A 115,343-nucleotide genomic window follows, 5' to 3' on the forward strand; every position below is an offset into this window, starting at 1 on the left:
TGCAGCCAAGCGGCGCGGCAAGCGCTAGCGCTGCGGCTGGATGCTCGCCGCAGCGGACAGGGAGGTCTCCAAGCCGATTTTCCGACTTGGGGACCTCCCTTTTGCATTTAGCCTATCACTAGGCACATGGACATAATTGACCGTTAGCGTTGATAGGTTTGGCAGACAGTTCCTCTAACGGACAACGATGTCCACTACAAGGAGAATATGCTGCGGAAAAGCGTAATTACTGCTTCTAATGGTCAAAAGTGCCCGTTGGAGGAGCGTATTGTTTTTTTCTCGCTCGATCAGTCATTATTGACCGATCGATAAAGCCCGACCACGAGGGCTTCAGCTTCAGATGCCTGCGTTCGGAAATACTGAAACTGTTACGTCAGGAGTTAGGAAGTACTTTGCTGTAAACAAAGGAGCAGTAGAGATACTGGTCCCTACTGTGTGGAGTTTGCTTAAAACAGTAAGACATTGCGACTGTAAGATTGGGAGACAAGCAGTCATCACCGAGTGTATATTGTATTGTCTGACGTCTGGGCAAATCCGCTAACGAAACTGTGAAACGTTATATTGCTTAAAATGGGGGCAAAATAAATCTAACGAAACACCATATCGCTATTGGAGCAAAAATCAACGGTTTGGCCTTATTTTTGAGCGAATAGCGATACCCAGTTTCGTTAAAATTAGCAGGGGCGCTTTTTGCGTAAAATAACGATTGGTAGTTTCGTTAGATTTTGATTTGCGGGGCAGGATCGTAGCCAGAGAGGGGTCACGGCCACATTTGTATCAGAATGATGCGTATCGGCCGCGCGGTCCGGCAGTCACCCACCCGAACGAAGCCTATTAAGTAGGACCCAGCAGTTGATTTGACCACAGCAATAGGAGCTTTACTCCAGAGCAGGGGCATACGTATTATGCCTGTGGTGAACTCAAACTGATCGATCCAAACATCCGGGAGTTCGAGGGAGCGGTGATCTGCATCGTTGTGTTGTAGTTACTCTTTTCCTCATATTGATCTCGCATTGATATGGAGACGGTTTCTCTTTGAGCAACATAATTAATGAAATAGCGGGAGCTTGAACTTAATGCTAGCCGGGTACATACGGGACAAAGTTAGTTTGATTTGTATGCGGGGAAGCTTTGTGAAACACAGGTTTTCGTTCCTGCGCGGTTTGCGTAATTCCCAGCTCCAGGAATGGCAATAATGGTATGGAAAAGGTATACTTGAAGTGATATAATGAATAAAGTCAAAATGATTTTTTCAAATTGAATGTTTTGTGAGAAAAGGTACGTCCAACTGTCAGTTATATCTCTTCATTAACTAAGGAGGAAACAAAATGCCAGTGTCAGACAACAACAATACGATTGAAAATCTGTCGATTACGACGATCCGTACGCTTGCGATCGATGCGATCGAAAAAGCGAAATCCGGTCATCCGGGGATGCCAATGGGCTCCGCGCCAATGGGGTATCAATTGTTCGCGAAGACGATGAATCATAACCCGGAAAACCCGACTTGGGTGAACCGCGACCGCTTTGTGCTGTCCGCAGGTCACGGCTCCATGCTGCTCTATAGCTTGCTTCATTTGAGCGGATATGATCTATCTCTTGAGGATCTTAAGCAATTCCGCCAATGGGGAAGCAAGACGCCTGGTCACCCGGAATGGGGGCATACAGCTGGTGTTGATGCTACGACCGGACCGCTTGGTCAAGGGATCTCGATGGCTGTCGGCATGGCAATGGCTGAGACTCAATTGGCTGCAACCTACAACAAGGATGATTTCAAAGTTATCGATCATTATACTTACGGCATCTGTGGCGACGGCGACTTAATGGAAGGCGTAGCTAGTGAGTCTGCTTCTCTGGCAGGCCATTTGAAGCTGGGGAAACTGATCTTCCTGTACGATTCCAACGATATTTCGCTGGATGGCAAATTGAATCTTAGCTTCTCCGAGAATGTAAGACAACGCTTTGAGGCTTATGGCTGGCAGACGCTGCTCGTTAAAGACGGCAACGATCTTGATGCGCTGGCAGCAGCGATTGAAGAAGCGAAGGCTGATACGGAGCGCCCTACCCTGATCGAAGTGAAGACGGTCATCGGCTATGGCAGCCCGAACAAGCAGGGTAAAGGCGGTCACGGCGGTACGCACGGTTCCCCGCTTGGTACTGAAGAAGCGAAGCTGACTAAGGAATTTTATAAATGGGTATATGAAGAGGACTTCTATGTTCCTGAAGAGGTGCGCGAGCATTTCGCCAAAGTGAAGGAGCATGGAATTGAAGCTAATAAAGCATGGGATGCAGCTTTTGCTAAATACAAGGTGCAATATCCTGAGCTGGCAGCTCAATTTGAAAAGGCTGTAGCTGGAGACCTGCCTGAGGGCTGGGATGCTGACCTTCCTAAATATAACGCTGAGGACAAAGCGATTTCTACACGCGTTGCTTCCGGTAAAGCCCTGAATGGACTTGTAAACCGTGTACCGCAACTGCTTGGCGGCTCCGCTGACCTCGAGAGCTCGACGATGACTCACCTGGACGGCATTGATATGTATACACCGGATACCCGTGGCGGACGCAATTTGTATTTCGGCGTACGCGAGTTCGGCATGGCAGCGGCGATGAACGGGATTATGCTGCATAGCGGATTGAAAGTATTTGGCGGTACTTTCTTCGTATTTACGGATTATCTCCGTCCTGCTGTACGTCTGGCAGCTTTGATGAAATTGCCGGTAACTTACGTACTGACTCATGACAGCATTGCGGTTGGGGAAGACGGACCAACGCATGAACCGATCGAACAATTGGCTTCCTTGCGTATCATTCCAGGTCTGACTGTAATCCGTCCGGCTGACGGTAATGAGACCTCCGCTGCTTGGGCATACGCGCTGGAGAACAAGGAAAACCCTGTAGCACTTGTCCTGACTCGTCAGAACCTGCCTATTCTGGAGAAGAGTGCTGAGCTTGCTCGTGAAGGCATCCAACGCGGCGGCTATGTCGTATCCGATGCGAAGGACGGCAAGCCAGTGGCGCAAATTATCGCGACAGGCTCTGAAGTACAGCTGGCTGTGAAGGCTCAAGCGGCTCTTGCAGAAGAAGGCATTCATGTACGCGTCATCAGCTTGCCAAGCTGGGATCTGTTCGATAAGCAAGACAAGGCTTATAAAGACTCGGTTATTTTGCCTGAGGTCAAAGCTCGCGTCGCTGTGGAAATGGCGCATCCATTCGGTTGGGAACGTTATGTGGGCGAGCAAGGCTCGATCATCGGCATTGATACCTTTGGGGCATCCGCGCCTGGCGATAAGGTTATGGCTGAATATGGCTACACCGTTGAAAACGTAGTGAAGCATGTGAAGGAACAATTGAAATAAAGAGCAAGCAGCGGTTCTGTGAGGGGAGCGGGAAGTGTGACGCAGGAGTGGAGAAATGTAACAGTTGAGAAGGCAGCCAACATTTATTTTGACGGCCGGGTAACGAGTCGTACCGCATGGCTTCATGACGGCAGTAAAATCACGCTTGGCATCATGCTTCCCGGGGAATATGAATTCCATACGAATTCGATGGAGGTCATCGATGTCATTTCCGGTGAGATGAAGTTCCTTCTCTCCGGAGAGACTTTGTGGCGAGAAATTAACGGCCGGGGAACGTTTTCTGTTCCTGCCCATTCCTCGTTCAAGGTGAAAATTCATAGTGTAACCGACTATTGCTGCTCTTTTGGCTCGGCAGCTTGTGAGAATAAACCTATAGATGGAACACAGCAATAAGGACTGACTCCATAGCGTTGAGTCAAATAAAAGCACCTTCAAAAGAAAGCTCCCATGTCGTAAGATGTGGGTGCCCATTTTGGAGGTGTTTTTGTCTTGAGACAAGAGTTGGCTATCTGTCAGCGGCGATTGGGTTAACAGTTTCGAAACCAGCCTTGGTGCGTAGTTCTCCTTATCTGCTTCTCTAGTACCAACCGTTTTTTGCGCTGGCTAACAGCAACTGCGAAAGTCCCAGTTAAGCGCCTTTTTTTGGAGGCGAGATCTTTAAGAACCCGCGCGGGGTTTCACCAGTCTTTCTTCAGTTTAACCCAGAGCCTGAGTAAAAATCGTCTGGCGTACTAGAGACATGAATATTGTACTTCGCAGCCGCAGCGAATAGGGAACTGTCTTTTATCGCTTAGAAACTGCCCTGAGCTATCGCTTGGATTCCCGCGTATCGATTATTTGGTACAATCGTAGGATTACACATCCTCTCCAATTCTTGGACAAATAAATTTAAGATTGATCCGGACTAAAGAAGATAATGAATAGGAGCCTTGGAAAGCAAAAAATGGCTTCAAGGCGACCTGTGGCGCTCTGCCTGTGTAAATGAAGAGAGGTCTTTTGCTTTTGCGTTGCGAAGGTTGAGTAAGAAGCTGGCTGCATGTCTTTCATTGAATCAGGACTTTTTGACTAATAAGCAGGGTTCGCTTAGTTCGCTGCGTGCGTTTTGGACTTGACGGCTTCCCGCTTCCACATTTACACTGACGATGGTTTACGCCATTTATTTTGTAACGATTGGAGTGAAGCGAATGGAGCAGCTGATAAGCATTGTGATGCCAACGTACAATCGGGCTCAGATCATTTCCGGCGCAATTGAGTCCATCTTGCGGCAGTCCTACGCCAATTGGGAGCTGATCGTCGTTGATGACCGAAGCATGGATCATACGGAAGAGGTGATCCGCGAGTGGATGCGCAAAGATGCGCGGATCCGCTATGTCCGCAATGAACGGGAAAAGGGACCGGGCGGAGCGCGAAACACGGGGATGCTGGAGGCGCAAGGCGATTATTTGGCGTTCCTTGATTCCGATGACGAATGGTATCCCTGTCATTTGACGGACAGCATGAGCACGCATGCGCTGACGAAAGCGGATATCAGCTTTGCGCTGTGGGTAGAACGACACGGCGATATTACCTCCTACAACTTTGAGAATAAGGTAGAGCGGTATCTGCTGAATTCAATGCGAACAACGTTCGAAACATGGAATGACGGCGAAATGATTGTTTTTGAAAAAGGCTTGTTCGAGGCATTTTTGTCGCATACGCGCAATTTTTTTCAACTGAACACGATGGTATTTCGCCGGGAGCTGTTGGACGAAGTTGGCTTGATCAACGAACACTTTTATCTGGGGGAAGATACAACCTATCTGATCCGTTTTTTCGATAAATACAGAATTGCCCTGCAAACCAAACCTCATTCCGTCTACCAAGAGTCCCCCGATAGTCTCTACTTTTTCTGCGACCGCTGGCAGCTTGATCCCGATACAATTCATCTTAACGAGGAAGTCTATAAAAAAATCGAGGGACTTAGCTTCAAGTCCATCAAAGTACGCGAGCATCTCCGGGATTTAGTCGCACAGTCCGATACCGTCAGTAATAAAGCGGCACAGCTCTCCTACATCGATAACGGCATTGCAAGCAAATATTATACGCTCAGTTATTTGAACCGTTACGACCGCAAAAAAGCACTCCACTATTGCCGCCAATCCCTTCGTTACAAAGTTTCGATTTTTAATCTGTTTTTGCTCGTCAAACTGCTGTTTTCAAGCAAGAGCGGAAATGCTTTTTTGCATAGGGCTCTTAATTTCTGGTAGATCTATTCAAAAAAAAGTAAAAGAATTTCCCCCTTTATTGTAAGATTGTCTCCCTATCGCAAGTGAAGGTTTCGCACTACTATAAGGGTAGGTTTCAATAAATTTCCTATTCATGAGAAAAGTGTTTATTTCGCTACGACACTTTAATTCGTTACCGCTATACCTGATTACAAGGTATGATTTCCCCCAACACAGCCCTAATCGCCGGTATGATGGGCAGCTGTGATGTACAAGCCACGTTTGTTTCTACTGTCACAATTTTCAATCAACTGGAACCTGCATAATAGCCAAAACCTGCCTAATAAGCATAACCTCGTCCAATCGCATGAGCTTCCTGGTCAGCAAGAATTCACAAAAGGCTATAAGCTTGGCCTAGTCAGTAAGAATCCACCAAAGCATGAGCTTGCCGTAATTAGCAAGAATCCACAAAGGGCATCAGTTTGCTCAATCAGTAAGATGCACAAAAAGCATAAGCCTGCCAGTCAACAAGCCCCTTACCATTAACATCGCATAAGATCACCCATTCAGCTTGCCCCACACATATGCTTGAACTTGCCTAATTCCGTATGAACAGCGGTATTGGCGCGAATTTGCTGCCGAATATTGTTGAACTTGTCTTGGTTGCCTGCTCCTACTTGTTCTTTTTCGTTAAGGCTGGAAAAACAATGTAGGTTTATTTGCACTCTGAATGTTCCTGAAAAAGAATATTTGGAAAATAACGCTAGTTATAAGAAGTTTGCAAAGTTTAGTTTTTCCAAAGACCACCCTACAAGGAGAGTGAGTGTATTCATGTTTAGAGAGATGCATAAGTCCAAAATTCATCGGGCTGTCGTGACGGAGGCCAATTTGAATTACGTAGGAAGTATAACCATCGATCAGGATATTTTGGATGCATCGAACATTCTGGAGAACGAGAAGGTGCAGGTTGTCAATATTAATAACGGGGCCAGGCTGGAGACGTATGTCATATCCGGCCCAAGCGGCTCGGGAATGGTTTGCTTAAATGGCGCTGCTGCCAGACTGGTGCAGCCGGGCGACCGGGTTATTATTATTTCTTATGCAATGATGGAGGAATCGGCAGCCCGCACGTATCGTCCGCATGTCGTCATTATGGACGAGCATAATCGCATCGTAACGGAGGAGTATCAGGAACTGCATTCTACAACGCTGTGATAAAGAACAGAACGGAGGGTTGCCGACGATGAAAACCATTCGTAATTTGTCCGGCGTATTGCTGGAGCGCAAGGAAAATAATGCGGGGATTTTATTTTGCGAAAGCGGTCATGAGCGCTATTTGTCGTACGGCCAATTACTGACATCAGCTGGAAGGGTGCTCCACGTGCTGCGCGAGCGGGGCTTGGAGCCAGGCGACTTTGCCGTTATGCAGACAGAAGATAACGAGCGGTTTATCCTTCTATTTTGGGCTTGCGTGCTCGGCGGCATTATCCCTGTACCAGTGACGGCGGCGCGTACGGACGAAGGTCGCAAAAAGCTGATTCAGATATGCAAGCAGTTGGAAGCGCCGAGATGGCTCTGCGATGAAGAGCTTTTGCCGGGAATTCAAGGCTATGCTTTGAAACACGGGGAGGCGGAGACGCTGGCCCAGCTTGGCTCCAGCAGCATGCCGATGGCGGAAGTGCTTGCAGCGGCTGTGGATGTAGACCGACCCGAGGCCGAGAACTATGACGCTGGCGAGACGGACATCGCATTCATTCAGTTTACCTCGGGCTCTACGGGAGACCCGAAGGGGGTCGTGCTGACGCATGGCAATCTTCTGTCAAATATGCGCGCCATTATCCATGGAGCGCAATCGACGGACCGGGATTCGTCGCTAAGCTGGCTGCCGCTGACGCATGATATGGGGCTTATCGGCTTTCATCTTGCGCCGCTGTTTTGCGGCATGAATCAATTGCACTTGCCGACCTCGACATTTGTGCTTCATCCGATGAAATGGCTGGAACTTGCGCATAAGCATCGGGTAACATGCCTCTCTTCGCCAAATTTCGGTTATGTGCATTTTCTGCAGCATTGGAAGCCGGAAGCAGCGGCGGCATGGGATTTGTCTTGTGTCAGGTTGATTTTTAACGGGGCAGAACCGATATCAGCCGTCTATTGCCGCGATTTTCTGGAAGCGATGAAGCCGTACGGGTTAAGGGAAAATTGTATTTTTCCAGTATACGGGCTTGCGGAAGCGAGTCTGGCTGTGACGTTTCCGGGAACGGAGGATCGCCTGAATACCGTTCAGCTTGAGCGCCAATCGCTCGCGATCGGACAACCTGTGCGAATGGCTGAGTACGGGGATTCGGCTGCGATCGAGATCGTCGAGCTGGGTTTTCCCGTGCAGGAGTGCAAGGTGCGCATTTGCGATGAAGCGGGGAATCCATCTTCAGCAGGCAGCGTAGGTTTGATTCATATTAGTGGCCGCAACGTTACAAGCGGTTACTACAAGCGGAGCGAGGCCAACAAGCAAACGATTACCCCGGATGGCTGGCTGAATACGGGAGATTTGGGTTTCTTGCTGGAAGGGCGTTTATATGTGACCGGCCGCCTGAAAGACGTCATTTTCGTCAACGGGCAAAATGTGTATCCACATGATCTGGAGGCGTTGATCAGCGGTCTGAAGGGGGCTGAACTCGGGAAAGCGGCAATCGCTGCCGTTCAGGATGCAACGACCAAACGGGATGCCATCGCAGTTTTTATTCAGCATCGCGGCAAGATCAGCGGATTTATGCCGCTGATAGCTGAGGTGAAAAAGCTGCTTAACGGATCGGCCGGCCTGGACGTTGCTTTTGTTGTCCCCGTTCGGAGAATTCCGAAAACGACCTCCGGCAAAATTCAACGTTATGTATTGGCGGAAGCGCTGCGCGAAGGTGAGTTTGCCGAATTGCTTGCCGAGCTGGCGGAGCTGGAAGCGGTGGCCCCGTGTAAGCAGCGTCATGCGGAAGATGGCGATGCTTTACGTGGGGATGACGGCTTGGGGCCGGCCACGGAGGCGGAGCAACGGATCATGTCCATCTGGCGCGAGGTGTTGAAAAAGGATGAGATAAGCCGGAAGGATGGTTTTCTCGAGCAAGGCGGCAATTCGCTCAAGGCGGCCTATGCCTCGGCCAGGCTGCAGGAAGCGTTTGGCGTTGAGCTGACGCTTACCGAATTGTTTTTGCATGATACGGTGAGTTCGCTGGCCGTTTTGATGGAGCAAAAGGCCCAGGAAGAAGAAGGAACCACCGCCGCTGCTGCGCCGCTGGCAGCTAAAGCGGAGGAGCAAACGGTTTATCCGGCGACCTCAGCACAAAAGCGGCTGTTCATTTTAGAAGAGCTGAATCCGGGGCTGCTCAATTACCATTTGCCGTTTGCAGTCCGGGTGAAGGGTCCGCTTGATACCGAACGATTCCGCATTGCGTGGCAGGTGCTGATAGAGCGTCATCCGGCGCTGCGTACGTCTTTTTATATGGAAGAAGGCGATGTGCTGCAGCGCATCGAACAGACGGTCGAGCCGCCGCTTGCCGTCATTGACGGAAGCGGCTGGACGGCATCTGATCTGGAGCTGCGGCAACGCAGCTTCCTGCAGCCGTTTCGTCTGGAGCAAGCGCCATTGCTGCGTATGGAGCTTGTGCGCCTGGAGCGCGAGTCAAGTGTGCTGCTGCTGGATATGCATCATATCATTACGGACGGAACGTCGATGGGCATTTTGATGTTCGAGCTTACGAAGTTTTATGAGGGGGACGGGCTGGAGCCGTTGTCCATTCATGCCGGGGATATCGCGCTGTGGGAGGAAGCGGGCCGCAGCGACGGCTGGCTGGAGCGTCAAAAGCTTTATTGGCGCGAACTCTTTCGGGCTGGCGTGCCGTCTCCGACGCTTCCGTCCACCCGCCCAAGGCCGCAGACGCCAAGCTATCGCGGGGCAATTGAGCGCTTCGAGCTGGAGCCGGAGCTTGCTGAATCGCTGCGGGCGATGGCTAGACGGGATGGGGTGACCTTATACACCGTGCTGCTCTCGATTTATTATGTTCTGCTTGCAAAATATACAGGCGAATCCGACCTCGTTGTTGGCACGGCAGCTGCAAGAAGGGTGCGGCCGGAGCTGCAAAGTGTAGTCGGGATGTTCGTCAACATGGTTCCAATCCGCCTGCGCGGTCAAAGTGATTTACGCTTCGACCAATGGCTGAAGCAGGTTAATGGAGAGGTGCTGGCGGCGGTTGGCAACGGGGATGTGCCTTATGAAGAGATTGCCGAGCTGGCGAATGTGAAGCGGGAATATGGGCGAAATCCGCTGTTCGATTCGGTGTTTACACTGCAAAATATGGAGCTGCCCGAATGGCGGAGCAAGGACGTCGTTTATACGCCCCAAGCGATAAATAGCGGCTCGGCCAAGTTCGACCTGACTTGGGAATGCGCGGATGACGGTGTTAGTATCGCATTTACGCTGGAATACGCGCTCGATTTGTACGATGAGCGGGCCGCTGCACAATTGACCCGGCATTATGCAGCGCTGGCCCGGGCCGTCGCCGCACAGCCGCATGCGGCGCTTGGCGAGCTTGATCCCGTCAACGCCCGGGAGCGGGAGCGACTGCTTCGGCTTGGCCGTTCATTCGCCATGCCGCCGCAGGAACTGTCACTGCACAGGCTGTTCGAACGGCAAGCGATAGAGACACCTCAGCAAATTGCCGTTGAAATGGGGGAGCAGGCGTATACCTATAGCGAGCTGAACGAACGCGCTAATCGGCTTGCTCATAAGCTTGTACGGAGCGGCGTAACGCATGGGGTGAAGGTGGCGTTGCTGCTCTTGCGCTCGCCCGATATGATTACGGCGATATTAGCTGTGCTGAAAGCGGGAGCTGTGTATGTGCCGATCGACCCGCAATATCCTGAAGAGCGGATTCTGTTTATGCTTCAGGATACAGAGGCGCGAATGATCATGGCTGCGGCTGAAACGGCGGAGATAGCTGCCCGACTTGCCGGAGACCGCATAAATGTCTTTAATATGGATGGGCTCGATACGAGTTGGCCCGGCGAGTCCGGCCATGATCTGGACATCGACGGCTCGGCGGACGATCTCGCTTATATCATGTATACCTCCGGCTCGACGGGCAAGCCAAAGGGGATTATGACCACGCATCGCAATATATCCCGAATTGCCTTTGATACCGATTATGTAAGCCTTTCGAAAAACGATGCGCTGTTGCAGCTTTCCAACTATGCGTTTGACGGATCAACGTTCGATTTGTACGGAGCGCTATTGAACGGTGCGAGACTGTTGCTGGTTGGCGAGGAAGAGGTTGCTGATGTCATACGACTGGCCGAATTGATCGAGGATAAAGGCATCACCGTATTCTTTGTGACGACGGCGCTGTTCAATACGCTGGTCGATCACGGGCTGGAGTCGCTCCGCGGCCTGCGCCATATTTTATTTGGCGGAGAGCGGGCTTCCGTGCCGCATATTCGCAAAGCGCTTCACACGCTTGGACCGGGTGTACTGTTGCATGTCTATGGCCCTACGGAAACGACGGTGTTTGCTACCTGCTATCCGATCACAGAAACATGGGCCGAACTAGGAACGGGCACCGTCCCGATCGGCGCGCCGATCGCTTGTTCGGAAACGCTCGTGTTAAATAAGCAGGGCCGATTGCAACCGGATTGGGTGCCTGGCGAGCTATGGATTGCGGGTGACGGTGTTGCATCTGGTTATGTGAATTTGCCGGAGCAGACCGCTTCGAAGTTTCGGCCGCATCCGTTCCGAGAAGGCGAAATCGTGTACCGAACCGGCGATCTGGTGCGCCGTTTGCCTGACGGAAATTTGGAGTTTCTGGACCGGATTGACAGTCAGGTCAAACTGCGAGGTTACCGGATTGAATTGGGTGAAATCGAGAACAGGCTGCTGGAATGCACGGGCATCAAAGAAGCGTTTGTGACGCTGATTGAGAATAATGGAGCGCCGTATTTATGCGCTTATATCGTTGCGGTGCAAACCGAAGGGCTGGCAAGCGTACGGAGCCAACTGACAGGCAAGCTGCCGGCATTTATGATTCCCGCTGCGGTTGTACAGTTGGAGAAACTGCCGCTGAACGCGAGCGGCAAGGTGGACAAAAAACTTCTGCCTGCGCCGGAGCGCGAAGTCCCCTATGAAGCGCCCGCCACAGATACGGAGATCGCTGTTGCAGGATTGTGGCAAGAGGTACTTCATACGCAGCAGATTGGCGCGCTTGACCATTTCTTTGAGCTTGGCGGCCATTCTCTGAAGGCGGCCGCATTGACCTCGGCGATCTACAAGCATTGTCGGGTGCGCATGCCGCTTCCGGAAATTTTCAAGCTGCCGACGGTCAGAGAGCAGGCGGCCTGGATCGACAGGGCTGCCAAGGAAGCTTATGAACCTGTTGTGAGCGCGCCAAAAGCCGTATCCTATCCGCTTAGCCCACCGCAGCAGCGCATATTTTTGGCGGAAAACATAGCTGATATCGGACTTACCTACCATATTCCGCTTGCGCTTAAACTGTTGGGCACGGTGAGTGAAACGAGAATCGGGTTAGCGCTTCGGAAGTTGATCGAACGGCATGAGCCGCTGCGGACTTCCTATCATTGGAGCGATGGCATTCCGTCCCAGATCGTGCACGATTCGGCCGATTTTATGCTTCAAACGGCGGAACTCGCAGAGATGCCGCTTCCGGAATGCATGAGCGGGTTTTTCCGGCCGTTGGAGCTTGCCTCAGTGCCGCTGCTCGCCGCTTGCTATTGCCGACCCGAATCGGAAGGAGCGGAGGCCTATCTGCTGCTCAACATCCATCACATCGCGGCGGACGGCATATCGGTCAAGCTGCTGCTCGAGGAGCTGACCGCTTTGATCGACGGCGCTGAGCTTGCACCGCCGTCTCTGCATTACAAGGATTATGCCGTTTGGCAGGAGCGACAGTCCGGCTCGGAGCGGGCCAAGGCAGACCGAGCGTTTTGGACGGAGCAGCTTACAGAGCTGCCAGCGCCGCTCGATATGCCGCTGGATCGGCCGCGTGGTGATCGTCAGACGTTTGCGGGCGATACGTATACCTTCCGCATTTCGGAAGCGCTCACCGTACGGCTAAAAGAGACGGCTGCAATCGCTGGAGCGAGCATGAACAGTCTGCTTTTTGCAGCGTATGCGCTGCTGCTTAAGGGAACAGCCCATCAGTCGGAATTTGCAATCGGTTCTTTGGCGGCAGGCCGGACGCATCCGGATACGGCCCGGATGATCGGCATGTTCAATCAGTTTCTGCCGATTCATCTGCGGGTAGTAGACGAGTTGCCGATCCTGGCGTTCATTAGCGAGATTCATGGGCGTTTGCTTGCAGCATACGAGCATGGTGATATCAGCTTTGAGCATATGATGGAGGCGGCAGCCGGACATCCGCATGACCCGTCGCGAACCCCCTTGTTCGATACAATGCTGATCGTTCACAACCAGTTTGAAGATGAGAAGCTGGCGGCGCAAGGCGACGGCTGGAGCATGGAGCCCATACCCGTCAGCCACGGAACCTCCAAGCTGGATTTCAAGCTGGATTTTTTCAGCGACGGTGAAGGCGGTCTGCGGGCAGAGTTGGAGTATAATACGGGATTGTTCTATAAAGGCACGATGGAGCGATTGGCGGCGCGGCTGCTTTACATTTTGGAGCAAATGGCCGCCAGCTGCGACCTGATCTGTGGTGAGGTCGCAATAATAACGCCTGCGGAAGAAGCCGCCCTTGCGGCATGGAATGATACGGAACATCCATACCCGGCGGGGAAGACGCTGCACGGATGGTTCGCCGAGTCGGCCCGGCGCTGGAGGGACTTCCCGGCGGTGCGATCGGCCGAAGGCTCGCTAACGTACGGGGAGTTGAATGACCGCGCCGAACGTATGGCTGCCGTGCTAAGAGGCAAGGGGGTTGCGCTTGAAACGGTCGTGCCGATCGCCGCTCAGCGCTCGTTGTCCATGATGATTGCGATCCTGGCGGTGCTCAAGGCGGGAGGGGCCTATTTGCCGATTGACCCGGAGCATCCGTCCGAACGGATCCGCGGCATTTTGGAGGATAGCGAGGCCAGGCTGCTTCTGGCGGGGGCCAAGTGGATTCACACGCTTCCGGCCTTCCAAGGGGAAACGCTCGATCTGGACGCGCTTGCGGCGGCTGCCGCATTGGAGCTGCCGAAGGGCGAAGAAGAAACAGGCCAGTGGACTCAAGCCGGTCCCGAGCATTTGGCGTATGTCATTTATACGTCAGGCTCCACCGGCAAGCCTAAAGGGGTTATGGTGGAGCACCGCGCGGCAATCAATCGGCTGCACTGGATGCAAACGGCTTATCCGCTGAATGAGCGCGACGTTATTTTGCAAAAAACGCCGATAACATTTGATGTTTCCCTATGGGAGCTGTTCTGGTGGAGTTTTGCTGGCGCTTCGCTTTATTTGCTGGAACCGGGCGGGGAGAAAGAGCCCTCCACCATGCTGCGCGCGATTAAGGAGCAGGCGATCACGGTTATGCATTTTGTGCCATCTATGCTGGGGGTCTTTTGGCCCTATGTAGCGGACAGCGGCAGATTCAGCGAGCTATGCTCCTTGCGATACGTATTTGCGAGCGGTGAAGCGCTCAAGCCAACGCATACCGCAGGTTTTTACAGCCTGATAGAGCGCGGCGGCGGTCAATGTCGGCTCATTAATCTATATGGACCGACGGAAGCGACCGTCGATGTCAGCCATTACGACTGTCTGGACGCTACCGCAAGCACGATTCCGATCGGCAAGCCAATCCATAACATCCGGCTCTACATTGTGGACGAGCGGATGAGACCGCAGCCGATCGGCGTGTCCGGCGAGCTGTGCATCGCTGGGGCCGGTCTTGCCCGCGGATATCGCAACAGGCCGGACCTAACGGAGCAAAGCTTTGTTCCGAATCCGTTTGCCGCTGGAGAGAAGCTGTACCGTACCGGCGATCGGGCAAGATGGCTGCCGGACGGCAACATAGAATATTTGGGAAGGTTTGACCATCAGGTCAAGCTGCGCGGTCTCCGCATCGAATGCGGCGAGATTGAGCACGCGCTACTCTTGCAGGCCGGAGTTCATGACGCCGTGGTAATGGCGGTGGACCATGCGGGGGAGCCGGCGCTTTGCGCCTATCTCGTGACAGCAGACGGGAAAATGCCGGAGGAAGCAAGCCTTCGGGCTGAACTCAAGAAACAGCTTCCGGAGTATATGATTCCTTCGCATTTTGTCGCGATGGAAGCGTTTCCGCTAAGTCCGAGCGGTAAAGCTGACCGCAGCCGCCTGCCGCGGCCCCGGTTCGCTGAGCTGGCGGCTCGTGGGGGTGGCGAGGAGGCGGTTACGCCGACGGAGCTGTGGCTGGCCAAGCTGTGGCAGGAGGTGTTGGGTTTGGCCGCCAATGAGTTGGACGAACCTGTGGCGATCGGAAGGGAAGCTCATTTCTTCCAATTGGGCGGTCATTCCTTACGCGCTGCGCAGCTCGCAGGCTTGGTTGAGCAGCGTTATGGAGCGGCATTTGCGATGAAGGATGTGTTTGAGGCCCCCCTGCTGCAGGAAATGGCGGCCCGGATTGATAATGCGGCACCCAAGCGAGCCGCGGTGATCGACCGGGCGGCAAACCGAGCGTTTTATCCGTTGTCACTGGCACAGAACAGGCTGTATGTGCTGCAGCAGCTTTATCCTGAAAGCACGGCTTACAATCTTCCGCTCGCTCTGAACCTGACGGGCAAGCTTGATCAGGACAAGCTTCGCGAGGCGATTCAGGGGCTGATTGACCGCCATGAACCGCTGCGCACTAGCTTTGACTGGGCGGATGGCAAGCCGGTGCAGCGTATTCATAAGCGGGTTTCGCTGGAGCTCGCCGTACATGCCTTCATGGATGCGGCTGATTTGAATACTTTTGCACGGTCGTTCGTTCGTCCGTTCGATCTGCGGCAAGCTCCGCTTATGCGGGCGTTTCTGGCGACAGATGGCGAAGGCCGGCATATGCTGCTGCTGGACATTCATCATATCGTTGCCGATGGCGTGTCCATGAATGTCCTGGCCCGTGATTTCGAGCGGCTGTATCGCGGCGGCTTCTTGCAGCCGCTGGCTATTCACTATAAAGATGCCGCCGTTTGGCAGCAGGAGTGGATGGCTTCGGCAGCGAGAGAGCAGCAAGAGCAATATTGGGCGTCTCGGCTAGCCGGTACGCTTCCTGTCCTGCAACTGCCGACCGATTATCCGCGTCCACTTGAACAAAGCTTTGCAGGCGCCAAGCTTGTTCAGCCGATTCCGGCGGAGCTTGTCGAGGGGATTGCAGCGGCGGTGGCGGAATGGGACGTTACGCCATTTCATATCTGGCTTGCCGCCTATCATACGCTATTGCATCTCATGACCGGGCAAGACGATCTTATTGTCGGCACGCCGATCGCCGGCCGCTTCCATCCTGCAACCGAGTCTCTGGTTGGCATGTTTGTCAATACGCTGCCGATTCGCAGCAGCCCATCCGGCGAACTGCCGTTCAGAGCGTTCGCCGAGCGGCTTAAAGAAACTGTAATTGCTGCGCTGGACAATGGCTTGCTCCCGGTTGAGCATATGGTGACAATGCTGGATGTGCCGCGCGATCTGAGCCGCAATCCGCTGTTTGATACGATGTTTGTCATGCAGCATATGGAGGTTGGACTAGCTGCGGCGGACGCCCTGCAATTCGAAGCGCAAGTTCCGGACCATCGCGTGGCGAAGCTGGACTTGACATTCGAGATTGCCGATCAGGGCGAAAAAGGCACAGTTTTGACAATCGAATATGCAACGTCGTTGTTTAAGGAAGACAGCGTACGCAGAATGACGGAGTGGTATCTCCGTATTGTCGGTCTTGTACTGGCCGAGCCGGAGCGGCCGCTCGGACAGATCGGACTGCAGGACGACGCAGCGGCGCAGAAGCAGAACGAAGCGTTTAATTGCACAGCCGTGCCGTATGCAAGCGGTGATACGGTCGAGGTTTACCTTGAAAGGCAAACGGCGGAAACACCTCAGTCTGTTGCGGTCGCAGCGGAGGATGGAACATTGACGTATGCGGAATTAAACGAACGTGCGAATCGGTTGGCGCAGGCGCTCAGAAAGCAAGGCGTCAAACGTGAAGAGCGCGTGGCCGTCGTGATGGATCGCAGCCTGGAGATGATCATTGCAATTTTTGGCGTACTCAAGGCGGGCGGGGCTTATGTGCCAGTTGCACCGGGCTTGCCGACGGAGCGGATTCGCTACATGCTGGGCAATTCCGGAGCCACGCTTGTTTTGACGAAAGGCAAAGCCCTGGAAGGGCTGGAGATGTTCCTGCCGTGTATGGATGTTCATGAGACGCTCGCGCAGGAGCGGGAGGACCTCCCTGTGGAGAAGCTGCACAATTCACGCTCGCTTGCTTATGTGCTGTATACTTCGGGATCGACCGGATTACCGAAAGGCGTTATGATCGAGCATCATTCTGTCGTCAACCGGATCGGTTGGATGCAGAAGCAATACGGACTGGACGCAAGCGGAGTCATTTTGCAGAAAACGCCGATTACCTTTGACGTATCGGTTTGGGAGCTGTTTTGGTGCAGCTTCGCTGGAGCCAAGCTGGTCCTGCTGCCTCCGGGCGGTGAAAAGGACCCTGCGTTAATGATAGATGCAATCGCGCGGCATGGCGTAACAACAATGCATTTTGTGCCCTCCATGCTGCACCTGTTCCTGGAACATCCCCGTTTGCTGCGCGGCGAGGCCAGGCTGGAGAGCCTGAGCCACGTGTTCGCAAGCGGAGAAGCGCTGACTGCGGATCAGGTGCAGCGGTTCCGCGAACGGGTCGGAGTTCCGTTTGATGCCAAGCTTGTGAATCTGTACGGCCCGACCGAGGCGACGGTTGACGTATCCTATTACGATTGCTCTGACGGAGATATTCCGGCTCAGGTGCCGATTGGCAAGCCAATTAATAATATCGCGCTTTATATCGTGAGCGAAGGGGGGAAACTCCAGCCTGTCGGCATAGCCGGGGAATTATGCATAGCCGGGGTTGGTCTGGCACGGGGTTATATCGGCCGGCCCGATTTGACGGAAGAAAAATTCGTCGATAACCCGTTTGCGGCGGGCAGTCTGATGTATCGAACAGGAGACCTTGCCAGATGGCAATCGGCCGGAACGATTGAATATTTGGGCCGAATTGATCATCAGGTAAAAATAAGGGGCCAGCGCATTGAATATGGGGAAATCGAGCATGTGCTGCTCGGTCATCCGGCGGTCTCGGAAGCGGTGGTTATGAAGCGGGACGCCGCAAGCGGAAGTGAATATTTATGCGCGTACATCGTTTGCTCCGAATCTGTGGATCATCAGGAACTACGGGATTTTGCAGCGCTGCGCCTGCCGGATTATATGGTCCCGCCGGCCGTGGTCGAACTGTCAGCCATGCCCCTGTCTCCTAACGGAAAAATTGATCGGAAGGCGCTGCCGGAGCCGGAGATAGCGGCGGATAGCAGCACTCCGTTTGTCGAAGCGGCCAGCGATATCGAACTGGCGATTGCTGCCGTATGGCGCGAAATTCTGCAAAGGGATGACTTTGGCATTCATCATCGTTTCTTCGATGTTGGAGGAGAATCGCTGCTGCTGGTGCGGGCCCATCAACGACTGGAGGAGCTGTATCCCGGCGCTCTCGGCGTAACCGATTTGTTCACTTATCCGACGATCGCCTCGCTCGCGGCTTATCTGGAATCGAGAAATCGCGAGCTCGCGAGCTGGAGTTGGAGCGGTCTGCCGTTGGCTGACGACTGCACAAGCAGCGGGTATGCCGCGGAGCGTATTGGCAGCGTGTTGTTCCAACTCGATCAGGCGGTTGCGGCTGGACTTGCGGAACTTGCGGCATCCCGCTCGGTAACGGTGGAAGCCGCGGCGTATGCCGTCTATCTGTACTTCTGGCGCGGCGAGTCCGGCATGGTCCGGCTTGTGCTTCCGGCACTGATGGACAACGGGCTGATTGCTCCGAAGGAAATTGACTTTGCGGAGGTGCGTGATTTCGATACGCTGCTGCGGCATGCCGCCAGACAGGTGGGTGCGGGAGAAGCTTATGCCGCACGGCAAATCAGAAAACAGCCGCAAGCCGAAGCCGGATTTACTCTATTCCCGTTATTTGCAGGAGCAGTGCAGCATGGGTTCATGGAGCGGGAAGCGCTATTGGAACGATTCGACATTGTGCTGTATATGGATGGCGCTGACGCACCCAGTGGGGCGGAAGGGCCACAGCTTGGCGGGGTATGGATGTACGATGCCCGGCGCCTCGACAAGGAGGCCGTGCTGGATTGGGCCTCTGCTTATCTGGAGCTGCTGTCGAGCGTGGTTGAGCAATATCGCGCCGTGGCTGACAGGGCCGACTCGGGGGCTTAGCTCGAACAAGCAGGGCTGCATCTGGTCCTGACCTTGCCCCGGAGAATACATTTGATAGAGGTTGTATAAAATATCCGCTTTTGATAAGAAAACCAATCGGGGCAATTCAAGGCTGACCAAACAGGCAGCTCGCTTCCCTTTGCCCCCGGGGTTATTTAATCCGAAGTGTCTCGTAAAAATGCGCATCGGAAGCAGTAGATCCAGTACTGTAGGTCTGATTTTTAAACACGTACTGACAGAAGAAGAAAGGAGCTTTCCTGTGAAAAAAGTGTTGATCATGATAGGGAATATCGCGCTTTATCTCGGGGTCTTTTATGCGCTGCTCTACCTGCTTCGCTCTACTTACAATTACGAAGTGACATTGTCCTTCGCCAAGTTTCTGGATCGCAATCCGTCCATGTTTATGGTCGTTCTGTTCACGCTGATTACGCTTGTGTACATGCTCATCTTTCGTATCAAAGGATGGATATGGCCCCATACGGAAAAAAGTCTGTTCCGCGCGTCGGGCTTCAAGCGGCTGAGCGCCTCGCGCGTCTTGCTGATGATCGGCCTGGGGCTTGCCGGAAGCTTGTTCAGCATTGGCCTGATCGTCATTGACGATATTGCCCAGCAATTTCCGTCCATTCCCGCGCTGGTCGACGATCTGATCAGGGGGGATTCGATCTGGTACGTCATTCTGGGTGCCGGTTTGATCGGCCCGGCATTTGAAGAAATATTGTTCAGGGGCCTCATTTTCAGCGAGCTTCGCAGGGTAATGCCGGTATATGTGGCCTTGGTGCTGCAAGCCGCGGCTTACGCTTACTTCCAGCCGAGCGCAGCGCTTTCGGTCATCAGCATCGGCTCCGGCCTGATTTACGGGGCACTGTATTTGCGTACCGGATCGCTGTGGGCGCCTATTCTGGTACAGAATACGGCCATGGGCACCCTCTTTCTATTTAAATCCATCGGGTTTTACGAATGGTTTGACAAGCTGGGCGATGTTTCGCTGTATATCATTACGGCGCTCTGCCTGGCTGCGCTGATTGGAGGTTCCATTTATGTCTGGCGAACCCCTGGCAGCGGAGGCATCGGCGCACGCGCCGATCAAGCGCTGACGGCTGATCTGCCGTCGGCAGCACAAAAGGGAGGCTAACCGCATGAAGGCATGGGGAATGATGCTGGCTCGCGTGGCTGTTGTTATCGGCTTGTATTTTGCATGGTTTTTTACCGTGACGACATTATTTTTCGATTATGTGTACCCCAAAAGCGCGTGGTTTGAACAGAACACGGTCACCGTCATTATTTTGAACGATATGGTAGGGCTGCCGCTCATGCTGTTGGCCTGGAGGTTTATTTTTAAAGAAAATCTGTTCAAGGCGGCTAAGTTCCGCATGATGGGCGGTAAATCGGTAGCGATCGCTTTGTGGATCGGGCTTGGAGCAGGATTATTTACGGTAGCCTTCTCCCGGCTTCCTGTTATTGCATCGGACAAGTACCAGTTCCGTGAATTGTTTGACTACCTGAACCGTGCGGAATGGTATGTATTTCTGGTTTTTTTGATCCTCGGAAATGTTTACAAGGAGACGTTGTTCAGAGGCATTCTGATGAATGAGTTCAGACGCGTTCTTCCGGTATGGATCGCCATTATGATTCAGGGGGTGTTGTACGGGGCATTGTTCTTTTTCGGGGACATCCCGCTGTCGCTATATGGTTTTCTCGGTGCGGTCATTTTTGCGCTCTTGTATGTCTGGTTTAAATCCATCTGGGCGCCGATTGCTGCGCAGGTCGCCTGTCAGGGCAGCCAGTACTTATTATGGCATTACGGGCCGGAGACGACAGATGTTACCGTCATGTCCGTTGCTATGGCCGTAGCGGCCGCTATGATTGCGGTTGGCATCTTCCTTGCGTTTAAGCATCGCCCTTCGATCTCGGAGCCGCTGTCTTCCGAGGGGGTGACGCCGGCGTGAAGGGGCTGCGAATAGCGGGCAATACCGTCCTGTATTTGGTCATTTATGCGGCGATCGTGATGCTCGTCAATCAGGCGCTTTACAACTGGATCGGAGACTCCGGGCTAAAAGACTTTATCGCCGACAATTCCGGCATAGTGCTGATTGTATCCAATATTATCGTGCTTGCCGTCTACCTTCCGCTGCTGCACCTGCAAAAAATCTCGCTGAAGCATTTGGGGTTTGTTCCCGCGCGCAGCGGATCGTTGCTGCTGTCGGCAGGCACGGGCATCTGGCTCGGTTTGTTTATCGCCTCGTTCACCCGTCTTCCGTGGATAAAAGCAACCTTTACGCTCATCTCGGATTTGGTCGCTTTTGTCGCCGGCGGAAGCCTGATCATTTTTATACTCGGCAGCTTGCTGCTCGGGTCTTTGCTGGAGGAATGGCTGTTCAGAGGAATGCTGTTCCATACGCTCAGTCAACGCCTTTCGGTTCTGTGGACGGTTCTGCTCCAGGCCGTGTTGTTCGGCGCGGTATTTATGAATATTACGGTCGGCGCATTTGCTGCGCTGGGTGCGATCGTGTACGGCGCCGTTCGCGCTGGTTCGCACTCGCTTTGGGGATCGCTTACGGCCCATGTGTGCAGCACGGGCACCTTATATCTCGTGCTGCAATGGGCGGATGATTGGCCGTCCGGTACGCTTGGACTTTTAGTCCCGATCAGCGGACTTGGCATTGCGGCGCATGTATTGCTGCTGCTGCGTGGGAGCGGCCGAAGGGTGAAAAAGGAACAGACCGTTGGCGATTCTATTACTAGCTAGGAGGGAAGGGCGCCATGTTTCAACTGGATTTGCTGAATACCCAAAAAGATACATCCGGGCGGAAGGGGCGAAGTGCGGGCTCCGTCTCCAAAGTTTCCTACAAGGATATTGCGATTGTCGGAATATCCGCCAAGCTGCCGCGTGCAGAATCGCACGATGCCTTCTGGGAGCTTCTGCGGAGCGGCAAGGACCTGGTAGGCGGGTTTCCCGATTCCCGCAAAGAGGAATTGAAGCCGTATTTACGCCGTATGGAGGCGCAATACGGCTCTGTTTCCTTTTTTGACGGGGCGTATATCGAAGATATTTCAGGTTTTGATTATTCTTTTTTTCGGCTTTCACCGAAGGAAGCTTCGCTGATGAGTCCGGCGCAGCGCCTTTTCTTGCAGACGGCATGGAGCGCGCTTGAGCATGCGGGGTACGGCGGAAATGCGCTGCATGGTTCACGCACCGGCGTCTTTATCGGCTATAACGGGGACGCGCTGCATGATTACAAGCGAATCGTCGAAGCGTTGGACCCGGACGCCTTGTCTATGGCGGCACCCGGCAATCTGAGCTCCATGATACCGAGCCGGATTGCGTATTTGCTTAATTTGCGCGGACCTGCGATCAGCGTGGACACTGCCTGCTCCTCTTCGCTGGTGGCGGTGCATCTGGCATGCCAATCGATCCGCAGCGGCGAATGCGAGGCGGCGATTGCCGGCAGTGTCAAAATTAACGTGCTGCCGCTGGATATCGGCATACGGCTTGGTATCGAATCCAGCGACAACCGGGCCAGAACGTTCGACGACTCGGCGGACGGAACGGGTATCGGCGACGGCGTGGTTGCGCTGCTGCTGAAGCCGTTGTCCCGCGCACAGGAGGACGGTGACTCTGTATATGCCGTCATCAAAGGCAGCGCGATGAATCAGGATGGCGGATCGGTGGGGATTACCGCTCCAAACGCCCTCGCGCAGGAGGATGTGATCGCCCGCGCCTGGCAGGATGCGGATATTGATCCCGAAACGGTAACGTATATTGAGGCACACGGCACGGGAACCTCGCTGGGCGATCCGATCGAAATCGATGGGCTGACGCGGGCCTTCCGCCGATATACCGATAAACGGCAATTTTGCGCTATCGGTTCGCTGAAAACAAATATCGGTCATCTCGACCATGCCGCCGGTATTGCAGGTCTGCTCAAAGCGGTCCTGTCGCTTGTCCACAAGCAGCTTCCGCCAACGCTTCATTATCGCTCGCCGAACCGCAACATTTCATTTGTCGATTCTCCCGTTTATGTCAATGACGAATTAACGTCATGGGAGACGGACGGCGAAGCAAGAAGATGCGGAGTAAGCGCGTTCGGCATGAGCGGCACCAATTGCCATGTTGTGCTGGAGGAGGCTCCCGCCGCGATGCCTTCGGGTCTTTCCGCCAGAACGGAGCTGGTGTGTTTGTCCGCGCACAGCATGACGGCGCTGGAGCAGCTTGTGCTAAGGATCAGGGATTGGGTTCTGGGGCATCGCGACGAAGAGAGGCGCAGCTTGGCCGACCTTTGCTACACTTTGGCCGTTGGCCGGGGGACCTATCGGTATCGCCTGGCGATCGCAGTAAGCAGCTGGGATGAGCTTGCTCAGACTTTGCATGCCGCGGTCGAAAGCGGCATTCCCGGCCTTGCGCTGCCGAACGTTATGTTTGGTACAGCCGATTTGGCAGCGGCCGGGAATACGCGCCAGCAACGACAGCAATCCGTTCCAAATGAACGGGAAATGAAAGCGCTGGAGCTGGGCCAACGTTATGTGGACGGATACGAGATCGACTGGACGTCCATCTACCAAGGACAACGCCGCCAACGGCTGCCGCTTCCGACATACCCGTTCGATTCCCATCGTTGCTGGGTGGAGGAGTCGCGCGCCGAAGCAGCACTTCATACGCCATTTGCGGCTTGGAGCGGATATACGCTTGGCGGCGACATTCCCGAGAAGCTTGAGCAAGAAATGAACGAGACGTTTGCCAGATGGCAAGCCGTGCTGGAACGGAGCGGCGGAACGGTGAGTCAACGCCGCGGCGGCGTTGTGTTAACCGGGGAGCGCTCCGGGCTGGAGTGGGAGCAGCATGTAGCAGATGCCTGGGGGGGACTGCTCGGTTATGATGAATTGCCCGCAAAGGCCGGGTTTTATGAGCTGGGCGGAGATTCCATTATTGCGCTTAAAATTGCAAACCGGCTCAGCGAGCATGCGGGCATCCGCATTCAGGCGGCGGATTTACTGGGACATCCCGATCTGCCTTCGTTCACGGCGCTGATCGAGCGGCGGCTCAGGGAGAGCGGCGCGGCGACAGCGCCAAGAACGGACTTCCGGCCTGATGAACAAGTGGAGGACATTGGGAACGGCGGAATCGAGGCCAACGGCCGGCATGAAGGACAAGCGGCGTCCGGCGAATGTGACGGAGCAGAGGCGTCTGGAGGGCCTGTCGGACCGCTGACCAGCCAAGCATCCGACGCTTTGTTCGGGGATATATTGGAGCCGATTCCAAAGGCGGCTCCGCAGGAGCATTATCCGGTTTCGTCGCCGCAGAAACGCATGTATTTGCAACAGCAGGCGCTGCCGGATGATCGCAGCTACAATTTGCCCGAATTGTTGTACTTGGATGGGGCAATTGATGCAGATCGGCTGGAGGCCGTCTTGCAAGCCATCGTGGAGCGTCACGAGACGCTTCGCACCACCTTCCACGTCATTGACGGAGAGATCAGGCAGCGTATTCACGCCGCTATTCCTTTCCGCCTGGTTCGCATGGAGATTAGTGAAGCGGAAGCGGACGGTGTGCTGCAAAGCTTGTTCCGGCCGTTCCAGCTGGATATGGCTCCGCTGCTGCGCGCAGCCTTGCTGAGATTGGAGCCGGAGCGCCATGTGCTGTTTCTTGATATGCATCATATTGCATCCGACGGGATGTCGGCGGGCATTCTTTTATCCGACCTGATGACTTTATATCAGGGCGGTTCATTGCCGCCTCTGACGCTGCAATACAAGGATTATGCGGCTTGGCAGGAGAGCAGGCCGCACTCCGCAAATGCCGAAAGGTATTGGCGCGAGAAATGCCGGGGGGAATGGCCGCTGCTTATGCTTCCAACCGATGCTCCGCGTCCGCCGGTCAAAGGCCATCGCGGGGAAACGTTTGACGTGTACGTCGAGGCAGGTTTAACGGCGGCTGTACGCAACCTTGCGGCCGAATCGGGCACGACTCCGTTTATGGTGCTGCTATCGGCTTATTACACTTTCCTCGCCCACTATACAGGGGCCGAGGACATTGTCGTCGGCACGCCGATTGCGGGACGAAACCGGCGCGAGCTGGAAGCGATCGCGGGGATGTTTACTGGCACGCTGGCACTGCGGGCTCATCCGCGCGCGGACAAGCCGTTCAAAGCTTTTTTGTCCGAAGTGAAAGAGATGGCGACCGGAGCTTACGCCCATGCCGATTATCCATTTGAGGATCTCGTGCAATGGCTGGATAGGAGGGATGCCAGCCGGAGTCCGCTGTTTGATACGATGTTCATTATGCAAAACCTGGGTATTCCCAACGCTTCATCGAAGGGGCTGTCGTATCGCCACCGGCGCTTTGAGCATGGCACAGCCAAATACGATTTGATGATTCAGGCCGTAGAGAGTGGGGCGGAATTGCGGCTTGTTGTAGAATATAGTGCCGATTTATTTCGCCGCGCCACAGTAGAACAATTCATGCGGCATTATGTGCAGCTGCTGCGCAGCTTGACGGATCGTCCCAACGCTGCGCTCGGCACAGCGGAGATGCTGACGGAGGAGGAGCGCCTGTATCTGATGGCGCTGGGAAGACGCGCAGCGAACTTTCCTCCGCCGCGCTGTCTGCATGATTGTTTCAAGCAACAGGCGCTGGCTGTTCCCGACCTGCCGGCTGTATCATGCGGCGGTGAATCCATGACCTATCGGGAGCTGGATCGCCGCACAGATGCGCTGGCGATCACCTTGCGCGCCAAAGGGGTGGGACGCGGCAGCGTAGTCGGCATCATGGCGAAGCGTTCCATCCCTATGCTGACTGCTATGCTTGCCGTTATGAAGGCCGGAGGCGCTTATATGCCTATAGATCCGCATTACCCTGAGGAGCGCATTCACTATATGCTGAAGGACAGCGGCGCGAAGCTGGTGTTTGCGGACGGCACAAGTTCCGGAGCCGCGGCTGTCATGCCAGTCTCCTTCCAGGTGCTGGACCTGGCGGATGAGACACTGTTCTCCGAAGGAGACGATGCCGCCGACGCATGGCCGCAGGACGCCGCAGATCCGATGTATGTCATCTATACCTCCGGTTCTACGGGTCAGCCGAAGGGCGTTGTTGTGCCGCATCGCAGCTTTTACAATTTCGGACATTCGCTCCGTACATTTTTCGAGGAGCAATACGGCGAGGGAGACAGATGCCTCAGCCTGACTAATATTTCGTTTGACGTCAGTGTAGCAGAGCTGTTTATGCCGCTTATGTTCGGAGCTTGCACGGTACTTTACCCGGAGCCGAAATGGCTGGATCCCGGGCGAATTGCCGAGGTGATTGCCAAAGAGCAGATTACTTTCGCTTATTTGCCGCCGTCTTTGCTGAAAGAGGTTGCGCGGCAGCTGGAGCAATCGCCTTCCACGATTGCGTTGGACAAAATGCTCGTTGGGGTAGAGCCGATCAAAGACGAAACGCTGGAGTTATATACGAAGCTTAATCCCGGGATTCGGATTATTAACGGTTACGGTCCGACGGAAGCGACGGTGTGCTCCAATATGTACACCTACAAACCGGGCGCTTATCGCGGTGGTTATGTGCCGATAGGCGGGCCGATGCACAATGTTGAAATTTATATATTCGGCTATGGCGGCCAGCTTGCCCCGACCGGTGCCGCCGGCGAGCTGTATATTGCCGGCAGCGGCCTTGCCAACGGTTATCTCAACAGACCGGATTTGACGACCGAGCGATTTTTACCGCATCCCTATCGCGAGGGTCACTTCATGTATCGGACCGGCGATATCGCAAAGTGGCTGCCGGACGGTAACGCCATGTATGTGGAGCGGGCCGACCAGCAGGTGAAAATCAGAGGCGTGCGGATTGAAATGAATGAGGTTCGCTCGCAATTGATTTCCCTTCCCGAGGTGGAGGATGCGGTTGTGCTCATTCGCGAGCGGGCAAACGGCGACAAGGAATTGTGCGCGTATGTGGTCGCTTCGGACAAGCTCCCTTCGCGGGAATGGCGAAGAAAGCTGAAAGACAAGCTGCCGGAAGCGATGATTCCGACCTATATCGCAGCGATTGAAGCGGTACCGCTGACGCCGAACGGGAAAGTGGATCGGCGCGCCTTGCCTGAGCCGGAATCCGGGCTTCGGGAGCAAGGAAAGCCGGAGCCGCCGCGAGATGAAATGGAAGAGCGCGTCGCCGCCATTTGGGAGGAAGTGCTGGGCGATACGGTCGGGCCAATCGGTATTTACGACGACTTTTTCGAGCTTGGCGGTCATTCCTTGAAGGCTGCCGTGCTGGCGGGCAAGCTGCAGCAGGCGACGGGCAGTCTGGTTCCGCTCAGCTTGATATTCGAGCTTACTTCTATCGCGGAAATGGCCGCTTGGCTGAAGGAACGGGACGGTGCCGCTGTGGCGGCCGGGCCGATTCCAAGGGCGGAACACCGCGAGTGGTATCCGATGTCGCGCGCCCAGCGCCGCCAATATATGATGCAGATGCTGGCCGGAGACGCAGCTATGTATCATGTGCCGTTCGCGCTCCGCTTGCGGGGCAAGCTGGATACAGCGCGGCTGGAAGACGCGTTTATAGCCCTGATTGGTCGCCACGAAAGCTTGCGGACGACCTTTCATATGTCAAAGGATGAGTTCAGGCAAATGATCCATCCGCCGTATCCGTTTAAGTTGGAGGAGCTGGACCTTGCAGCGTTGACCGGAGATGATGCGCTGCTGGAAGCGCCAATGGATGGTACCGAGGTGACGAGGTTGATGAAGGTTTTCCAGCGCCCGTTCTATCTGGATAAGCTGCCGTTGCTGCGGGCGGCGCTGTTGCGACTGCATGAAGGAGATCATCTGCTGCTGCTGGATATTCACCATATTATTACCGACGGCGTATCCTCCGGTTTGCTGGTGAATGAGCTGTCGCAGCTGTATGCCGGACAAGTGCTGCCGGAGCCGCGCGTGCAATACAGCGATTATGCGGTGTGGCAGGAAGCCGGATATGCAAATGCCGCTTATGCGGAGCATGAACGGTACTGGATGGAGCTCTTTGCAGGCAAGCTTTCTGTACTGGAGCTGCCGACGGATCGCCCGCGTCCCTCTCTTCCGAGCTATAAGGGCCGCCGCCATACGTTCCGGCTGGATGCGCAGATAACGAGGGAGGTGCAAAAGCTGGCGCGGGAAGCAAAAACGACGATGTATACGGTGCTGTTGGGTGCATTTGCCGCGCTGCTGGCCAAATACAGCGGACAGGACGAAGTGATTGTAGGCACCCCCGCTGCCGGCAGAGAGCATGCCGATACACATGGCATGATCGGCATGTTCGTCAACACGCTGGCGCTGCGAACCAGGCCGGCAAGAGACAAGACGGTACGGGCCTATATAGCGGAGCTTCATCACCATGTCGTAGAGGCGCTTTCGCACCAGACGTATCCTTTCGAGGAGCTGGTTGAAGGGCTGAAGGCCGATACGGACAGAAGCCGCAATCCATTGTTTGACGTTATGTTTGTCTTGCAAAATATGGACCGGGTGGCGATGGAAGCAGGCGGACTTGTTTTTGGCGAAATACCGTTCGAGACGGGGACAAGCAAGTTCGATTTGACTCTGGAAGCGGTGGAGCGGGAAGCGGAAATCGAGCTTCAACTGGAATACGCAACGGATTTATTTCATGAGGAAACCGCACGGCGCATGGCGAAGAGCTATGTCGTACTCGTTCAGGAGATGTGCAGAGCGTATGATCGCACGGTGGGTGAGCTTGAGCTGATGAGTGTAAGCGAACGCGAGCAATTGCTGGCATCGTTGGCTGGAGGAGGTATGACGGTACAGACCGCGAGTAAAGAGAGGAGCAGGGGGAGGATGGAAATTCTAGTTGGGGAAGGCATGACGAACCGGCAAGCAGACGCGGCTGCGGCTTCCGCGCAAGCAACGGCGAAATGGACGGGTCTGGTTCAGGAAGTGGAGTGCCAGGCGGCGCGCACGCCGGATATGGCGGCGATTCAATTTGGTGCGGAGACAGTGACTTACGCCGAGCTGAACGAACGCGCGAACCGGCTTGCCCATTCCTTACGGGCGAAGGGGATTGGGCCCGAGCGAATTGTTGCGCTGATGGCGTCCCGCAGCCCGCAGCTGCTTGTCGGCATTTTGGGTGTTCTGAAAGCCGGAGGCGCATACGTCGCCATTGATCCCGCTTACCCCAAGGAGAGAATCGACTGGATGCTTGAGGATTGCGGCGAAGCGCTTCTGCTGACGGAAAAAGCCTATGCAGGAGTCGCAACGAGAGCTGTTGCCGAGTGGTATCTGGATGATCCGGAGCTGTATGCGGCGGACAGAGGCAATCCGGAGCAGGTTCACCAGCCGGATCATCTGGCTTATGTGCTGTATACGTCGGGTTCGACCGGACGTCCCAAAGGAGTGATGATCGAGCATCGCGGGCTGGCGCATTTCATCAGTGGCTTCCGAGACCGGATTCCGTTCGAGATGGGCCAGAGCATCCTGGCGATGGCCTCGGTATCCTTTGATATTTTTGTCGTTGAAAATCTGCTTCCGCTCACGCTGGGGATGCGGATTGTGCTTGCGAGCGAAGAGGAGCGGGGCGATGCCGCCCTGCTGCAAGGCCTGATCGACACGCATGGCATCGATGTGCTGCAAATTACGCCATCGCGCTTCAAATGGTGGATGAACCAGCGAGGCGAAACGGACGGTTTGCGGCAGCTGCGTATTTTGATGATCGGGGCAGAGCCGCTGACGGCCGATATACTCGACAAGCTGCGCGCCGCCACTGGAGCCAGATTGTTTAATTTGTACGGTCCAACGGAGACGACGGTGTGGACTTCAATCCGGGAAGTGACCGAAGGCGAGGACATTTCGATCGGCACTCCGATCGAAGGTTCCGTTATGATGGTGCTTGACGAAGGACTGAAGCTGCAGCCGACAGGTGTGACGGGTGAAATTTGCATCGGCGGGCCGGGCGTCGGGCGTGGGTATCTCAGCCATCCCGAATGGGATATCGCTTTTGTGCCGAATCCGCATATGCCGGGCGGACGCATGTATCGTACGGGCGACCTTGGGCGCAGGCTTGGAAATGGGGAGCTTGCTTATGCAGGACGCCGCGATTTCCAGGTGAAAATCAGGGGTCACCGGATTGAAATCGGTGAGATCGAGCAGTTGCTGCTTCGCCATGAGCAGGTAAAGGAAACGGTTGTCACTGCGTTTCAGGAGGAGGATGGGGAGTATGCGCTTTGCGCATATATCGTCAAACACAACCCCGCGGCGGTGGAGGCAGAGCAGGACGGCACCGAGCCTTCCGGTCGGCTGACCGTGCAATTGCGTGAATATCTCGGGAACAAGCTGCCTTCTTATATGGTTCCTGCCTTCATGGTTATTCTGGATACAATTCCGCTTACGCCAACGGGCAAAATTGACAGAAGGGCGCTGCCGAAGCCGGGAACGACCAACGCTGGCATACGCGAGCTTGTTCCGCTTTCGACGGATACCGAGCGCAAGCTGGTGGAGATTTGGAAGGAGCTGCTCGGTACGGATGCGATTAGCGCCAGGGACAGCTTTTTCGAGCTGGGGGGTCATTCCCTGAAGGCAGCGGGCATGGTCAGCCGGATTGCAGAACGCTTTGGCGTCCAAATGCCGCTGCGCGATATTTTTATGAATCCTACGCTTGAAGGTTTAGCAGCCCTTCTGGACACGAGCGGAACCGTGGCGGCCGCTCGTATTCCAAGGCAGCCGGAGCGCGAGTATTACCCGATGTCGAGGGCGCAGCGCCGCCAATTTATGATGGGGCTGATCTCGGGCGAGGCAACGATGTACCATGTGCCGTTCGCCGTGCATATGCACGGCAAGCTTGATGTAGAGCGGCTGGAGGAAGCTTTTCTTGAGATTATACGCCGCCATGAATCGCTCAGAACGACATTTCATCACGAGGAGGACGAGTTCCGCCAGCGCGTGCATGCGCAGCCGGTATTTACGCTGGAGCGAGGCGCCAGGCTGAGAATGGCAGCCGGCAAGCTGCTTGCGGAAGGGGGAGACGAAGGATTGTTCGGCGGTATCAGCGCACTGATGGAGCGATTTATCCGTCCGTTTGATCTGGGTCATCTTCCACTGTTCCGGGCCGGATTGATTCCGCTTGGCGAGGAGCGCCATCTGCTGCTGCTGGACTTTCATCATATTATTACCGATGGCGTCTCCGTCAGCGTCCTGCTGCAGGAACTGACTGCTTGGTATGGCGGCGGCGAGCTGCCGGAGCTGGATATTCAGTACCGGGATTACGCGGTATGGCAAGAAGAGCAAATGAGCAGCGAGGCATACATGGAGCATGAGCGCTACTGGCTGGAGGCGTTCGAAGGGGAGCTGCCAAAGCTTGCGCTCAAGGCGGCCTTGCCTAGGCCGGAACTGCAAAATTTCCAGGGCGGTCTGATCATCTTCAGGCTGGATGAGGAGCTGACGCTCAAGGTCAAGGCGTTTGCGCGCGAGCGCGGCACGACGTTGTATACGGTGTTGCTCGGGGCTTATTCGATGCTGCTGAGCAAATGGAGCGGCATGGAGGATATCATTATCGGCACGCCGGTAGCGGGTCGCAATCATGCGCAATTGGAAGGTCTCCTTGGTATGTTCGTCAATACGGTCGCGATTCGCAGCTTCCCCGAATCCTACCGTACAGTTGGCGATTATTTGTCCGAGCTGCATGAGGATGTATTGCGGGCGCTGGAGCACCAGAATTATCCGTTCGAGGATTTGGTGCAGAAGCTGGGTATTGAGCAGGATCGCAGCCGCAATCCGCTATTCGATACGATGTTTATTTTGCAAAATATCGATCGCGCCGCTTACCGTTCGGGCGGCATTGAATTCGACCCCAAGGAATTCGATCCGGGCGTCAGTAAATTTGATTTAACGCTTGAAGCGGCGGAGCGGGACGGCAGGATCGGCTTTGCGCTGGAATATGCGACAAGTCTTTTCGCTGAAGAGACTGTCCGGGCGCTGGCAGAGGATTATACGGCGATTTTGCGCGCGCTGGTTGAAGACGGAGCAAAGAAAAAAATCGGTGCTGTGCTTGCGGCAAGCAAGCTTAGCTGAACCCACATTCTGAGCCTAAGGAGGCGGCGAACGATGAAGTTGTCGATGGAAAGGAAACCGTTTAACGAGTTTTGGATGAATTGCATGCTCAACCAGGCTTTTTCCATTGCGGTGTCGGAGGAACCCAGCTACAGGAATGCGGCGTATTTGAATATTTATCGTTACTATCCGTGGGAGGCTGCGACGGATAAGGACTTCCGCTATCCGACAATCGATACGCTGTATTATTTAGACGACCCTGCTAGATTCCCGTTGGCGCAGGTGATCCGCTATATTGAGCCCGGGCATTTCCGCAGCAAGGAGACGGTGCTGGAGGAAATCAGGGCGATGCTGAAGGGCGGACGCAACTTAAGTGTAAACGTCGACCTGTATGATTGGCTGCCCGGCAGTATGGCCTGGAAAAGGTTCCATTGGTATCATTATTCGCTGTTTAACGGATACGACCAGGAGCGCGGCATCTTTTACGTCATTGACGATACGCTTGCGGGCTACGAGGAGCACGAGGTGCCGGAGGAAAGGCTGCTCAAGGCGTATGGCAATTCGGAATACAACGTGAACCCGGACTATTTGGGGCCTGCCTTCTACGTATACAACCTGCAGGACAAGGTTCAGCCCTACGAGTTGAAGCTGGATGAGGTAGTCGATAATGCGAGGCGGCTGGCGAGGGAGCTTGACCAGTTCTCCATGGAGGGCATGTGGAATGTAGATTCTGACCCAGACAAGAAGCAAGCGCATCTCACCTATGGCCTTGTCGGCGTCAACATCATCTGCAACCGTCATATCGCTAACATGTCCTTGCTCCGTTCCTTGCGGGAAAAAAGGCTGATCGGTGAGTCGCTGTATGAGTCGCTGTCCGGTCAACTTGGCGCGGTGGGGGACGGTTGGGATCGGGTGAAAGACCGATTTGTAACAGGGGACTTCGAACGCGACAGAGAACTGGCGCTCGCGGATGCCTTGTTTGCGAAGGAAAAAGCGTTCTGGGCTACGCTTGCGGATGGTGTGTAAGGCGGATTGCGTCAATAGGTTACCCGGAGGTGGGCGTTATGACGATATCTTTAATCTGTTTGCCATATGCAGGAGGCTCTGCACAAGTTTACAAGCGCTGGATAAATCAGCTGCATCCTGGCGTGCGTCTGGTGCCGGCCGAACTGGCGGGCAGGGGAAGTCGCATAGGCGAGCCGTTCTATGCGAACGTGACCGAAGCTGTGCGGGATTTGCTGCCACTGGTGCGGGAGACAGCGCTTGGCTCCGATTCTTATGCTTTATTTGGCCATAGCATGGGCAGCCTGCTGGGGTATGAGATACTGCATGCGCTGCGGGAGGAAGGATTTCCGCTGCCTGCGGCAGTCTTCCTCTCCGGCAGAGGGGCGCCGCATTGCGAGCAGGAGGAGATCCGCGTGACCTATATGCTCCCGGATGACGAATTTCTCGAGGCATTGAAACGGCTCGGCGGCATGCCTGACGAGCTGTTCCGGCATCAGGAACTGCTCGATATGTTTATGCCGATTCTAAGAGCCGACTTCAAGCTTGTTGGCGAGTACGAGCATCGGGTACGCCCGCCGCTTCCGCTCCGGCTTGCCGTCTTAAGCGGCAAGGATGACGACTGCATCATAGGACCGCTTGAGGAATGGGGGCATTATGCGACAGGGGGCTGCGAGCTAATGCTGTTTGAAGGCGGACATTTTTTCCTGCATGAGCGGGAAGGCGATGTTGTAGCGGTGATAAACAAAATGCTGACCGAGTCGCCTGCCCCGATCTGACCTTGAGGAGCGTGATGGAAGATGCTGAACAAACATGCGATATGGTTTCCCGGTCAGGGCTCGCAGCGCGTGGGAATGGGAAAAGCGCTGAGCGCTCGGCATGCGGTTGTCAAAGCGACGCTGGAGGAAGCGAATGAAGCGCTCGGCATGCGCCTTGACAGCCTGATGTATGAAGGACCGTTGACAGAACTGACGCGGACGGAAAATGCCCAGCCTGCTATTCTTGCGCTGGGCATGGCAATGTACCGCCTCTACAGCCGGGAATGGGGATACCTCCCTGCGATGGCTGCCGGCCATAGCCTGGGCGAGATTACCGCTTTAACCTGCGCGGGGGCGATAACGTACCCGGATGCGCTCCGGCTTGTACGCTGCCGTGGCGAGCTGATGCAAGGGGCCGCTGCTGCGGGGCTCGGCGCGATGGCCGCCGTGAATGGGCCTAGTCCTGATCATGTGGCCAAAGTATGCTTGGAGATCAGCGCAGGCTGCGCCGATGGAAGCCATATTGTGGTGGTATCGAATATAAATTCAGAGCGGCAAACGGTGATTTCAGGCCATCAAGAGGCCGTCCATGAGGCGTCCGAAAGACTGTCCGTTCACGGGGCCACGGTTATTCCGCTGCAGGTAAGTGCGCCGTTCCATAGCCCGCTGATGGCGTCGGCGGCGGAGCGGTTTGCCGAAGTACTAAGCCGCGTATCGTTTGGAAAATTGGATTTTCCCGTCGTTTCCTCCTTGACGGGTCTTCCTTACGGGAATACGGCGGAGATTGCCGTGATGCTGTCAAGGGGATTAACGGACCCTGTCAATTGGCCGGCGGTCCTGGCATTTCAGATGAGCATTGGCATTGCCACCGCCGTGGAACTGGGTCCGGGCAATGTATTGAAACGGTTGGCTCGATCGGACGGACTGCGAGTATTTGCGGTTGATGACAAGGAGGATGAGGCCTATCTGATTGCTGCAAGCCAGCAATCAGATGCTTATTCGATTGAGCTGATGAATCGTTGTCTGGCTATCGCCACTTGCCTCCGCAACCGCAACTGGAACGCGGTCGAATATGAACAAGGCGTCGTTGTGCCTTACCGCAGCTTGCAGCGGTTGGTCGAGCGGCTGCGGGAAACGGGAGAGCCCGTGGCGGAGACGCATGTTCGGCAAGCGGTGGCGATGCTGAATTCGGTGTTTCGCACCAAAGGCACGCCCGCCGAAGAACGGGAGCAGCGGCTGGCCAGCCTGCAGGTTGAATTCGGCCTGAACGGCTTGCCGGGCGTTTCTACTGCCGATCGGCCATACTCGGGCAGTTTATTATAGTGCGTGTTCAAAAAGACGGTTTTCAGTACCGAAGCTTATGTTTTCGATGTGCGTTTTTTCAAAACGCTATGGTTAGATGATGAAATTCTATATCGCAAGAAAACCTACCTCTGAATCGCGGTCGCTCAGCCTTGAATTTGCCTCGATGGGTTTTCTGATCAAAAGCGACTTTTTGAACAACCTCTTATAGAAAGGAGTGGGGTCATGGGTATGCGGCTGGCCAATGACGAATCGGAACAAGATGGAGTCAAGCGGTCTACGGAGATGCCATCTCCCGTGGAAATTTTGCAGGCATTAATCCGCTTCAATACAACAAATCCGCCAGGCGAGGAAGCAGCATGCATTATGTATATCCGGCAACTGCTTGAGGATGTGGGCATTGAGACGCGAACCTATGCGCTTGATCCAACCCGGCCCAATCTGCTGGCCAGGATAAAGGGCAGCGGGGAGGCACCACCGCTGCTGCTGTACGGGCATGTCGACGTCGTTGGCACAGGCAAGCAAGCCTGGAGCCGCGACCCGTTCGGGGGCGACATCGAGGGCGGTTTCGTCTGGGGGCGGGGCGCTCTTGATATGAAAGGCGGCGTGGCGATGCTCGTATCAGCTTTCCTCCGAGCGCATGTCCACAAGCTGCCGCTGCGGGGCGATCTCATTCTGGCGATTGTTAGCGACGAGGAAGCAGGTGGCGAATACGGGGCTTCCTTTCTGGTAGATCGACATGCCGATTATTTCGCGGGTGTAAAGTTTGCAATCGGCGAATTTGGCGGCTTCGCGTTTCATGCGCTGGGGAAAACTTTTTATCCAATTATGGTGGCGGAGAAGCAGCTATGTTGGCTCAAAGCGACGATTAGAGGAGACGGAGGGCACGGCTCCATGGGCGAGCCGGGAGCCGACTGTATGGCGCAATTGGGGAACATGCTTCAATCGCTTAGCAGGAATAAACTGCCGATACATGCGGCACCGGCGGCCCGGTTGATGATTGAAGGCATGGCCGACGCGCTGCCGCTGCTGCCGGCGCTGCTGCTGAGAGGGCTGCTGCGCCCCCGACTAGGCGGTATCGTCCTGAAGCTGCTCGGGGAAAAGGGCGGGGCGTTCGCCCCGCTTCTGCGTAATACAGTCAGTGCGACCGTCGTTCGCGGCGGCGAGAAAATCAACGTCCATCCAAGCGAAATTACGGTCGAGCTGGACGGCCGAACGCTGCCGGGCGTCACTCCGCAGCAATTTATGGACGAGCTGCGCCGATTCGCGATTCCTGATTCGATCGGGCTGGAGGTGCTGCGCCATGATCCATGCGCCGCAGCGCCCGACATGGGGATGTTCCGTTTGCTATCCGATGTGCTGAAAGAAGCGGATAAGGAGGCCGTTCCAGTGCCGCTGCTGCTGCCTGGAGGAACGGACGGAAGATTGTTTGCGAAGCTCGGTATCCAAACCTATGGTTTCCTGCCCATGCCGCTGCCCAAGGACATGCAGTTTACCCAACTGATTCATGCGGCGGATGAACGTATTCCCATAGAAGCGATTGGGTTCGGCACGGATGCGATTTACCGGGTGCTGGAGCTGTACGGAGCGCAGCCGTGATGCCTTTTAAAACGTTTTGAATACTCGCATATTTACAATTTTATTAGAGATTGAAATGCAAATGACCATTTCAATCTCTTTTTTTGCGTATTTCGTGTCTGCATATTTATATAAATCAAAACCGAAGGCTCAACCGAAATTCTGAGAGGTTCCGACGAAAAAGTGCCAGTTCTTTCTACTACGCACCGCTTATAATAGAATTCAATTCGAGCAAGAGAGGATGAATTCGAGATGACACTATCTTATGCGGATCTGCTGAAGTTAAAGCGTTGGAATACGCCCACGGTTTATAACGGGTGGGAGGTGATCACGCAGAATGATATTACGCAGGGTTTTAATCTTGAGGAAAGCCATGACTTCATGCCGCATATGGGGCCTATGGTCGGCTATGCGGTTACGGTGCAATTTGAACCGAGTAATCCAGATCACCCCAAGAATCATCCGAATGCATGGAGCGAATATCGCAAGTATGTGGCCAGCGTGCCCGGACCAAAGATCGTCGTCGTGCAGGATCTGGATAAACCACGTGTGATCGGCGCGTTCTGGGGCGAGGTGAACAGCAACATCCATCGCGCATTGGGCTGTGTAGGCACCATCACGGACGGAGCGATCCGAGATATCGATGAAATGAACAACGCTGGCTTCAAAGCCATAGCCCGGAGAACATGCGTCGGTCATGCATTCAGTACACCGGTTCGCTGGGGGATCGAGGTCGAGGTATTTGGATGCAAAGTTCAGCCAGGCCAGCTTATTCATGCTGACAAGCATGGCTTTATGGTCATTCCGAAGGAAGATGAAGCCCGATTATTGGAGGCTTCCATGTATATGGACAGCAATGAATGCAGCACGGTGATACCGGCGGCACGCAGTGCAGCAGGAATGACGGTGGAGGAACTGCTAGCGGGGATCGATGCGTCAGGTAGACAATTTGGCTTGAATGTGAAGGAAAGGTTCGGCTCCGCGGGAGAATGGTAAGAAGAAGGAGGGAATCATGATGATTCTTAGCGATTTGAGTAAATGGGAGGAAGAGAAGTGGGCATATGCCCCGATTTTGCGTATTGCGATGGATTACTTGCGTACGGCAAATTTGGAGAATGCTGACATCGGGACGTATAGCCTTCTTGGGGATGACATGTTGTTTATGATTCAACAAGCTAATACCGTGCTTCCGCAGGAACGAAAATCGGAGCATCATGCCAAGTATATCGACGTTCAAATGGTTGTGACAGGCGTAGAGATTCATGTCGTTGCCAGACAATCCGAGCTGAACGTCCCGGTCGAGGATCAATTGTCCGACAGGGATTATGCCTTGTACGAAAAGGTCGAGAATGAATTCGAATTGCTGTTAAAGCCAGGTATGTTCGTTATTTATTTCCCTAACGACCTTCACCGGCCAGCTTGCAGCCGCACAGGTGGCATGGAGACGAAACGCGTCGTCATTAAAATAAATAAGGACCTCCTGCAAACAAACAGTGAGAATCTGAATCTCAATCATCTTCTGCTGTAGGTGCTTAACAACCGATGGCATTTATTATTTCTTGCGTCTCCCTGTACGATGATGAGATATCCGGTACGCTTTGGGAGATACTCCCTTGGTTTTCCGGAAAATCCGAGCAAAGCTGGAGTAGGAGCCGAAACCAGATTCCTCGGCAATGTCTGCGATTTGCATCTCTGTAGCATGCAACAACGAGCATGCGTGGCGGACACGAAGCTCGTGAAGCAGGTCTATGAAGTGAATGCCATATTGGCGGGCAAACAATTCGCTAAGAGATGAGGGATGAAAGCCAAACCTTTCGGATAAATCCGTAAGATTTAGAGGCTCCAGGTAATGTTCGTGAATATAACGAATGATAGGCCAAACCGAGCGAACTTGGGATGGTGAAATTTGGGACGATACAGAGGTTGATATATCCGTTATAGCCTGTAGGCTGCTTCTTGCAAACTGGGTTAAAACCCGCTGCAGATTCGCTTTTAACATCACCGTTGCAAATGGCACCGGCTTCCCGTATTCATTCCAAATCATAGTGAAGATTTGCTGCATTTCATCTAACAGGCGCCCTTCAAAATGAACGAAAGTATTCCTTGCGTCGGTGGCATTGCCTAACAGGACTTCATGTAATGAGGGATCTAATTCTCCAAGCTCCAAGATGACATCCAAGGGGAAGTTGCAAATATATAAATCGAGCGGATCGTTTGGATGGGAGACGATTTCATGTACTTGGTAGGGAAGCAGCAGTACCATGATGCCGGGTATCATGTCATGCATGGCACCATTAATGGTTTCTGTCCCTTGACCGTTAAGCACCAAGGTCAGTTCTACGAAATCGTGCCGGTGAGAAGGTGTCTTCCACTGCAGCTTTCGTTTCATATAGAAAGGGAAGCTGGCGTTCATATTAGGATATTCGAATAAATACTCCGGATACATGCGGCTGCACCTCCTATTCCAGATACTATTATTATATCAAAAACGCGAAAGTAGAATAAGGAAGACATACGAAGAGCGACGAAACGGATAAGTACTTGAGGTTTCAAGGGATTTTTTAATATCGATGGGAGGAAATCCAATATGAAAATCGTCGTGCTGGACGGATATCGACTAAATCCCGGCGATTTGAGTTGGGATGAATTAATCAAACTGGGTGAAGTAATTATATTTGATCGTACCTCTGATGATAAGATTCTGGAGCGCGCTCAAGGAGCGCAGCTGCTGCTGACCAACAAGACACCCCTGTGTGCAGCTACGATGCAGCAACTGCCGGATTTACAATATATCGGCGTCCTTGCAACAGGCTACGATGTGATTGATGTAAAAGCGTCAACCTCCCAACAAGTGGTTGTTACGAATGTGCCAAGCTATGGAACCGATTCTGTCGCTCAATTTGTTTTTGCCCAATTGTTTGAGCTCTGCCATCAGGTCGGACAACATGCAAGATCTGTACGACAGGGGGCATGGTCGGCAAACCCGGATTGGTGTTATTGGGACACGCCGTTAGTTGAACTGGCTGGTAAAACGATGGGGATTATCGGCGCGGGGCGGATAGGCATGCAGACTGCTCGAATCGCTCATGCAATTGGGATGAAAGTAATCGCTATGAATGGAAAAAAGGAAACCGATCGAGAAGTTCCTTTTGACGGCTTTCGATGGGTTGCCAGGGATCAGCTCTTCCGTGATTCAGACGTCATCAGCCTGCATTGTCCACTGACGGCAGAGACAGAATTCATGATTAATAAAACACATTTAGGTTTGATGAAGCCTAACGCGTTTCTCATTAACGTCGCCCGTGGGAAGCTGGTGAACGAGATCGATCTTGCTCATGCATTGAATGAGCGAAGAATTGCCGGAGCTGCGCTTGATGTACTTTCCACGGAGCCTCCTGCATCAGAAAATCCGTTGCTTCATGCACCCAATTGTATCATTACCCCGCATATCGCTTGGGCAACAAGGGAAGCCCGTGGCAGACTGCTGGATATAGCTGTGGATAATGTGCGATCTTTTCTGGATGGAAAGCCTCAAAACGTTGTTAATTGCGGGCAGTGTTACTCAGCGACCCAATAAACCGAAAATTGAAAGGATATAGGTGAACCCGAAATGTTGACATTAGAGCAATTTAAAGGAATTATTCCGGCGCTGATTACGCCTTATGATCATGAGGGCAGGATCAGCGAGTCAGCCACACGCAAGCTTGTTCGTCATCTGCTGGATAATCAGGTGGACGGCTTTTATTTAAGCGGAAGCACGGGTGAAGGGTTTCTTCAGACGGCACGTGAACGCGAGTCGTTTCTCGAAATCGTAGTAGACGAGGTTCAAGGCGTTGTACCTGTTATCGCGCATGTTGGAGCGATGGACACGGCTACCTGCATCGAGCTTACGAAGCACGCTGCACGATCCGGTGCAGATGCAGTATCATCAGTAGCGCCGTTTTATTACAAGCATGGTCAAGAGCAAGTGCGAGGGCATTATCTCGATATTGCTGCAGCTGCCGACATTCCGCTCATTATTTACCATTTTCCTGCGATGACGGGGGTACAATCGACCGTACGGTTTTATGAGGAGCTCTCCAAGGTAGAGAACATAATTGGGGTCAAATTTACATCCAAGGATACGTTCGAGCTTCAACAATTGATTGAAGCCTGTGGTCCCCAATTTCGCGTGTTTAACGGACCGGATGAGTGCTTGTTGGCGGGGTTGGCGCTTGGCTGCTGCGGTGCTATTGGGAGTACATATAACATCATGCCGAAATTATTCATCGAGCTGTACCGTACATTCCAAATTGGGGATTTGATAGCGGCCCGTGCATTGCAAGCCAAAGCGAATAGTGTGATCGCGGAGCTGATAAAGTACGATTTCATCGCTTTTGAAAGGGAAGTCTTGCATTTACAAGGCATTGAAGTCGGAGCGCCGAGAAAACCGATCCAGCAATTGTCTATGGAGGAGCGGTTGCAAATCCGACAGTTTGCACAACAGTATGATTTCTTGAAGGTAGCTACCAATATCGGATGATAAATGATATAAAATAAATTTCTTATCAAGCACACCTAAGGTGTGCTACTTTTACCATATAGGAAGAATAAGGATTTCCCCACAAGGGCGATATGCGTATATTTCGACTACATATGGAAAGGTGCGTCAGGATGCGAAAACAATGGTTTTACCGATTGCTTTTGTCATATCTTCCGATATTCGTCGTAGCTTCCTCCATCGTTGTACTCATTTCCATTATGACGGTACGATTAACGATTGGGAATGAAGCTAACCGGGTAAATGAGGTAGCAACGAAGCAAATGCTTCAAAGCGTTGATGACTCGCTGCGTTCCATCGATCAATTAATCGTCAAAGAAATACTTAACAGCGTGACCTTTGATAAATTTTTCGATCCTGCGAAGGAAACGAACAAATATTTGGATTCGATTGAAATGAGTGAACGAATTCGAAATATTATTCACGCCACGCCGCTGATCGACTCGCTATATTTGTACCGTTTCAGAGATCAAATCGTGTTGACGAGAGATGAACGAATTTCGATCGATCAATTCCCGGATCGAGACTTTCTGATCGATGTCATTCATCATCATTCCAAGTCGAAATGGTCCGATTTACGAAAAGTCTCGGAAATAAATGCATATTCGAACGAAACCGTGACCCGCAACGTATTGACGCTGACCAGCAAAGTCCCGACCATTTCCGGTGGACAAGGGCTTATCGTCGTCAATGTTCGTCCATATGCGATTGAATCGATGATCGAGCAAATGGCTAACGCCCAATACAGTCATCTTGACTTTGTAGATAAAGCGAATGTTTCTATTGCTTCATTTGGAGAGCGTGAAGATGCGGCCGAGGCGAAAAAAATCCATTCCTTTTCGGTCTCTTCGGAATATACGGGATGGCGTATGTATAGTTCGGTAAACAACTCGAAGGTATATGGCTTCAGTTCGACTATTTTTTATGTTTGTTACGGTTTGTGGCTGCTTGTCATCGCATTCGGCGCATATTGGATTTATGCGATCACCCGCAAAAACTACAAACCGATCGAAGCGTTGACAGATCGTTTGGAGCGCTTTAAATCGCAAAAAAGCATAGAGCTGCTTGGAGGCGAGAAAAGAAACGATTTCGATTTTATTGAAGAGGCCATCGACCAACTGATCGATCAATTCGATGGTCAACAGCTGCTGCGGAAGGAAAATATAAAATATCGCAATACCAAGCTGTTTCTAAATCTGCTTGAAGGCAATATCGTCAATAGAGACGATGAGTTCATCGCAACCCTGTTTGAACAACATGATCAAGCACGTGTTGCTTTGGTTGAAATCGATCGTTATTCCAGCTTTATGGCGCGATATAATAAGCGTGATCAATTTTTATTGAAATACGCCATTTTACGCGTATGCCAAGAGGTCGCGGAGGAGCATCACGTTCGGGTATGGACAGAATGGATACAGGGAAACCATATGGTTGTTTTGTTTCAATCAGGCAATCCGAGCTCTAAAGTTGAAGCGATTACGCAAGAGGTATGCGAATGGATACAAGGAAACCTAGATATGACCATTACCATCGGTATCGGCTCGTTAGCACAGGAAATCCATGAAATTGCTGACTCCTATAAGACGGCTATACACGCCGTCAAAATGAAGTTCAAGTTCGGCAGCAATCGAATCATCTCCGCGGATCATATTCAGCATCTGAAGGAAGAGGAACTGATCGTACAGCCGCAATCCCTTCGTAGTATCGCCCAAACCTTTCGGCAGGGGGATTCTGGATGGACGATAAAAATTCAAGAGTTTGTACAGCAGACGTCGGAAGCCAGCCTGTCCAAAGATAGCGTTCTTAACCTGTTGAAGCTCATTTTGTTCTCCATGGATCGAGAAATGAGTGAGACGGCCTCCGATCTCAAGGCGATTTGGAAGAGAGGATTAGACTCCCTAAATGAGGGTTTGGAGCCACTAGAGACGGAGGCCGAGCTGTATCCGTATTTCTATGCACAATTGACCGCCATCTTTGATGCAATGAACAAACGTAAGGAAGAGGATTCTCAAACAGCTTTGATCTATAAAATTAAAGCTTTCTTGGATGAGCATTATGATGATACGGATCTTTCCATGACAGGAATTGGGGATCTGTTTCAAATCAACCCTAGCTTTATGAGCAGGATTTTCAAAGAAGAGATCGGAATGAATATGATGGATTACCTTGTCATGGCAAGAGTCGAGAGGGCGAAGCAGCTGCTTAAAGAAACCCGAGATACGGTTCAAATCATCGCGGGTCAGGTTGGGTACCAGCATACGATTTCATTTATCCGTGTTTTCAAAAAGTCGACAGGACTTACGCCTGGGGAATACAGGAAAATATCGTCAGAAATTCCATGAACACGGTCCCTACAAGCGTATTTACGGATCAGTCTATACAGTAAAAAAAGGTACATTAGGCTTCACTCTACTTTCGAAGATGGCTTCGGAAGGCCGGAGTGGAGCCTTTTTTTACGTCGGATCTATTGAGAAAAAAGGTGTATATTGTGCCAGAACGCGGTTCTCCGTTATATTGGGGACACTTCAACCAACGATCCTGCATAAATGGGCAAGCAAAATGAAAATGAAGGGGTTAACAAAATGAAAATGGCAGCCGTGGCAGAGAAAAAACACATCCCTACAAACACGGAGCGAAGGAAATTATGGAAATCGAATATTCCCCTTTGGATCTTGTTCCTACCTGTATTGATCTACTTCATCGTATTCAAATATATACCGATTGGGGGGATCATCATTGCTTTCAAGGATTACAATCTCCGTGAAGGCATCTGGAACAGCCCATGGGCCGGATTTACCTATTTCGAAATGCTGTGGAGCAGCCCGGACTTTATGAGGGTGTTCCGCAACACGTTATTAATCAGCATACTTGGCTTTGTAATCGGGTTTCCTTTTCCCATCCTACTCGCCATCCTGTTAAACGAGATTCGTAGAAGATGGTACAAAAAGGTCGTACAAACCTTGGTGTATTTGCCGCACTTTTTATCGATGGTTATCATCACCGGTGTAATTGTAACGATATTTTCCTCCAGCGGAGCGATGAATGGGTTTCTGCATGCGGTGATGGGCATGGAGGAACCGTTTCCTTTCTTATATAAAATCCCGAGCTGGCTAGCCATCTATTTCGGCTCAGGCATTTGGCAGGAAGCCGGATTCTCCGCCATCATTTACTTGGCTGCATTATCCTCGCTCAGTCCTTCTTTATATGAAGCAGCCGCTATAGACGGAGCACCAAAGTGGAGACAAGTGTGGCACATTACGCTGCCGGGGATTCGCTCCACGATTATCGTGATGTTCATTCTGCAAATGGGTAAGCTGATCGATGTCGGGTTCGATAAGGTGTATATGTTGTCCAATCCGGCCGTTTCCGAGGTGGGCGATGTCATTTCGACGTTTGTGTACCGCGTGGGACTTCAGGGGGGCCAATTTAGTTTTACGGCGGCGGTCGGACTTTTCGAGTCGGTTATCGGTCTAGTTCTTGTACTGACGGCCAATACGATAGCCCGCAAATTTGACCAAGGGTTGTTCTGAATTTACGAGGGGGTACACAGGAATGAGACCTACACCAAGCGAAAAAATATTTTACGGATTCAATGCATTATTTTTGGGGCTATGGGCGTTAACCGCATTAGTTCCTCTTCTTCATATCGTATCGCTGTCGTTCAGCAGCAATCACGCGATTTTGGCCGGCAAAGTGTTTATATGGCCTGTGGAATTCAGCTTTGACTCCTACAACGCTTTGTTGAAAGGAACGCGTGTGCCCGATGCTTTTGTGAACAGCCTGATCATTACCAGCGTCGGTGTGGCACTAAATATGCTTTTTACGATATTAGCGGCGTACCCGTTATCGAAGAGGTATTTTATCGGGCGGCGTTTCATGACGATGTTGATCATCTTCACGATGCTGTTCTCCGGGGGGATTATACCTAGTTATTTATTAGTGAAGTCGCTCGGGTTGATCGATTCTTATTGGGCAATCTGGCTTCCCAGTCTTGTCAGCGCTTACAATATGCTGATTATGAAAACATTCTTTGAGAACGTTCCTGAGGAATTGCTAGATTCGGCCCGGATGGATGGATGTGGTGAATGGAGATTAGCGGTTCAAATCGTGCTGCCGTTATCCGCTCCCGTATTAGCGACCCTGGCTTTATTTTACGGAGTGAGTCACTGGAACTCGTTCATGAATGTACTCATCTATATTAATGATTCAAGTAAGTATAATCTTTCCGTTCTCATTCAGCAGATGGTTGCACAATCGAGTCTGATGAACGAGCTTCAAAATTTACAGGAAGCGGATAGGCAAATGTTGACGCCGGAATCGATTCGCTCCGCGGGAATGACCGTGATGTTAATCCCGATGATCGTCGTGTATCCGCTTCTTCAAAAGCATTTCGTGAAGGGGGTGTTGATCGGCGCAATAAAGGGATAAGATTAGCGTGATGTTTTGAGAAGAAAAAAATAGGAGGTCAAGGTAAGCAAATGAAAAGGAAGATCGTATGGAAAATTGCCATCGTCGGTATGCTTGCGATCATCGTTGCAGGGTGCGCTAAAGGGGATCAGAACGGCAGCGGAAGCACCAAGGGCGATAAATCGAAGCCACAGATTACAATCTCTGCGTACGATGCAGGCAATACACCTCCGGAAGAAGGAACGATTGAGAAGAATAGATGGGTGACCTGGATGTCCGAGAACGGCCCGGCCCAGATTAAAGTCATCGGTATACCGAGAACAGAGTCCGTTCAAAAATTCAATACATTGTTCGCCTCGGACTCCGCTCCTGATCTGATTCAGGAATTTAGCGGCGCGTTCCGCAATCAATTATATGATCAAAAATTAATTCTGCCTGTCGACGAATTCATTGAGAAATATAGTACGACTTACAAAGAGCTGCTCGAACAATATCCTGCATTAAAGAAAGCAGCTACGATGCCTGATGGGAAAATGTACGGGTTCGGACGGATTAACGGTTTGCGACCGCATAATGTGTTGATGGTCAGATCGGATTGGCTCAAAAAGCTGAACCTTTCCGTACCTCAAACGCCAGAAGAGCTTATCCTCGTCTTAAAAGCATTTCGCGATCAGGATCCGGACGGCAACGGTAAAAAAGATACCATTGCGCTTGATATGGGTTCCCGGTCCATCCAGGTCCTCGACAGTATGTTCGGCAACGTAGGCTGGACGATTTCCGATGACAAGATGGTCTGGGATTGGGAAAGGGCCAAAGCGGCTGCTGCGTTCAAGAAGCAATTATATGATGAAGGGTTAATCGACAAAGATTATTTAACGAAAAAGGGATCCGGATACATGGGACTGTATGCGCAGGAAATGATCGCCGGAAAAATCGGGATGTGGGGTACGAGTGTGCATCAATCCGATATTGAAACATTTAAAGCCCTGAAAAAAGCCGATCCGAATGCGGAGCTACAAGTCATTCCGCTTCCTGCGACTGTATTCGGGCAGTTCAGCCCGATCTTGTCCAACCCGGTTCAAATTACCGGCATGATCAATGCAAATGCCAACCATCCGGAAGCGGTTATGGAGTATGTTGATTTTATGGCATCCAAGGAAACAGGCCAGACTTTGAAATATGGAATCAAGGGTGAAGACTGGAAGGAAGGTGAGAATGGCTGCCAACAGTTCATCGATAAAGAAAAAACCGATCCGAAGATTAAATATACGGCAGCCTATACGATGCTATTTTCGCCGATTGTAGAAGGTTCTTGCGGACAGTTCCAGGCATCGTTGAATCCAAATGACCCGATTGAGAAGCAATACCTGGAGCTTATGAAGCAGGCGTACGAGATCTATTTAGACGAGAAGCATCCGATGCCTGACTTTACGCACCCGGAACATATTCCGGCCATGCCAGGGCAACTACAAACATCGTTTAACAATGCGACTAAAAATATAGGGGATATTTGGACTAAAGCTGTCATATCCGGACATTCTTACTCAATTGATCAAGCATTTCAGGATGCCAAAAGCACGTGGGATAAAAACGATGGAAAAAATATTGAAGAATGGTATGCCAAGTGGTATCAGGACAACAAAACAAAAGCCTTTTTTACGAAAGACTTTTACGAGTTCAAACTAAAATTCTAAGGGGTAACTAATGTGAATGCAGGATGGATAGGTTCGCTACTAACGTCCTGCTTTTCATTGAACAGGAGGACATGCAAACGATGAGGAATAAAGCGATCCGATACTGTACGGTGGCGGGCGCCGGACCTAATAATCCGCGCAATGATACGGCTAGTATCGTTCAGCTCAAGGACGGCAGCCTGCTTCTTGTTTGGCATAAATACGAGAATAACATCGAGGGAGGGAGCGATTTTGGTCTCTGCCGCATTCATGCCAAAATTTCGAGAGACGATGGGATCACATGGGGCGAGGAAACCCTGCTTGTGGACGTAGAGCCTGGCGACCATAATGTGCAGGCGCCCGGGGTGACCCGATTGCCTTCCGGTGAACTGCTGCTTCATTGTGTGCGCGGTCATCAAGGAGGCAGCAGCTCGACGATGTGCTTATTCCGTTCCTCAGATGAGGGGAAAACCTGGAACGATGCAGGCACCATATGGAACCGAAGTAACGGACAATGGATTCAGGGAGGCGCCAATCAGATGAACGTCTTGTCGAATGGTCGATTGCTTCTGCCATTTCACTTCGGAACGGGCCATCAGGGGAGCCAGCATAATACCGTTGCTTGCTATCTAAGCGATGATGAGGGCAACAGCTGGAGAAGGTCAAGCGGAACGGTCAACTTGCCGATGCGCGGCGCCATGGAGGCGTCGGTAGCAGAGTTGCCTTCCGGACAGCTGATCATGTCGCTTCGAACACAGCTAGGATCGGTGTTCTTGTCCTTCTCCGATGATAGCGGCGAAACATGGTCATTACCTCAAACCTCAGGACTCAGAGCCCCGGAATCATGCTCTTGCCTAAGACTTATTCCCGGCACCAACAACTTGGTTATATTTTATAATGATAGCTGCTACGATCCTGCAAGACACCATTATGGACTGCGTACCCCGTTAACCGCCGCCGTATCGAGCGATGATGGGATCACATGGATGAAATTGGGAGACATTGAGACCGGACCATTCGAATTTATGAATTTGAATTGTACGTTTACCCATTCGGGGAAAGCGCTGCTGACTTATACGAAAGTGGAGGACCCGCAAATCACCCAACAGGACATATCGCTGCCCTTCCAAAGGACGGGAATGGATCTGATGCTGGCTAATATCGAGCGGGGATGGTTTGATGACCTTTGCCTTACAAAGGAGGGATTACGTTGAGAATACGATACGACCGTTTTCCTGGCGGAAGAATGAAAGCGGTCACATTAAGCTACGACGATGGTAGGGAAAATGATCGTATGCTTGTGGCCAAAATGAACGACTACGGCTTGAAAGGCGCCTTTCATCTCAACTCGGGCTTTTTTGGAAAGCCCGGTTATATTAACGCCGAAGAGGTCTCGACGCTGTATGCCGGGCAAGAAGTATCTTCCCATACGGCAGCCCATCCGCATCTGGATCTAATTCCTCCGGACCGTATGGTTATGGAGATCATGGAAGATCGAAATGCGCTGGAGGAACTTACCGGATGTCCTGTTCGCGGCATGAGCTATCCGTATGGTTCCTGGAATGAACGGGTTGTGTCGGCATTGCCCGGCCTCGGCATTGAGTATGCCCGGACGACGAACAGTACTCATACCTTTGCCATGCCGTCCGATTTCCTGCAATGGCATCCTACTTGCCATCACAAGCAAATGCTGGAGTTCGGAGAGAAGTTTCTCTCTGATACGCCGAGGCATGCACGAATGGCTCTATTCTATGTGTGGGGACATAGCTATGAGTTTGATAGAGATCGGAATTGGAACATCCTCGAACAGTTTGGTGAGTTAGTAGGACGGCACAGCGACATCTGGTATGCTACGAATTCTGAAATTATCGCTTACATGAACGCATTACGCCAGCTCCGCTGTTCCGTGTCCGGTCATATCCTACATAACCCGTCAGCTATGTCTGTGTGGATCGAAGTGGAAGAAACGGCGATCGAAATAAGACCTGGAGAGATCAAGAACCTAAATGCAGACTGATCGCTTTCAAATCTTAATAGAGGAGTGATTGTATTTGACACCTATTACATGGAAAAGATCCGTCATTCTATCTTTATTTGTTATTGTCAGCTTATTCGTGACTAGCGGAGGTTCTTCAATTTACGCGCTTGAAAACAATGATGATGTGACCCAGATTCCAATACAGGCCGATACGTATGTGAATGCAGGATCTCTTGCAAATACAAATTATGGTACGGATCCGATGCTTCAGGTGAGAACGTGGTCAAGTGATCCGAATTATACCAGGGAATCCTACATGAAATTTGACCTAAGCTCTTATTCGGGGGAAGTAGGATCGGTAACGCTAAACGTGTATGCAGCAGTAATTAATACGAACGGCAGTCCGTTGGCCTTTCAATTGTACGGGGTGGAGGACGATACGTGGACAGAGAACAGGGTAACCTGGAACGAAAAGCCGGTCATTGACCATTATTTGGCCAATGTAAATGTAGGTTTGACATGGAAATGGATTCAGGTGGACGTGACTTCCTTTGTGAAGGCACAGCTTGCCTCCGATCAGGTTGCCAGCTTCGGGTTGACCCAAGCTGCCCAAAATGGAGCGTTAATCCATATCAACAGTAAAGAAAACGCAGTCAATCAGCCTTATTTATCTCTATCAAATAGACGCGTTGATCCATCGGCGCCAAGTTGGCCCTCCGACGCAAGTGTTGTGATTGAAAATTTAGGCGAGAGCGGTTTGGATTTGAAATGGTCGGAAACGCAGTCACCAGAAAATACGGACAGTTACCAAATATTTCAAAATGGAAAGTCCAAAGCAACTGTAACAAGTGATACGTACCATATTCCGATCCAGGATTTAGATATCGGCAGTACGTACACCTTCAAGATCGAGGCCGGAAATAGTCAAGATAAGTGGAGCCATGATGGCCCGTATGTAACCGTGAACGTTCCAAAAACCGAGCTAAAGCAAATGAAAATTGGAAATGTGTTCAATGAGAATGAACCGATCCATTTCAAAGTAGCAACACTGCTGCCTAGCGTTACGTGGTCTGCTTATGATATGCAGGGCGCCAAGATGTCCGAAGGTACAGCATACAATGACCGGGGGAATGCCATTATCAACGTCCCCTACACGAAACGCGGCTACTTTAAGCTCCGGGCAACGGCGGAATCGTCAGATCAACAAACATCGGTACCATTGGAAACATCGTTTGCCGTTCTGTCGCCTTATGATTTTACGGCTGTAGCGGATTCGCCTTTCGGGATGGCGACTCATCTGCATCGGGGACAAACGAATACGATCCCGATCATTCAACAGGCAGGCGTTAAATCGGTTCGGGATGGCATCGAATGGCATGCGATCGAAAAATCAAAGGAAGTGTACACGTTCAACCCCGTGCCGGATAACTATATGGCGCAGCTCAAAGAGCAAGGTATCGATATGCTGTTTGTCTCTGGATATAACAACCCTTTTTACGACAACAATGGTACGCCATACACCGACCAAGGTCGTGAAGGTTTCGCCAACTATGCCGAAGCTTACGTAGATTCCTACAAAGATCAGCTGATCGCGATGGAGGCCTACAATGAATTTCATGGCTCGTTCGGCAAAAGAGGCAACAGTCCTGCCAACTCCCGGCCTGACTATTATTTTAAATTATTGAAAAAAACGTATGAGACGGTCAAAGCCAGCCACCCTGAATTCCCGGTCTATGGCATTGTCGCCTCTGAAGATGCAGTGAGCTGGATCGAGGAAGTGTTCAAACTGGGCGGGCTGCAGTACATGGACGCAGTTACATTGCATCCTTACCTGTACCCGAATGAGCCGGAAAGCTTGACAGAATCCCTCGATCAAATCAAGGCATTAATTCGCCAATATAATAACGGTCAAGATAAACCGATTTGGATCACGGAATTCGGTTATCCAACCCATAAGTCCGTGAATGGCGTTGATGAAATCATACAGGCAAATTATTTGGTTCGCTACTATGTGTCGGCAATTTCAAGCGGAGTCGAAAAAATATACTGGTACGATATGGTGAATGACGGAGTTCGTAATGACTACAACGAAGATAATTTCGGCCTGCTCCGCAATGCGGCTGACCCGCTCGGCGCATTCACTCCGAAACCGGCATATGCCGCATACGCTGTGATGACAAGAGAGCTTACAAATTGGCAATTTCACGAGGAAGAGTCGTTGGAACCCGACCTCAAAAGTTACCTATTTATGGATGGTGGACAAAACAACAAGCGGGTCGTATGGTCGCTCGAACCTGTGTCGGCTGTGATCAAGACGAATCAGTCCGTTGAGATTACGGATATGATGGGTAATACGCGGACGTATGCGCCAACGAACGGTCATATTTATGTAACCTTGACGGGAGAGCCTATCTACATCAAAGGAAATATCCAAACGATAAATAAGGATGCAACATTTACCGTTTCTGGTGGAGGTGCTCTATCAGGCGAGCCTGTGACCTTTCAGGTTGAAATGAACAACACAACAGCTCAAACGCTTGACTTCATATTGGAGGTAGAAGATCAATCTTATGCGTTGAATGCTGCCCCTGGTCAGACCAAGCTGCAGTCAGTGGTTGTGAACGGGTTAGATGAAACTGGAACACGGATCGTCAAGGGAGTTCTGAAGTCTGGCGGGCAAGCCATCGGGCTGCTGCAGTACGCCGCTGCTGTAGATTCTTCCGAAACGCTTCAAATTCGTCCGGTAATGAACGGTAACGAGCCGCTAAGTCAATCGATTAAAGTCCAAATCCGAAATCACTCAAAGATCAACGCCTTGCCTGTTCATCGTATAGATTGGCAGCTTGGTGCATTATTGGGCAATCAGGAAGTGAATCAAGTGCTGCAACCTGATTCGATAGGGACGTTTGATATCGCACTGCAAAATTTTGAACTAGGAAAAAGTTTCACGGCAAACATTAAAGTAGCTTATGGAAACAACAAAACCTATGTCTATAAAGGCAATATTGATTTCAATCCGGTTTATAGCGGAACACTTAACGTTGACGGCAATCCCGATCCGCTTATTGTTGCGAAGGCGCCGACCATCGATCTATCCAAAGGCAACGTGAAGATGAGCGGCTACCAAGGGGCCGATGATTTGAGCGGCTCCGTATGGTTGAATTACGACAACGACTATTTTTATTTGACTGCAAAAGTTAAGGATAACATTCATGCTTACCCAGCAACTGATGTGAACATGTGGAACAACGACAGCATCCAATTCGCCATTTCGAATGGTTTGCCCGGAGAGGATTCGAACTATTATGAATACGGGATTTCTCAAACAGCGGCAGGATCGCAAATTTATCGCTGGATTGCGCCTATAGGGATTGCAAAGGGATGGGTCTTAAACGGAGAGGTTCGAGTAGCAAGAGACGAAGCCCAGAAGCTGACGACTTATGAATTGGCATTGCCTTGGTCGGAATTAGCCCCAATCACGACAGAGAGTGGAGTATTCAACTTTTCATTGCTAGTGAATGATAACGACGGAAATCAGCGAAAAGGGTATATCGAATGGGGCGGCGGAATTGGGGATGGCAAAGCGCCAAGTAAATTCCGATCGATGCAATGGATTCAGGAATAGGCTGGTAACGCGAATCAACTCCGTCTCTTATGGGACGGAGTTTTTTGGCTTTTAAATACAGACGTAACCACTTGCAGCCGCAAAACCGGCTTTGTATTTTAAGGCATTTTTTATCTGTAGAAATAGCAAATCGGATCGACTGATCTTTTTCATATAGGGCAGGTTATAGACATATGTTCAAAATACGATTTTAGGGCGAATTGTGAAAACAAGTAAATAAATGAAAGGCAGGAACAGCTAACGCTGCACCTGCCTTCTTGGCATTGCTGAATGGCAGAAATCACGGGAAAGATGGATCAGATTTGCTTATCACCGATCTTCTGGCCAATCCAGGCTTCGTAAACTTTTACAACAGAGGATAAGTCCTCATCCCCATAACCTTCGGTCTGGCCAGCCTGGAACAGACTTTTGGCCAAATTTAACATGGGAGCTGGAATCCCGGAATTGTCCGTTAGAGATGAGGCCAGCTTCAAATCCTTCAGCATGAGAGAGAGTGAAAACTGGTTCGTGAAATCATGCTCGATGATTTTGCGGCCTTTGAGTTCGGCTGCTTTGCTTCCTGCTGAACCTAGCTGCACCAGTTCGAGGAAGCTGTCCACAGGCAAACCCGATTTGGCGGCGATGGCAAAACCTTCGGCAAGTGCCAGGTTGTTGATGCCGACGATCGCATTATGGGCGATTTTGGCTACGGCACCGCTGCCGTTGGGTCCCATGTACAGGATCTTCTTGCCCATAATTTCGAAAAGGTCGCGGCATTTCTCAAGGATGTCCGCATGACCTCCTATCATGAAGACAAGCGATCCGTCAATGGCGGCTGGAGAGCTTCCGGTTACAGGAGCGTCAAGGAAGCTTCCTCCCCGCTCCTGAACCTTCGCCGCCGTCTGCTTTACAAGCACAGGGGAGATCGTGCTGCAATCGATCACGATTGCGCCGGACTGAAGCCCAGAGAGAACACCCTCGGAACCGTCGTATACGGCTTCTATCGATTGGTCATTGCTTACCATTGTAATGACGATATCGGTGGATGCCGCCGCTTCCTTAGGAGATGCGGCCTGCTTGGCACCTTGACTAACGAGAGGAGCGCACTTTGAAGCAGTACGATTGTACACTGTGACTTCATAGCCTGCTTTCAGCAAGTTTGCAGCCATTGGCGCGCCCATTGTTCCCAAGCCGATAAAACCTATTTTATTCATGATTGTCCACCTCTTTTTAAGTATCTGCAAACCTACTTGTATTTTAACATGTTGGCAGGAAGGGTGCATAATGTGCCCTTGTGTTCATACAGGTTTTACAGTATCCTATTTTTAAGTTGTTTTAGTAGTTGTTCAAAAAGCTCGCTTTGGATAAAAAAAACCGATCAAAGTCACTCAAGGCTGAGCGACAGCGATGCGAGTACAGGTTTTCTTGCGAATAGAGTTTCATTAGCCATGCTGATAACGAATAAACTCTATCTCTATCACAAAGTGAACAGGCAGCTATTTGGCATCGAATCTTGAATTTAGCCGGGCCTAAGCGAATGCCTACGAAGTTATGTTTCCTCCGGAAACATCTCAGGTGCTCATGTACCCACTTCGTATGTCTCATCCTCAAGCCCTAGCTTTATCCAACCTTCTCGGTGCTGAGAACTCGATCTTTTTGAACTTCTATTTAAGAGGTTGTCACTTTTATTTAAGAGGACTAATGACTATCATTACCTCTTGTGGATAGGCAGTGCGATAAATATATAGATGGAGGTTTGTTTCAGATGAGTAAAAAAGTAACGTTTGATTACAGTAACGCTTTGGAATTCGTAGGACAGCATGAGATTGATTATTTTGCTGAACCCATTCGTCTTGCTCATGAGCAGCTACATAAGGGTACAGGTGCAGGCTCCGATTATCTTGGCTGGATTAACCTGCCTACCGAGTATGACAAAGAGGAATTTGCCCGCATCAAGAAGGCGGCAGCCAAAATTCAAAATGATTCCGAAGTATTGATCGTAATCGGCATCGGTGGTTCTTATCTCGGCGCACGCGCTGCGATTGAATCTTTGTCGCATTCCTTCTACAACTTACTTCCTAAAGATAAACGCAAAACTCCTGAAATCTATTTTGCAGGTAACAATATTAGCTCCACTTATGTAAATCATTTGCTTGACCTGATCGATGGCAAGGATTTCTCCGTGAATGTCATCTCCAAATCCGGTACGACGACAGAGCCGGCGATTGCTTTCCGCATTTTCCGTGCAGCACTGGAGAAGAAATACGGCAAGGAAGAAGCCCGCAAGCGCATCTACGCAACGACAGACCGCGAGAAGGGCGCGCTCAAGAAGCTCTCGAACGAAGAAGGTTATGAATCCTTCGTTATTCCCGATGATGTAGGTGGTCGTTATTCCGTGCTTACTCCGGTTGGTTTGCTTCCGATTGCCGTTGCTGGCATCGATATCGATGCGATGATGCAAGGCGCAGCTGACGCAGCGAAGGAATACAGCAATCCGAACGTAGCTGAGAATGAGAGCTACCAATACGCTGCCGTGCGTAATGCATTGTATCGCAAAGGCAAAGTAACCGAAATTCTCGTCAACTACGAGCCGTCCTTGCACTACGTATCCGAGTGGTGGAAGCAGCTCTACGGCGAGAGTGAAGGTAAAGATTATAAAGGCATTTTCCCAGCGGCAGTTGATTTCTCTACAGATCTGCATTCCATGGGACAATTCATTCAAGAGGGCAACCGCAACATCTTTGAGACGGTGATTCAAGTTACTGAAGTATCGAGTCACATCGCGATCGAATCCGATCCGGACGATCTTGATGGATTGAACTTCCTCGCAGGCAAGACGATGGATTTCGTGAACAAGAAGGCGTTCCAAGGAACCTTGCTCGCCCATACCGATGGTCAGGTGCCTAACCTGGTCGTTAATGTAGAGGATATGACTCCATATTCTTTCGGTTACCTCGTATACTTCTTTGAAAAAGCTTGCGGCATCAGCGGTTACCTGTCAGGCGTAAATCCATTCGATCAGCCAGGCGTTGAAGCTTACAAGAAGAACATGTTTGCGCTTCTTGGCAAGCCGGGCTATGAGAAAGAAAAAGCAGCTCTGGAAGCAAGACTGTCCGAATAAGATTACGACGAGTTGAACACCAGAGGACATAACGCCAGAAAGCAGTTCTTTTCGGAAAAAACCGGATGGGCTGCTTTTTGGCACATTCATAAGGATGAGGATATCGATGTTGGAACGTTACAGAACAGTCAGGCAAGCAGGCGAGAAGGAAATCGTCATTCGCAAATCGCGGTTTATTGGCCATATCAAGCCGGTAGAGAGCGAGGAGGAAGCGGTCGCTTTTATTGAGGAGATCAAGAAGAAGCATTGGAACGCTACCCATAATTGCTCGGCTTATATGATCGGCGAAAGAGATGAGATCCAGAAGCAATCCGATGATGGGGAACCCAGCGGAACAGCAGGCAAGCCGATACTGGAAGTTATTAAGAATCAAAATTTGAAAAATGTGGCGATCGTCGTAACCCGTTATTTTGGCGGTATTCTGCTTGGGGCGGGGGGCCTGATCCGGGCTTATACGGATGGTGCCGTAGCAGCGATTGAGGCGGGAGAGGGGGTTTCTCCGGGGCTGCATCCGGAAGGTCTCGTTTTGGTTTGCTATACTTGGGCTGGCAAAACAGAGAATTNTTAAGAATCAAAATTTGAAAAATGTGGCGATCGTCGTAACCCGTTATTTTGGCGGTATTCTGCTTGGGGCGGGGGGCCTGATCCGGGCTTATACGGATGGTGCCGTAGCAGCGATTGAGGCGGGAGAGGCGATTACTCGGGTACTGCATCAGGAAGTCCTCGTTGAGCTTGACTATACTTGGCTTGGCAAAGCAGAGAATGAGCTTCACAATCGTGGAATCCGCATGGGGCAGACCGAATTTACTGATAAAGTCACATTGCACTGCTTACCGCTCGCAGACGAGGCGGAGCAATTTATCAACTGGATGACGGATATGACTCAAGGGCAGGCAGAGATGATGGCGGGTGACAAGGTTTATTTTATTGAAGGGGAATAATGCCTATGGCAAGAAGAGCAGTAGAGCAGGAATTATCAAGGGAAAGAATTATGGATGCCGCGAGACATCTGTTTATTACGAAGGGTTATCGGGGTATTTCCATGCGGAGCATTGGGCAGCATTTGGGATATAGCCACGGCTCACTTTATTATCATTTTAAAGAGAAGGCAGAGCTGTTCTATGCGATTGTGGTGCAGGACTTCAATCATTTGACCCTGCTCTGTGAACAGGTGACGAAGCGCCCGGTAGTGGATGGACTCACGAAGACGGAGGAACTGATGCTGGAGTTTATTAAGTTTGGCCTTGACCATCCGCATCAATACGAGATTATGTTCATGCTCCGTGATGAGGAGATATTGTCCTATTGCCGTGCAGAACAGTCCAAGTGCTTCGACAAATTCAAGACAATTGTACAGCGTTTCTTGAAGGAAGAGCAGCATGCGCTGCAGCAGAATCCTTCCTTTCCGCTGACTATGTTTTTGGGGATTCACGGGTTTATTTCGTTCTACATCCAGGACCGTCTTACCTTTGATGAGATCATGCCCGCTGCAGTGGGCCATGTCAAAATGTTAAGTCAGAGCACGTACCGTTTAACGTCATAGGGCGTTTTTGTTTTCCATCCGGACTTTATCCATTTACACTATCATCGCTGTACTTCTGTATTGCATTAATCAAACAGGGCGATAAGTCGATCGTTATATAATGCTGGAGTTGTTTCATACATGTATGTTTATTCCAGAGCGTAAAGGGCCTGGGATTCCCGAAAAGGAATGCAGGCCCTCTACGTGTCTCAGTTTTCAGTCTTCTTGTATTTTAACGTAACAATGGCGCTGACGTGGACCGTCGAATTCACAAAAATAGATGCCTTGCCACCGCCCGAGCAGCAGCTCGCCATCCTCTAGGATCACAGTCTGGGACGTACCGGTGGTCATTGCCTTCAGATGAGCGGCCGTATTGCCCTCCGCATGACGGTATTGCGGATGTTCCCAAGGGTATACTTCATTCAGCCTCATTAACACATCACGCTTGACGTCCGGATCGGCATTCTCATTAATCGTAATTCCTGCGGTAGTGTGCGGACAATAGACGATGACATGACCCTGTTTAACCCCGCTTTTATGTACAAATGCCGTAACTTCTCTTGTAATATCACGCATTTCATCCCGCTTGGCTGTGGATAATTCAAGCTTATAAAGCATCGTTGACCTCCTCTGATTAAATATTTTTGGCTTAGTATATCACAATTTTAGCATATCGCCATCATGAGACCTATTTATTGAAACATCAGAACTCTAACGGAAACCACAGCCGTTATTATGCCCATTTTGGTCAGGTTGGAATTATAACGGAAATCAGGTTCGCTATTTGCTGGCTAACAGCCTGTTTCCATAGTAATTTTCTGACATAAGGTTGTCCATTTCCGTTAGATTGAAAAATGTGGCTTTATCGCCATAATAGCGTCTTCTATTTCCGTTAAAAGCAGTATCCCTATGGTTTGTCAGAACCGGTCAGAATTCAAGCCCTATTTTTTCTTTTCTGGCTGTCAGGCGATGGATAGACGACTTCCTTATTGTTTACGGATACTGGAAACCTTTGATTGACTGAGGTTAGACGGTTATAAGCATTTTGGCAATTTCCACGCTGCTTAACATAAAACAATAACCAGAATGTTATGAGGCTTGCTAAAACCGGGCAAGAAAAGAAGCCACGGCATAAGCTGCGACTCCTGTTAAGCTATTTATTTTACCCGCTACTGAAAATCGACCTAATTGAACCCATATATGACTTGCAGAATTTACTAAGGGAATTCAACGGCTAAAAAATCGAGAATAGCTTGGCTAAACTCAATATCTTGAGCGGGGTCCTCTGAATATTGTTCATAACAGACAAAGTGTTCGTTGCCTTGACGGATAAAGGTCGTTACGTCTATATCATGTTTCTTGGCCTTATTAAGTTCTCGAACTGTTCGTAGGGGATTTGTGTTGTTCATGAAGCTATCGTTTCAGCTTTTTAGTGCGCCGCGGAGACTAGAAATATTTGGTTGACTGAGGTTGGACGGTTTGATAAAGTGTTTAATAAGAATAAAACCAAGTAATTTCATATGAAATTATGGGATGTTAATTATACGCAACTGGTGGCCCTGCTCCAACGACCTGCTGCCGGAATTGATGAAAGGATGTGGCCTCTTCCGATGCATATAGAAGTACGAAATCTGGATAAGCATTTTGGCAATTTCCATGCCGTGAAAGACGTGAGCTTTGAGATTGAAAAGGGACAGTTGATCGGATTGCTCGGACCGAGCGGAGGGGGCAAAACCTCGATTCTTCGCATGCTGGCAGGGCTGGAGCAGCCGGAATCAGGGGAGATTCTGTTCCATGGACAACGGGTGAACGAGCTTGCGCCGCAGGAACGCGGAATCGGCTTCGTATTCCAGAGTTATGCATTATTCAAGCATATGACGGTATTCGATAATATCGCTTTTGGACTCCAGGTCAAAAAAGTGACCAAAAGTGCGATAAAAGAGCGTGTGATGGAGCTGGTGGAGCTAACGGGGCTTAAAGGGTTCGAGGGGCGTTATCCGCATCAGCTTTCCGGTGGGCAACGTCAAAGAGTCGCCTTCGCCAGGGCGCTTGCCCCAGAGCCGCAGCTTCTGCTGCTCGATGAGCCCTTCGCCGCGATCGATGCGAAGATCCGCCAGGAGCTGAGGTCCTGGCTGCGCGAGTTGATTGAACGTGTCGGCATTACGTCGATCTTCGTCACCCATGATCAGGACGAGGCGATTGAGGTCGCGGATGAGATTATGATCATTAGCGAAGGCCGGCTGGAGCAGAAAGGTTCGCCATGGGACATCTACCGGGAGCCGCGGACACCGTTTGTCGCTTCCTTTATCGGACAATCAACGTTGATTGATAACCCGTCCGAGCTAAGAGGCTTCGAGACGGAGGTATCCGGTTCACAAGCAAAGGCTTTAATCCGCCCGGAATATATCGAGATCGGCAGCGAGCGGGATTTCTCCCTACTGTCTGCTACGTCTGTCGGAGTTGTGAAGCATGTACATTTTCGCGGCAGCGAATGGCTGGTTGACGTTGAAGTGGGGGGGAACGTATTAACGACCTTCCGCTCGCTGGAGAAGGAGACGCTTGAGATCGGGCAGGAGATTCGCGTTCTTGTCCATCGCGCCTATCTATACAATGAGCAGCGCAGTTGGATTGTTGAGAATCCGTTGAAGCGTGATCCGATGAGCGCTATGATATAGACGGGTGATGAGGCAATGGTTGAAGGGCTATCGTATTTGGATTACCGTTCCTTGCAGCGTTGCTTTATGTGAATACAGCCAGTCTCTTTAAGAAAATAAAGCGCGAAGAAGATACGACGAACAATACGGCTTGGGGCGCTATATTAGTTGCTATTATTGTTATTGGGTTCCTCTTACTAATTCGTATTTCAGGATAGAATAAGCAAATGACCTGGCGGAAACGCCAGGTCATTTATGTGTATGAGCATAGTATCTAAGGAGAAGACAGGGGGCTGATTAGAAGTCCTTGGCTCTCAGCAGAGCTTATACCCTTGAACGGATCTCCTGGCGCATGAACAGATAGTAGGAGATACCGAAGCAGACCATCGTCTCGGCGATCATCCCGGTTAACTGCGGCCATACCAGAATAAGGCTTTGTCCCAGGGACAATGGGCTGGAAATGGCCCCGACCAGCTGATCCATCGTGAGCGGACCGAGTGAGCGGATTCCCGGTGAGAGCATCGTCGTAATCGTCTCCGTAAACAGATAGGTTGGAGAAAGGCGATTCAGAGTGAGGATCAGGTTCATCTGGTGAATCTGCGTCGCGACGTCCGCCGTTTGCGAGACGGCGGTGATGCTGTCGATCAGCCCGGTGATCATGCTATAGAAGATGGCAAAGAACAGCCAGATGGCCATCGAAGACAACGCAGAGGTTGCCGCCTGCCGAAACCGGATGGAGAACAGGATTGACAGATTGAGCCAGAAGCCGATATAGACGACGGCGATAATCAGGAACAGAATGACCCTCAGGAATTCCTCCGGTGTTGGCGGATAGCCGATGACGAACAGACCGAGTCCCATAATTAAAAAGCCAAGGGAGAATACGACGACAGCGATCAGGAACAAGGATGAGACAAATTTGGCGATAATAAAATCATCCCGGTACATCGGCTGCGACAACAGCTTTCCAAGTGTGCCTTTGTTGCGCTCCGAATTGACAGCATCGAAGCCAAGCGCGATGCCGATCAACGGACCAAGCCAGGCCAGAAAACTGGAGAAGGGCGGTATGGCGAGCGTTGGGCTCGTAAGTGTGAACATCCGCAGGAACATAAAGGTATTGCCCGATCCCTGGCTATTCGCTGAGCCACTGCGGATTGCCGTTACAGCAGAGAAGACCGAACCGATGCAGGCCAGCACGATGATGCCGATCAGAATTCCAAATCTCCAGCTGCGGATGTGGTCACCGATTTCCTTATGGACCATCACCCAGAATGGTGAAGTACTGCGTTCATGTTCATCCGCAGCTTGATCGCTGCTATGCCTTTGTCTCGGTGGAAGCCCAAGCTTCGCCTCGAAGCGGTCCAGGATCTCAATCCAGCGTGACCAGGCTGATTGTTGTTTGGCTGTAGTGTCTGTCATCGCTCTCCCTTCCTTTCGAAATATCGATGATATATATCGTCAAGGCCATAATCCTTGCGCCGCAAATAGACTAGATCAGCATTGCTGCGAATGATGGTCTCGGCAATTTGCGAGGTAAGATCCCGATCACAGACAATGGTCGCCAGATCGTATTCCTCGTTATCCTTACTCTCCGCAGTGCTCTGATTCCGATAAATCTCCAGCACTCCTTCAAGCCCGGATATGCTGCTCAGAAGTGGTTCAGTCCACTGATTTGTTCCCACCTCAATATTAATCGAGCCATCATCGTTCAGCTGATGTGAGAGCGTTCGTATATCTCCGCAGGCGATCAATTGTCCTTGGACGAACAGGCCGACCCGGTCACATATTTGCTGAACCTGATGCAGGTGATGGGATGACAGCAGCACGGTCAGGCCTTGATCGCGGCTGAGCGATGAGATGAGCTGCAGCAGCTCGCGCACTCCCTCGGGGTCAATCCCTAGCGTAGGCTCATCGAGAATGATAACCTCCGGATTCTTGATGAGAACATCAGCCAAGCCCAGTCGCTGCCGCATCCCGCGTGAGAACGCACCGACCTTCTTGCGCATTTGCTCGGCAATACCTGTCTTCTCCAACAGAGTAACAGCGCGGGATTCTGCTTCGTCCCTTGATATTCCATTCAGCCTCGCCGTATAGATCAGATTGTCGAGCGGAGTTCTGTCTTCATAGAAGCCGATATCATCAGGCAGGTATCCGACTCTTCTCTTTACTTTCAGCGCTTCACGGGTAGGATCGAATCCACAGATCCTTGCTTGCCCGAAGCTGGGATCGGTAAGTCCGAGCATCATCAGGATGGTAGTCGTCTTCCCGGCGCCATTAGGTCCAAGCAGCCCGAAGATCTCCCCTTTATTGATGGTCAAATTCAAATGATTAACCGCTTTATAGTCGCCATAGCTCTTGGTTAGCTCTACAAGTTCAATGACCGGCTGATTCCGCACAGCTTGAGTGGAAGTTGCCATCGTGTTACTCATCTTCACCGTCTCCCAAACTTGCGGAACAGATAGTAGATAGCTGCACAGACGGCCAGGATGATAATAACCCCGATCCAGCCCCAGAGGACAGAGGATTTAACCGTGATGCGCAAATCGGCAGATGAACTCTTATTTGCGGAAGAGGCGGTCAGACTAACGACATAATCTCCGGCCAGCGATTTATCGCTTGATTTGATCGTTGCGGTGACTTGCTTGCTTTCGCCCGGGGCGATCGAGGTAATCGACGAAGGCTCAAAGGAGACCTCCCAGTCCGTAGGCGCATTGGAAGTGAAGGAGAGATCCTGCAGCTCCGCCGATCCTGTGTTGTTCACAACAAAATTCAGCTTGCGCTCTCCTCCAGCCTTAATATCTGCGCTCAGCAGATCGTTTGTCGTCGTGAACTGCATATTGTATGTTCCGGTGACGACTGCCTCCAGGGTGGCTTGAGCGTTCGATTCCCCGCTGGTCGCGGTGATCGGAATTTTGTAGGAGCCGGCTTTCACCTGCTCTGATGGCTTCACCTGAATGGAGATCGTCTTGTCCGTGTTCGGTTCAATCTCGACGGAAGTCACACTGCTTGAATCCGCATTGAAGCGGACATCCCAGCCCTGCTCTGCCTGTGCACTCAGCGCGTAGGTTTGCTTCTGAGAGGTTCGATTCTTGAGGACAGCGCTATAGGTAAAGGTAGAATCAGAGTGTCCTTCCATATTGGCTTGGTCCACAGACAGTTCCGATTTAAAAGTACCTTGCTCCGAGACGTTAATAACGAGCGGGAGAGAGGTATCATCTGCATTTAGCCTGAAATTATAGCGACCTTTATTAATTTTGAGCGGGACTTCGAGCTGTAAATTGATGGTCTGTGTATCACCTGCTTTGACGGCCACACGGGAGATCTCTCTGCCTCCAGCGGTTAGGTTGTATTTCCAATCCGCAGAAGCGGAGTCCAACGATAGATTGGCAGAAGAAGTAGAAGTACCGTGGTTAATCACATCTATGGAGTAAGAGACGGTTTCACCTGGAGCTGCTGACCATTCGAGGTAGGGCGTATAAAGTTCGAGTGCGCCGGCAGCGGCGGCCTGATTCGGGCCTGTAAAGGATGTGCCAACCAATACAAGGAGCATGAGCAGCAGCATGGCCGCTGTCTTTCGTAAAGATCGAAGCATATTGAATCCTCCTAAGTTAAAATGATCAAGGCGAACGACCGGGCTATTTCAATATAAAAATGTGTTAGCGATGGGCCCCTCGCTAACCTTGACCCCCTTCATCGTTGCCATCTATGGATGGTACGAACGAGATTTCAGTTTGGATCTATCATGTTCAAAATTTTTTGAACTCTCACGCAAAGGGGTTTTCAAAAGCTGAGCTTTTTGATACAACGGGAGATAGAAGAGAAGAGGAGAAAAATTGCGGGAGGGAAGGGGCATGGACCTGCAAAATGAAGAGATGTCAAGGCGGCTTCGCGAAATGTGCGATGGTTCGGTCGAAGCCTTTGACAGCTTCTACGGTTATTATTCTCCCTTTGTGATGCAAGTGGCCGTTCGCCTGTTGGGCGAGCGGATGGAAGCGGAAGATGTATGTCATGAGGTGTTCCTTGAGGTGCTGCGGCGGGGGAGTCAATACGATGCTGGCCGGGGTTCGCTCAAGGCCTGGCTTGCAGTGATGACGAGAAGCCGCTGTCTGGATCGGCTTCGGCGAAATCGACGGATGCAGTATCTCGATGCGGAGGAGCTTGAACAAGCTTCTGCTTCCCAGGAGGAAGTCGTCATTTCCAGACTGGAGCGAGAAGCGCTGCGATCGGCTGTATATAGGCTGCCGGATACTCAGAAGAAGGCGATTCTCGGTTCTTACTACTCCTCCCGGACGCAGCAGCAGATGTCTGAGGCTTGGAACGTACCGATTGGAACGGTAAAATCCTGGGTCAGGTATGGAATAGCCAATCTGCGCAAGCAGATGGAGAAGCAGGGTTGGGTCAATACGGCGGAAAGGGGGCGGCGGCATGAATAATGATAAGCTCCATAGCGATGCGGGGACGGACTTGCAGCATTTATGCCAGGAAGGCTATACAGAGGAAGCTTGGATCGATTACCTGATCGGTACGGAAGGTTCATTCAAGCGAACAGAAATGAGCCGCCATTTAGCACGGTGCCCGGCCTGTCAAAAAAGGTGCGAACAGTGGCAGGAATTGCTGCTGCCGGACAAGGATGGAAAGATGACGCTGGCGAGCGATCTGCGGGCCATAGATGACACCACTCAAATCGAGCAGGTTATGAAGCCATCGAAGCGGATTTACAAAAAGCTGCGGTTCAGAGTGCGGATGCTTGGAATAAGGCGGAGCGCCGGAAGATTCCTGTCTGCCAAACGCAGGCTGGTGATAGCGCTTGGGGCCGTATGCATATTGCTAGCGGCGGTCGGCGGGATTATGCGGATGAATGACCCTGAAACGGAATGGAACAGCTATGTGAAAACCTATGAACCCGCGGCGATGAATGTGATGTCGAGTCCGGACAGCGAATTCTATCCGATCAGTCTGGGAAGACCTGTACCAAAGTCGGGAGTTGTCTGGTACAATTCTCACTCTGGAGAGCTGCTGATGCTTGTGGGCGGTCTGATACCTCGTGAAGATCAGGTCGTCCGGGTATGGGCGGTCAGGGAAGGAAGCCGCGATGACCTGGGAGTGCTTCAATACCATGCTTACCGAGCCCATTTGTATGTTAGAGACCGGGTTCTGGATCAAGCTGATATCATTCTATCGATCGAGCCGAAGTCTGGCCCGTTCGATCTGTCTGAGACGGAGACGATTTCGGTAGGAATAACAGGGGCGACAGATTAAACAGAAAAGGGATGGATTGCCGAAATGCAGAATACCGGGACAGATCAACTGGTGTTTCTTGGTACAGGTGATGCGATGGGTGTACCAAGACTATATTGCGATTGTGAAGTATGCACGGAAGCAAGGAGCTCCGGAAAGAACCGGAGGTATCGTTCTGCAGTGGCCGTAGAGTGCGAGGCGGGGGAGCAATTTATGATCGATTGTGGTCCGGATTTTCGGGTCAGCATGGAGCGGCGCAGCCAAAGATTTATAGAGCACCTGCTGATCACGCACGCTCACTTTGACCATATCGGAGGTTTGCCGGAATGGGCTGATGCCTGTCGCTGGCTGGGTAGAAGAGGGCAAATGTATGCTCCTCGTGAAGTCGTGGACATCATTTTATGTCAATACCCTTGGTTGGAAAGGAACCTCGACATCCATTTTGTAGATGAAGATATCGCATTAGCTGGATGGAAGATACATGGTTGGAAAGTAAACCACGGCAAGAACGGCTATTCCTACGCCTATCGCTTTGATAAACCCGGTTATGCCTGGGCTTACTGCTCGGATTCTATCGATCTGCCGCCGGAGCAAAAGGCCCCGCTCCATGGGCTGGATCTGTTGATCCTTGGAACAAGCTTCTATGAAGAGCTTGCCGAATTCTCTACGCGGTCTGTCTATGATGTAACGGAGGCACTGGGTCTGCTGCAGGAGATTAAACCAAAGCGTACGATATTTACACATATGTCTCATGATATTGATCAGCGCAAGGATTATGTACTGCCTGGGAGCGCATCCTTTGCGAGCACTGGAATGAGCGTACCGCTAGGGAAGGACTAGATGGTTATAGTCTAGTCCGATAACAGCAGGACAAAGAGAAAAGGGCCAACCCACTTCTGCATGGATTTGAGGCCCTTTAAGCTCGAAAACAACCTGTGGGCTAATTATTGCTCCAGTTGCAGTACAAACTTATCGATGGCTGCTTTAACTCCATCTTCATTATTGCTAAGCGTTACATAATCGGCAAGCTCCTTCAGAGCTGGAATTGCGTTGCCCATTGCTACACCAAGGCCGGCAGCCTCCAGCATTTCGTGATCATTCCAGGAGTCACCAATGGCTATTGTCTGCGACATATCATAGCCAAAATGAGCAGCCAGGAACTTCAGGGCATGGCCTTTTGTACCTTCACGGTGCATAATTTCCAGAAAATTCGGCTTCGACTTCGTAATATGCACATCCTCGCCCAGCAGCTCGCGAAGCCGAGGAGCGATTTCATCCAAATAGTCGGGGTCATCGATGATGAGCAGCTTCGGTGTTGGATGAGCGGCCAGCTTGGCGACATCAGGTTCTATATAATACTCCGTCCGGTTCAGCGTCGTGTAATCGATCAGCTTCTGATTTTCTTCCCGGGCGAAGAGCTTATCATCAATATAAGTCTGCAAGTGCAAATGGTGCTGCATGCAGTAATCGAACACCTTGCGGACCGCCCCCATAGGCACATAACGTTCATATAGCACCTTCTCATCGAGAAGGTTTTTAACTAGGGATCCCTGATAGGTTATGATCGGTACATTCATTCCTATCTGGCGGGCAATCGCTTGGGCCGAGGCATAGGCGCGTCCGGTGGCCAGTGTAACGATGACCCCCCTGGCAATCGCTTGCTCCAGCGCCTGCTGGGTGGCCGGGGTAACTTCCTTGCTGTCGTTGATCAGAGTATCGTCGATGTCGATGGCAATCAGCTTGTACATGGTCCCTCTCCTTTGATGGTTTCTTTATCTATCGATAGCTTAACTACCTCTATTGTACCTTTCAGACTATATAATTCAATTCCAATCCAGAAAAAAGAAATAGAATCAACATTCTCATTCAGGGGATGTATGCAGCCTTATGGGCTCATCTCATGCCAATTGCGGTTATGTAGGCTGTCCTGAACCCTGATCTCTCAGGGCGAGGACAGCCTTGTTTGTCAATGTGCTGACGGCGGCGTCAAGCAGCTTGCGGAGAAGGGAGGATTCCACAGCTTTGCATCCTTGCTGCATCCGTTGATTATTCACCACCACAAGGGAAAATTTCACGGATTTTACAGAGCGGAATCTTTACGCGAAGAAGTACTTCACCGCGGCAAATGCGGAGCACAAGGCAGTTACTGGATACAAAAATAATAACACCTTCGAGCTCGCGGCCGTCTCTTAATACGATAAGAACCTCTTGATGCAAGAGTCTCCGCGCCCTGTCGTGCAGCGTTTCTCGTCTTTGGTAGCCCATATGATAGCTCACCTCTTTCTATTAAGATAATGCATCATATGAGAATCTATTTGATTTTGATAGGGCTAATAGATTGATATGAAGGAAAATTGGAGATTAGCTTGGCTCAACTAGCTTAATAGAGAAAGCTAGAGTAGGGGGGGAGCTAATAATAGAAGGTCAAGAAATAGAGGATTGCGTTGACGATTCGCAGAAATTGGCAAGCTGAAAATAAAAAAGGCCCGGACAAGAACGCTTTGGGAAAGAGCTTGTCCGGACTGGGGTTTACTATCTAATTTTCCAGGTACTATTCCTCCAGGAATACGAGACCGATGAAATCATCCTTGTCGATGTTGCCGAAATAGTATTTGACATCGATATCTGCAAGTACTTCACGAACCGCGCTTTCTTCATAGCGCAGTCCTCTAAGCTTGTCCTCAATATCACCTACATCTCCAACACCGAAGAAGTCGCCATAGATTTTAATGTTGCGAATATGCCCCTCTTCGATATCCATACGCAGGTCAATAATGCCTGCAGGGAACTTCTTGGCATGCTTCACATTGCTGGCTGGGGACAGACCGTAGTTCCAATCCCAGTTCTTATAGCGCTGCTGTGAAATTTCATTGATTTTTGCCCAATCGGCTTCAGTTAATTTGTATTGCGGCACTTGATCTGCTTCCATTCCGAAAATATGACGCAGCAATTCTGCACGGAATTCCTCCACCGTCATTTTGTGATCCATGAAGTCGCTAATATTAGCGACACGGCTGCGCACCGATTTGGTACTCTTGGATTTGAATTTTTCCGGATTAGCCTTCAAGGAAGCCTGGACATCATCCAAATTGGAGTTGAACATCAGTGTGCCGTGGCTGAACATCCGTCCCCGTGTGGAGAATTGGGCATTGCCGGATATTTTCTGCTCACCGACCTGAAGATCGTTGCGTCCCGATAGCTCGGCATTAACGCCCATCGATTTCAAAGCTTCAACAACCGGCTGAGTGAATTTGCGGAAATTGTGGAATGAATCACCGTCATCCTTTGTAATGAAGCTGAAATTGAGGTTGCCGAGATCGTGATAGACTGCGCCGCCTCCCGATAGACGACGAACCACTTGAACTCCGTTCTCCTTGCAGTATTCCTGATTGATCTCTTCGATCGTATTCTGATGCTTGCCGATGATGATCGACGGAGCATTGATATAGAACAACAAATAACTGTCGTCCTCAAGCGGGAGATGCCTTAATGTATATTCTTCAATAGCGAGGTTAATCGAAGGATCGTTAATTCCTTGATTGTCAATAAACAGCATATGTTTCAGCCTCCATTGCCGATGAGATGTATTCTTTGTATTTTCACTTCTATTGTAAACCAATTGCAAGTCAAACCAAAGTGCTGTCGTCATTTATTCATGAAAAATGCATGTAATTCTTCGTCCACATGTCGGCAGGGAGAGGAGCGCCGTTTTGCCGCAGGCAAAACGTGATACAGCGTATTGGAACGAGGAGGCGTGAATCCATGTGAAAACAGCAGCAAATATTGGCGGCTGATGATTGACGTGAGTCAGAGCATATCTTCATAATGGTATAATCATACCTGAGAGCAGTTCAAACCTTTGGACTTTTTTGATAGAGAGGAAGAGAGCAGTATTATGTTGCTGGAAGTGTACGGACATGGCGGAGATTTGCAGACCGCCGCAGAACGTTACGGAATAGCCCCGGAGCAGATGATGGATTTGAGTGCCAATATTAATCCGCTTGGTCCGCCGCCTGGCTTGCTGGATAATTTGCAGAGGGTTCTACCGGAAATTGTGAAGTATCCGGACCCCGGACATCGTCGCTTGGTGTCCTTGTTAAGCAGGCGTTATGCTGTGGAACCGGGCTGTCTTGTGATCGGCAACGGAGCTGCCGAGAATATGGCACTGGCTTTGTTGGCCCTAGCTCCAATGAAGGTGGGCATCATTGAGCCATGCTTCTCGGAGTACCGGACATTGGCTGAACAGTTTGGCGCACAGGTCAGCTCTGTGTTTGGATCAGCGAAAAGAGCCTTCCGGGCGGAGCCGCAAGATGTTGAACGCTTGATAAGGGAGACGGATCTTGTATTTCTGGGACAACCCAACAATCCGAACGGGGTGCAGTATCCGCTTGATGAACTGCGCAGATTTGCGGAGGCTGCCGAGCGGAGCGGCACTTATTTGATTGTCGACGAAGCTTTTGTTGATTTTATACCTGAACTGCAGAGACAGACGCTGCTGCCAGAGCTGACAAAGTATAGCCAACTTGTACTCATCCGCTCAATGACCAAATTTTATGCAATTCCTGGGCTAAGGCTCGGCTTCGCGATGGCTGCGCCGGAGCTTGCGGCCAGGATGCGTAGCAAGCAGGTAACCTGGAGCGTCAATTCGCTGGCACTGGCCGCCGGAGAGGTATGTTTGCAGGCCGACGAGGCTTATGAGCAGGCGACGATCGCCCTCATTGCGGAGCAGCGCAAGCTGCTGCAAGCAGCCTTGCTGGAGCTGGGCTGCGAGACATGGCCAGGAGAGGCGAACTTCATGCTTGTCCGTTTGCCTGAGGACTGGACAGCAGCTGGGGTTCAAACGGAGCTTGGGAAGCGCGGAGTGCTTGTTCGTAGCTGTGCGATGTATGCAGGGCTTAGTGAGCGCGATATTCGGATAGCCGTCAAAGGAGAAGATGAAAGCCAGAGACTGCTTGTGGAATTAAGCGCTGTGCTGGGAGGTAAGACAAGATGACTTTGCCATTTATAAATGGAGCTGAACAAGGGGGTTATGAATCGCAGGCTTGGCCGGGGCTGAAGCTTTTGCGAGAAGAGCGCCATTTGATGCTTGCGCCTCCGACTCCGCTTCGTGTTGTCAGCAGCGCCGTATACGGAGGCGGCATGCGAGAGCTTCGCCAAGTTGTCAATATATATGTGGACAAGCATTATCGCTGCGATGATCCGGAGAAGGATATTCGCCAATTGCTGCAGGAGTGGGGGATCCCCGAGCAGGAGACCGCCGGATTGCTGACGGCGGTGAGGCTGCGCTACGCGGCGGTTGCCGAGGAGCGCACCAGGGATTACGCCGTATTTTGCTGCGCAACGGCGGGGGCTTCGAACTCCGCGCGAGCGGGAGTTCAGCGGACAACGTTCCCGGCGCTCTGGACGCCGGGGACGATCAACATCCTGCTGGCGGTCGACGGCAGGATGACGGATGCAGCGCTGGTGAACGCCGTCATCACGGCGACGGAGGCCAAGACCGCAGCGCTGCAGGACCTCGGCGTGCTTGACGCCGAGAATGGGCTTGCGGCCACCGGTACCACGACGGATGCGGTCGTGCTTGGCGCCAGCCAGCGGGCCGATTGGCCGCTGCTGCATGCCTATGCCGGGACCGCGACCGATCTGGGCGGCACGGTAGGCCGTCTGGTGTACGCCGCCGTGAGCGAATCGCTGCGCGCCGCAGCGGGTGAGCGCCGATGATGGCNTCTTCGCCCTGCTCGGCGGCGCCCCGCTGGCGATCGCATACCGGGCCGTGAATACGCTGGACTCGATGGTCGGCTACAAGAACGATAAGTATATCGATCTGGGTTGGGCCTCGGCCCGGCTGGATGATGTGGCGAATTATATTCCCGCGCGTATAACAGCCTTACTGCTGTTCCTTGGGGCCTGGCTGATGAGGCTTGATGTGAAGGGGGCCGTACGCGCTGTACGGCGCGATGCTCCGAAGCATCCCAGTCCAAACAGCGGTTACCCGGAAGCTGCGGTAGCCGGAGCGCTAGGTGTTCAGCTTGGCGGAGAAAATTCGTATCATGGTGTCGTATCGTTCCGGGCTCACATGGGCGAGAAAACTCGTGAGCTTCATGGCGAGGATATTCCACGTGCGGTTGGACTGATGTTTTTCACAGCGAATGCGGCAGTCTTGCTGGGGACGTTGATTGTGGTCTGGGTGAATGGCGGATGGCATGGGATCTGAGTGTGAAGTGACATGTGAGGTTTTCATAGTAGTGATGTAGTTCAGATTAACGCAGGTTCACTCATTTGCCTTGTATCAGCAGCTTGTGAATGGTCAAGTAATGAATAATAGAATCTTATGGATGGAAAGGTGGAGGAGCAATGGGATATGAATTTGTGATCGAGCCGCTAAGCTATATCGCTTTCGAGGATGAGACGGCGCAGCTGGAGCAATGCAAGGAATGGGGACTGGTCTCCGGCAAGGCAATAAAGACAAAGGCGTTCTATTACAAGGGATACGGCCAGAATCTTCCCTGCAATATTGTTGGAATGGTGGATAAAAATACCGCAGTAATTGAATTGGAAAATAAGCAATTGCACTGCATTCACCCTTCTTATTTGAAGGAGATGCAGGCGGCGAGCTATGGACAGAAGCCGGTTGCGGAGGAGGCGGGGGCGGATGATCCTGAAAATGCAGTGTCTGAGACTGATGAAGCGTTAACCTCTTCCGAGCTGGATCATAACGAAGTACAGGTGGAAGAGGGAACCTCGGAGGATGCTGAAGTGGTAGTGACGGCAGCGGCGGATCAAAATACGGAAGCAATAACGACTGAACCCGAACCTGCTGCTGAGTCTCCCGAGGGGGTCGAACCGCCTATCGTTGATATTTCGGACCCCGATTATGCACCGAAGGAAAAAGTGAAGAAAACGAAGAAGGCGAAAATTGAACTGCCTGAGGGCAAAGTGAAAATGAAGGCTACAGTGCAGGATTTTACGACGGTACCGAATCATTTTGCCGATCGGGACGATGAAGTAATTATCTACGAGGCGGTTGCAATTCTGGAGCCGGACACCGAAATCGGAGAAGCCTGGTCCAGCCATAGCGCAACCCTTAAAAAGCTTGAGCTTGCCATCGGGGATACAATTACTTTTGAAGCGAAAATAGTGGCCAAGAAGCTGACCAAACACCCGGTAGCTTATAAAATCAACAACCCGGCCAAAATTCAAAAGGAAAACTCCTGAACAAATCGAATAGCGCCTCTTTAAGCCATTTCTAACGAAACTGAGAATCGTTATTTGGGCTGTAAAAGGCCGATAAAAGTTTTAACGAAACTGGGTATCGCTATTTCAGCAAAAAAGTAGCAAAAGGCCTGCCTTTTTCGCAAATAACGATCTGTAGTTTCGTTAGATATGATTTAGCGCTTATTTAGGTGGAATAACGATCCGTAGTTTCGTTAGATTTGAATTGACGCTCATTTTGGTGAAGTAGCGATCCGTAGTTTTGCTAGGTCTGAAATTAATGCCTATTTTGGTGAAATAACGATCCATAGTTTCGTTAGAGAGCTGTAAAGTTCAAAAAGCAGTTTGGGCGTTTCAATCTATCGACTTTTATTTTTAGCAAAGAGAGGAGGAGGCTCATCATGCAAATCAAGATTGGTATTATTGGCATACGGCCGGTTGTGGACAAGCTGCTCAAAGTGCTTAAGGCGTTTCCGACGTTTATACCGATTGTGAGGATTGTGCAGGACGAAGGCGAGGTTCCAGCGGCCGCTGAGCTGCTGATGGCTGAGGTGGAGGCGCTGATTTTGTTTGGGGCGCAATCGCACCGCAAGGTGAAGGAGAAAGTCAATGTGACGATTCCAGTGCATTATGTTCCTTTAACCGGAGCAGGGCTGTACCGGACGCTGTTTCAAGCTCTGCAGACCGGTCGTCTGGACGGCGGCATCTGCATCGATTCACTGACCAGGACGATGGTTACGAATGCTCTTCAGGATCTCGGGATCGAGCAGACGAGAATCGTACTCTACAATGGTCCTGCACATGCTTCAGCGGACAAGCTGTTTGCTTTTCACCAACAACAGCTGAACGCCGGGGCCTGCTCTTTGGCGATTACCGGGGTAGAATCGGTTGCCCGCAGATTATCCGCTGCTGGTGCTGCCAATGAGTGGCTGGTTCCATCGGATCAGGATATGAGCGTAACCCTGGAGCGTGCGCTGCTGTCCACAGAATCCAGGCGGATGAAGGAATCGCAAATTGTGGTGGGCATGATCAAGGTCGATGAGTTCGGCAAGCTTGTGATGAAGCGCGGCAGCGAGCATGAGGTACAGAAGCTGAAGCTTGACATCCACCGGATGGTATTGGATTATGTTGAGTCGCTGGATGGCTATCTGACGCCGATCGGTGGCGATGAGTATTTATTTTTTACAACGCGAGGCATCTTCGAGCGGGAAACCGGCGGGTACAAGACGATTCCGCTGGCCAAGGATGCCAACCAGTCCTTCGGGATTTCCCTTAGCTTTGGAGTCGGGTTTGGAACCTCAGCCAATGAGGCGGGAACCAACGCGCGGGCTGCGCTGCGCAAATCTAGGGAAGCCGGCGGGAATACCTGCTTCATTATCCGCGAGGATCAGACGTTGATCGGACCGCTGGAAATGTCGGATCCTATACAGACTGTGCTGTCTCCTACCTACTCCGGCTTAATAAAACAAGCGGAGGAAGCGGGGATGACAAGCGCTTATTTGAGCAAGCTGCTGTCTTATACGGCGAAATTCGGCAAATATGAATATACGGTGCATGAGCTTGCTGCTTTGCTTGATATTACAGTCAGAAGTGCCCATCGGCTGCTGCTGCTTTGGATCGATAACGGACTTGTTGATATTGCCGGAATGGAGAAGGTGCCAAAGGGGCGACCTCGGCAAATTTACCGTTTTTCCTTTTTAAAGGATAAGGCCATGATTTAAATTTTTTGACTATTTAAAGACTATTTAAAGATTTGTCTTTATATATCCCCCGTCGTTATGATGGAGACAGATCCACAGACGAAAGGGGAAAATGCGTTGAGAACAATTGAGGAATTGGAAGCAAAATTGGCGGAGCCCTCCGAGGCATTGGTCAAGGATTTATCTACCATCGAAGGAAATATTCTGATTCTTGGTGTAGGCGGGAAAATGGGCCCTAGCCTAGCCCGGCTGGCGCAAAACGCTGTGCGTGAGGGCGGCTTGAACAAGCGCATCCTCGGCGTATCGCGATTTTCCAATGAAGAGGCGAGACGCGAGCTGGAGGACGCAGGTATAGAGACCATTTCCTGTGACCTGTTGAACGATGAGGAGCTGATGAAGCTGCCCCATGCTGACAACATTATTTATATGGCTGGCAATAAATTTGGAACTACGGGCCGGGAGCATTTCACCTGGGGCATGAATACGTATTTGCCGGGCCGGGTGGCCGAGAAATATAAGGATTCGCGGATCGTCGTATTCTCTTCGGGGAATATTTATCCGTTTATGCCGGTCGGCAGCGGCGGAGCCAGCGAATCGATTACACCGGAGCCGGTCGGGGAATATGCCCAATCGACCCTGGGGCGGGAGCGCATCTTTGAGTATCATTCGCATAAGAACGGAACGCCGATGCTGTTCTATCGCTTGAATTACGCGATTGATATGCGCTATGGCGTACTGCTCGAAATCATCAAGTCTGTCCAGGAGCAGCGGGCGATCAATCTGACGATGGGGCATGCGAATGTGATCTGGCAGGGGGATGCCAACCAGATGGCGCTGCGCTGCCTGACGGAATGTACGAATCCGCCAAGCATTATGAATATCACCGGGCCGGAGACGATGTCGATCCGCTGGGCAGCTGAGGAGTTCGCCAAGCGGCTTGGCAAGGAAGCGATCTTTGAAGGTATGGAATCCGAGCTGGCGCTGCTCAATAATGCCTCGAAGTCCCATCAGCGCTTCGGCTACCCAACGGTGTCCTTGCTGCAAATGATCGATTGGCTGGCCGAATGGGTTGAAGCCGGAGGAGCGACATGGAATAAACCGACTCATTTCCAGGAAAGAAAGGGGAAATTCTAGTGGCTGCTACAACACTTTCACCGGAATTGATGAAAGCGCTGCACGAGGGGCTGGTCATCCCTGCCCACCCTCTGGCGTTGGATGAAAACCGTCGATTGGATGAGAAGCATCAACGGGCGTTAACCCGTTATTATGTCGCATCGGGGGCCGGTGGGATAGCGATCGGCGTTCATTCCACTCAATTTGAAATTCGTGATCCGGAGCATAATCTGCTTGAGCCTGTACTTAGAATGGCTGCAGAGGAGATCGCCAAGTCCGATATAGATCGTCCGTTTATTAAAGTGGCCGGCGTATGCGGGCCAACGGAGCAAGCGGTCAGTGAGGCGCGGTTAGCGAAATCCCTGGGCTACGATGCTATTCTGCTCAGTATGGGCGGACTGATGTCCTGGAGTGAGCAGGATATTCTGGACAGGACGAAGCAGGTTGCCAACATTATACCGGTTATCGGCTTTTATTTGCAGCCGTCTGTTGGCGGGCGGATTTTCAGCTTCGATTTTTGGCTCCAATTTGCCGAGATTCGGAATGTGGTCGCGATCAAGATGGCTCCGTTCAACCGTTACCAATCGCTCGACGTGGCGCGTGCAATCTGCTATTCCAGCCGACGGGATGAGATCGCGCTGTATACAGGCAATGATGATAATATCATTAATGACCTGCTGACCACCTACCGTTTTAAAGTGAATGGAGAGCTTGTGGAAAAGGCCGTTGTTGGCGGCTTGCTGGGCCATTGGGCCGTCTGGACGAAAAAAGCCGTCGAGCTGCTGGAAGAAATCAAGCTGGCCCGCCCTCATGGCGAAATTGCCAAGGAATGGTTAACCCGCAACATTCAGGTGACAGATACCAATGCGGCCTTTTTTGATCCTGCGCATCAGTTTGCCGGCTGTATTCCGGGCATTCATGAAGCACTGCGTCGTCAGGGCCTGATGCAGGGCATTTGGTGTCTAAATCCGCATGAGACGCTGTCGCCGGGGCAGATGGAGGAAATCGACCGTATGTATCGGGATTATCCGCATTTGCATGATGATGAATTTGTAGCAGCACATCTGGCCGAATGGCTTGAAGATCAATAAATAAGGAGGGCTCAAACATGCGATTCAAGGATGTATTTTCTATTATCGGTCCGAGCATGGTGGGCCCCTCCAGCTCTCATACTGCAGGTGCTGTGCGACTGGGAAGAACTGCACGTCATGTCCTTGGGGAGCAGCCGGAGCAGGTGGAGATCATTTTCTACGGTTCCTTTGCGACGACGCATCGTGGCCACGGTACAGATCTGGCTATAATCGCCGGTCTGCTCGATTATGATACGGATGATCTGCGAATCCGGGAGGCTTTTGAACGGGCTGAAGAAGCCGGGATGAAGGTGAATATCCGCTCTGCACAGAAGGCTGGAGTGCACCCGAATACCGCAACAATGATTCTACAACGAGGAGATCAGAGGATCGTTGTAACGGGCAACTCTATTGGCGGAGGAAATATAGAGGTTGTCAGCATCGATGATTTCGATGTTAAATTTACGGCGATCTATCCGACGCTGCTGATCTTTCACGCCGATCGGCGCGGTATTTTGGCCGAGATGACGGATATATTCAAACATGCCAACGCTAATATCGGTTATATGGAAGTCGATCGGAAGTCGCGAAGCGGAGATGCTCTGACTGTGATTGAGTGCGATGAAATATTAGCTGGTGAATTTATCGATAGAATCTGCGGCTTGCCGGATGTTGATAGGGTTCGTCTTATTCATCTTGGTGCTAAGGGGGACAAGGGATGAAGTTCGCAAATTTAGAGCAATTGATTCGGCTTTGTGAGCAAGAAGCGGTTGCGATCGGGCAGTTGATGGTTGCAGAACAGGCAGCCGAGACGGGAAAAACGGAGCAGCAAGTCATTCTGCAGATGACGGAGTACTATGGAGTTATGAAAGAGGCGGTTCAAAAGGGGTTAGTGAGCGAGATGTTGCCTCGCAGCGGATTAACCGGCGGGGATGCCAGGCGGGTTCATGCCTACTTGCAGGAAGGCATGCCTTCCCTCGGCGAGGAAACCTGCACCGCAATGGCATATGCACTGGCAGTGTCTGAGGTGAATGCTTCGATGGGAAGAATTATTGCCACTCCCACGGCAGGCTCCTGCGGTATTATCCCCGGGGTGTTTGTCAGCTCGCAGGAACGATTTGGCTGGAGCGATGCGCATATGGTTCAGGGACTGTTCAGCGCGGGAGCGATCGGATATGTTATTGCTAATAATTCATTCGTATCCGGGGCGGAAGGCGGATGTCAGGCTGAGGTTGGCTCGGCCATCGGTATGGCTGCCGGAGCACTGGTTGAGCTGCGTGGAGGAACGCCGGAGCAGGCGGTGCATGCCGTAGGCCTGGCGTTGAAAAATACGCTCGGACTGATTTGTGATCCGGTAGCCGGTTTGGTCGAGATCCCCTGTATCATCAGAAACGGCTTTGGCGCGGTTACGGCGATGGCTGCCGCGGATATGGCATTGGCCGGAATAAGGAGCGTTATTCCGTCGGATGAGGTTATCGATGTGATGCTGGAGGTCGGTAGCATGATGCCCGAGAAGCATCGCGAGACAGCGCAGGGCGGGCTCGCGCAGACCCCTACTGGCAAGAGGATTATGAAGGAGCTGTATGAGAAAGAGGAGGGATGAAGATGAGATTATCATCATTCGTTCATGCGGGCAAACAAATTGAGGCGGAGCTGATTGCTTTTCGCAGGGAGCTGCACCGTTACCCCGAGTTAAGCTTGCAGGAATCGGAGACAGCCGCGAAGGTAGCGCAGCGGCTTGGCGAGCTTGGGATTGATTTCCGCAGTAGAGTTGGTGGAAATGGCATCGTTGCTGAGCTGACCGGGGAGCAGCCGGGGCCGGTTATTGCGCTGCGGGCGGATATGGATGCTCTGCCGATTCATGAGGAATCAGGACTGGAGTTCGCTTCTACGCGCCCGGGAATTATGCATGCCTGCGGGCATGATGCACATACAGCTATTTTGCTAGGTGCAGCGGAGCTGCTGGCCGACAAAAAAATAAAGGGTACCGTGCGCTTTCTGTTCCAAGCGGCTGAGGAGATTAATGCAGGAGCGAAGGCGATGGTTGAGCAGGGCGCGCTGGAAGGCGTTGATGAAATCTACGGACTGCATAATCTCCCGACCTTATCCGCAGGACTGGCGGCTACGAGGTATGGTTCCCTGATGGGCTCGGTCGATCGCATCGAGATTCATCTGGAAGGCCGCGGCGGACATGGAGCGATTCCGGATCAATCCGTCGATCCGGTTGTATGTGCTGCCAATATCATTATGGCGCTGCAGAGCATTGTCAGCCGGGAGGTCTCTCCCTTTGATCCGGTTGTCGTTACAATCGGCAGCATCAAGTCGGGCGAAGCGAACAATGTGATTCCGCATTACGCGGATATGACCGGTACAATCCGTACCTTTGACGCCAAAATTCAAAAGCAGATGCCGGAGAGAATAGAGCGAATCGTCAAGCAAATAGCCGCAGGCCATAAATGCCAGGCGGAGCTCAAATATATCGGGCAGACTCCTGTGTTAATCAATGATGAGGAATGCAATCGTCATGTTGAGCAGGTGATCGATCAGATGATAGGCTCTGAGCGCAGAGTCGAGGCCCCTCCAACCCTGGCTGGCGAGGACTTCTCTGTCTATTTGCAGCATGTGCCGGGTTGCTTCTTCTGGCTGGGCTCAGGCCCCGCTGTGGATGCAAGCAGCGCTTATGGACTTCATCATCCGAAATATAGATTGAATGAAGATTGTATTCCGCTTGGTGCGGCCTTACTTGCAGCTGTAGCACAGCAGAGATTAGCTGTAAACGAACATACCGTCTGAGAAAGGGGATAACAAGGTTGAAACACTTGAATATTGGAATTATAGGTACGGATTCCTCCCATTCCGTTGCATTCACCAGGCTGCTCAACGACCCGTCCGACGCCAATCATGTTCCGGGCGGGAAGGTTGTAGCAGCTTTTTTGGGCGGCTCTGAGGATTTCGCGCTTAGCGCGAATCGGGTTCAGGGTTTTATGAGTACGCTAGAGACTGAATTTGGCGTACGCCGGATGGATAGTCCGGAGGAAATCGCGGCAAGCTGTGACGCGATATTGCTTACATCGGCGGATGGGCGAGTGCATTTGGAACAATTCAAGCGGATCGCTTCCTATGGCAAGCCGGTTTTTATCGATAAGCCGTTGGCACTATCCAGCGCACAAGCGGACGAGATCTTCCGCACCGCCCGGGAGCAGCAGGTTCCATTGATGAGCAGCTCGGCTCTCAGATACGCCCGGCAAATTACCGATGATCTGGCCTCGCATGGCTCCGTGTCCGTGATTCGTGCCGATGTGGGGGGACCCTTGGATGTCGAGCCCACGCAGTCTTATTATTACTGGTACGGAATACATTCCGTTGAGCTGTTATATGGCATTATGGGCAGCGGCTGTGCGGAGGTAAATGTATTAGGAGGGGAAAAGGTGGAGCAACTATCCGCAGTCTGGTTGGATGGACGGATAGGAACAGCGAGTCTCAGCCGTCAGGAAGGAACTCCGTTTAGTGCAACAATTCAGCGCCACGGTCAATCCTCATCGATTGAGATTGATTTTGCGGCCAAGCCCTTTTATGCAAGCCTGCTTGAACAGATTATGATTTTGTTCCAGACGCGGATTTCTCCGCTAAGGTGGCAGGAGACGCTGGAGGTCATCCGCTTTGTTGAAGCCGCTGAAGAGAGCAGAAGGCTGGGCAAGCCAGTCCGTCTGTAGAGGTAATCAGGAGTCCCAGCATCAAGTCTTGAATTCAGCCGGGCCTAGGAAGAAGCTTGCGAGGTCGTTTCATGCGAACACGTATAGCTCCGCTCCCAGGCCTCTTTTTCATCCAAGCTTCACGTTGCTGAATGGCTTGTTAAACAAACGTTTGTAAGGAATTGGAAGCGGTTGATTGGCTACCTCCTCATTGGTTTATGGGGAAGAAATTCGGAAGATAAGGAAAAAGACAAAAAAACGAAGATATGAATATAGCATTTTCCACCTCTTTAGCTTTTTCCACACCTCAAAACACCTGATACATCAAGGTTTTTTCGTTATTTTATATTTTACATACCAAAAAATCGCGGTTGATGAAAACGCTTTATTTACGAGGTGTTAACCCTCATCCTACAATTTGAATTGTCCGATACGAGAGACTTAAATTGAAGCTCCTCCGGGTGTTGCAATGCGTAGGTGGCATAGGCCAGGGCACCACGATTTCCAGCTCCGATGAGAACAGCTGTTACTTTTTTCATGAATAACTCCTCCATTGTCGATAATCATTCATTCGCTACGGTTGATGGGATAAGCCCATAAGCGTAAAGCCTCAAAATACTTAATCCACTAAACAGGGGGATACACTCAATAAAGTATATTTACATAGTGTAACCCCATGTTTATTGTAATTATATTATGGTGTTAACACAGTGTCAACCCTTATAAAAAGCTTGTAGAGACTGGCGATCGCTCGCTCGTTGGCGTAGATCTGGATTTATGCTAACCGGTTTGGTTGCGGGGAAATTAGCTCAGTCGCAGTAGGGTTGATTGCGGGAAATAGCTCAGTCGCAGTAGTTGTTGATTTCAGGTACCGGATAGAGTAAGCTAGGCAGCATAAAGATTGTTTACGCAATGGAAACACTATGAACATCGAATATAAATACGTAGCGTGATGAAGGAGGGAATGCGCTTGGGTACGAAATGGGAGCAGGAATTGGATTTAATGCGTCAGTCGCGACGGGAACAAATTATGGATGCTGCCTATGAGCTTGTACTAGAGAAGGGGCTTATTTCGATCACGATTGTCGATATCGTCAAGAAGGCGGAAATTAGCCGGGTAACCTTGTATAAGTATTACAGCTCGATCCATGAGATTGTATTTGATATTCAGATCAGAATATTGAATGAGATGAGCGTGCTGTTGGGGGAGAAGCTCAAGGGCAAAAATGGGTTGGAGAAGCTGCATGATTATTTTGCTACCTTCGTCCGTATGTACCAGACCCGACCGGATTATTTTCGCTTTGCCGCCATGTTCGACCAATTCTACCAGTCCTCTTATCCAACGCCGGAGCTGGAGGAGCAATATCAGAGTTTCACGAAGCAGGGGATCGACTTGATTGAACATATTATTGAAGAAGGAATGGTTGACGGCTCGATTCGTGCAGAGACAAATCCCCCGATGATGGCGCAAATGCTGTCGCATATTATGATGGGAACAACACAAAGAATTGCGGCGCGCAGCGAAATATACAAGACAGAGAGTAAGGTCGATTCCGAGGATCTGCTTCATTATTTAGCGGATTTCTTAACCACTTCACTGGCGTCTGCCCCATCGCAGGCATAACATGGAGGGCGATACAATGAGTAAAAGCCACGAAGATGTGGAGTGGTGGCTAATCCGGCATGGGGTGACCGCATGGAATTTGCAGCGCAAATATCAAGGCCATAGCGACGAGAAAATACTGCCAGGGGAAGCTGGCGGGTTAACTCCGCTGCAAAGCCAATTGGCTGGGATATCTTTCGCTGGTGTATATTGCAGTGATCTTGAGCGTTGTCGTCAGACCCTTCGATTTATTCGTCCGGATTGGACCGGGCAAGCGGTCTATGATCCAAGACTTAGAGAGATGAACTTTGGGGCCTGGGAAGGCAGAACCTATGAGATGCTGGAGCATGACCCGCTCTACCGTGCCTGGATTGACGATCCCAAGCTGCATACCCCACCCGAAGGGGAATCATGGGAGCTGTTCCATAACAGGGTCGCCGATTTTCAACGGGAGCTGGTGCAGATATCGAGGGAGCTTGCGAGCGGGAACGGTAATCCTGCAATCCTGCTCATTGTGACCCATGGGGGTGTGATATCAACGCTAAATATGCTAATGAATCCTCATGTCGGCTTTTGGGACAGCAAGGTTTTGCCCGGGGAAATTATGAAACTAAAGCTTCGTTCTAATGAGTTGGAGTGGTAAGCGGCGATTCGGACATAATACCTGAAATTTGAATTAAAATCACACTTGACAGGTATGAATTGTTGGTTTAATATGATGAAAAATCATTTTCATTTTCATTGGCTTCGTATGGAGCTCGCCGATTGGATCGCCAAAGGCTTCTGGAACTCTTTTAAGGGAGAGTCCTGGGGGCCTTTTTTGTTATGAAAAAAACAACGTAAGGAGAGTGTGAATATGGGACACCCATCGATTTATCCGACAGGGGCTACGGTCTATAGGCCAGAGCTGGCCTGGAGCGGATATACCCTCTATCAAGCTGCTGATCTGGGGGCACTGTTAGTCGATATGAACGGGAAAGAGGTTCATCTATGGAAAGGGCTGCGTGGGTTTCCAAATAAGCTGCTGCCCGGAGGATATGTACTTGGAAGCACTGCTGAGCGTGATCCGAAGTATGGATTTCAGGACGAATCTGATCTGGTCCAGGTCGATTTTGCGGGGAATATCGTATGGCGCTTCAACCGCTATGAATGGATAGAGGACCCGGGGCATGAACCGCAATGGATGGCCAGGGCGCATCATGATTACCAGCGGGAAGGCAATTCGGTGGGCTACTATGTACCTGGCTCCGATCCGAAGACAAGCGAAGGGAACACGTTGATCCTCGTTCACAAAAATGTGCAAAATCCGGCTATCTCTGACAAGCCGCTGCTGGATGATGCGATCATCGAAGTCGATTATGCAGGCAATATCGTCTGGGAATGGAGTTGCAATGAGCACTTCGAAGAACTGGGCTTTGATGAATCAGCCAGAAATGTTCTGTTCCGCGACCCAAATACCCGTTTCTTCGGCGATCATGCCGGTGACTGGATGCATATCAATTCCATGTCGGTACTTGGTCCTAACCGCTTCTATGATCAAGGGGATGAACGCTTCCATCCGGACAATATTATCTGGGATGCAAGGGAGTCCAACATCATAGCTATCATTGACAAACGGACGGGGAAAATCGTCTGGCGGCTGGGGCCGGATTATTCATCCCCGGAACTTAAAGGTCTAGGCTGGATTATCGGCCAGCATCATGCACATCTGATTCCACGCGGTTTACCCGGAGAAGGCAATCTGCTGGTGTTTGACAACGGCGGTTGGGCTGGCTATGGCGCCCCTAATCCCGCTTCTCCTTACGGGGCGAAAAACGCCGTTCGTGATCATTCCCGCATTCTGGAGATCGACCCGGTGAGCTTGGAAATCGTCTGGCAATATACGCCGACAGAGGCCGGATTTCAGGAGCCGCTGGATTCTTATCGGTTCTACAGCCCCTATATCAGCTCCGCGCAGAGATTACCCAACGGCAATACGCTAATTACGGAAGGCGCGGACGGCCGGATTCTGGAAGTTACACGGTCGCATGATTTGGTATGGGAATATATTTCGCCTTATAAGAACACACGAAATGCCAATATGGTGTACCGGGCTTACCGGGTTCCATATGAATGGGTACCCCAGCTTCCGCGGCCGGAGGAGAAGGCGATTGAACCGCTTGATATCGCTAATTTCAGAGTGCCCGGTGCGGCGCCCAGGGGAGCTCATTCCGTCGTTGAAGTTGCTGGAACGATATCCTATGGCGACGGGGCGGCCTGCGTAGCCCGAACTGATGAGAAGTCATTTTATCTGAATAATATAGATTAGTTGAGGGGGGAGGGCTATGCGGTTACAACGAAATTTAGGAACAGGCATAATCTATAGTCTTATTCTGCTGCTTCTGCTCAACCTGCTCGCAGGCTGCGCTGCAAATCGTGGGGGAACAGCGGCAAAAGCGGGTGCAGCCTCGGAAAAGAGCGATGGCGAGGTGGCTGTGAAGCTGAATATTGCTGATATTTCAACAAATCCGGTGTTCCGGGTGGCGGTACATCAAGGATTTTTGGAGAAGTATGGAATCAAAGCTGAGCTTGTTAATTTTGCAACACCGGCAGAAGGAATCAATTCATTGTTTATTAAGCAGGCGGATATCGGCTGGGGGGCGGATTATCCTATTCTGAACGCCGTAAGCAAGGGAGAATATACGATCATCGCTTCGACGGGCACTTCCACCGACAAGAACGCCGCTCAATGGAAGCTATTCGTACGCGATGAAATCCAGCAGCCTGAGCAATTAAAAGGGAAAGCTTTAAGCTTTTTGCGAGGCACATTTATTTCTTATTTATGGGATGAGTATTTGGCAGAGCATGGGATTGAGATCAAGGAGACGAAGCTGGTCGGACAGGGCGGCTCAGATGAATCCTATATCGCGCTAAAGAAGGGCGAGGTCGATGCGGTCTGGGTCAGCGGCGCGGCCATGACGCAAAAATTTTCGGAGCTGGAGGGAGTGCACCAGTTGACGGATATGTCACAGACCGGAGTGCGAATCGGCAGTCAGATTATTGTCCCGAATTCGCTTATTATTCAGCATCCGGATAAGGTGAAGGGGTTCCTGCTGGCGCTTGATGAATCCTCCCGATATATTAAGGAGCATCCGGACGAAGTGGCGGATTTGCTATACAAAGAAGTGAAGCAGCCCAAGGAATCAACGCTGAAGGATCTATCGGTGACGAACTGGGAAGTAAACTTTACGCAGCAGGCCTATGAGAGTCTGGAGCGGCAGAAAAAATATATGGTCGAAAATAGCATTATCCAGCAAGATTTCAATCTGACGGATAAGATCGATTTGCAGTTTTTACGGGAGGCATTGCCGGATCGCGAAGCTTACACGCCTTAAGGAGGGATTTGAGTATGTCCGCAGCCAAGCCGATTCATACCATAACGATCGAGCAACTGAATAAGAGCTATAACGAAGGCGGTATCGGGGAACTTCATTACATTATCAAGGATGTAAATCTTGTAATTCGCGGCGGTGAATTTTTTATATTACTTGGCCCAAGCGGGTGCGGCAAATCTACATTGCTGAACATGATAGCCGGATTCGTCTCTAAGACGGGCGGAAGCCTGCGGGTCGGGGGCAAGGATATTCACAAGCCGGACCGCGATCGCGCGGTTGTGTTCCAACAGGCGGATTCTTCGTTGTTCCCTTGGTTAACCGTGCGGCAAAATATCGAATTTGGCCTGAAGATGAAAAAGGTGCCCCCGCAGAAGCGCCGGGAAATTAGTGATTACTATACCGGGCTTGTAGGGTTGAACGGTCATAGTGACAAGTTCCCGAAGGAGCTGTCGGGCGGGATGAAGCAGCGGGTCCAGCTGGCCCGCGTACTCGCCAATGATCCCGAGATTCTGCTTATGGATGAGCCCTTCGGTGCACTTGATGCGATGACGCGTCGCACGATGCAAAAAGAGCTCGTCCGAATCTGGCAGCAGACGAACAAGACGATTGTATTCGTGACCCATGATATTCAGGAAGCAATTTTGCTCGGCGGAAGGATTGGCATCATGTCGCCGGGACCCTCCTCGCACATCTCACAGATTTACGAGATTCCGCTCTCTTATCCACGCGATGTGACTGCTGCGGAATTTTATGAATATTACCATCTGATTCAGTCGCATTTCGAGGAATAGGAGGGAGATATATGCGCAAATGGAGAAGTAAAGGCATTAGCCTCCTGTTGATTTGGATATTCGCTCTGGCGGCCTGGGAAACGGGCTCACTGCTGTACGGCCCGGAGGTGATCCCTGGTCCGCTTGATACGGCGGCTGGGGCCCGGGAGCTGCTGCAGGACGGGTCGCTTTTGCAATATATCGGCATCAGCTTTTACCGGGTATTTACAGGCTGGGCGCTTGGCAGCTTAATCGCAATTCCACTGGGCCTGCTTATTGGGAAGGTTGCAGCGATCCGTTCCTTCGCAGAACCTTTTCTCAATTTTATCCGGTTCATTCCGCCGATCGCTTTTATTACTTTGTTCCTCGTCTGGTTCGGAATCGGCGAGCAATCCAAGATCGCTCTGATTCTATATGCGACTCTATTTATCGTCATTATGAACACCTTGACCGGGGTGCTGGCCGTTGAAGAGGATAAGATCCGCGCAGCCCGCAGTATGGGGGCATCCGAATGGCAGATCGTCCGCTATGTCATCATTCCGGCAACCGCGCCGTATATGTTCACCGGTGTACGCCTAGCCATGGGCACCTCCTATATGGCCATTGTCGGGGCAGAGATGATTGCCTCGAACGAAGGCGTAGGCTTCCTGATCTGGAACTCGCGCTTATTCTTCCGGACAGACTGGATTTTCGTTGGTCTGATCAGTCTGGGCCTGATGGGCTTTATAACCGATCGCCTGTTTGGCCTGTTCGGCCGCAAAGTGCTGGGTCGTTATGGCGTGATCAGCTCAGCGCCTGTGCGCCGATAGGCAGATATTTATAGAAGAGTTATAAGAAGAGGTCTCGTAACTTGCGTTACGCGGCCTCTTCTTATGCGTCTGTGGAGTCCTTTTTCGCACTGCGCGCAGGGGACTGCGCGCGGTGCTTTGCTGCATGACGGTGGTCGGTCGACCCCACGGTTTGCCTTATCAGCTTATTGGATTAGCTGTTGGGGTGTTATCCGTTGAGTTTAGCTTTTGGGTTGTTAGATTGCTGGGCAGTAGGGCAGCAGGGCTGTGGGACTGTTGGCTTGTTGAATCTATAAATTTATGGATGGTTGGCCTGTCGGATCGCTGGATCGTTAGACTATCGGCTTGTGGGCTGGTTGGATCATTGACTTGTTAGATCATTGAATTGATAGATTGTAGGACTGCCGGTTAGTTGGTTAATTGAATTGATAGATTGCAGGACTGTTGGTTAGTTGGTTAGTTGACTTGTTGGCTTGTTAGATAGTCGGATTGCTGACTTGTTGGGTTGTGGGATTGTGGGATTGTCGGACTGCTGGTTGTCGGATGTTAGATTGTTCTAACGGAACTCACAGCCTCTATTTCCCATAATTTGACCCCTATTAAATTGTAACGGAAAGGGGTTCCGCTATTTGTTGATAGAACAATCAATTTCGTAGAAATTCCCCCTAATAAGGTCGCTCATTTCCGTTAGATTTTCTAAAATCGCTTTTTTGTTCAAATAGCGCACCTCATTTCCGTTAGGTCCTTAGGACAAAGAGCAGATACTCAAGGAACTACCTAATATATGCGCTCAATTACGATTATCTTATCGAGATTCGAAGGTTACTGCGTATGAGGCCATTGCGGGTTAGTCTCTAGCTTTTCTTTTTGCGGGGAAAAGGGGTATGATGGTGCTCTGAGGAATTCAATTGGTCAAAAGAGGAATGAGAGATTTGATGCAGCAAATGGAGAGTTCCAGCCGATATATTTACCCTTTTGCCTGTCATGAGACAGAGCGTGATCTGTGCAGGATGGAGCTTCAGGCGCTATTTGGATATGCTGTTGATCCTGTTGGACCGTATCCATTTGTGGATACGTCCATTGTAATCGATCCGAGCCGCAGTCCTTATCTGTCGCTGAGGATGGATGTATGGATTAGCGAGGTTTCTTGGGAGGAACTGCTGCGGCAGGCAGCTGAGCTGGAGCTTCAGGATAGGACATTTAAAGTAAAATATATCAAAAATGGTGATCCGCGCAGCTTTGACGAGCAGCGGCAGATGGAGCGTCAGGTTGGGAGTGTGATTCGCGGCAAGGCGGAGATGCGTACGCCGGATCTGATCTATGGCTTGCTCTCTCATCACGGGCGCTGGACGCTGGGGGTCTGTCATCCGGCACGTTCAGTCTGGCTGGAGCATAAGCATAAGCCGCAAAATTACTCGACAGGACTCAGCACCGCAGTTGCTCGCGCATTAGTTAATATCGCGGCTCCTCAACCGGATGGCTTGCGGTTGATCGATCCCTGCTGCGGCATGGGCAATGTGCTGATCGAGGCGTTGTCGATGGGGATCGACATGGTCGGTCAGGATATTAATCCGCTGGCGATTAAGGGCGCACGTGTGAATTTGCACCATTTTGGCTATGAGTCGAAAGGCTTGGTAGAGATCGGTGATATGAACGACATAACTGAACATTACGACGCCGCGGTTCTTGATATGCCCTATAATCTCTGTTCGGTGCTTCCACGAGATGAACGGATTAGGATGCTTACGAGTCTGAAGCGAATTAGCATCCGTTCGGTGATTGTCTCTTCAGAGCCGCTTGAGGAGGAGATTCGCGAGGCCGGTCTGACGGTAATGGATCAAGGGAAAATCTTGAAAGGTTCATTTATTCGCAATGTATGGCTGTGCAGGAGCGAGTGAGGGGGGTTAAGGCCATCTTAATGCAGAATTGCTGCAGTAGATAGAGCTATATGAACGGCTCTGGATATTGTGTTCAATCTTCTTTTCCCCTATAATCCAATAGAGAAGATAGCCTTGCTTCGAGCTGATTAATTGAATAAAAATACTTGCTGGTCCTGAGTTAGCGGCGCATGACGCCATACGCTCGGGTGAAAAGGGAAGCCGGTGCAAGTCCGGCGCGGTCCCGCCACTGTAAACAGGAACGAAGCCTAATTTGCCACTGTCAACGCTCAAGTTGATGGGAAGGCGGGCTTCAAGTCTTAACCTGTAAGTCAGGAGACCTGCCGCGAGTATATGAGACGGTCCTTCGAGGAAAGGATGGCGTTCTGCTAAGCTAAAGATGCTGATCTGCGTATGGAGGTTACTTGTTCTGTCCGGATCAGACATAATACTTTGTAGACGTAACCCATCCTATCGGATCGGGTTTTCTTTTTGTTGTAGTAGTTTCAAAAAGTCCGCTTTTGATCAGAAATTAAAAAATCCTGCCGGAAGCAGGAGCCTCGGTGCTGAAAGGCGACCTTTTTGAACACCACTTGCAAGGACTCCAAGCATAAGCAATGGCGTGCAAGAACAAAAGCAAGAACAAAAGCAAGAACAAAAAATTATTCAAAAGGAGAGGGAAAACTTGAAGAACTGGAGAAAAATATGGGCGGCCGCCCTACTGACGCTCGTCATTATGGTCGTTGCAGGATGTGGCGCCAATGATTCAACGAATAATGCTGCGAACGGGGCGGCAAATAACAGCACGAATCAGGCTGTTGAACAGAGCAACAATAGCGGAAATGCAGGGGAAGCACAGCATACGGCCTACCCGCTTACGGTAAAGGATGATTTCGGCACAGAGGTTACATTTGACGCGGCTCCGCAGAAGATTGTCTCCTTGTCTCCTTCGGAAACGGAAGGTTTGTTCGCAATCGGTCTGGACGAGCAGATTGTCGGCGTCTCCGATAATGATGATTACCCGGAAGCCGCGTTGTCCAAGCCGAAGATGGGCGGCTTCCAAGTTAATGTAGAATCCGTTGTAGCGGCTGAACCGGATCTTGTCGTTGTAACAGGGACGATGATCAAGGAAGAGACGATCAAGAGCTTGACTGATCTCGGGATTAAAGTATTTAAATCCAATCCGAAGACAGTGAATAACGTAATGGACCATATTAAGATGATTGGACAAATTACGGATCATCAAGCTGAGGCGGAGCAAGTTGTGAAGCAGATGCAGGATGAGCTGAACCAAGTAACAGAAGCCGTAAAATCGGTTAAAGAAGAAGATAAGAAAAAAGTATATATCGAGTTCTCGCCAGGCTGGACTGTTGGTAAAGGCGAGTTTATGGACGAGATGATCACGCTCGCCGGAGGCGTTAACGTTGCTTCCGATATAGAAGGCTGGAGCCAGATCAACGAAGAGAATATCATCAAGGCAAATCCTGATGTGATTCTGTATGCCAAGAGCGTAATTGAAAATGACAAGACCTTGGCCGAGATTGTAAAAGGACGCAGCGGCTGGGATCAAATTACGGCTGTGAAAAATGATCAGGTTATCGGACTGGATGATAATTTGCTTAGCCGTCCGGGCCCACGCGTAACGCAAGGACTGATTGAAGTGGCCAAAGCGATCTATCCGGAATTGATGCAGCCATGAGGACGAAGCTGGCCGGATACGGTATCATAGGTCTTGCTTTGCTCGCAATCACCGTCTTGATCTGTATCGGGGTTGGCTCGGTATATTTGCCGGCCGGAGAGATTATCGCCATTCTCGCGCATCATATTCCGTGGGTTGGCGATCATATTACTCCGGATTGGAGCATGGCTTCTGAACAGATTGTTATGAAGGTTCGCCTTCCGCGAGTGATGCTGGGCCTGCTGGTCGGCGCTTCGCTCGCGGTAGCGGGCTCTGCTTTTCAGGGAGTACTGCGCAATCCGCTCTCCGATCCATTTACACTTGGCGTGTCATCGGGCTCAGCGCTAGGGGCCGCAGTATTAATCTTTCTTGGCTGGCAGTACTCCGTAATCGGAGTGTTCACACTGCCGGCTGTTGCATTTTTAACAGGATCTTTAACGTTATGGATCGTGATGTGGCTGGCTCGGGAGAACGGGAAAATACCGATCGAGAATTTGATTCTATCAGGCGTTGTGATGCAGTCTTTCCTCGGGGCTGTCGTCTCCTTTCTGACAGCGATGTCGAAGAAGACGGTGAATGAAATTTTATATTGGACGATGGGCTCCTTAAGCTTGCGAGGATGGTCGTATACGGCCATCCTGCTGCCATATTTGGCGCTGGGGTTCATTTATCTCTGGAGTCGGGCCAGGACGCTGAATTTGCTCGCGCTTGGCGAGCGACAAGCCACCCATACGGGACTCAATGTGGAATTTACCAAGTTATCGGTGTTGTTTGTGGCCACGCTGCTCACGGCAGCGGCTGTCTCGGTATCCGGAGTGATTGGCTTTGTCGGCCTGGTCGTACCGCATATTATTCGCCTGATTACGGGTCCTGATTATCGCCTGATTATTCCGCTCTCCGCGCTTGGCGGGGGCATCTTCATGATGTGGAGCGATCTGGCAGCGCGTTCGCTGCTGGCGCCAATCGAGATACCGTTGGGAATTGTCACAGCCTTCGTAGGGGCGCCTTTCTTCGCTTACTTGCTGTATCGCAAGAAGAAGGAAAGAGAGGTGGAGATGCGTTGATTGAAGTGCGGCATATTGATAAATCATATGGAAGTTTGTCCGTACTTGAGGATATAAACTGGCGGGTCCAACGCGGGCAGTTCTGGGGCATCATCGGTCCAAATGGCAGCGGGAAATCAACGTTGATCAGCCTCTTGTCCGGAGTAGAGAAGCCGAACCGCGGCGAGATCAGCCTGGATGGCAGGCTGATTGCCGAATACGGGCGCAAGGAGCTGTCGCGCAAGCTGGCGGTTTTGCAGCAGGATGGGCTTCCGGCAGTAGCCTATCCTGTCCGGGAAGTGATTGAGATGGGGCGGTTTCCGTTCCAGAATTGGCGCGGCAGAGAAGATAGTGAAGCCGCTCGGCAACTAATGGACGGTATTATGGATAAGCTTGAGCTGAATGCTCTGGCTCATCGGCCGCTTCATGTATTAAGCGGCGGACAGCGGCAGCGGGTGGCCTTGGGCAAAGTGATGGCCCAGCAGCCTGAGATCGTCCTGCTCGATGAGCCAACGACTTATCTGGATATCCGACATCAGACACAGTTTATGGAGCTGGTCGCCAGCTGGCAGCGTGAAGCGGGCTTGACGGTCGTATCGGTCATGCATGATCTCAATCTGGCCGCGCTGTATTGCGACCATTTGCTTGTGCTTCATCAGGGGAAAATTGTGGCAGAAGGTTCACCTGCGGAAATTATTAATTTTGAATTGATTGAAGCGGTATTTCAGGTGCAGTCTCATATCGTTGCTCACCCCGATCACGGAGAGCCCCAGTTATTGCTGCGTAAGGAAACTAGTAGTGAATGATAGAGCATCTAAACTGGTGAACAGGTCATCGCTAGTTCATATTTTGCAGCAGGATCTTGCAATATTAGTGATATAGTTATGGTATAGTCGCATATCACGCACCAGGAAGGGGATATACACATGAATCATTTAATCGCACAAGTTATCGATAAAATCTCAGCTCCGGACGAGGCTGCTTCAGCAGCTGCGGCAGAGCATCTCGATCAGTTAACCAAGCCGCCGGGGAGCCTCGGGAAGCTGGAGAATCTGGCCGTGAAGCTAGCGGGAATTACCGGGAAGGTACATCCCGATTTATCCAAGCGTTCTGTCATCGTTATGGCTGCTGATCATGGTGTGTGCGAGGAAGGCATCAGTGCTTTTCCAGCGGAGGTAACGCCGCAGATGGTACATAACTTCCTGGCCGGTGGAGCAGCAGTGAATGTGCTGGCTCGTCAAGCCGGAGCCGAGGTGATGTGCGTGGACATCGGAGTAAATGCCAAATTGTCACACCCGGAGCTTGTTATGAAGAAGATCCGCTATGGGACAGCGAATATGGCCAAAGGTCCGGCGATGAGCCGTGAGGAAGCGGAAGCGGCCGTACTGGCGGGAATCGATACGGTGGAGGCGGCAGTAGCCAACGGATCAAGATTGTTCGTGACCGGCGAGATGGGGATCGGTAATACCACGGCCAGTGCGGCAGTGATGAGCGTGTTGACCGGAAAATCGCCGCAGGAATGCGTTGGCCGGGGAACGGGTCTTAATGACGAACGCCTTCAGCATAAGATTGCTGTCGTCCAGAAGGCAATTGATGTTAACCAGCCGGATATGAACGATCCGCTGGATGTACTATCCAAGATTGGCGGGCTCGAAATCGCCGGCCTGACCGGGGTGATTCTGGCTGCCGCTGCCCACCATTGTCCGGTCGTCATTGACGGATTTATCTCCAGTGCAGCGGCATTAATTGCGCAGCGCCTTGCCCCAGAGGCTGCGCATTATATGATCGCCTCGCATGCTTCGCATGAACAGGGGCATGAGCAGCTGCTTGGTGAGCTGGGGCTTGCCCCGATGCTGCATCTGGACATGCGATTGGGCGAAGGGACTGGCGGCGTATTGGCGCTGCATCTGATCGATGCGATCTGCCGTGTAATGTCGGAGATGGCGACCTTCGAGAGTGCCGGGGTTTCTACAGGCGAAGGGACTGGGCCGGAGGCATCCGTATGATCATTACGGTGACCGGCGGGGCGCGAAGCGGCAAGAGCTCTTTTGCCGAGAAATGGTGCATGAAACAGGCGGAGCGAGGGATTTATATTGCTACGGCACAAGCATTCGACGATGAGATGCGGGAGCGAATCAGGCTGCATCAGAGCGTCCGGGTGGACAGCGGTTTTGCTTGGGAGACGAAGGAAGAGCCGCTGCGGCTTGCCGCGCTGTTATGCGAGTTGGCTCAGTCGAACGATCGCAGTTCTTCCTCGATCAAGGAGCCTGTGGCAGACGAACCTGTTGTATTGGTGGATTGTCTCACATTATGGCTCTCTAATATATTGCTCGCATATGGCGACGGGCGGGAGGTGGAGCAGCAGGTACTGGATGAGATCGAACGATTAGCTTCGGTCGTCTCGTCCTATTCCGGCAATCTGGTACTAGTGACGAATGAGGTCGGGGATGGCATCGTGCCTGAATACCGTCTGGGTCGAGTCTACCGGGACTTGTCTGGAATTATGAATCGCAAAATGGCTGAGATTTCGCAGCAAGTATTTCTCGTCACTGCGGGAATTCCCATTGAACTCAAGAGCAGGGAGTATCGATTATGAGACAACAAGGACGGCCAATTTTGGCCGCTTTTCAATTTCTATCGCGTTTTCCGGTGCGAGCCGAGCTTGATTTTACACCGGAGTTGCTGAAGAGGAGCGCCAAATATTATCCGCTCGTCGGCGCGGCGATCGGCATTGTTATTTGGATCATCGGTGTGCTGGCTAGCCTAGCGCTGCCTGTACTGCCGGTCTCGGTCCTTCTGCTGATCGCTTGGGTCTGGCTGACCGGAGGATTGCATTTGGATGGCTGGATGGATTCTGCCGATGCGTTCCTGAGCTATCGTCCCCGTGAGAAAATGCTGGAGATTATGAAGGACAGCCGAGTTGGAGCGATGGGTGTGCTAGCCTGTGTGCTGCTGCTGCTCTTGAAAATGTCGCTGCTTGCCACACTGCTGAGCCGCGGACTGTATGTATCGGGAGCAGCCATAATGACGGCTCCTGTATGGAGCCGCTGGTTCATGGCGCTGGCGATGCGCCATTGGCCGACCGCGCGCGGCGGGGAAGGATTGGCCGGACGATTCCGGGGGCAAAGTGTCCGGGATACGCTGCTTGCGACTTTACTGGCTCTGGTGCTATCGGCAGGACTGCTTCTGCTGGCCGCCGTGCCGCAATGGGGAGATCTGAATATGATCAGCCCAATGATCTATTATGCTCTTGCTCCTTTATTAGCTTGGGGCGTCGGTTCCTGGATGGCGAGCCGGATGAGTGCAAGGCTGGGTGGCTTGACGGGCGATACCTACGGCGCAATCAATGAAGGGCTGGAGGCGGTATTGCTACTGCTCGCCTGCTTGCTTTTTCAATGAGTGAAGTGGAGGTTTGATCGATGAGGCAAGAGGATTTAGGAAGAGAGCAAGTTGCTATAACGGAAAAAGATACAAAGCGGAATTGCGGAGATTCCAGCCATCGGGGCGCTGTGCTGATGCTGCAGGGAACGGCTTCTGATGTAGGCAAGAGTGTCATCGTGACTGCCTTATGCCGAATTTTCGTTCAAGACGGACTCACGACGGCCCCCTATAAATCGCAGAATATGGCGCTAAATTCCTATGTTACCGCCGATGGCCGGGAGATTGGGCGCGCACAGGGCGTGCAGGCTGAAGCCTGTGGAATCGAGGCGACAACGGATATGAATCCCGTCCTGATTAAGCCGACGGGAGATATGCACTCGCAGATCGTTGTTCACGGCAAGCCTTATCAGCATCTGAGCGCGATGAAATATCGCGAGGAGTTCCTGCCCGTGGCCCGGCCGATCGTGATGGAGGCTCTGAACCGACTGAGGAATGAATACGACCTCGTTGTGCTGGAAGGTGCGGGAAGTCCGGCGGAGATCAATTTGAAGCAGCGTGATATCGTTAATATGAATCTGGCTGGATGGGCGGAAGCTCCGGTTATTTTGATCGGCGATATCGATCGCGGCGGGGTGTTTGCATTTCTGGTCGGAACACTCGAATTGCTGGAGCCTGAAGAGAGAGCCCGGGTGAAGGGCTTCATCATTAATAAATTCAGAGGCGATCTGGAGCTGCTTCGGCCAGGGTTGGATTGGCTGGAACAGCGGACAGGCATCCCCGTCCTCGGAGTGCTGCCCTTCTTGCCGGATTTGGAGATCGAGGCTGAGGATTCAGTCATTCTCGACTCCTACGCTTCGGTACCTAAGCAGGGCCGCGATATCGATATTGCCGTGATTCGTTATCCGCGTATTTCCAACTTTACGGACTTCGACATGCTGGACGCAGAGCCGGATGTGTCTGTGCGTTATGTCCAGCGAGCGGCGGAGCTAGGAGAGCCGGATGTAATCATCCTTCCGGGCTCCAAGGATACGATCAGCGATTTGACATTTCTACGGGAACAGGGGCTGGATGGGGCAATTGAGCAGCATCTGGAGCGCAGCGCTCATTCGCAACTGGTCGGTATTTGTGGCGGTTACCAGATGCTTGGGGATGCACTGCTTGATCCGGAGGCTGTTGAATCCGGCAAGGTGAAGCGATCCCGTGGACTTGGCTGGCTGCCGCTGACAACGACGTTTCTCCCTGGCAAAAAAACAATCCGCACCACAGGACATGTTCTACCTGATGCCTCGCTCCGCCTTTATTCAACGGAGCCCGTTATCCCCGTTGGCGGCTACGAAATTCACTCCGGGGAGACGGTATACTCAAGTCAGGCTGGGTTTGGTTTAGAGTCATCGAACTCTGACACCGTAGCGAACTCACACGGTACAACAGGAAGTATAGATAACAGGGAGAAAGAAGCAATGTCCTTATTCCTGGTTGAAAGCGCTGATGGAGGGGAACGCACGGAGGGCGTCTGCCGTGTGGATGGGCGAGTGTTTGGTACGTATTTACACGGTCTTTTCAATAGTGATGAGTATCGCCGGGCTTGGTTGGATGGCATTAGACAAGCCAAAGGGCTGGAGCCTCTGGCTGCGACATTTTCCGCTGCGGCCAGGCGTGAGAGGGCGTTTGACCGACTTGCCGATCATGTAAGAGGCCATCTGGATATGGATCAAATATATGAAATTGCGGGCCTTCCAAAGAATCCTTAGTTTTGACATACGCTTACATTTGTAATACGATAAATATACGCTTAATTTTCGAATGGTAAAGTCGAAAAGCGGGGGAACCATTTTTTGGGGCGAATCGTTGTAAATACACGTAGGGAACCATCTTTCCCGAGTCCGTCAGCTAACCTCGTCAGCAGTGGATGGGTCATCATTTATACCGCTTTGCAATGACCCTGTTACGGGTCTTTTTGCGCTTATGAATCTTTAAATTGTAAGCAATATGACCCGTTATTACTCGGCATCTAATGCCTTGCGCTGCACTGTCATCTTTGGTTTCCATGCTTCTTCTTTACGAATCGGCGATGTTGTTTGAGATAAAGGAGGAGATGGTGTATGGCAAGCCCGAAGTACATTACAAATATCGATAGGGTGACGCAGCTATCCCAGGCGGAACGGGAGCAATTGCGTCCGATTACTGACAAATTCGTGTTCCGGGTAAATGATTATTATTTGAACCTGATTGACTGGGACGATCCTAAGGATCCGATTCGTAAGCTAGTGATTCCGAATACGGGGGAACTGCGCGAATATGGGCGCTGGGATGCTTCTGACGAGGATACGAATTATGTCGTACCCGGCTGTCAGCATAAGTACCGGACAACGGCGCTTCTAATCGTCTCTGAGGTATGCGGCGCTTATTGCCGCTACTGCTTCCGCAAGCGGTTATTCCGTAATGATGTGAAGGAAGCGATGGCTGATGTCACGCCGGGGATTGAATATATCTCCAGGCATCCTGAGATCAACAATGTGTTATTGACGGGCGGGGACAGTCTGATCCTTGCGACCTCCAAGCTGCGCATTATCCTCGAACGGCTACGGGCGATCGATCATGTGAAGATCATCCGGCTTGGCTCGAAGATCCCTGTGTTCAATCCGATGAGGATTTATGAAGATCCTGATCTATTGCAGTTGATCTCTGAATTCTCCTCAGCGGAGAAGCGCATTTATGTAATGGCGCATATTAATCATCCGCGGGAGATTACGGTGGAAGCGCGCAAATGCTTCGAGGCACTGCATAAAGCTGGAGCCATCGTTGTGAATCAGACGCCGATCCTGAAGGGAATTAATGATGATGAGAAGGTGCTTGGGGAACTGCTCGACAAATTGTCCTGGGCAGGCGTGACGCCTTATTATTTCTTCATCAACCGCCCGGTCGCCGGCAACTCCGATTTTGTGATTCCGCTGCAGCGGGCCTATCAACTGGTGGAAGGGGCTAAGGCCCGTACTTCCGGTCTGGGCAAGCGCGTTCGCTTATCGATGAGCCATACATCCGGCAAAATCGAAATATTGGCGATCGAGCACGGAATGGCGTACTTGAAATATCATCAATCCCGTGAGGATGAATATGGGAAGTTCATGGTGCTTGAATGTCCGGAGGATGCAGCCTGGTTTGATGATCTTCCCGGTAATGAATCGTATTGGAAAAGACCCGAGAAGAAGCTGGCCGAGGCTGTCTCGGTGAATGAACTGTAAGAGGCAGGTAGGTCTTTAACCAAGAAGAACCGCTGGAATATTAATTCCGGCGGTTCTTCTTGGTTTACTGATCTCATTTAAACTTTGAATTTATCTACAGCCTCGCTTAAGGAAAGAGCATGGCGGTGGAGCTGTTCAATCGCTCCGACATGGTTCTTCATTTCCTCGATTTGTCGGCTGGTGTTGTTGGAGATTTCTTCGATGCTAAGAAGGGATTTCCCGGTTATATTAGCCGATTCTTCAACAGAGGCGGTGACTTCCTCCGTGCTGGCCGAGATTTCCTCGGTTGCCGCCGAGACGGATTGAACGCTGGAGTTAATCTCCGAGATCAGCTCGGTCAAATGGCTGAACGCCAGCTCTGCCTGATTCACTTGCTCCGTACCGGAACTAATCTCACGGGTGGCACGCTGCATCGTCTGCATCGAGCTTACAGTCTCTTCCTGGATGCTTAGCAAGTATTCGCTGATCTTCGTTGTGGCATCCCTCGTCTGTTCAGCAAGCAGGCGAATTTCTTCGGCGACGACGGAGAAGCCTTTGCCATGCTCTCCAGCCCGTGCTGCTTCAATCGCTGCATTCAGCGCCAGGATATGAACCTGTTTTGTAATACTTGAGATCAAATCTACGACTTGAATGATGGATGAAGCACGTTCGTTCAGAGTTGAAATATGCGTGAGCAGTGCTGCGGCGGCCTGCTCGACAAGCTGCATCTGACCGGTTGCCGATTTGGCCAGCTCATTCCCGTTGTCAGCTTCATCTGAAGCTTGACCGATGCGTTCCGTCACTTCAGCCGAGGAGCCGGCGATATGCTGAATTCCTAACGAGATTTCTTCCATCGCACGGGCATTTTCTGCGGCGGCTCCGGCGATGATGGTGCTGCCTTTCTCAATTTCCTGCATCGAATTGCCGGAATGCTCGATCAAATTCTGGAAGGTATTCACAGATTGATAGATCTGATCGGAGCCCTGGATCACCCCGTGGGAGCTATTTTGAACCTTGGTGATCATTTCCTTTAGCTCGGTAATCATCGTTTGGAAGCTGGCCGAGAGCTCCGCGATCTCATCGCGTCCCGTAATAGTAATCTGTTGGGTTAAATCTCCCTGCGCCATTTGTCTGGTTACTGCCGCCAAATTCTTGATCGGCTTGATAATGCGTTTGCTGTTCACATAAGCTGCGATCAGCGCCAGCACAATGACAAGGGCAGCGATCACGATTCCGGTCCATAGAATCTGATCTTCCTTCTGCTTGATAAAGTTTGCATCCATACCTACAGCCAGAACAGCCGTGCTGCCGGACAGGCGGATATAGGCTGTTTTGTGCACGCCGTATTGATCGCTGTACAGCTCGCTGACGCTCAGTTTGCCAGGATCTTGTACTTTCATCGCTTCATGGATCTCAAGCTCGTCTCCAACCTTCATGATCGAATCTTTATTGATTCCGATTACGATCGCCTTATCTTCTTGGACATCGAGAAGATAAGCGGTATGCAGATGGAATTCCTCAACCTTCTTGCTGAGGTAAGACTCAACGGCAAAGCGGGAATTTTCGTTGCCTTTAATAAGCTGAAGAGCCTGTGAATTATCAAGTCCTTTGTAAATATCCCTGGAGCTTGTATGCAGAACCTCATCGAATTGAGGAAGTACATTCTCGTCAATAATACTCATGGCAATAAAATAGAAGGTTGTGCTGAATAAAATGGATGACAGGATTGTGATGACCGCAAAAGTCAGCATAAATTTGCGACCAATGGAGTGATTAAATTTTCGCATTGATATCCCCCTGAGTTTCTATTAATCTAGTTCTTAATACCTATTTATGTATGATGCATTAGAATAAAAGACATATAAAGGTATTGTAAGATAAAATGAAACATTTAAACAATGATATTATTTATTTTTTTATTGATAGCGATTTCATTGTTTCGAGATAGTGAATTTTAGCCGTTTCCCGGGCCTGTTTTATTGATTAAAAACAAACTTTTTGTACAACTCTATAATGGAAGAAATAATAGGGTGGCAACTTGCGAAAAGCTATGTTATCGTAGAAAATGCTGATTTGAATATCAGCCGCGGTTCGTAACCATCCCGCGTAACCAAAACTAGGAGGCATGTTATGTTTAACTTTTTCTGGGGCCTTATATATATGCTCATAAATCTCACCTTCTTCCTGATCTGTTATCGCTGGTTTGGCAAGAAGGGATTATATGCCTGGATCGGGGTTGCCACGGTTATCGCCAATATTCAAGTCGTTAAGACGATTGACATGTTCGGCATTGTGATGACACTTGGCAATACAATGTATGTAAGCCTGTATTTGACGAGTGATTTGCTAAATGAGAAGTATGGGCGTCAAGAGGCCAAGAAGGCGGTATGGTTCGGCTTCTTCACGCTGATTATGACGACGATTCTGATGCAGATGGTTCTTGTGTTCCAGCCGCAGCCAGGTGATCTGGCGCAAGCTTCGCTTAAGACGATCTTCGGGTTGATGCCAAGATTGGCGCTGGGCAGCTTGACCGCTTATTTCATCAGTCAGTTTCTCGATGTCCGCTTGTATTCTTGGATTCGCCGTTTCTATCCTTTGCGCAATCAGCTCTGGATTCGGAACAACGGAAGCACGATGATCAGTTCCTTTGTCGATACGTTGATCTTCTGTTCAATTGCCTTTATTGGTAAATACAGCTTTGACGTATGGCTCGAAATTCTGTTCACTACTTATATAATAAAATTTGCACTGACCGCGGTGGGTACGCCTTTTCTGTACATTGCACGCAACTTCCATTCGGACGGTGAGCCGGAACTCGATCAAGTGAAATAATAGCCAAAAAACCTCCAGGGCCGCATTCGCGCGTTCTGGAGGTTTTGTTGTTGACTAGAGCACGATGTTGCTTATGGCAGATTAGTCGATAAAGGTGAGCTGCTTCGGAAATTGAGTCAGCACGTCAACGCCGGCTTCGGTAACCAGCACATCGTCTTCAATCCGGACGCCGGCGATCCCGGGAACATAGATACCAGGCTCGACGGTAAATACGTTGCCAGCGGAGAGCGTGAGTTCATTTAATCCGTGCACGGAGGGGAATTCATGAACATCGATGCCGAGTCCATGACCAAGGCGATGCAGGAAATATTCCCCGTAACCCGCCTCGGTAATCAAGTCTCGGGCTGCTTTATCGATCGAGGCGAAAGTAACGCCGGGACGAATGTGGGCAATTGCCGCTTCATTGGCGGCAAGTACGGTATTGTAGATCCGGGTCTGTTCGTCCGTGATCTCTCCATAGGCGAAGGTGCGAGTAATGTCCGAAGCGTAGCCGTCTGCGTAGACGCCGATATCGAACATGACCAGATCGCCGCGGCGCAGCTGTCTTTTGCCTGGAACCCCGTGTGGCAGTGCGGCATCCTCACCGAATAATACCATCGAATCGAAGGAAGGACCGTCTGCCCCCAGCTTGCGAATCTGGTATTCGACCTCAGCTACCATCTCATTCTCGGACACGCCTTCCTTCACCTGCTTGAGCGCCGCCTGCAATACCTGCTCGATCAGGGAAATGGCGTGGCGCAGCTTCGCGACTTCCTCAGGAGACTTATGCATCCGCAGCTCACGCAGCCAAGGGCCGACATCGAAGCTTGACGAGAAGGAGAGGGCTTCTTGCAGCGCTTCATAGCGGGCCATGGACAGATTTTCTTTCTCAAGACCCAATGTTCCGATCTTGCCTTGTACCTTTGCTGCTAATATCTGATAAGGATTATCGGTATCCTGATGCGTGATAATATCGGTAATACCCGCCGCCGCACGGGCGGCTTCTTCATCGAGGGCCGGAACGAGCAGGAATGGCTCATGGCCAGTCTGCAATACGGCTCCCAGAAATCTCTCATGGGGGTCGCTCAGAAAGCCTGTTAAGTAATATACATGTTTGGGATCCGTAATGAGCATGGTATCGATCCCGGATTGCTTCATATTTTCTTCAAGTCCGGACCATTTAGCGTTCATAAGTATTTGATACTTCCTTTCTGAGATAACTATTAAGAGGTAATTCAAAAATTCCACTTTGGATAAGGAAACCGATCGGGGCAAATTCAAGGCTGAGCGATCGCGATTCAGGGCAGGTATTCTTCCGAGATAGAATTTCTTCAACTCCGTGGATATTCATAAAACCTATATCTAACACGAAGTAACACGGAGAACCTATTCACCATCGAAGCTTGACTTGAATTCGACCGGGCCTAAGCGAATGCTGACGAGTCCTGTTTCCTCCAGTTATTATTATAGGGCAATTGAGTCATTAACGATAGTTGGCTGGAAGGGACCAGCGCCGAATAAAGAAGATGCTCAGGATAGTATCCCAAGCATCTTCTCTAAATATCTATGGATGAAGCCGTTGTTTTTCCTTGTCGGAAACATTCGTACGATTTGATGGATGAGCGGGGCAACGGCTGCGGAAGGCCAGAAGCAAAGAATCTATAATGCAGCTGTTCTTCTTGGAAGGACCTATTCTTATAATGAAGAACTTTGTTCTTCAGCGCTTATGATGTTTCTTGCGAAGCCCGCGGATATACGGGTATTGAATAACAACTTTGATAATAAAATTAGGGAGAAAGACAACTGCCGATGATCCGGATTGTTCAGCTATCGACAGTGGAGCCCTTCTCCTTTTTAATGAGGAATAGAGAATTCCCTAATGAACGTTGAACTTTTCAGGAGATAAAGAAATGTTGATTGAAAGTTATTTACATTTGCTGTATTCCTACATACAATGAGATTGTTATTCAAATTTTAGTTATTGGGAGGTTGCAAAGTGATCGCTGAGAGAAAGGACAAGACCAAGTTCATATTGTTCGGCTTGCTGCTCGGCATTCTAATGTCAGCCATGGACAATACGATCGTAACAACGGCGATGGGAACGATCGTCTCCGAGCTAGGCGGGATGGATCAGTTCGTATGGGTCACCTCCGCATATATGGTAGCAGTTATGGCAGGGACGCCGATCTTTGGCAAGCTGTCTGATATGTACGGACGGAAACGGTTTTTTATTTTTGGCATCGTAACGTTTATTGTCGGTTCAGTATTATGCGGAATTGCAACGAGTATCGTTCAACTCAGTATTTTCCGGGCGATTCAGGGGATTGGCGGCGGTGCGCTGATGCCGATAGCTTTTACAATTATTTACGATATTTTTCCGATTGAGAAGCGTGGCAAAATGACGGGCCTGATGGGGGCTGTATTCGGCACATCGAGTATATTCGGTCCGCTGCTGGGTGCGTTCATTACAGATCATCTCGGCTGGAACTGGGTATTTTATATTAATGTGCCTATCGGGATTGTCGCTCTCGGCTTGATTATTGTGTTCTATCATGAGTCGCTGACGCATGAGAAACAACGGATCGACTGGGGCGGGGCGTTTACGCTGGTCGGCGCTGTCATCTGCTTGATGTTTGCTCTTGAACTGGGCGGAGAGAAATATGCCTGGAGTTCCGTGGAAATTATTAGCCTGTTTGCCGGATTCGCAGTATTGTTCGCTGCCTTCCTGCTAGTGGAGGTGCGGGCCAAGGAGCCGGTTATTTCGTTCTCCATGTTCAAAATTCCATTGTATGCTACAAGCAGCTTGCTTGCGCTGTTCTATGGCAGTGTATTTATTATTGCCACGGTATATATTCCAATCTATGTGCAAGGGGTGTACGGCGGAACGGCGACCAATTCAGGGATTATTCTGATGCCGATGATGCTGGGTTCTGTATTTGGCAGTATGCTGGGCGGGATTTTAACCTCGAAAATGTCCTACCGCAGTGTAATGATGATTTCTGTGGTGTTCTTCTTAGGGGGGATATTTGCCCTGAGCACGCTAACTGGTGAATCCTCGCGTACTCTGTTGACCATATACAGTATTTTAACCGGGTTCGGGGTAGGTTTCTCGTTCTCTGTGCTTGGGATGGCTGCGGTTCATCACTTTGATGCCCGGCAGCGCGGGGCTGCTACCTCAACGAACTCATTCCTGAGATCGCTTGGTATGACGCTGGGCATTACGATCTTCGGGATCGTTCAGCGCAATCTGCTGGCCAATAATATGATCGAGGCGTTTGCAGGGATGGGGCAGTCCGGACAGAGCTTTGGAGATACGAGAGATATGTTAAGTCCTGAGAAGAGGGCTTTAATTCCAGCCCCGATATTGGAAAAAATAACCGGAGCATTGTCTTCATCGATCGCCCATACCTTCCTGTGGGCCTTGATTCCTACTGCATTATCCGTTGTTGTCGTCATTCTTATGCCGAAGGATCGGATTAAGCCCAAAGCGGTGCAAGCTGCTGAGGTTTCGAAACAGCATGTGTAGATCAAAGAAAGAGTAGCCCGCCTGGCTGTTGCCCCTGATCGAGCTCCAGTAGCTGAATCGACAGGGGCGCAGAAAAAGGCGGGCTTTTTATTTTACGGTGATTGTTAGAGCTGGTTATGATTCGTATAGATGCTGCAGCTCTTTTACTAATTGGGACGGCTTTCTTCCATAGAGGGCATCCACTAAATTCCGCGCTGCAAGCATCCCCATTTCCAGCCTGGTTTGCGAGGTAGCTGAGCCGATATGCGGCAGAACCACAACTTGATCCATCGTAAGCAGCGGGTTATTCGGGTCGACCGGCTCCTGCTCGAATACGTCCAGACCTGCACCGAAGATTTGCTTCTGGCGAAGGGCGTTAATCAAGGCGGCCTCATCTACTGTAGCTCCACGGGAGGCGTTGATAAATACAGCGGAAGGCTTCATCATGGCGAATTCGCGTTCACCGATGTAGTGCCTGGTCTCCGGAGTTAACGGGGTCATCAGTACGATAAAATCGGACTCGCGCAGCAGTTCTTCTTTGGAACGATAGGCCGCATCCAAGGCTTGTTCAACAGCAGGCTTAGGATGACGATTATGATATAAAATGTTCATGCCAAATCCCCATTTGCCCCGCTGAGCTACCGCTTGTCCGATATTTCCCATGCCGATGATGCCTAATGTTTTGTGATGAACATCTATACCAAAAATATTCTCATCGTCCTTGCTGGACCAATGTCCGGCTCTAACATAGCGATCTAGTTCAGGGACACGGCGTGCTACAGACAGCATCAGGGAGAGGATTAAGTCAGCAACCGTATCATCAAGCACTTTCGGTGTGTTGGTTCCAACAATTTTACGTTCCCGCATCGCTTCCAGATCGAAATTGTTATAGCCGACGCTGATATTACTGACCGCTTTTAACTTTGGAGAGTGTTCCAGCAGTTCTTGATCGATTCGCGTTCCAGAGGTTAATAATCCTTCACAATCTGCCAGTTGCTCAAATAAGTACTCACGTGGGATGGGTTCCAAGCGATCCCATTTTTTGTAGCGGAAGTGCTCCGCAATATAACTTTCGACCTCGACGGGGATTTTTCTGGCGATATAGATTTGCGGTAACATAGATGGACCTCCTGTATCTGAGTCATATAATTCTTATTGTAACAAAAAAGAGGCTTCGAGAGCCTCTTTGAAGCTGAGAAACCTTGTACTTTAGTACAAGGCGGGTGCTGTTTGGTTAACGGTTATCAACTTTCTCCGGGTACATATCATGATTCATCAGTCGGTGCTCGGCCATCGCTTCATATTTCGTCCCTGGACGACCGTAGTTGCAGTATGGGTCGATGGAAATGCCGCCCCGCGGGGTGAATTTTCCCCATACCTCAATATATTTGGGCTCCATCAGCTTGATCAGATCATTCATAATGATGTTGACGCAATCCTCATGGAAATCACCGTGGTTGCGGAAGCTGAACAGGTACAGCTTGAGCGATTTGCTCTCAACCATTTTCAGGTCGGGCATGTAGCTGATATAGATCGTAGCGAAATCAGGCTGCCCAGTAATGGGGCAGAGGCTCGTGAATTCCGGACAGTTGAATTTTACAAAATAATCGCGGTAGGGGTGCTTGTTATCGAAGCTCTCCAAAATTTCTGGTGTATAGGTCATGGGGTAGTTAACAGCTTGATTACCCAGCAGGGTGACATCCTGCATTTCTTCTTGTTGTCTTCCTGACATAGAGGTATCCTCCTTAAAATATGAGTCATAGAATAAAGCATAATACGATCCGTAGTGGGCGGCGTTTAACCTTAGACTCCGCGTTTGTTGCCCCATACCAAGGCATGCAGCTGCGGCAGTACCCTGACGTCATTAAGCTCTGATGAGTTCATGACACGATCGATCAGATGCTCATAGCGCTCTAGCAAATCGCTGGCATGGTTCTGAGTATCCATGCGGCGTACGTCGGGATTGCCGACTTGTATATACATAGGTATATCAAAATAACGCTGATGTACCGCTGTGGCATAATTCAGATCAAGATCGTCGAATACGACCACCTTCAGACTCATACTATAGGAGGCAGGGCGATGGTGAAGTTTATTCACAATCTCGTCCAGCCTCGACCAGTCCGTCTCCATTCCGGAGCTTGGCGGCTTCGGGGAGAGGGTGACTTGTTCCACCTCGCCCAGCCAATCCTGCCAGCGTGAGCCTTGGGTTTCTATCGCTAGCGTAATACCCTGTTGATGGAGCAATTCAACTAGAGACTGCAGCTGCGGAAGCAGAACCGGGTTGCCGCCAGACAGCGTGACATGAGAGAAGCGTTCTTGCCCAATCTGTTGCAGTTCTGCCCAGATCTCCGCCGCCGTCATCAGCCGGATCGACTCCTTGGCACTTCCGTCCCAAGTGAAGGCTGAGTCGCACCAACTGCAATGGTAGTCACAGCCGGCAGTGCGCACGAACATCGTCTTCTGACCAATGACCATCCCCTCGCCTTGAACGGTTGGTCCAAAGATCTCCAGAACAGGAATCCGGGACTTTTTCACTGTGCTCATCAATACATCCACTCCCGTCTGGCCTCAGCATAGCTCGTTCCCGTCTCGTACAGCCGGACGAATTCTGTACGTCCGCCGAGAACGGAAGAACGATAGGCACCCGATTGCAGGGCGTTCTCCATCCGTTCAAACAACCAGACCACCATATTCTCGGCTGTCGTGTTCATTAACGGCAGCGTCTCATTTAAATAGCGGTGATCGAGGAAACCCTCGATCTCTTCCTTCCAGATCGTCTTGATCGCTCCGAAATCGACGGTAATGCCGATATCATTGGGGATGCCGCTGATGCCAAAGACCACTTTATAGGTATGTCCATGCAGGTTCTTGCATTTGCCTTCATAGGCATGCAGATGATGGGCAGCATCGAAGGTGAATTCTTTGCTCACTAATACGCGGCGCTGGTGGTATCGAAGCTGTTCATGCTGTATATCCTGTTCATATTTTTGCAGGCGGTCTACAATCCGAAATTCTCCAGGGGAGCGGCTCATAAAGACATCTCCCCTTGGCGCATTTCCAGGTATTTCTCCAGGCCGGATCTTCTTAGCTTGCAGGCGGGGCACATTCCGCAGCCGTCGCCGATGATTCCGTTGTAACAGGTTAATGTGCGTTCTCTGACAAATTCAAAAGCTCCCAGCTCATCGGCCAGCTTCCAGGTCTCGGCCTTATCGATCCACATCAGCGGGGTGTGGATGACGAAGTTGTAGTCCATAGCCAGGTTAAGTGTGACATTAAGCGACTTCACGAAGGAATCCCGGCAATCGGGGTATCCGCTGAAATCCGTCTCACATACACCGGTAACGAGATGCCGGGCGGAACGGCCCTTGGCGAACACAGCTGCAAAGCTCAGGAAGAGATGGTTGCGCCCTTCAACAAAAGTGCTTGGCAGCTCGCCTTCCTCTTGAACGATCGGCATGTCGCTGTTCGTGAGCGAGTTCTGCGTAATTTGGCCCAGCAGACTCATGTCGAGGACGGTCAGCTTCACGCCCAGTACGGCGGCGATTGCTTTGGCGCATTCGATCTCCAGCTTATGGCGCTGGCCGTAGTCGAAGGTGATGGCCTCCACTTCACGGAATTGCTGCAGGGCCCAGAATAGGCAGGTAGTGCTGTCTTGGCCGCCGCTGAAGACGACGACCGCTTTTTCATTTTTGAGCATAAAAAAACCTCTCATTCTCCTTAAATTTGTCATCGGAAGAAAGAGAGTTCTTGAACTGTATTAGCGTTTGCTCAAAAAGCCGGAGCTTTTTGAACAACCTCTATTACAAAAAACAAGCCCATGCGAAATAGAAGGCAGGGCGCCATTAGTTTTTTATAGAGGGAGTTCGCGAACCTCTCTCATGCAGCGTCTGCATGAACTTCTTCAATTTTGATGGCGGATACGCAGTCATTATAGCATATTTATATTAGGGAGGAATGTGATAATCTATGGAATCTATCAGATGGACACGTAAAATTCGAAAATCTATTTACAAGTAAACGCCGTTGAAACATAATGGAATATATTAACTAGGGAAGGGGACTCATCGATAATGATCAAAAGAATGAAATGGTTAGCGATCCCAATGGCATTGCTGTTGGTGATGTTGACTGGCTGCCAGGCTGTAGGAGGGCTTGATATCAACAAAGCGCTCGCGAACAGCATGAACCCGTTGTCCAGCGAGTCGAAGCAGAAGATCTCGATCGAACTCGTGCCTGCGGCCGGTATATCTGCTGAAGATCAGCAAATGATTGATCTGATCAATTCTTTGTATCTCACAATTGACAGCGGTAAAGTTCAAGATAAAACTACCGCCTCGATAAAAGGGTCTATTGGATTCCAAGGCAAGGAATTGCCTTATCAAATGTCCATGGACAAACATGGAATGGCGATTCAATTGGAAGGAGCCAAGCAACCGCTCTACATATCGCTGGATGACAGCGAGCTGGGATACCCGGATATGAGTCAATATGAAGAGAAGATTCAAGGCTTCTCTCAGAAGGTAGTCCAATTCGCTATCAACCATGCTCCGAACCCGACGAAGCTGTCCGTGAAGCAGGTGCAAGACAAAGTGAACGGCGAATCCTTGGCTTTGACGAATCTTCACGTTGAAGTGAATGGTGAAGAGCTATTGGCGATGGTTAAGCCATTCTTGACAGAGGTAGTGAAAGACGAGGCTGGTCTGAAGGAATTGATTAACGCGTTCTATGATACATTCTATCCGGTCTTCAGTTCGATGGAAGAAGAGGGGTATGATGTAGGAACGGATCTTCCGGTGGACTCCAAGGGAGCTGCTGTTGGAGCGATCCATGGCCAATTGATAGAGAGCCTGACTGAGTTCCTGAACAATTATGATGCCAGTCTGGAAGAATCGCTGAAGGAAGCTCCTGAGCTGACGACGGTACTTGGCAAAGATTCCACACTGAACTTGGATCTCTACCTTGATAGCAAACAAAATATTCGCAAGCAAAACCTGGATCTTGCCATTGCACTTCCTGCCGATGAGTATGTTCCGTTCTCGGCGATCAAGCTTCATACGGAGAGTGAGGTCTGGAATGTCGGCGCTGAAGTATTGATCGACAAGATCGATACAAGTGCAGGCGTGCTTGATATTACAGAGGGAGACTTTACTCCGGGACAGATGCTGCGCAATTTCGAAGGGGACTCCTTGGCGTATAAGACGCTCAAAAATGATTTGAAGATCACGGAGAAGCTGATCTGGCTCGATCCTGAGGATGAGTATGACGGTATCATTTCCAAGAAAAATGTATCCTTCGCTCCGCTGCGCTATTTGTCCGAACAACTGGATGCAGAAGTGAAGTGGACCAAGGGCTCTAAACAAATTGTTATTATCGATGACCTCAACGGCCGGGAAATTGTGCTGACTGTTGGTTCCGACAAAGCAACGATTGGCGGTCAGTCCGTTACAATGCCACAGCCTGTATTCGTTCATAGCGATGGTACCACCTATGTACCGCTGCGCTTTATTGCTGAATCGCTGGGCGCTACAGTAACAAAGGATGCGGATGGCTGGATTATTATTGAACGTAAATAATATTTGCCGTTAAATGAAGAAACAACCATAGTCCTGATTAAGGGATTGTGGTTGTTTTTCTTTTTGAAGCATCTGTACAGAACGGATCACTAAATTTGAGTATGGGGCGTTTATTTCAGCGTCTCCCATTTCATCCACATCTCTGGAGGGTTCATCGTGTATATTCCGTTCTCACGACTCATGAATTGATGCATGATGAACTCCCGGCGAAGGGTTGCAAAGTCATCATGGTATTGCTTGATGAATTCATTGATTTCCTTCTCCGTATAGCTCTGTCCTTGTGTAAGTCCGCTGATCATATGCTCCAGCACGATTAACTTCTTCTTCAGTTGAGCCGGGATATGCTGCAATCTTCCCGCCGATGTGAAGAAATTGGATAACACAGATTGTTTAAGCTTTTGATTTTGATCTTCCATCGGATGATCCTCTCCTTCGGGCAGGCGAGTAGCATTCTTATAAATGATGTTGGCCGTCGCGGTTCCATAAGCATTAATAAAATAGTGGTTCAATGAGAAGTAGATCGTATTCTTCTCGCGACGTTCATTGATCAGACTCGCAGCGCGAAGTTTGGCTGCATGATGCGTTATCGTGGCCGGTGTCACGAATAATTTCTCAGCCAGCACCAGTCCGTTCAATTCCCCTTCGGCCAGCAGGATCAATATTTTGATCCGGGTAGGGTCGGCCAATGCTTTATGGTAAGCAACGATTTTATCCAGTTGCACAGCTATCACCTCTGCCAATGTAGTGCTGTTAAAACTAATTTAACATACATCTAATTTAATATATATCTAATTATAAGTAAAGGATTCTTTTGCATATTTAATAAGAAACCGCCTGGCAAATAACTTGCCGGGCGGTATGGCTTCGATAACTTATTCGCTGATTATGGCTCCAAGCCGAATACGAGGGCCCCGTTCAGATAGACAGGAACGCGCTCCCAATCCGCGTAATTCGATTGGGTTGCATCATAGGAGTAGTCATCACTTTCAGCGTAATTACTCCAATCGGTCTTATTGAACCGAACTTGAATTTCCCCGGTATTTGCCCCAGGTGCAAGGGTGCCGGCCCCGGGCCCAAAGGAGACCTCCAGATAGTAATCTGCTCCGGCTGCCGGGCTGTTCAGCTTGACGAAATTGCCGATGATATTACCGCTGCCGAGCGCGGCATAGTCACAGTGGAATTCCTGCGGCTTGTCTCCATCGATCGTATAGTAATAACGAAATTTGACGTTGCTTAGAGCGATGGGCGTATCCCCGTTATTTACGATGCGGAATTGGGCGCGAATCTGATTATCGTTCGGATTGGTGTCATTTGTACGATATTGGAGGACCAGATCTCCGGCAGCAGGTACCGGAATCGCCTTAGGAGTCGCGCTGACCTCTGCGGAATACGGGCTTTCTCCAATGGCGTTCACTGCACTGATGACGTAATAATAGGTTGTATCATTCACGACGCTCGTATCCGTGTATGAAGTGCCGGTGATTGTCGCTATTGCCGTGTAAGGGCCGCCGCTTACAGTTGCCCGATGAACCGTATAGCTGTCTGCACCGGATGCTTTGCTCCAGGACAGGTCGATCTTGGCATCTCCCGCATTTGCTTTGGGATTAGCCGGAGCTTTCGGAGCAGTCGGCTCAACCGGACCGCTGCCGCCGCCTTGAATCAAGCGATCATATTCTGCATAGGCAGTGGCCATATCCACCTGAGCCCAGAAGCGGTGATAGGTGAATTCAGGCGCACCATTTTCCCACTTCTGTGTACTAGGGTTCCAAGAGGTGTTGTATTTATTTAATAAATACGGCCATGAGGAATCATTTTGGATGTTCGGGAGAACATCAATGTAGCTGGCATATACGCCATTTCCGCCCTTGGCCGGATCGGAAGGGACCGTATTGCTGCCGGGAATCGTATTGCCTTGTCCAAACGTGCCGCTCCATCCATTCGGGAAATAGATCTCCTTCGTGAAGTAACGGTAGTAATCGGCACGCGGTTCTGAAGTAGTTATGCCGATTCCGTCGTTATAGGCCCATGCCGTATCCAGCAGCGATTTGGCGGCCTGTTCGGCCTGCGACCCCAGGCCGATATCATTGCCATTCTCCGCTTTAGTTGCTGCGGCGAAGAAAGTGAGGGCTTTGATGTAGCTGCCTAATACACCAACGTCCTGTCCCGGATTGTTGACTGTGACATGCAGGTTCGGATTGCCTGTATAACTGCCAAGGCCGTTCCAGGAATCCGGTTTGCCCTGCCATTCGAGATTGCTTGGAATCCAGAATTCGCCGGGAGCGGAGACCGTAGCGATTTGCGGGTTACTGCCGCCGAGCACACGGATGCCTTGGCCATCCAGGTAGTATCCCTCGCCATCCGTTACCGGACGCTCGTTCACAAATACATAATCAAGCGACCAGTCTACCCATTTCTGCGTAATCTGCTTGGCCATTTGGAAATTGGCCGAGCTTGTATCGCCGTTTGAAGCAAGGATATAGTACAGCTCGGCGATCCGCTCTACCGGCCAGGCTTGCATGCCGAACCAGTTGTTTGATGGAGGATCATGATAGACCGGGGCTTCATCATAGGCCATTTCATAGAATGTACTAGCTCCGGCCGGATAGGCCGCATAAGAACCATTCCAGCTATTCGTTGCTCCCCCGGCGATCGCTCCTTCGCTGGATTGCAGCCAGGTGTAGAATTCAAGCTGGCGGGAGAGGGAGGTCGCCCAGTCCTGCCCGGCTGTTGGAGAGGCTGGAATGAGCCCGCCGTCCGGATCGGATAAGGCGTAGGCTGCAACGACGTTCTGATAGCCTTGATGCGCGTGGCTTGCTCCGATGCGCCAAGCCCAGTTGCCGGTTTGTCCTAGCCCGCCGCCCCAGGCTGTGTACCAAGCCATCAGATAATGGCTGGCATCCTTGCCAGTACCGGCGGATGGGATGCCGTTGGCGGCGCTGCCGATTTTTTGGAAGTATTTATCGTACATGCCGTAGCGCAAATAGTCGCCCATTTTCTCCGCTTTTTGCAAATAAACCTCGTTATCATAACCCAGTTCTTTTGCCCAATACATGGCCTGAATGGCCCGGGCGTCGGCATCGGTCGCATTGGTATAACGCCACTGCGCCGCAGGAGCATTGCTCTCCTTGGTGAACAGGGTCATGAAGCCTTCCCCCGATTTGCCGAAGGTCTTGTCATCCTGAGAAGGGTGGGAGACCGCCTCCCATACAGATTCCTGCTCGCCTCGCTGGAAGGTGTTAACATATGCTGCAGTATGGGACGGATTAAGCAAATTCCCATACCCATACCAATTATCTACATCGACGAGCCAATGCATCAGATAGGTCTGGTTGTTCCCGTAGGTAGCCTTCAATTCAGCATCGAGCGGGTCCTTGCCAGGGGAGTATTGGCCGCTAAGCTGGCTGGGATATTGGTCCGGCTGTGCGTATTCGGCCGCGTAGGTAGCCGGACTATTAGGATCGTAGTAATTCATCGTTGGCTGCTCCTGAACACCATCGCCTTCGTTAATAGGGATAATATAAGTCTCCATATTGTCCCATGCTGCTTCGAGCTTGCTCCAGTCCTCGGTATAATAGCCGTACAATACTTCAAGCCACATCCAGTAGCTGTACGCTTCCGAGGTCGTCATATGCCCGTAGTTAGGCGCTTCGCTCATCAGTGTCTCGATGGCATGATAAGGGATTCCCTCTGCGGAGTAATAACCGTTGGAGGGATCTTTGATTTGCGCATATAGCTGCAGGAAGCGGGTCTCTTCCAGGGAAGCGGCGGAAGCTTTATTAGCACCCAATCCGAAGGCGCCTGTCATAAGTGATACGAGTAACGCGGCGGTCATGACGATCGATGCGGTTTTTTGGAATACGGTCGATTTCATAGTTGTCACCAACCTTTCTTCACATTATTTGAATCCTTCTTTGAGATAATCGTCTGTATAAAAATTAAGGCTCAATCCCCCAGATGAGTGTTCCGTTCTGATACAGGGTGGCTCGCTCCCAGTCCACATAGGACTGCTGGGTCCCGTCATAGGAGTAGTCATCGCTTTCGCTATAATTGCTCCAGTCCGTCTTGTTGAAGCGGACCTGGATATCTCCGCTGTTGGCTCCCGGGGCAAGAACGCCGGCTCCGCTTGAGAAGGAGAGCTCCAGGTAATAATCGGCTCCCGGAGCCGTCGGATTCATCTTAGTGAAGCTGCCGCTTACATTGCCGCTGCCCACATAGGCATAGTCACAATGGTACTCCTGCGGCTTGTCCCCATCGATGGTGTAATAATAACGCAGCTTCACATCGCTAAGGGCAATGCTCTCCGTGCCGGTGTTAACGATGCGGAATTGGGCGCGAATCTGGTTATCGTTCGGACTCGTGTCATTGACATGGTATTGCAGCTTCAGGTCACCGAGGGCCGGTGCAGGAGCCTCATTTGGTTTGGCGCTGGCCTGGGTAGAGGGCAGGCTGTTGCCGACGCTATTTCTGGCTATGATGACATAGTAGTAGGTCGTCCCGTTAGTCAGTCCGCTATCTGTAAATGACGGGGAGTTAACCACTCCGACAGTGGTATATGGGCCACCGTTGGTTGTGGAGCGTTGGATCAAGTAGTCATCTGCCGAGTAAGCCGCATTCCAGGTGAGCTGGATCTGTGCGTTGCCGGCCGTGGCTTTAACATTTTTCGGAGCTGCGGGTACCGCAGGTTGCCCCGGATTGCTTCCGCCTTGCGGCAGTTCGCCGAAGACATGTACGCCAGCATCAAAGACCGGGATATAGAGGGACTTGGCTGGTCCGGCGCTGTTGGACGGCATCCCTTGATAAGAGAAGTCATTGCTGTTATCCCAGAAATTCGTATTGAGCGGAGCGGCGATTCGGAATTGAACCTCCTTCTTGTATGCGGATTGCCCTCCAGGATAGATGGGGGTCCCTGAGAAATCTATCTTTGTATAGTAAATATGGTTGTCCGCATCATAGGGAAGCAGCGGGGAGACTGTGGCTCCCTGATTGTAGCCTCCAGCGGATACGGTAATGTCCTCCGGACCATAACCGGCTTCAACCGCTTCGCTAATGTCGATGTAATAATGGAATGACATCGCTTCGCTGACGCGGGCCGGCCAGCCGGAACGGTTATTAAGCAGCGCGCGAATCTCTACGAAATTGCTGCCGCTGACATTCACGGAAGCTTCCACGAACATCTCGTCATCGCGGGGCTCGGGAGCCGGGAAGTTAGCAAGCGGCTGCTGTCCGTCGCCATGCAGAAGCATCATCTTCGCCAGCGCTCCGGTGAATCCGGCGTTGTAGTCGGTGGCCACTTCATTCGAGACATAATCGCTGATCGAGTCTGTATAAGCATCGTTGCTTCCAGGGCCGCCGACCAGAGCTCCATACAGGATATGGCGATGATTGGCCGGCAGGTTCTGACTATCTGCCCAGGAACCGTGAGAGGTTCGATGGTGCGGGTGCTGTGGAGCGTTGTTGCCATATCCAATCACATAACTGCTGTTGCGCGGATTATCTCCGAGCATGTAGAGAATTTGCCTTTCCGCAAATGAACGCGCGTTTATTTGCTTCGCAGAATCAGACACCCAATCGGAATACAC

General features: G+C 51.1%; 77 protein-coding genes, 3 pseudogenes and 3 riboswitches (1 of these 83 cut by a window edge). Of the genes and pseudogenes, 61 read left to right on the plus strand and 19 right to left on the minus strand.

Annotation, left to right across the window (positions count from 1 at the left end):
- Positions 1-1,328: 1,328 nt before the first annotated feature.
- From tkt to BN1360_RS11725, 15 genes are all read left to right on the plus strand, one after another.
- The gene (tkt, locus tag BN1360_RS11655; protein ID WP_068780029.1) at positions 1,329-3,356 is read left to right on the plus strand and encodes a transketolase; all 2,028 of its coding nucleotides are present in this window, start codon (positions 1,329-1,331) and stop codon (positions 3,354-3,356) included.
- Positions 3,357-3,392: 36 nt separating this feature from the next.
- Positions 3,393-3,749 (plus strand): pyrimidine/purine nucleoside phosphorylase, encoded by a 357-nt coding sequence (gene ppnP, locus BN1360_RS11660; RefSeq protein WP_068780030.1) that lies wholly within the window; start codon positions 3,393-3,395, stop codon positions 3,747-3,749.
- 749 nt (positions 3,750-4,498) lie between these two features.
- Positions 4,499-5,602, plus strand: a complete 1,104-nt coding sequence (locus BN1360_RS11665) for a glycosyltransferase family 2 protein (RefSeq protein WP_229520991.1) — start codon at positions 4,499-4,501, stop codon at positions 5,600-5,602.
- Positions 5,603-6,391: 789 nt separating this feature from the next.
- Positions 6,392-6,775, plus strand: a complete 384-nt coding sequence (gene panD / locus BN1360_RS11670) for an aspartate 1-decarboxylase (RefSeq protein ID WP_068780032.1) — start codon at positions 6,392-6,394, stop codon at positions 6,773-6,775.
- Between the two features lie 28 nt (positions 6,776-6,803).
- A complete protein-coding gene (locus BN1360_RS11675) occupies positions 6,804-18,962 on the plus strand; it encodes a non-ribosomal peptide synthetase (protein ID WP_068780033.1) in 12,159 nt (4,052 codons plus the stop codon).
- Positions 18,963-19,221: 259 nt separating this feature from the next.
- The gene (locus BN1360_RS11680; protein ID WP_068780034.1) at positions 19,222-20,094 is read left to right on the plus strand and encodes a CPBP family intramembrane glutamic endopeptidase; all 873 of its coding nucleotides are present in this window, start codon (positions 19,222-19,224) and stop codon (positions 20,092-20,094) included.
- Between the two features lie 4 nt (positions 20,095-20,098).
- Positions 20,099-20,908, plus strand: a complete 810-nt coding sequence (locus BN1360_RS11685; RefSeq protein ID WP_068780035.1) for a CPBP family intramembrane glutamic endopeptidase — start codon at positions 20,099-20,101, stop codon at positions 20,906-20,908.
- Positions 20,905-21,708 carry a CPBP family intramembrane glutamic endopeptidase gene (locus BN1360_RS11690; RefSeq protein WP_068780036.1) on the plus strand — a complete coding sequence of 268 codons (804 nt, stop codon included), beginning with the start codon at positions 20,905-20,907 and terminating at the stop codon, positions 21,706-21,708. The genes BN1360_RS11685 and BN1360_RS11690 overlap by 4 nt, the downstream gene beginning before the upstream one ends.
- Positions 21,709-21,722: 14 nt before the next feature.
- Entirely contained in the window at positions 21,723-31,997 is a 10,275-nt protein-coding gene (locus BN1360_RS11695) for a non-ribosomal peptide synthetase (RefSeq protein ID WP_068780037.1), read from the plus strand.
- A 33-nt stretch (positions 31,998-32,030) separates the two neighbouring features.
- Positions 32,031-33,002 carry a cysteine peptidase family C39 domain-containing protein gene (locus BN1360_RS11700; RefSeq protein WP_068780038.1) on the plus strand — a complete coding sequence of 324 codons (972 nt, stop codon included), beginning with the start codon at positions 32,031-32,033 and terminating at the stop codon, positions 33,000-33,002.
- Between the two features lie 38 nt (positions 33,003-33,040).
- On the plus strand, positions 33,041-33,757 hold the full coding sequence (locus BN1360_RS11705; RefSeq protein WP_068780039.1) for a thioesterase II family protein: 717 nt from the start codon (positions 33,041-33,043) through the stop codon (positions 33,755-33,757).
- Between the two features lie 21 nt (positions 33,758-33,778).
- Positions 33,779-35,059: an ACP S-malonyltransferase gene (gene fabD / locus BN1360_RS11710; RefSeq protein WP_068780040.1), complete on the plus strand. Its 1,281-nt coding sequence runs from the start codon at positions 33,779-33,781 to the stop codon at positions 35,057-35,059.
- Between the two features lie 204 nt (positions 35,060-35,263).
- Positions 35,264-36,637, plus strand: coding sequence for a M20/M25/M40 family metallo-hydrolase (locus tag BN1360_RS11715; protein WP_068780041.1), 1,374 nt, complete (start codon positions 35,264-35,266; stop codon positions 36,635-36,637).
- A gap of 231 nt (positions 36,638-36,868) precedes the next feature.
- Positions 36,869-37,612, plus strand: a complete 744-nt coding sequence (locus BN1360_RS11720; protein WP_068780042.1) for an RraA family protein — start codon at positions 36,869-36,871, stop codon at positions 37,610-37,612.
- Positions 37,613-37,628: 16 nt separating this feature from the next.
- The gene (locus tag BN1360_RS11725; protein ID WP_082790032.1) at positions 37,629-38,144 is read left to right on the plus strand and encodes a NanQ anomerase/TabA/YiaL family protein; all 516 of its coding nucleotides are present in this window, start codon (positions 37,629-37,631) and stop codon (positions 38,142-38,144) included.
- A gap of 24 nt (positions 38,145-38,168) precedes the next feature.
- On the opposite strand, the gene BN1360_RS11730 is transcribed toward BN1360_RS11725, so the two are convergent.
- Positions 38,169-39,062 carry an AraC family transcriptional regulator gene (locus BN1360_RS11730; RefSeq protein WP_068780044.1) on the minus strand — a complete coding sequence of 298 codons (894 nt, stop codon included), beginning with the start codon at positions 39,060-39,062 and terminating at the stop codon, positions 38,169-38,171.
- Positions 39,063-39,203: 141 nt separating this feature from the next.
- Here BN1360_RS11730 and BN1360_RS11735 point away from each other — a divergent pair, with 141 nt between their 5' ends.
- From BN1360_RS11735 to BN1360_RS11775, 9 genes are all read left to right on the plus strand, one after another.
- Positions 39,204-40,193, plus strand: coding sequence for a D-2-hydroxyacid dehydrogenase (locus tag BN1360_RS11735; protein ID WP_068780045.1), 990 nt, complete (start codon positions 39,204-39,206; stop codon positions 40,191-40,193).
- A 33-nt stretch (positions 40,194-40,226) separates the two neighbouring features.
- The gene (locus BN1360_RS11740) at positions 40,227-41,138 is read left to right on the plus strand and encodes a dihydrodipicolinate synthase family protein (protein ID WP_068780046.1); all 912 of its coding nucleotides are present in this window, start codon (positions 40,227-40,229) and stop codon (positions 41,136-41,138) included.
- 131 nt (positions 41,139-41,269) lie between these two features.
- The gene (locus BN1360_RS11745) at positions 41,270-43,498 is read left to right on the plus strand and encodes a helix-turn-helix domain-containing protein (RefSeq protein ID WP_068780047.1); all 2,229 of its coding nucleotides are present in this window, start codon (positions 41,270-41,272) and stop codon (positions 43,496-43,498) included.
- A 204-nt stretch (positions 43,499-43,702) separates the two neighbouring features.
- Positions 43,703-44,686 carry an ABC transporter permease gene (locus tag BN1360_RS11750; protein ID WP_082790034.1) on the plus strand — a complete coding sequence of 328 codons (984 nt, stop codon included), beginning with the start codon at positions 43,703-43,705 and terminating at the stop codon, positions 44,684-44,686.
- A 22-nt stretch (positions 44,687-44,708) separates the two neighbouring features.
- Entirely contained in the window at positions 44,709-45,584 is an 876-nt protein-coding gene (locus BN1360_RS11755; RefSeq protein WP_068780048.1) for a carbohydrate ABC transporter permease, read from the plus strand.
- A gap of 50 nt (positions 45,585-45,634) precedes the next feature.
- Positions 45,635-47,257, plus strand: a complete 1,623-nt coding sequence (locus BN1360_RS11760) for an extracellular solute-binding protein (protein ID WP_068780049.1) — start codon at positions 45,635-45,637, stop codon at positions 47,255-47,257.
- 80 nt (positions 47,258-47,337) lie between these two features.
- The gene (locus BN1360_RS11765; RefSeq protein ID WP_068780050.1) at positions 47,338-48,450 is read left to right on the plus strand and encodes a sialidase family protein; all 1,113 of its coding nucleotides are present in this window, start codon (positions 47,338-47,340) and stop codon (positions 48,448-48,450) included.
- Positions 48,447-49,253, plus strand: a complete 807-nt coding sequence (locus BN1360_RS11770; RefSeq protein WP_068780051.1) for a polysaccharide deacetylase family protein — start codon at positions 48,447-48,449, stop codon at positions 49,251-49,253. Before BN1360_RS11765 ends, BN1360_RS11770 begins: the two co-directional genes overlap by 4 nt.
- Positions 49,254-49,287: 34 nt before the next feature.
- Positions 49,288-52,839, plus strand: coding sequence for a CBM96 family carbohydrate-binding protein (locus BN1360_RS11775; RefSeq protein ID WP_068780052.1), 3,552 nt, complete (start codon positions 49,288-49,290; stop codon positions 52,837-52,839).
- Between the two features lie 296 nt (positions 52,840-53,135).
- On the opposite strand, the gene BN1360_RS11780 is transcribed toward BN1360_RS11775, so the two are convergent.
- Positions 53,136-54,032, minus strand: a complete 897-nt coding sequence (locus BN1360_RS11780; RefSeq protein WP_068780053.1) for an NAD(P)-dependent oxidoreductase — start codon at positions 54,030-54,032, stop codon at positions 53,136-53,138.
- A gap of 551 nt (positions 54,033-54,583) precedes the next feature.
- Here BN1360_RS11780 and BN1360_RS11785 point away from each other — a divergent pair.
- From BN1360_RS11785 to BN1360_RS11800, 4 genes and pseudogenes are all read left to right on the plus strand, one after another.
- On the plus strand, positions 54,584-55,939 hold the full coding sequence (locus BN1360_RS11785; RefSeq protein WP_068780054.1) for a glucose-6-phosphate isomerase: 1,356 nt from the start codon (positions 54,584-54,586) through the stop codon (positions 55,937-55,939).
- 106 nt (positions 55,940-56,045) lie between these two features.
- A pseudogene (locus BN1360_RS11790) lies at positions 56,046-56,501 on the plus strand (YigZ family protein); the annotation flags it as partial.
- Positions 56,500-56,880 (plus strand): annotated as a pseudogene (locus BN1360_RS11795) (YigZ family protein); the annotation flags it as partial. The pseudogenes BN1360_RS11790 and BN1360_RS11795, both read left to right, overlap by 2 nt.
- Before the next feature lie 5 nt (positions 56,881-56,885).
- Entirely contained in the window at positions 56,886-57,482 is a 597-nt protein-coding gene (locus BN1360_RS11800; protein ID WP_068780055.1) for a TetR/AcrR family transcriptional regulator, read from the plus strand.
- 195 nt (positions 57,483-57,677) lie between these two features.
- Here the strand turns inward: BN1360_RS11800 and BN1360_RS11805 are convergent, their stop codons facing one another.
- Complete coding sequence (locus BN1360_RS11805) at positions 57,678-58,079, minus strand: secondary thiamine-phosphate synthase enzyme YjbQ (RefSeq protein WP_068780056.1); 402 nt, start codon at positions 58,077-58,079, stop codon at positions 57,678-57,680.
- Positions 58,080-59,071: 992 nt separating this feature from the next.
- On the opposite strand from BN1360_RS11805, the gene BN1360_RS11810 reads away from it, so the two are divergent.
- Entirely contained in the window at positions 59,072-60,136 is a 1,065-nt protein-coding gene (locus BN1360_RS11810) for a sulfate/molybdate ABC transporter ATP-binding protein (RefSeq protein WP_068780191.1), read from the plus strand.
- A 303-nt stretch (positions 60,137-60,439) separates the two neighbouring features.
- On the opposite strand, the gene BN1360_RS11815 is transcribed toward BN1360_RS11810, so the two are convergent.
- The 3 genes from BN1360_RS11815 to BN1360_RS11825 are packed head-to-tail and all read right to left on the minus strand — an operon-like array spanning position 60,440 to position 63,707.
- On the minus strand, positions 60,440-61,534 hold the full coding sequence (locus BN1360_RS11815; RefSeq protein ID WP_082790038.1) for an ABC transporter permease: 1,095 nt from the start codon (positions 61,532-61,534) through the stop codon (positions 60,440-60,442).
- Positions 61,531-62,544, minus strand: coding sequence for an ABC transporter ATP-binding protein (locus BN1360_RS11820; RefSeq protein WP_082790039.1), 1,014 nt, complete (start codon positions 62,542-62,544; stop codon positions 61,531-61,533). The genes BN1360_RS11815 and BN1360_RS11820 overlap by 4 nt, the downstream gene beginning before the upstream one ends.
- 2 nt (positions 62,545-62,546) lie before the next feature.
- The gene (locus tag BN1360_RS11825) at positions 62,547-63,707 is read right to left on the minus strand and encodes a COG1470 family protein (protein ID WP_068780057.1); all 1,161 of its coding nucleotides are present in this window, start codon (positions 63,705-63,707) and stop codon (positions 62,547-62,549) included.
- 259 nt (positions 63,708-63,966) lie between these two features.
- On the opposite strand from BN1360_RS11825, the gene BN1360_RS11830 reads away from it, so the two are divergent.
- The 3 genes from BN1360_RS11830 to BN1360_RS11840 are packed head-to-tail and all read left to right on the plus strand — an operon-like array spanning position 63,967 to position 66,193.
- Positions 63,967-64,548 carry an RNA polymerase sigma factor gene (locus BN1360_RS11830; RefSeq protein WP_068780058.1) on the plus strand — a complete coding sequence of 194 codons (582 nt, stop codon included), beginning with the start codon at positions 63,967-63,969 and terminating at the stop codon, positions 64,546-64,548.
- Positions 64,541-65,374 carry an anti-sigma factor domain-containing protein gene (locus BN1360_RS11835; RefSeq protein WP_068780059.1) on the plus strand — a complete coding sequence of 278 codons (834 nt, stop codon included), beginning with the start codon at positions 64,541-64,543 and terminating at the stop codon, positions 65,372-65,374. The genes BN1360_RS11830 and BN1360_RS11835 overlap by 8 nt, the downstream gene beginning before the upstream one ends.
- A gap of 24 nt (positions 65,375-65,398) precedes the next feature.
- Positions 65,399-66,193, plus strand: a complete 795-nt coding sequence (locus BN1360_RS11840; protein ID WP_068780060.1) for an MBL fold metallo-hydrolase — start codon at positions 65,399-65,401, stop codon at positions 66,191-66,193.
- A gap of 104 nt (positions 66,194-66,297) precedes the next feature.
- Here the strand turns inward: BN1360_RS11840 and BN1360_RS11845 are convergent, their stop codons facing one another.
- A complete protein-coding gene (locus tag BN1360_RS11845; protein WP_068780061.1) occupies positions 66,298-67,101 on the minus strand; it encodes a Cof-type HAD-IIB family hydrolase in 804 nt (267 codons plus the stop codon).
- 803 nt (positions 67,102-67,904) lie between these two features.
- Positions 67,905-68,909, minus strand: a complete 1,005-nt coding sequence (locus tag BN1360_RS11850; RefSeq protein ID WP_068780063.1) for a lipoate--protein ligase — start codon at positions 68,907-68,909, stop codon at positions 67,905-67,907.
- Between the two features lie 339 nt (positions 68,910-69,248).
- Between BN1360_RS11850 and cobD the strand changes: the two genes are divergently transcribed.
- From cobD to BN1360_RS11905, 11 genes and pseudogenes are all read left to right on the plus strand, one after another.
- Entirely contained in the window at positions 69,249-70,346 is a 1,098-nt protein-coding gene (gene cobD, locus BN1360_RS11855) for a threonine-phosphate decarboxylase CobD (protein ID WP_068780064.1), read from the plus strand.
- Entirely contained in the window at positions 70,343-71,071 is a 729-nt protein-coding gene (locus BN1360_RS11860; protein ID WP_068780065.1) for an adenosylcobinamide amidohydrolase, read from the plus strand. The genes cobD and BN1360_RS11860 overlap by 4 nt, the downstream gene beginning before the upstream one ends.
- 7 nt (positions 71,072-71,078) lie before the next feature.
- Positions 71,079-71,564 (plus strand): annotated as a pseudogene (locus BN1360_RS11865) (cobalamin biosynthesis protein CobD/CbiB); the annotation flags it as partial.
- A 140-nt stretch (positions 71,565-71,704) separates the two neighbouring features.
- Entirely contained in the window at positions 71,705-72,565 is an 861-nt protein-coding gene (locus tag BN1360_RS11870; protein WP_068780066.1) for a hypothetical protein, read from the plus strand.
- 398 nt (positions 72,566-72,963) lie between these two features.
- Positions 72,964-74,283: a hypothetical protein gene (locus BN1360_RS11875; protein ID WP_068780067.1), complete on the plus strand. Its 1,320-nt coding sequence runs from the start codon at positions 72,964-72,966 to the stop codon at positions 74,281-74,283.
- 96 nt (positions 74,284-74,379) lie between these two features.
- A complete protein-coding gene (locus BN1360_RS11880) occupies positions 74,380-75,396 on the plus strand; it encodes an NAD-dependent epimerase/dehydratase family protein (protein WP_068780068.1) in 1,017 nt (338 codons plus the stop codon).
- Between the two features lie 29 nt (positions 75,397-75,425).
- Positions 75,426-76,466, plus strand: a complete 1,041-nt coding sequence (locus tag BN1360_RS11885; protein WP_068780194.1) for a dihydrodipicolinate synthase family protein — start codon at positions 75,426-75,428, stop codon at positions 76,464-76,466.
- A gap of 17 nt (positions 76,467-76,483) precedes the next feature.
- Positions 76,484-77,167: an L-serine ammonia-lyase, iron-sulfur-dependent subunit beta gene (sdaAB, locus tag BN1360_RS11890; protein ID WP_068780069.1), complete on the plus strand. Its 684-nt coding sequence runs from the start codon at positions 76,484-76,486 to the stop codon at positions 77,165-77,167.
- Positions 77,164-78,048, plus strand: a complete 885-nt coding sequence (sdaAA, locus tag BN1360_RS11895; protein ID WP_068780070.1) for an L-serine ammonia-lyase, iron-sulfur-dependent, subunit alpha — start codon at positions 77,164-77,166, stop codon at positions 78,046-78,048. Before sdaAB ends, sdaAA begins: the two co-directional genes overlap by 4 nt.
- Before the next feature lie 2 nt (positions 78,049-78,050).
- On the plus strand, positions 78,051-79,238 hold the full coding sequence (locus BN1360_RS11900) for a M20 metallopeptidase family protein (protein ID WP_069188339.1): 1,188 nt from the start codon (positions 78,051-78,053) through the stop codon (positions 79,236-79,238).
- Between the two features lie 17 nt (positions 79,239-79,255).
- The gene (locus tag BN1360_RS11905) at positions 79,256-80,158 is read left to right on the plus strand and encodes a Gfo/Idh/MocA family protein (protein ID WP_068780072.1); all 903 of its coding nucleotides are present in this window, start codon (positions 79,256-79,258) and stop codon (positions 80,156-80,158) included.
- A 368-nt stretch (positions 80,159-80,526) separates the two neighbouring features.
- Here the strand turns inward: BN1360_RS11905 and BN1360_RS11910 are convergent, their stop codons facing one another.
- Positions 80,527-80,676 carry a hypothetical protein gene (locus tag BN1360_RS11910; protein WP_157259347.1) on the minus strand — a complete coding sequence of 50 codons (150 nt, stop codon included), beginning with the start codon at positions 80,674-80,676 and terminating at the stop codon, positions 80,527-80,529.
- Between the two features lie 431 nt (positions 80,677-81,107).
- On the opposite strand from BN1360_RS11910, the gene BN1360_RS11915 reads away from it, so the two are divergent.
- The 15 genes from BN1360_RS11915 (at position 81,108) to BN1360_RS11985 (ending at position 97,893) form a co-directional block, all read left to right on the plus strand.
- Positions 81,108-81,761 carry a TetR/AcrR family transcriptional regulator gene (locus BN1360_RS11915; RefSeq protein ID WP_068780073.1) on the plus strand — a complete coding sequence of 218 codons (654 nt, stop codon included), beginning with the start codon at positions 81,108-81,110 and terminating at the stop codon, positions 81,759-81,761.
- A 16-nt stretch (positions 81,762-81,777) separates the two neighbouring features.
- Positions 81,778-82,383, plus strand: a complete 606-nt coding sequence (locus tag BN1360_RS11920) for a histidine phosphatase family protein (protein ID WP_068780074.1) — start codon at positions 81,778-81,780, stop codon at positions 82,381-82,383.
- Between the two features lie 213 nt (positions 82,384-82,596).
- Positions 82,597-84,048, plus strand: coding sequence for an aryl-sulfate sulfotransferase (locus tag BN1360_RS11925; RefSeq protein WP_068780075.1), 1,452 nt, complete (start codon positions 82,597-82,599; stop codon positions 84,046-84,048).
- A gap of 16 nt (positions 84,049-84,064) precedes the next feature.
- The gene (locus BN1360_RS11930) at positions 84,065-85,114 is read left to right on the plus strand and encodes an ABC transporter substrate-binding protein (RefSeq protein ID WP_068780076.1); all 1,050 of its coding nucleotides are present in this window, start codon (positions 84,065-84,067) and stop codon (positions 85,112-85,114) included.
- 14 nt (positions 85,115-85,128) lie between these two features.
- The gene (locus tag BN1360_RS11935) at positions 85,129-85,905 is read left to right on the plus strand and encodes an ABC transporter ATP-binding protein (RefSeq protein ID WP_068780077.1); all 777 of its coding nucleotides are present in this window, start codon (positions 85,129-85,131) and stop codon (positions 85,903-85,905) included.
- A gap of 11 nt (positions 85,906-85,916) precedes the next feature.
- On the plus strand, positions 85,917-86,693 hold the full coding sequence (locus tag BN1360_RS11940) for an ABC transporter permease (protein ID WP_068780078.1): 777 nt from the start codon (positions 85,917-85,919) through the stop codon (positions 86,691-86,693).
- Between the two features lie 902 nt (positions 86,694-87,595).
- Positions 87,596-88,570 carry a TRM11 family SAM-dependent methyltransferase gene (locus BN1360_RS11945; RefSeq protein WP_068780079.1) on the plus strand — a complete coding sequence of 325 codons (975 nt, stop codon included), beginning with the start codon at positions 87,596-87,598 and terminating at the stop codon, positions 88,568-88,570.
- Positions 88,571-88,702: 132 nt separating this feature from the next.
- Positions 88,703-88,912, plus strand: a riboswitch (cobalamin riboswitch).
- Between the two features lie 322 nt (positions 88,913-89,234).
- Positions 89,235-90,248: an ABC transporter substrate-binding protein gene (locus tag BN1360_RS11950; RefSeq protein WP_068780080.1), complete on the plus strand. Its 1,014-nt coding sequence runs from the start codon at positions 89,235-89,237 to the stop codon at positions 90,246-90,248.
- Positions 90,245-91,291: a FecCD family ABC transporter permease gene (locus BN1360_RS11955; RefSeq protein WP_068780081.1), complete on the plus strand. Its 1,047-nt coding sequence runs from the start codon at positions 90,245-90,247 to the stop codon at positions 91,289-91,291. Before BN1360_RS11950 ends, BN1360_RS11955 begins: the two co-directional genes overlap by 4 nt.
- 5 nt (positions 91,292-91,296) lie before the next feature.
- On the plus strand, positions 91,297-92,076 hold the full coding sequence (locus BN1360_RS11960; protein ID WP_324254317.1) for an ABC transporter ATP-binding protein: 780 nt from the start codon (positions 91,297-91,299) through the stop codon (positions 92,074-92,076).
- A gap of 120 nt (positions 92,077-92,196) precedes the next feature.
- A complete protein-coding gene (gene cobT, locus BN1360_RS11965; RefSeq protein WP_068780083.1) occupies positions 92,197-93,276 on the plus strand; it encodes a nicotinate-nucleotide--dimethylbenzimidazole phosphoribosyltransferase in 1,080 nt (359 codons plus the stop codon).
- Positions 93,273-93,866, plus strand: a complete 594-nt coding sequence (gene cobU / locus BN1360_RS11970) for a bifunctional adenosylcobinamide kinase/adenosylcobinamide-phosphate guanylyltransferase (protein ID WP_068780084.1) — start codon at positions 93,273-93,275, stop codon at positions 93,864-93,866. The genes cobT and cobU overlap by 4 nt, the downstream gene beginning before the upstream one ends.
- Complete coding sequence (gene cobS / locus BN1360_RS11975) at positions 93,863-94,669, plus strand: adenosylcobinamide-GDP ribazoletransferase (protein ID WP_068780085.1); 807 nt, start codon at positions 93,863-93,865, stop codon at positions 94,667-94,669. The genes cobU and cobS overlap by 4 nt, the downstream gene beginning before the upstream one ends.
- Positions 94,670-94,785: 116 nt before the next feature.
- Positions 94,786-96,402 carry a cobyric acid synthase gene (locus BN1360_RS11980; protein ID WP_068780195.1) on the plus strand — a complete coding sequence of 539 codons (1,617 nt, stop codon included), beginning with the start codon at positions 94,786-94,788 and terminating at the stop codon, positions 96,400-96,402.
- Positions 96,403-96,430: 28 nt separating this feature from the next.
- Positions 96,431-96,571: riboswitch (cyclic di-AMP (ydaO/yuaA leader) on the plus strand.
- Positions 96,572-96,753: 182 nt separating this feature from the next.
- Positions 96,754-97,893 carry a KamA family radical SAM protein gene (locus tag BN1360_RS11985; protein WP_068780086.1) on the plus strand — a complete coding sequence of 380 codons (1,140 nt, stop codon included), beginning with the start codon at positions 96,754-96,756 and terminating at the stop codon, positions 97,891-97,893.
- Between the two features lie 77 nt (positions 97,894-97,970).
- Here the strand turns inward: BN1360_RS11985 and BN1360_RS11990 are convergent, their stop codons facing one another.
- On the minus strand, positions 97,971-99,659 hold the full coding sequence (locus BN1360_RS11990; protein ID WP_068780087.1) for a methyl-accepting chemotaxis protein: 1,689 nt from the start codon (positions 99,657-99,659) through the stop codon (positions 97,971-97,973).
- A gap of 343 nt (positions 99,660-100,002) precedes the next feature.
- On the opposite strand from BN1360_RS11990, the gene BN1360_RS11995 reads away from it, so the two are divergent.
- Positions 100,003-100,704: a queuosine precursor transporter gene (locus BN1360_RS11995; protein WP_068780088.1), complete on the plus strand. Its 702-nt coding sequence runs from the start codon at positions 100,003-100,005 to the stop codon at positions 100,702-100,704.
- 81 nt (positions 100,705-100,785) lie between these two features.
- Here BN1360_RS11995 and BN1360_RS12000 read toward each other — a convergent pair whose 3' ends face one another.
- Positions 100,786-101,874 (minus strand): M24 family metallopeptidase, encoded by a 1,089-nt coding sequence (locus tag BN1360_RS12000; RefSeq protein ID WP_068780089.1) that lies wholly within the window; start codon positions 101,872-101,874, stop codon positions 100,786-100,788.
- An 808-nt stretch (positions 101,875-102,682) separates the two neighbouring features.
- On the opposite strand from BN1360_RS12000, the gene BN1360_RS12005 reads away from it, so the two are divergent.
- Entirely contained in the window at positions 102,683-104,209 is a 1,527-nt protein-coding gene (locus BN1360_RS12005; protein WP_082790047.1) for an MDR family MFS transporter, read from the plus strand.
- 114 nt (positions 104,210-104,323) lie between these two features.
- On the opposite strand, the gene BN1360_RS12010 is transcribed toward BN1360_RS12005, so the two are convergent.
- The 5 genes from BN1360_RS12010 to queC form a co-directional block, all read right to left on the minus strand.
- Positions 104,324-105,307 (minus strand): 2-hydroxyacid dehydrogenase, encoded by a 984-nt coding sequence (locus BN1360_RS12010; protein ID WP_068780090.1) that lies wholly within the window; start codon positions 105,305-105,307, stop codon positions 104,324-104,326.
- Between the two features lie 115 nt (positions 105,308-105,422).
- Positions 105,423-105,920, minus strand: coding sequence for a preQ(1) synthase (gene queF / locus BN1360_RS12015; RefSeq protein WP_068780091.1), 498 nt, complete (start codon positions 105,918-105,920; stop codon positions 105,423-105,425).
- A 71-nt stretch (positions 105,921-105,991) separates the two neighbouring features.
- On the minus strand, positions 105,992-106,735 hold the full coding sequence (gene queE, locus BN1360_RS12020; protein ID WP_068780092.1) for a 7-carboxy-7-deazaguanine synthase QueE: 744 nt from the start codon (positions 106,733-106,735) through the stop codon (positions 105,992-105,994).
- Complete coding sequence (gene queD, locus BN1360_RS12025; protein ID WP_068780093.1) at positions 106,735-107,223, minus strand: 6-carboxytetrahydropterin synthase QueD; 489 nt, start codon at positions 107,221-107,223, stop codon at positions 106,735-106,737. Before queD ends, queE begins: the two co-directional genes overlap by 1 nt.
- Positions 107,220-107,888 (minus strand): 7-cyano-7-deazaguanine synthase QueC, encoded by a 669-nt coding sequence (gene queC / locus BN1360_RS12030; protein ID WP_068780094.1) that lies wholly within the window; start codon positions 107,886-107,888, stop codon positions 107,220-107,222. The genes queD and queC overlap by 4 nt, the downstream gene beginning before the upstream one ends.
- 139 nt (positions 107,889-108,027) lie before the next feature.
- A riboswitch (PreQ1 riboswitch) is annotated at positions 108,028-108,071 on the minus strand.
- Between the two features lie 190 nt (positions 108,072-108,261).
- Between queC and BN1360_RS12035 the strand changes: the two genes are divergently transcribed.
- Positions 108,262-109,764 (plus strand): copper amine oxidase N-terminal domain-containing protein, encoded by a 1,503-nt coding sequence (locus BN1360_RS12035; protein WP_068780095.1) that lies wholly within the window; start codon positions 108,262-108,264, stop codon positions 109,762-109,764.
- A 110-nt stretch (positions 109,765-109,874) separates the two neighbouring features.
- On the opposite strand, the gene BN1360_RS12040 is transcribed toward BN1360_RS12035, so the two are convergent.
- The 3 genes from BN1360_RS12040 to BN1360_RS12050 form a co-directional block, all read right to left on the minus strand.
- Complete coding sequence (locus tag BN1360_RS12040) at positions 109,875-110,486, minus strand: DUF2087 domain-containing protein (RefSeq protein ID WP_068780096.1); 612 nt, start codon at positions 110,484-110,486, stop codon at positions 109,875-109,877.
- Positions 110,487-110,647: 161 nt separating this feature from the next.
- Positions 110,648-113,635, minus strand: a complete 2,988-nt coding sequence (locus tag BN1360_RS12045) for a glycoside hydrolase family 48 protein (RefSeq protein WP_068780097.1) — start codon at positions 113,633-113,635, stop codon at positions 110,648-110,650.
- 64 nt (positions 113,636-113,699) lie between these two features.
- On the minus strand, positions 113,700-115,343 hold the 3' portion of the coding sequence (locus BN1360_RS12050) for a glycoside hydrolase family 9 protein (protein WP_068780098.1). Its footprint extends 1,086 nt past the window's final position; the window shows 1,644 of its 2,730 coding nt (coding positions 1,087-2,730); its start codon lies off the right edge, out of view — the gene reads right to left on this strand; it ends in the stop codon at positions 113,700-113,702.

This window comes from Paenibacillus sp. GM2, assembly GCF_900069005.2.
In the GTDB taxonomy this organism is placed as follows: domain Bacteria; phylum Bacillota; class Bacilli; order Paenibacillales; family Paenibacillaceae; genus Fontibacillus.

Excerpts from the sequence above, each read along its gene's own strand:
- BN1360_RS12010 (WP_068780090.1), bottom strand. The coding sequence starts at position 105,307 with ATGTTACCGCAAATCTATATCGCCAGAAAAATCCCCGTCGAGGTCGAA.
- cobT (WP_068780083.1), top strand. The coding sequence starts at position 92,197 with ATGAATCATTTAATCGCACAAGTTATCGATAAAATCTCAGCTCCGGAC.
- BN1360_RS11695 (WP_068780037.1), top strand. The coding sequence starts at position 21,723 with ATGTTTCAACTGGATTTGCTGAATACCCAAAAAGATACATCCGGGCGG.
- queC (WP_068780094.1), bottom strand. The coding sequence starts at position 107,888 with ATGCTCAAAAATGAAAAAGCGGTCGTCGTCTTCAGCGGCGGCCAAGAC.
- fabD (WP_068780040.1), top strand. The coding sequence starts at position 33,779 with ATGCTGAACAAACATGCGATATGGTTTCCCGGTCAGGGCTCGCAGCGC.
- BN1360_RS11925 (WP_068780075.1), top strand. The coding sequence starts at position 82,597 with ATGGGACACCCATCGATTTATCCGACAGGGGCTACGGTCTATAGGCCA.
- queE (WP_068780092.1), bottom strand. The coding sequence starts at position 106,735 with ATGAGCACAGTGAAAAAGTCCCGGATTCCTGTTCTGGAGATCTTTGGA.
- BN1360_RS12000 (WP_068780089.1), bottom strand. The coding sequence starts at position 101,874 with ATGAACGCTAAATGGTCCGGACTTGAAGAAAATATGAAGCAATCCGGG.
- BN1360_RS11930 (WP_068780076.1), top strand. The coding sequence starts at position 84,065 with ATGCGGTTACAACGAAATTTAGGAACAGGCATAATCTATAGTCTTATT.
- BN1360_RS11835 (WP_068780059.1), top strand. The coding sequence starts at position 64,541 with ATGAATAATGATAAGCTCCATAGCGATGCGGGGACGGACTTGCAGCAT.
- BN1360_RS11760 (WP_068780049.1), top strand. The coding sequence starts at position 45,635 with ATGAAAAGGAAGATCGTATGGAAAATTGCCATCGTCGGTATGCTTGCG.
- BN1360_RS11845 (WP_068780061.1), bottom strand. The coding sequence starts at position 67,101 with ATGTACAAGCTGATTGCCATCGACATCGACGATACTCTGATCAACGAC.
- BN1360_RS11910 (WP_157259347.1), bottom strand. The coding sequence starts at position 80,676 with ATGAAAAAAGTAACAGCTGTTCTCATCGGAGCTGGAAATCGTGGTGCC.
- BN1360_RS11945 (WP_068780079.1), top strand. The coding sequence starts at position 87,596 with ATGAGAGATTTGATGCAGCAAATGGAGAGTTCCAGCCGATATATTTAC.
- BN1360_RS11830 (WP_068780058.1), top strand. The coding sequence starts at position 63,967 with ATGGACCTGCAAAATGAAGAGATGTCAAGGCGGCTTCGCGAAATGTGC.
- sdaAA (WP_068780070.1), top strand. The coding sequence starts at position 77,164 with ATGAAGTTCGCAAATTTAGAGCAATTGATTCGGCTTTGTGAGCAAGAA.
- BN1360_RS11805 (WP_068780056.1), bottom strand. The coding sequence starts at position 58,079 with ATGCTTTATAAGCTTGAATTATCCACAGCCAAGCGGGATGAAATGCGT.
- BN1360_RS11825 (WP_068780057.1), bottom strand. The coding sequence starts at position 63,707 with ATGCTTCGATCTTTACGAAAGACAGCGGCCATGCTGCTGCTCATGCTC.
- BN1360_RS11990 (WP_068780087.1), bottom strand. The coding sequence starts at position 99,659 with ATGCGAAAATTTAATCACTCCATTGGTCGCAAATTTATGCTGACTTTT.
- BN1360_RS11860 (WP_068780065.1), top strand. The coding sequence starts at position 70,343 with ATGACTTTGCCATTTATAAATGGAGCTGAACAAGGGGGTTATGAATCG.
- BN1360_RS11820 (WP_082790039.1), bottom strand. The coding sequence starts at position 62,544 with ATGAGTAACACGATGGCAACTTCCACTCAAGCTGTGCGGAATCAGCCG.
- BN1360_RS12035 (WP_068780095.1), top strand. The coding sequence starts at position 108,262 with ATGATCAAAAGAATGAAATGGTTAGCGATCCCAATGGCATTGCTGTTG.
- queF (WP_068780091.1), bottom strand. The coding sequence starts at position 105,920 with ATGTCAGGAAGACAACAAGAAGAAATGCAGGATGTCACCCTGCTGGGT.
- BN1360_RS11870 (WP_068780066.1), top strand. The coding sequence starts at position 71,705 with ATGGGATATGAATTTGTGATCGAGCCGCTAAGCTATATCGCTTTCGAG.
- BN1360_RS11785 (WP_068780054.1), top strand. The coding sequence starts at position 54,584 with ATGAGTAAAAAAGTAACGTTTGATTACAGTAACGCTTTGGAATTCGTA.
- BN1360_RS11875 (WP_068780067.1), top strand. The coding sequence starts at position 72,964 with ATGCAAATCAAGATTGGTATTATTGGCATACGGCCGGTTGTGGACAAG.
- cobS (WP_068780085.1), top strand. The coding sequence starts at position 93,863 with ATGAGACAACAAGGACGGCCAATTTTGGCCGCTTTTCAATTTCTATCG.
- BN1360_RS11765 (WP_068780050.1), top strand. The coding sequence starts at position 47,338 with ATGAGGAATAAAGCGATCCGATACTGTACGGTGGCGGGCGCCGGACCT.
- BN1360_RS11730 (WP_068780044.1), bottom strand. The coding sequence starts at position 39,062 with ATGTATCCGGAGTATTTATTCGAATATCCTAATATGAACGCCAGCTTC.
- BN1360_RS11955 (WP_068780081.1), top strand. The coding sequence starts at position 90,245 with ATGAGGACGAAGCTGGCCGGATACGGTATCATAGGTCTTGCTTTGCTC.
- BN1360_RS11940 (WP_068780078.1), top strand. The coding sequence starts at position 85,917 with ATGCGCAAATGGAGAAGTAAAGGCATTAGCCTCCTGTTGATTTGGATA.
- BN1360_RS11920 (WP_068780074.1), top strand. The coding sequence starts at position 81,778 with ATGAGTAAAAGCCACGAAGATGTGGAGTGGTGGCTAATCCGGCATGGG.
- queD (WP_068780093.1), bottom strand. The coding sequence starts at position 107,223 with ATGAGCCGCTCCCCTGGAGAATTTCGGATTGTAGACCGCCTGCAAAAA.
- BN1360_RS12045 (WP_068780097.1), bottom strand. The coding sequence starts at position 113,635 with ATGAAATCGACCGTATTCCAAAAAACCGCATCGATCGTCATGACCGCC.
- BN1360_RS11745 (WP_068780047.1), top strand. The coding sequence starts at position 41,270 with ATGCGAAAACAATGGTTTTACCGATTGCTTTTGTCATATCTTCCGATA.
- BN1360_RS11705 (WP_068780039.1), top strand. The coding sequence starts at position 33,041 with ATGACGATATCTTTAATCTGTTTGCCATATGCAGGAGGCTCTGCACAA.
- BN1360_RS11985 (WP_068780086.1), top strand. The coding sequence starts at position 96,754 with ATGGCAAGCCCGAAGTACATTACAAATATCGATAGGGTGACGCAGCTA.
- BN1360_RS11810 (WP_068780191.1), top strand. The coding sequence starts at position 59,072 with ATGCATATAGAAGTACGAAATCTGGATAAGCATTTTGGCAATTTCCAT.
- BN1360_RS11995 (WP_068780088.1), top strand. The coding sequence starts at position 100,003 with ATGTTTAACTTTTTCTGGGGCCTTATATATATGCTCATAAATCTCACC.
- BN1360_RS11780 (WP_068780053.1), bottom strand. The coding sequence starts at position 54,032 with ATGAATAAAATAGGTTTTATCGGCTTGGGAACAATGGGCGCGCCAATG.
- BN1360_RS11980 (WP_068780195.1), top strand. The coding sequence starts at position 94,786 with ATGCTGCAGGGAACGGCTTCTGATGTAGGCAAGAGTGTCATCGTGACT.
- cobD (WP_068780064.1), top strand. The coding sequence starts at position 69,249 with ATGTTGCTGGAAGTGTACGGACATGGCGGAGATTTGCAGACCGCCGCA.
- panD (WP_068780032.1), top strand. The coding sequence starts at position 6,392 with ATGTTTAGAGAGATGCATAAGTCCAAAATTCATCGGGCTGTCGTGACG.
- BN1360_RS11725 (WP_082790032.1), top strand. The coding sequence starts at position 37,629 with ATGATGATTCTTAGCGATTTGAGTAAATGGGAGGAAGAGAAGTGGGCA.
- BN1360_RS11815 (WP_082790038.1), bottom strand. The coding sequence starts at position 61,534 with ATGACAGACACTACAGCCAAACAACAATCAGCCTGGTCACGCTGGATT.
- BN1360_RS11840 (WP_068780060.1), top strand. The coding sequence starts at position 65,399 with ATGCAGAATACCGGGACAGATCAACTGGTGTTTCTTGGTACAGGTGAT.
- BN1360_RS11935 (WP_068780077.1), top strand. The coding sequence starts at position 85,129 with ATGTCCGCAGCCAAGCCGATTCATACCATAACGATCGAGCAACTGAAT.
- BN1360_RS11750 (WP_082790034.1), top strand. The coding sequence starts at position 43,703 with ATGGGCAAGCAAAATGAAAATGAAGGGGTTAACAAAATGAAAATGGCA.
- BN1360_RS11800 (WP_068780055.1), top strand. The coding sequence starts at position 56,886 with ATGGCAAGAAGAGCAGTAGAGCAGGAATTATCAAGGGAAAGAATTATG.
- BN1360_RS11700 (WP_068780038.1), top strand. The coding sequence starts at position 32,031 with ATGAAGTTGTCGATGGAAAGGAAACCGTTTAACGAGTTTTGGATGAAT.
- sdaAB (WP_068780069.1), top strand. The coding sequence starts at position 76,484 with ATGCGATTCAAGGATGTATTTTCTATTATCGGTCCGAGCATGGTGGGC.
- BN1360_RS11720 (WP_068780042.1), top strand. The coding sequence starts at position 36,869 with ATGACACTATCTTATGCGGATCTGCTGAAGTTAAAGCGTTGGAATACG.
- cobU (WP_068780084.1), top strand. The coding sequence starts at position 93,273 with ATGATCATTACGGTGACCGGCGGGGCGCGAAGCGGCAAGAGCTCTTTT.
- BN1360_RS11735 (WP_068780045.1), top strand. The coding sequence starts at position 39,204 with ATGAAAATCGTCGTGCTGGACGGATATCGACTAAATCCCGGCGATTTG.
- BN1360_RS11715 (WP_068780041.1), top strand. The coding sequence starts at position 35,264 with ATGGGTATGCGGCTGGCCAATGACGAATCGGAACAAGATGGAGTCAAG.
- BN1360_RS11665 (WP_229520991.1), top strand. The coding sequence starts at position 4,499 with ATGGTTTACGCCATTTATTTTGTAACGATTGGAGTGAAGCGAATGGAG.
- BN1360_RS11755 (WP_068780048.1), top strand. The coding sequence starts at position 44,709 with ATGAGACCTACACCAAGCGAAAAAATATTTTACGGATTCAATGCATTA.
- BN1360_RS11850 (WP_068780063.1), bottom strand. The coding sequence starts at position 68,909 with ATGCTGTTTATTGACAATCAAGGAATTAACGATCCTTCGATTAACCTC.
- BN1360_RS11685 (WP_068780035.1), top strand. The coding sequence starts at position 20,099 with ATGAAGGCATGGGGAATGATGCTGGCTCGCGTGGCTGTTGTTATCGGC.
- BN1360_RS11885 (WP_068780194.1), top strand. The coding sequence starts at position 75,426 with ATGAAAGCGCTGCACGAGGGGCTGGTCATCCCTGCCCACCCTCTGGCG.
- BN1360_RS11900 (WP_069188339.1), top strand. The coding sequence starts at position 78,051 with ATGAGATTATCATCATTCGTTCATGCGGGCAAACAAATTGAGGCGGAG.
- BN1360_RS11675 (WP_068780033.1), top strand. The coding sequence starts at position 6,804 with ATGAAAACCATTCGTAATTTGTCCGGCGTATTGCTGGAGCGCAAGGAA.
- tkt (WP_068780029.1), top strand. The coding sequence starts at position 1,329 with ATGCCAGTGTCAGACAACAACAATACGATTGAAAATCTGTCGATTACG.
- BN1360_RS11740 (WP_068780046.1), top strand. The coding sequence starts at position 40,227 with ATGTTGACATTAGAGCAATTTAAAGGAATTATTCCGGCGCTGATTACG.